A 112216-nucleotide genomic window follows, 5' to 3' on the forward strand; every position below is an offset into this window, starting at 1 on the left:
GGCTACACGGTGGTGATGGTGGCTACACGGTGGTGATGGTGGAGCAGAACTTCCGCTTCGCCGCGCCGCTGGCCGACCGCTTCTACGTGATGGAGCACGGGCAGATCGTCGAGCGCTTCGCCGCCGCCGAACTGCAGGCCAAGATGCCGGTGCTGAACGAACTGCTTGGGGTCTGATCCGCGCGCGCCCTCGTGCGTGCGGGTTACTCGATTGATGGTGGCAGGAACGGGTGGCGTGAGCACGCTGCCGAAACTCAGGAGACAAAACATGAAGATGACTCGGCTGGCCGTGGCTGTGGCGGCGACTGTTCTGGGCGCGGTGTCCACGGGGGCATCGGCGCAGGTGTCGGGCGACACCGTGAAGATTGGCTATATCACCGACCTGTCGGGCCTGTACGCCGACATCGACGGCCCGGGCGGCCTGGAAGCGGTGAAGATGGCCATCGAGGACCATGGCGGCAAGGTGCTGGGCAAGCCGATCGAGCTGATGTCCGCCGATCACCAGAACAAGGCCGACATCGCCGCCTCGAAGGCGCGCGAGTGGATGGACCAGCAGGGCCTGGACATGCTGCTGGGCGGCACCAACTCCGGCACGGCGCTGGCCATGAACAAGGTGGCGTCCGAGAAGAAGCGCGTCTATATCAACAACGGCGCCGGCACGGCCCGCCTGACCAACGAGGAGTGCTCGCCGTACACGGTGCACTACGCGTATGACACGGTGGCGCTGGCCAAGGGCACCGGCAGCGCGGTGGTGAAGCAGGGCGGCAAGTCGTGGTTCTTCCTGACCGCTGACTACGCCTTCGGCCACTCGCTCGAGACCGACACCGCCGCCGTGGTCAAGGCCAATGGCGGCACGGTGGTTGGCTCCGTGCGCCATCCGCTGTCGGCATCGGACTTCTCTTCGTTCCTGCTCCAGGCGCAATCGTCCAAGGCGCAGATCCTGGGCTTGGCCAACGCCGGTGGAGACACGATCAACTCGATCAAGGCGGCCAAGGAGTTCGGTATCACGAAGAATATGAAGATCGCTGGTCTGCTCATGTTCATCAATGACGTGCATAGCTTGGGCCTGAAGAACACCGAGGGCCTGCTGATGACCGACAGCTGGTACTGGGACATGAACGACGACACCCGCAAGTGGGCGAATCGCTACTTCGGCAAGATGAAGAAGATGCCGAGCAGCTTGCAGGCAGCCGACTACTCGGCGGTCAGCACCTACCTGAAGGCGGTGGAGACGGCCAAGACCGACGATCCGGACAAGGTGATGGCCGAGCTGAAGAAGATGAAGATCAACGACTTCTACAACAAGGGGCAGATCCGCGCCGACGGCCGCAACATCCACGACATGTACCTGATGCAGGTGAAGGCGCCGGCGGAATCGAAGAAGCCTTGGGACTACCTGAAGGTCGTGGCAACGATCCCGGGTGACCAGGCCTTCACGACGGTTGCCGAGTCGAAGTGCGCAATGTTGAAGAAGTAAGCATTGGTTTTGCGCCCCTCTCCCGCTGGCGGGGGAGGGGATAGACACTCAGGCACTCGACGCCAATGGACATATTCGGAATTCCTCTACCCGCCATGCTGTCCCAGTTGCTGCTGGGGCTGGTCAATGGCGCTTTCTACGCGATGCTGAGCCTCGGGCTGGCCGTGATTTTCGGCCTGCTCAACGTCATCAACTTCGCACACGGCGCGCTGTTCATGCTCGGCGCGCTGCTGGCCTGGGCGGGCATGGAGTACGCCGGGCTCAATTACTGGGTCATGCTGGCGCTCTCGCCGATCATCGTCGGCGTGCTCGGCGTGATCATCGAGAAGTCGATGCTGCGCTGGATCTACAAGCTCGACCATATCTACGGGCTGCTGCTGACGCTGGGCATCACGCTGGTGATCGAAGGCGTGTTCCGCTCGATCTACGGCGTCTCGGGCCTGCCGTACTCGCCGCCCGACGCGCTGCAGGGCGCCACCGACCTCGGCTTCATGATCCTGCCGAACTACCGCGCCTGGGTCGTGGTCGCCTCGCTGGTGGTCTGCTTCGCCACGTGGTTCGTGATTGAAAAGACCAAGCTCGGTGCCTACCTGCGGGCCGGTACCGAGAACCCCAAGATGGTGGAAGCCTTCGGCGTCAACGTGCCGCTGATGGTGACGCTGACCTACGGCTTCGGCGTGGCGCTGGCGGCCTTCGCAGGCGTGCTGGCGGCGCCGGTGATCCAGGTGTCGCCGCTGATGGGCCAGAACCTGATCATCGTTGTGTTCGCCGTGGTGGTGATCGGCGGCATGGGGTCGATCATGGGTTCCATCCTCACCGGCCTGGGCCTCGGCGTAATCGAGGGCCTGACCAAGGTGTTCTATCCTGAGGCATCGGCCACGGTGGTGTTCTTCATCATGGTGATCGTGCTGCTGCTGCGCCCGGCTGGCCTGTTCGGGAGGGAGAAGTGATGAGCGGACAAACCGGACAAACCGCGGTGCCTGTGAGCACCGGAACCGTCAGGAACGGAGTGGGTGTGCAGAAGAAGGTGCTTTACGGCTTGCTGCTGCTGGGGCTGATCGTGGCCCCGATGGCGGGCGCCTACCCGGTGTTCGTGCTCAAGGTGATGTGCTTCGCGCTGTTCGCCTGCGCGTTCAATCTGCTGATCGGCTTCACCGGGCTGCTCTCGTTTGGCCACGCGGCCTTCTTCGGCGGCGCCGGCTACGCGGCCGGCCATGCGATGAAGGTCTGGGGCGTGACGCCGGAAGTGGGCCTGATCCTCGGCACGCTGACCGGGGCCGGCATCGGCTACGTGGTCGGCTCGCTGGCCATCCGACGGCAAGGCATCTATTTCTCGATGATCACGCTGGCGCTGGCGCAGATGCTGTTCTTCATCTGCCTGCAGGCGCCGTTCACGGGCGGCGAGGATGGCCTGCAGGGCATTCCGCGCGGCAAGCTGTTTGGCGTGCTCTCGCTCTCCGAGGACATCACGCTGTACTACGTGGCGCTGGCCATCATCGTCGCCGCGTTCGCGCTGATCGTGCGCACCGTGCACTCGCCGTTCGGCCAGATTCTCAAGGCCATCAAGGAGAACGAGCCGCGCGCGATTTCGCTTGGATACGATGTCGATCGCTTCAAGCTGCTCGCCTTCGTGATCTCGGCCGCGCTGTCCGGGCTGGCCGGTTCGATCAAGGCGCTGGTACTGGGCTTCGGCACGCTGACCGACGTGCACTGGTCGATGTCCGGCTCGGTGATCCTGATGACGCTGGTGGGCGGCCTGGGCACGCTGTCTGGCCCGATCGTCGGCGCCTTCGTGGTGGTGGCGCTCGAAAACAAGCTTGGCGACATCGGTTCGTTCCTGGCGCACCTGACCGGCATCTCCTGGTTCAACGCGCTCGGCGAGTCGGTGACGATGGTCACCGGCATCATCTTCGTGATCTGCGTGCTGACGTTCCGCCGGGGCATCATGGGCGAGCTGATCGCGCTGACGAGTCGCAAAAAGTAGTAAAAGTGCGAGTGATGACAGGCCGACATGCCCGCTTTTGGGGCTAGGGTTTCTGCTAGCTTGTTTCATACGCACCGCTTCGTTACATTGCATATACGGTTTTCGCAGGTTAAATGGAGGCGGAAGCGAGGAGACGACAGGCGCGCACCCGGTGTCGGGTAGCAGCAGCCAATACAATGAAAAGGCGTTGCCAGGTGATCCTTGGCAGCGCCTTTTTGATTTGTAGCGCCCGCTGGCGCGCCAGGCTTATCTCCCGACCGTCCTTCCTGTCCATGGATCACCCATCCCCGCATTCCTCGCGCCCACAAGGGCTCGTGCGGGTCGGCACCCCTGCCGACGCCGCCTTGATCGACGCCTGGCTGATGGCCCGCGCGCCGCTTGCCGTACCCGAGGCCCGCGCCCGCCGGCTGTCGCTGGAAGCACTCCTGGCGCAGGGGGGGCAGGGGCTTTGTCTTATCGATGGCGCCATCGCCGATGCCGGAAACCCGGGCGGCGAGGCGAGCCCCAACACGGTGCATGGTCTGCTACCGGTGACACTTATCCACAGCTTGTCCACTGGCGGCCGCGTTGCGCTGGCGGCGGAGTGGTGGGGGCCGGCCAATCTGGACGATCCGGCGGCTTCGACGGCGTCCCTCGCCGCCTGCTGTGACGTGCTGGCCGACTGGTGCCGCGCGCATGGTATCCGGCAGGTGTGGCTGGCGCCCGGCTTGCTGGCCGATCCCGCAGCCGCGCCGCGCGGCTTCGCCCCCGGGGCCGACGGGCTCCTGCACCGCAGCCTCGTGCCGACGCCCAAGCAGCTCGGCTGACCTCGGCATCGACCCCAATCCCGCTACTGGCCGGCTTTCCCGGCCGACCCTGACTGTTGCGCCCGCGCCGCTGCGGGTTAATCCCGCCTTTTCGTACGAAATCGCTGTGTTAGACTCGATTCGCATTCCCGACCGCACGGTCGGGGAATGCAACTGCGCAATCCGGGGGTAAACCGCGCAGGACGGGAAAATCAAAAGGGACGGTCTTCGAAGTTCCCGACATTGACGCTGGTGCCAGCGCTGCGCCGGCCATAGAGCCCGAAAAACGGGCCAAACCAAGAACTGAGGGCATCCGCCGGCCGGAAGCCGGCGGATGCCTTTTTCCTTTTTGGAACCGAAGGAGACGAGATGACATTCAAGCGCGCCAGCGTGATGGCCCTTGCCGCCGCCAGCCTGTTCGCCGGGGCGGCCAGTGCCCAGGTCAAGGTGGGGGTCACCGTATCGGCCACCGGGCCTGCCGCTTCGCTCGGCATTCCCGAGAAGAACACGTTCACGCTGCTGCCCAAGGAGATCGCGGGCAAGAAGATCGAGTACTTCGTGCTCGACGACGCCACCGACACCACCACTGCCGTCAAGAACACCCGCAAGCTCATCAGCGAGGACAAGGTCGACGTGGTGGTGGGCTCCACGGTTACGCCGAACTCGCTCGCGATGGTCGACATCGCCGCCGAGAGCGAGACGCCGATGATCTCGATGGCCGCTTCGGCCCGCATCATCGAGCCGATGGACGCCAAGCGCGCCTGGGTCTTCAAGACGCCGCAAAACGACTCGCACATGGCCACTGCCATTGCCGAGCACATGACGAACAACAACGTGAAGACGGTGGCATTCATCGGCTTCGCGGATGCCTACGGCGAAAGCTGGGCGCAGGAATTCGCCAAGGTGGCGGAGATGCGCAAGATCAAGGTTGTGGCCAACGAGCGCTTTGCGCGCACCGACAACTCGGTGACGGGTCAGGTGCTCAAGATGATGGGCGCCAACGCCGATGCGGTGCTGATCGCTGGTTCGGGTACGCCGGCCGCGCTGCCGGCCAAGACGCTCAAGGAGCGCGGCTACAAGGGCAAGATCTACCAGACCCACGGCGTGGCCAACCCCGACTTCCTGCGCGTCTGCGGCAAGGACTGCGAGGGCACGTTCCTGCCGGCTGGTCCGCTGCTGGTAGCCGAGCAGCTGCCCGACACCAATCCGGTGAAGAAGCCGGCGGTGACCTACAAGACCGCCTACGAGAAGGCCTTCGGCGGCCAGGTGTCGACCTTCGGCGGCCACGCCTGGGACGCCGGCCTGCTGCTGCAGAACGCGATCCCGGAGGCGCTCAAGAAGGGCCAGCCCGGCACCAAGGAATTCCGCAAGGCACTGCGCGACGCCCTGGAGCAGACCAAGAACCTGCCCGTCTCGCACGGCATCATCACCATGAGCCCCACCGACCACCTCGGCATGGACCAGCGCGCGCGCGTGATGGTGCAGATCGTGGATGGCAAGTGGAAGCTGCAAACGAAGTAAGCCGGCATTCGACCGGCGGTACGGAGCAAGTCGCGGAGTCACGAGGCAAAAAAGGGCGCATGGCGATCCATGCGCCCTTTTTTTGTCCGCCGGATCCTGTGATGATGCCCGCATGACCCTGTTCAGGAGGGCGGCGCCGCCAAGCTGGTAACGCCGCACCTCCTTCCACGACACGTTCCCAGACACGGGGAGACAATGGACCTCTCGATTGCGGCCATCCTGGCGCAGGACGGCATCACCTCCGGCGCCATCTACGCGCTGCTGGCACTGGCACTGGTGCTGGTGTTCTCGGTGACGCGCGTCATCTTCATCCCCCAGGGCGAGTTCGTGGCGTATGGCGCCCTGACGCTCGCCGCGATGCAGGCCGGCCACGCGCCGCAGACCACGTGGCTGCTGCTGGCGATGGGCGTGCTGACGTTCCTCTACGAGTGCGTGACCGTGGTACGTAGTGCCGAGCTGCGCCGCACCGCCCCGCGCCGGCTGGCCGTGCTGGCCGGCAAGTACGTCGTGTTTCCGCTGGCCGTTCACCTTGTCGTGCAGCAGTACGGCGGGCAGCCGCTGCCGATGCTCGCGCAGATCGCCCTGACGCTGCTGATCGTGATTCCGCTCGGGCCGATGCTGTACCGGCTGGCGTACCAGCCGCTGGCCGAAGCCAGCACGCTGGTGCTGCTGATCGTCTCCGTGGGGGTCCACTTCGCGCTCGTGGGGCTGGGTCTGGTGATGTTCGGCGCCGAGGGCTCGCGTACCAGCGCGTTCTCCGATGCGCGCTTCGACATCGGCACCTTGAGTGTCTCGGGCCAGAGCCTGTGGGTGGTGGGCGTGTCGGCGCTGCTGATCGGCGCGCTGTACTTCTATTTCGAGCGCACGCTCCAGGGCAAGGCGCTGCGTGCCACGGCCGTGAACCGGCTCGGCGCGCGGCTGGTCGGCATCGGCACCACGCAGGCGGGGCGGTTGTCGTTCACGCTGGCGGCGGCGATGGGCGCGCTGTGCGGCATCCTGATCGCGCCGCTGACCACGGTGTACTACGAGTCCGGCTTCCTCGTGGGCCTGAAGGGCTTCGTGGGCGCCATCGTCGGCGGGCTGGTCAGCTATCCGGTGGCCGCGCTCGGCGCGATCCTCGTCGGCCTGCTCGAATCCTATTCGTCCTTCTGGGCCAGCGCGTTCAAGGAGGTCATCGTATTTACCTTGATTATCCCGGTGCTGTTGTGGCGCTCGCTGACCAGCAAGCATGTCGAGGAAGAGGAGTAAGCCATGACACTGCTGACCGAGAAGCCCGTGGCCGACAAGCCGGTGGAGATCATCCACCCTCGCACGAAGGCGCGCACCCCAGCCGCCACACGCAATCGTATTCTCACGATGTTGTTCGTCGTCGTGCTGGCCTTGCTGCCTGTGCTGCCGACGCCCGAGTTCTGGATCACGCTCGGCAACTACATCGGTCTCTATAGCATCGTGGCGATCGGGCTGGTGCTGCTGACGGGCGTCGGCGGCATGACCTCGTTCGGGCAGGCGGCGTTCGTGGGCCTGGGCGCCTACAGCACGGCCTACCTGACGACGCAGTTCGGCCTGTCGCCGTGGTTCGGGCTGCTGGTGGGGCTCGGCATCACGATGGCCTGCGCCTACGTGATCGGGCTGATCACCATGCGGATGTCGGGCCACTACCTGCCGCTGGCGACGATCGCCTGGGGGCTCTCGCTGTTCTTCCTGTTTGGCAACCTTGAATTCCTGGGCAAGTACGACGGCCTGAATGGCGTGCCGGTGCTGTCGTTCTTCGGTGTGTCGCTGCAGTCCGGGCGCTCGATGTTCTATCTGATCTGGGTGGTGGTGCTGCTCGCCGTGCTGGCCATGCAGAACCTGCTGAACTCGCGGCCGGGCCGTGCCATCCGTGCGCTCAAGGGCGGCGGCACGATGGCCGAGGCGATGGGCGTGAACACCGCCTGGATGAAGGTGGTGATCTTCGTCGTGGCGGCGGTGCTGGCCTGCGTGTCGGGCTTCCTCTACGCGCACCTCCAGCGCGCCGTGAACCCGACGCCGTTCGGGCTCAACTACGGCATCGAGTACCTGTTCATGGCCGTGGTGGGCGGCGTGGGCCACGTCTGGGGCGCGGTGCTCGGTGCGGGCATCCTGACCATCCTCAAGGACGTGCTGCAGGGGCTGCTGCCGAAGCTGCTCGGCTCCACGGGCAATTTCGAGATCATTGTCTTCGGCGTGCTGATGGTGCTGCTGCTGCAATACGCGAGCGACGGCATCTGGCCGTTCTTGCGCCGGCTGTTCCCGTCGGGGCCACCGGTGACGGCGCCGGACGATGCCCAGCCGCTGCCGGTGCGCCAGAAGCCCGAGGCCGGCGAGCTGATCCTCGACGTGCGTGCGGCGCGCAAGCAGTTCGGCGGGTTGGTGGCCGTGAACGACGTGAGCTTCCAGGTGCGCGCCGGCGAGATCATCGGGCTGATCGGGCCGAACGGCGCCGGCAAGTCCACCACGTTCAATCTCGTCACGGGTGTGCTGCCGCTGACGCGGGGCGAGGTGCGGTACCGCGGTGAGGTGATTTCGGGCTTGCCGTCGCGCGAGATCGTCAAGCGCGGCGTGGGCCGGACCTTCCAGCACGTGCACCTGCTGCCGACGATGACGGTCCTCGAAAACGTAGCCATCGGCGCGCACCTGCGCGGCGACTTCCGCCCCCAGGGCGGCGTGGCGGCGGCGATTCTGCGCATGAATCAGGCCGAGGAGCAGAAGCTGCTGTTCGAAGCGCGCCGGCAGCTCGAGCGCGTGGGGCTGGCCGACTGCATGTATATGGAAGCCGGCAGCCTCGCGCTGGGCCAGCAACGCATTCTGGAGATCGCGCGTGCGCTGTGCTGCGACCCGGCGCTGCTGCTGCTGGACGAGCCAGCGGCCGGCCTGCGTTACAAGGAGAAGCAGGCGCTGGCCGAGCTGCTGAAGAAGCTGAAGGGCGAGGGCATGAGCGTGTTGTTGGTCGAGCATGACATGGACTTCGTGATGAACCTGACCGATCGCCTCGTGGTGATGGAGTTCGGGACGCGCATCGCCGAGGGCGTGCCGGAGGAGGTCCAGAAGAATCCGGCTGTGTTGGAAGCCTATCTGGGTGGCGTCGAGTGAGGATATGAGATGAATCTGATTCTGGAAGTCGATGACCTGCATGTTCGCTACGGCAAGGTCGAGGCGGTGCATGGCGCCAGCCTGAAGGTGGAGGCCGGGAAGATCGTGACCGTGATCGGTCCGAATGGCGCGGGCAAGTCCACGATGCTCAACGCGATCATGGGCGCGCTGCCGGTGAGTGGATCGTCGAACGGCGCGGTGCGCTACCTCGGCCATGACATGGCGGGCATTCCGGTGGAGGGGCGCGTCGCGCGCGGCATGTGCCTGGTGCCGGAGAAGCGCGAGTTGTTCGCGTCGATGACGGTGGAGGACAACCTGCAACTGGGCGCGTTCCGACGCAAGAAGGCTGGCGAGCGCAATTACCTCGATCAGATGGAGGTGGTCTACGGGCTGTTTCCCCGGCTGAAGGAGCGGGCGAAACAGGACGCCGGCACGCTGTCAGGCGGCGAGCGCCAGATGCTGGCGGTGGGGCGCGCGCTGATGGCCAAGCCGCAACTGCTGATGCTCGACGAGCCCAGCCTTGGGCTGGCGCCGCTGATCGTCAAGGAGATCTTCCACATCATCCACAACCTGCGCGAGACCGGCGTAGCGACGCTGCTGATCGAGCAGAACGCGCGCGCCGCGTTGCAGGTGGCCGACTATGCCTATGTGATCGAGACCGGCGACATGGCGATGGAAGGGCCGGCTTCCGAGTTGGCTAGCAATCCGAAGGTGATCGAAACGTACCTGGGGCTGGCGAAGAAGGCGGCCTAGTGTACGAAGTAGGTACAGTTGGTTACCTGGATGAATGAAAGCCGGCGTTGAGCCGGCTTTTTTATTTGTGCAGGGAATATCAGGCTGGAGTAGATGTGCGGGATGGATGTTTTTTCCCTTGGCTTAGGAAATCTCATCTATCCAGTTCATCCTCCTTCGCCACCTCCAACAGCCATGCGCGGAAGCAATTCAGCGCCACATGGTCGCGCCGCTCCTTCGGGGCGCAGAGGAAGTATCCACGCTGCAGCCGGATCGGCAGATCGAAAGGTGCGACCACTGCGCCGGCGGCGATTTCGTCGCGCACCAGGCAGCGCTGGAGCACCGCCACGCCCATGTCCGCCTTCACTGCCTGGACGAGGATCGACACCTGATCGAAGCCGGTGGCCAGTCGGGGCGCAGCACTGGGTACGCCCGCTGCTTCGAGCCAGTGCTGCCAATTGGCGGGCGCCGTGGTGTGGAACAGCAGCGGTTCCTGGAGCAGATCGGCGGGGTGCTGCCATCTTCCCGCCGCGTGCCGTGCGTGGGCCCGTGCGGGGTGGCAGATCGGCACCATCTCGCGGCCAATCACATAGTCGACTTGCAGACCCGGCCACTTGTCGGCCACGCCGGCGAGCAGCGCCGCATCGGGCGACGGCCCGGAGAGATCCTCGTTGCGGCGATAGGGCACGAAGTCGAGCCGGATGTCGGGGTGTCGGCGGTGAAAGTCGGGCAGGCGCGGCACGAGCCAGACGCTCGCCAGCGTGGGGACGGCTGACAGCGTGAGGTGGTGCTGCCGGGCCTGATCCCGTTGCAGCATCGCCGCGCTGGCGGCTTCGATGGCGGCCAGTGGGCCAGCCACGGCCTCAAGATAGATTCGTCCCGCCTCGGTGAGCGTCAGCCGATGTGCGTTGCGATGGACCAGCGGCTGGCCGAAGTGTTCTTCCAGGCGCGCGATGGCCCGGCTGATGGCGCCCTGGGTCACGCAGAGCGTCTCCGCCGCGCGCGTGAAACTGCCCAGCCGCGCCGCCGTGGCGAACGCGTGCAACTCGGACATCGACGGGGAACGGAGCCGCATGGGGCAGGGCGCGGGGGGCGCTTGGTTAGGATGAGCTTTGGTAATGTAACCGTGCAATATAGTCGTTTGTGCGCGACCGGTAAACTCCCGACACTCGACGCTCGGTATCCCCATCGAGAACGATAAAGAGGAGTTTGATCCCATGACCCGAGCCCGTTCCCCGCGACGCCAGTTCCTGCTGACCGCCATCGCCATGGCCGCCACGCTGGGCGCCACCGTCAGCGGCCACGCCATCGCGCAAGGCAGCTATCCGAACAAGCCGATCCGGCTTGTCGTGCCGTTCGCGGCGGGCGGTTCCACCGATCTGTCGGCACGCCTGGTGGCCGAATTCACCGGCCGGGAGCTGGGCCAGACCATCGTCGTGGACAACAAGGGTGGGGCGGGCGGCTCCATCGGCATGGAGCAGGTGGCGCGCTCGGCGCCGGACGGCTACACGATCGGCATGGCCACTGTGAGCACGCACGGCTCGAACCCGGCCGTCTACCCGAAGCTCGGCTATGACCCGATCAAGGACTTTGCGCCGGTCACCAACGTGATTGCCATCCCGAGTGTGTTCGCCGTCCACCCGAGCGTGCCGGCCAAGACGATGCAGGAGTTCATCGCGCTGGCCAAGGCCAACCCGGGCAAGTACACGTTCGCGTCGCCCGGTGCGGGCTCGCTGGGGCACGTCAACATCGAGAACTTCATGATGCTGGCCAAGATCGACCTGCTGCACGTGCCGTACAAGGGCGCCGGGCTGGCGCTCAATGACGCCGTGGCAGGGCAGGTCAATGCGATCACCGACAACCTGTCGTCCACGCTGCCCCACGTGAAATCGGGCCGCCTGCGCGCGCTGGCGGTGCTGGGCGCGGCACGCTCGTCGCAGTTGCCGAATGTGCCGACCTATAACGAGCTCGGCTTCAAGGACATGGGCGATGGCGGCTGGTTCGGCATCGTCGCACCGGCCGGCACGCCGCCGGCCATCGTCGACAAGCTCAACGCCGCCATCCACAAGGCCATGCAGAACCCCGAGTTCAAGCGCAAGGTCGAGGAGTCCGGCGGTACGCTGGTCCCGACCACGCCTGACCAGTTCAAGGCGCAGATCCAGCAGGCCATGGCCCGCTATGCCCGCGTGGCCAAGGCTGCCAACATCAAGCTGGACTGAGCGATGACGACCTTCGAAGCTGTACAGGGCGACGCCCCGATTGGCCCGTTCTCGCTGGCCGGCCCCCAGGGTGATCCGCTGCCGCTGGTTTGCGATTCTCCGCACAGCGGCGTGTTCTATCCGGACGACTTCCGCGCGGTGGTGCCACTGGCGCGGCTGCGAGGCGGGGAGGACACCCACATCGACACGCTGTGGGAAGCCGTGCCCAAGGTCGGCGGGACGCTGGTCGCGGCCACTTTCCCCCGCGTCTATATCGACCCGAACCGGATGCTCGACGACCTCGACCCGGACCTGCTCGACGGCCCCTGGCCGACCACGCTGGCCCCGGGCGAGAAGACGCGCCTCGGCTACGGACTGGTCTGGCGCAGGCTGGATGCGAATACCCCGATCTATGACCGCAAGCTGTCCGTAGCGGAAGTGCAGACACGGATCGACCGCTATTACCGGCCGTACCACGCGGTGCTGTCGTCGGCGGTGGAGGCCGCTTACAGCCGCTTCGGCGCGGTGTGGCACTTGAACCTGCACTCGATGCCGAACAACGCCTACGAGCGGCTCAAGATCCAGAGCCGGCACCCGCTGGCGGACTTCGTACTGGGCGACCGGGACGGCACCACATGTGAGCCCGGCCTCGTCAACCTCGTGGAGCGGGAACTGCGGAAGATGGGCTACACCGTAGCCCGCAACGACCCGTACAAGGGTGTGCAGCTCATCGCCCAAATCGGCCGCCCCGCCGAGCGCCGCAACAGCCTCCAGATCGAGATCCGCCGCCCGCTCTATATGGATGAGGCGACCAAGGTACCCAATGCGGGTTTCGTGACCCTCCAGCGGGATCTGGGACTACTGTCGGCGAGCATCGCCACGTATATCCGCGGGAAGCTTTGAAAGCGGTACTGCGATGTTTCACGTGAAACATCGGAGAGGGAAGGGCCCCGCGGAAGCGGGGCTTTTTCTTTGGGGGCTTAACAGATGACGCCGCCGATGCTTTTGCCGGTTTTCAAGTCGAAACCGACGTAGCACACGTATTCCTTGGCAGAGTATCGTAGACAAGAAATTTCTCTTTTTTCCCTCACGCGAGTCGAGGCGTCCGCACCGCATGCATCAGGCCGGTCCGGCCCAAGGGCGTTGAACATCTCTCGGGCGGCGCTACCCGAGATCAAAAAGGAAATCTTAGTGTCGCCTTTGCTGGGCGGGATCGTGTCGCCAAGATAGCCGCCATATACAACGTACTCCACTTTTGCTGGACGAAACTCGTACTCCCACGCCGAAGCTGCAGCGCTCACTGCCGCCACGCCCAGCAATGTGGCGACCAGGACCATAGCCATTTGATATCTCATTGTCCTTATCCTCGGACACGAACGTGCAGATGGTTATCGTGGAATGGCTTCCGGACGACCCGTGGGATTGTGAGGTCGTTAAAGTACACATAATCCACGTGTCCGCATTGCCAAATGAGCTCGACGAGTCGGCGTGTGGCGGCACGATCATAGGCCGCTTGCTGGTATTCGACTGGCATGTGTTTCCCGTCCTTACGGACGGGCCGAATGTCGATATCCAGCCCATCCCTATGCGATTTGTGGCCTTCGAAATAGGTGCTGTCGGCGAGACTAATGTTCCCGAATCCCAGCTTCCGATCATCGTGCCGGCCCCATTTGAACTCAAGGTTGAACAAGAACGACAGCATATTCGGATGCGCGTATTGCCCCAGGCCCGCGCGGGGCGTTCCATAGGTGTAGTACGACGCTTCCTCTGGCGCCTGCGGCAGCATGTGAAGACCCCGTGAATCCTGGAAACTCATGACTGAACTCCTGTCTGGTGAGTCCAAGATCATGCGCCGAGTCATGTTGCGACGCAAAAAATGCATCAAATACGTCACAAATGACGTGCGTGGCGGAGATCACAGATTGTGTTCCACGTGAAACACTTCCTCCCACCATGTACCGCACCCGCCATGTTTCACGTGAAACATGGTGTCCGACCAAAGTCCCTCATGGGATTGCCGCTATAATTCGGCATCCTGAATTTTCCCGCCCAGCCTCCCGGAGGAGGTGTCCCATGCTTTACCCGAAAGAGTTCGATGTCATTGTCGTCGGTGGTGGTCACGCCGGCACCGAAGCCGCGCTTGCCGCCGCCCGTATGGGCTGCCAGACGCTGCTGTTGAGCCATAACATCGAGACGTTGGGTCAGATGAGCTGCAATCCGTCGATCGGCGGCATCGGCAAGGGGCATCTGGTCAAGGAAGTGGATGCCATGGGCGGCGCAATGGCGGCGGCCACGGACGAGTCCGGTATCCAGTTCCGCATCCTCAACTCCAGCAAGGGTCCGGCCGTCCGTGCCACGCGTGCCCAGGCGGACCGTGTGCTGTATCGCAAGGCGATTCGGACCCGGCTGGAGAACCAGCCGAACCTGATGCTGTTCCAGCAGGCCGTCGATGACCTGATGGTGGAGGGCGACCGCGTGGTTGGCGCCATGACCCAGGTTGGCATCGCCTTCCGGGCGCGGGCTGTGGTGCTGACGGCGGGGACGTTCCTCGACGGCAAGATCCACGTCGGGCTGGATAACTACACGGGTGGGCGTGCCGGCGATCCGGCGGCGGTCTCCTTGTCGGCACGTCTGAAGGAATTGAAGCTGCCGCAGGGCCGGCTTAAGACCGGCACGCCGCCTCGTATCGACGGGCGCACCATCGACTTTTCGGTGATGGAAGAGCAGCCGGGCGATCTCGATCCGGTGCCGGTGTTCTCCTTCCTGGGCCGTCCGGAGCAGCATCCGCAGCAGCTTCCGTGCTGGATCACGCATACCAACAGCCGTACCCACGACATCATTCGCGGCGGCCTGGACCGCTCGCCGATGTACACCGGTGTGATCGAAGGGGTAGGGCCGCGTTACTGCCCGAGCATCGAGGACAAGATCCATCGCTTTTCGAGCAAGGAAAGCCACCAGATCTTCCTCGAGCCGGAAGGGCTGACGACGAACGAGTTCTATCCGAATGGCATCTCCACGAGCCTGCCTTTCGACGTGCAGCTCGATCTGGTCCATTCAATCCGCGGCATGGAGAACGCGCACATCCTGCGCCCCGGCTACGCAATCGAATATGACTATTTCGATCCGCGCGCGCTGAAGGCGTCGCTGGAGAGCAAGGCGATCCAGGGGCTGTTCTTCGCCGGCCAGATCAACGGCACGACCGGGTACGAGGAAGCCGCCGCGCAGGGCCTGCTGGCTGGTATCAACGCGGGCTGCTTTGTGCGCGAGCGCGATGCCTGGACGCCGCGCCGGGACCAAGCCTACCTCGGCGTGCTGGTCGATGACCTGATCACGCGTGGCGTGACCGAACCGTATCGGATGTTCACGAGCCGTGCCGAATTCCGCCTGAGCCTGCGCGAAGACAACGCGGATATGCGTCTGACCGAGATGGGGCGCGAACTGGGCGTGGTCGATGACGCCCGCTGGGACGCCTTCAATCGGAAGCGCGACGCTGTTTCACGTGAAACAGAGCGCCTGAAGAGCACGTGGGTCAACCCGACGCTGCTGCCCGAGGCTGACGCCGTGCCGCTGCTCGGCAAGGCCATCGAGCGCGAGTATTCGCTGGCTGATCTGCTGCGTCGCCCCGAGGTCACCTATGAGGCACTGATGGCGATGCAGAATGGCCGTCATGCGCCGGAAGGGGTGCTCGATGCAGACCCGATGCTGGCCGAGCAAATCCGCGAGCAGATCGAGATCGGCGTGAAGTACCACGGGTACATCGCCCGCCAGGCCGCCGAGGTGGACAAGCTGGAAGCCAACGAGGCGACGAAGCTGCCGCCTAATTTCGACTACACCGAGGTGCGCGGGCTGGGCTTCGAGGTCAGCCAGAAGCTGAACCAGCATCGTCCGGAAACGCTCGGGCAGGCGTCGCGGATCTCGGGCGTCACGCCGGCCGCGATCTCGCTGCTGTTGGTACACCTCAAGAAGAAGGGCATGGGACGCGGTGCGTCCGCTGCCGCGCCGGCCGGCAACGGCCAGGAGGCTGCCTGAGTGGGCGGCCCCCGACACCCCGCAATCGACGACGCCGCGCAACGCCGCCGCCTGGAAGCCGGGTTGGCGGCCATCGGCCTGACACTGGCGCCGGCCCAGATCGACACGCTGTTCGCCTACCTGACGCTGCTGCGCAAGTGGAACAGCGTGTACAACCTCACCGCCATCCGTCATCCTGACGAGATGCTCACGCACCATCTGCTCGATTCGCTGACGGCCGTCCCCGCGTTGGCGGAAGCCGCGCGCGCCACGGATGCGGCCGAGCCGGCCCGGGGCAGGGTGCTCGACGTCGGCTCCGGCGGCGGCATGCCCGGGCTGCCGTTGGCGATTGCCTGTCCGGACGTGTCCGTGCTGATGGTCGACATCGTCCAGAAGAAGACCGCGTTCCTGACACAGTGCCGCGCGCAGCTTGGGCTGTCCAACGCCGCCGCGCATTGGGGCCCGGTGGAGAAGCTCGAGGACGCCAGCGGCTATGCCGTGATCACGTCGCGGGCGTTCGCGGAGTTGACCGATTTCGTGAGCCTGTCTGGCCAATTGCTGGCGCCGGGCGGGAAGCTGATCGCGATGAAGGGTATTTATCCACAGGCGGAGATCGATCGCATGGAAGCTGCTGGACTGATGGCGACGTGGCAGGTGGAGGCGGTACCGAAGCTGACGGTGCCGGAACTGGATGCGGAACGGCACCTCGTGGTGCTGTCGCGCCGGTCATGAACGATAATGTGAACAATTCAGCACAAGCCGGCCTCGCGCCGGCGGTAAGCACTGAGGAGCAGCAAGCGCCTATGGCCAAGGTATTCGTGATCGCCAACCAGAAGGGCGGTGTGGGCAAGACCACCACCACGGTGAATCTGGCCGCCGGGCTGGCTGCACAGGGGCAGCGCGTGTTGCTGGTGGACCTCGATCCGCAGGGCAATGCCTCGATGGGCTCCGGCATCGACAAGCAGTCGCTCGAACACAGCGTGTACCAGGTGCTCGTGGGGCTGTCGACGGTGCAGCAGGCGCGCCAGCGTTCCGAGTCCGGCCGCTACGACGTGGTGCCCGCCAACCGCGAACTGGCCGGTGCCGAGGTGGAACTCGTCGAGTTGGACCAGCGTGAGCGCCGGCTCAAGCAGGCGCTGGCCGAGGTGGATGGCGAGTACGACTTCGTGCTGATCGACTGCCCGCCGTCGCTGTCGCTGCTGACGCTGAACGGCCTCTGCGCGGCGCACGGCGTGATCGTGCCGATGCAGTGCGAGTACTTCGCGCTGGAGGGCCTCTCGGACCTCGTCAACACGATCAAGCAGGTCCACGCGAACCTGAACCGCGAGCTGAAGGTGATCGGCCTGCTGCGCGTGATGTTCGACCCGCGCGTGACGCTGCAGCAGCAGGTGTCGGCGCAGCTGGAGGCCCACTTCGGCGACAAGGTGTTCAAGACCGTGATTCCGCGCAACGTGCGGCTGGCCGAGGCTCCGTCCTATGGCATGCCGGGCGTGGCGTTCGACGCCGCGTCGAAGGGCGCCAAGGCGTATCTCGATTTCGGCGCGGAGATGATCGCGCGCGTGCGGCAGCTCGGTTGAGCGTCGCGGATTAGGATAGAAGGATGGCGACCATGAGTACCGCGAAGAAGAAGGGCCTCGGCCGTGGACTGGAGGCACTGCTGGGCGGCCCCGCCGAGATCGTCGAGACCGCGAAGCAGGAGGGCGCGCCCACCGTGCTGCGCCTGGAACAGCTGCAGCCGGGCAAGTACCAGCCGCGCACGCGCATGGACGAGGGTGCGCTGCAGGAGTTGGCCGCGAGCATCCGCGCGCAGGGGCTGATGCAGCCGATCCTCGTGCGCCGTGTGGCCGAGCCGGACCGCTACGAGATCATCGCTGGTGAACGCCGCTTCCGCGCCTCGAAGATCGCGGGCCTGGACAAGGTGCCGGTGCTCGTGAAGGACGTGGCCGACGAGGCCGCCGCCGCGATGGCGCTGATCGAGAACATCCAGCGTGAAGACCTGAACCCGCTCGAGGAAGCGCAGGGCATCATGCGCTTGATCCGTGAATTCCAGTTCACGCACGAGCAGGCCGCCGAGTCGGTCGGCCGCTCGCGCAGCGCGGTGTCGAACCTGCTGCGGCTGTTGAACCTGGCCAATCCCGTGCAGACGATGCTGATGGCGGGCGATCTCGACATGGGTCACGCGCGCGCGCTGCTGGCCGTCGACGGCGCCAACCAGATCACGCTCGCCAACCAGATCGTCAACAAGCGATTGTCGGTGCGCGAGACCGAGAAGCTGGTCACGTCGACGCTCAAGCCGTTCGACCTCAAGTCGCTCAAGCAGAAGACCGGCAACGGCACGCGTGACGTGGCGCGCCTGGAAGAAGAATTGTCCGATACGCTGGGCCTGGCCGTGCAGATCAAGCTCGGCGCGCGCGGCAAGGGTCAGCTGACGATCCACTTCACCAGTAACGACGCCCTCGACGGCGTGCTCACCCGCCTGCGCGAGCCTGCGGACGGCCAGCGCGTGGCCTAGCGTCATCCGCGCGTTACGGCAACCGCTTTGTGCCCCGGAGGCACGCGGTTGTCGGCCTGTTGCGACAATGCCGCGATGTCCGTCGCGGCGCTTCCCACAATCTGCGCGATAACCGAACGGCCTGCACCGTCGAAGGGCAGGGTGCACCGCTCGCGCGCAGGTCAAATCGCCATCATGCGGCCCGTTGCGCGCGCAATCCAATTACGTCTTGCGTCATTGCCGCGCAATATCCCGCCAGCCATCATGGAGGCGTGATAGCAACCGTTGTGCGCAACTTGCTGCAAGCTAACTGAAAGCAGATTGACTCGTCTCGTGGATTCCCCGTAGAATCGTGCGGTTTGAATTCTGGCCGGACCCGAAAAGTTCCGGCCTGGAACGAGGCTAGGCAGGTGGTGGTACGAGACCGACAGCAAGACCCTTCGCTGGACCGTGCAGCGTCTCCGGATCAACCGAATACCGCTCGTCGTTACGACGACTGGAGCGATCGGGATGATGACTGGGACGATGATGGCGCGAATGAAGAACAGGCTGTCGATCCGCTATCGCGTGCCGATGCGGTGACGCTGCTGGGCGAGCGTGCGCTGCGCCCGTCGCGGATGACACCAGCCAGGGTGGTGATGGCGCAGGTTGTTGTGACGCTGCTGTCGGCCTTGGCCTGGGCGGTGTTCGCGCAGGAGCAGGCGGCGTCGGGCTGGTCGGCGTTCTTTGGCGGCACGGTGTGTTTCGTGCCGAGCGGTTTCTTCGCGCTGCGCCTGTGGATGTCGCGCGGGCAGCCGTCGGTCGGCGGCCTGGTGGCCGGCGAGGCGATCAAGGTCTTCGGCACCGTCGCACTGTTCGTGCTGGTGGTGGTGCTGTACCGCGATCTGCGCTGGGTACCGATGCTGGTCACGTTCCTGTTGGCGCTGAAGACATATTGGGTGGCACTCGCGATTCGCTGAGTGGATTCCTGAAGCGGTGGCCGGATGCAAGGGTCGGCTGCCGATTCAAATGAGGCACCCCTCCGGAATATCAAGAGGTTTCAGTTTCACGCGCGGCGGGCCCACGAAGGGGCCAGTGCCGCGTGAGCAAGGTTTGCCCAGAACAACGAGGCGGCTTGCCGGGCGGTGACCGGTCACGTGACCGAAGGCCATGCAAGACGCGTACCGGGCTTCCGCCAGAGCGGGGGCCAGTACCTATCCATTTCGCAATATACGGTTCGCAACGACATGTCAGCAGAAGCTACGCAAGGCGCAGGGCATACGCTCACACCCTCAGGCTATATCGCCGAACATTTGCAGAACTTGAATTCGATCGGCGGGAAGCAGCATTCCGTGGTCGATTTCAGTGTCATCAACTATGACACGGTGTTCTGGTCCGTCCTGTGCGGCGTGCTCGCACTCTCGTTCCTCTACGCCGCCGCGCGCCGCGTGACGCCTGGCGTGCCGGGCCGCTTCCAGGCCTTCGTGGAAATGATCGTCGAGATGGTGGACGACCAGGCCAAGGGCATCATCCACGGCGACCGCTCGTGGATCGCCCCGCTGGCACTGATGGTGTTCTGCTGGATCACCGTGATGAACGCGATCGACTTGATCCCCGTGGACTGGGTCACCGGCCTGAACCACCTGCTGGGCGTGTTCCACATCCACCTGCCGCACCACCGCGCCGTGGCCACTGCCGACCTGAACGGCACGCTGGGCATGTCCTGTGCCGTGCTGGTGCTGATGATCTACTACAGCTTCAAGATCAAGGGCGTGGGCGGCTTCATGCACGAACTGTTCTCGGCCCCGTTCGGCGCCAAGTGGTACCTGGCCCCGTTCAACCTGATCCTGAACGTCATCGAATACCTGGCCAAGGCCGTCTCGCTCGGCATGCGGTTGTTCGGCAACATGTACGCCGGCGAACTGGTGTTCCTGCTGATCGCGCTGCTGGGTTCGATCTGGACGTTCAGCGGCGACCTGTCCGCGCTGGGCTTCGTCGGTCACGTGATTGCTGGCGCCGTCTGGGCCATCTTCCACATCCTGATCGTGCTGCTGCAGGCATTCATTTTCATGATGCTGACGCTGGTGTACATCGGCCAGGCTCACGATCACCACTGATTTCAAGGTTTTTGGTTTTTTGGTTTTTTGGTTCTAAGTCTCTCTCAATTTAAAGGAGTCATCATGCAAGCATATCTCGCCAACATCCAGGGTCTGACCGCTATCGGCATCGGCATCATCATCGGTCTGGGCGCCATCGGTGCCTGCCTGGGTATCGCCCTGATGGGCGGTAAGTACATCGAGGCATGCGCACGTCAGCCCGAGCTGATGAACCCGCTGCAAACCAAGATGTTCCTGCTGGCTGGCCTGATCGACGCGGCATTCCTGATCGGCGTGGGTGTTGCAATGCTGTTCGCCTTCGCCAACCCGCTGCTGGCTGTCATTCAGTAAGTCTTTTCGGTCTGCATGATGCTGACGGGCGGCGCAGGCCTCAGTCCGATGGCCTGGCCGCCCTTGTGCATTTATCTGTAGTTTGATTACCGAAAGGAACACACCATGAATCTGAACGCAACGTTTTTTGCGCAGATGGTCGTGTTCTTCATCCTGTGGTGGGTTGTTGCCAAATTCATTTGGCCGCCGCTGGTGAAGGCGCTCGACGAACGCGCAAAGAAGATCGCCGATGGCCTCGCCGCTGCCGAAAAAGGCAAGGCCGAGCTCGAACTCGCTAACAAGCGTGTGGACCAGGCTATGGCCGAAGCCCGCACCGAGGGTGCTCAACGCGTCGCTGACGCCGAGAAGCGCGCCCAGCTGACGGCCGACGAGATCAAGCAGAACGCCCAGGCAGAAGCCGCACGCATCATCGCCCAGGCCAAGGCCGAGGCGGATCAGCAAGTGACCCGCGCTCGCGAACAGCTGCGCGACCAGGTCGCCACGCTGGCCGTGAAGGGCGCCGAGCAGATCCTCAAGCGTGAAGTGAACGCGCAGGTGCACGCCGACCTGCTCAATCAACTCAAGGCTGAGCTCTAATCATGGCTGAAACCGCAACCATTGCCCGTCCCTACGCCGAGGCGCTGTTCCGCGTCGCGAGCGAAGCCGGTGCAGGCAACCTGGGTGCATGGTCCGAACTGGTGTCGGAGATGGGGCAGGTTGCTGCCAATCCCGACATGAAGGCGCTTGCCGACGATCCGAACGTTTCCGCCCAGAAGCTGGCGGAAGTGTTCCAGTCGGTGCTGAAGAGCCCGGTCAACGACGAGGCACGCCGCTTCGTGAACCTGCTGGCGGAGAACCACCGCCTGACGGTGCTGCCGGAAATCGCCGAACAGTTCCATGCGCTCAAGAACGCCCGCGAGGGGTCGTCCGACGTCGAGATCACCAGCGCTTTCCCGCTGGAGACCTCGCAAGTCAACGAACTGGTCGCCGCACTCGAACGCAAGTTCGGCCGCAAGCTGTACGCACAGGTGGCGGTGGACCCGTCCCTGATCGGCGGCGTGAGCGTCAAGGTCGGCGACGAAGTGCTCGACACCTCCGTGCGCGCGCGCCTGGCCGCCATGCAAGCCGCGCTGACCGCCTGACCGCAACGGCCGACGGATTGAAGAATTAGGAGCATTGTGATGCAACTGAACCCCTCAGAAATCAGCGAGCTGATCAAGTCCCGCATCTCGGGTCTTGGCGCCGACGCTGAAGTGCGCAACACCGGCACGGTGATCTCCGTGACCGATGGTATCTGCCGCGTGCACGGCCTGTCCGGCGTGATGCAGGGCGAGATGCTGGAATTCCCCGGCAACACCTTTGGCCTGGCGCTGAACCTGGAGCGTGACTCCGTGGGCGCCGTGGTGCTGGGTGAGTACGAACACATTTCCGAAGGCGACACGGTGAAGTGCACCGGCCGCATTCTGGAAGTGCCGGTGGGACGCGAACTGCTGGGCCGCGTGGTGAACACGCTGGGCCAGCCGATCGACGGCAAGGGCCCGATCAACGCCAAGGAAACGGACGTGATCGAGAAGGTGGCCCCGGGCGTGATCGCACGTCAGTCGGTGAGCCAGCCGGTGCAGACCGGCCTGAAGTCGATCGACGCGATGGTGCCGATCGGCCGTGGCCAGCGTGAGCTGATCATTGGCGACCGCCAGACCGGCAAGACCGCCGTGGCTGTCGATGCCATCATCAACCAGAAGGGCAAGGGCGTCTTCTGCGTGTACGTGGCAATCGGCCAGAAGGCTTCGACGATCGCCAACGTGGTGCGCAAGCTGGAAGAGCACGGCGCGATGGAATACACCGTCGTCGTGGCCGCCGCCGCTTCGGACTCGGCTGCCATGCAGTACCTGGCTGCCTACGCCGGCTGCACGATGGGCGAGTACTTCCGCGACCGCGGCGAAGACGCGCTGATCGTCTATGACGACCTGACCAAGCAAGCCTGGGCCTACCGCCAGGTGTCGCTGCTGCTGCGCCGCCCGCCGGGCCGCGAAGCCTACCCCGGCGACGTCTTCTACCTGCACTCGCGTCTGCTCGAGCGTGCTGCCCGCGTGAACGAAGACTACGTGTCGAAGTTCACCAACGGCGCCGTGACCGGCAAGACCGGCTCGCTGACCGCGCTGCCCGTGATCGAAACGCAGGCTGGCGACGTGTCCGCCTTCGTGCCGACCAACGTGATCTCGATCACCGACGGCCAGATCTTCCTGGAAACCGACCTGTTCAACGCCGGTATCCGCCCCGCTATCAACGCCGGTATCTCGGTGTCGCGCGTCGGTGGTGCTGCCCAGACCAAGGTCATCAAGAAGCTGTCCGGCGGTATCCGTACCGACCTGGCCCAGTACCGTGAACTGGCTGCGTTCGCGCAGTTCGCCTCGGACCTGGACGATGCCACCCGCAAGCAGCTGGAGCGCGGCCGCCGCGTGACGGAACTGCTGAAGCAGCCGCAGTACCAGCCGCTGCAGGTGTGGCAACTGGCCGCGTCGCTGTACGCCGCGAACAATGGCTTCCTGGACAACGTGGACGTGAAGGACATCCTGCCGTTCGAGAAGGGCCTCCACGACCACCTGAAGACCAAGTTCGCCGATCTCGTCAACCGCATCGAAGATACCAAGGATCTGTCGAAGGACGACGAGGCCGCACTGCGTGCCGCGATCGAGGATTTCAGGAAGTCCGCCGCGTTCTAACCGCGTAATTCCACGGATCGTGCCGCGCGCCCGGAGTAACGGTGGCGCGGCGCGAAACGAATGGAGAGGAAGATATGGCCGGAACGAAAGAGATTCGAACCAAGATCAAGAGCGTGCAGAACACGCGCAAGATCACCAAGGCGATGGAGATGGTCGCCGCGTCCAAGATGCGCAAGGCGCAGGAACGGATGCGGAATGCCCGCCCCTACGCCGAGAAAGTGCGGAATATCGCGGCGCACCTGGCTACGGCCAACCCCGAGTTCAAGCATCCGTTCATGCAGGCCCGCGATGTAAAGCGCGCTGGCATGATCGTGGTGACGACGGACAAGGGCCTGTGCGGCGGCATGAACACGAACGTGCTGCGCGCGGTGACCAACGAACTGAAGACCCTGCAGGGCCGCAACGTGGACGTACAAGCGACCGCGATCGGTACCAAGGGCATGCAGTTCCTGGGCCGCATTGGCGCCAAGGTGGTCTCGCATGTGGTGCACCTCGGTGACACCCCGCATCTGGAAAAGCTGATCGGCGCGATCAAGGTCCAGCTCGACGCATTCGCCAATGGCGAGGTCGACGTGGTGTACCTGGCGTACACCAAGTTCATCAATACGATGAAGCAGGAGCCGATGGTCGAGCAACTGCTGCCGCTGGCAGCCGACAAGCTCAGCCAGACCGAAGACGAAAAGCGTGCCTACTCGTGGGATTACATCTACGAGCCTGACGCCCAGACCGTGGTGGAAGAGCTGCTCGTCCGCTACGTCGAAGCGCTGGTGTACCAGGCCGTGGCCGAGAACATGGCGTCCGAGCAATCGGCGCGCATGGTGGCCATGAAGGCTGCTTCCGACAACGCCAAGAACGTGATCGGCGAACTGCAACTGGTCTACAACAAGACCCGTCAGGCAGCGATCACCAAGGAACTGTCGGAAATCGTCAGCGGTGCCGCTGCGGTCTAAGGCGTCAAGTATTCAAGCTATCGGAGATACGAAATGAGTATCGGAAATATTGTGCAGTGCATTGGCGCCGTGGTGGACATCGAGTTCCCGCGTGACGCAATGCCGAAGGTGTACGAGGCGCTCGTGCTGGAAGAATCCGGCGACTCGTCGTTTGCCGAGAAGGGCCTGACCTTCGAAGTGCAGCAGCAGCTGGGCGACGGCGTGGTGCGTACGATTGCCCTGGGCTCGTCCGACGGCCTGCGCCGCGGCATGCCGGTCAAGAGCACTGGCGCTGCCATCTCCGTGCCGGTTGGCCACGGCACGCTGGGCCGCATCATGGACGTGCTGGGTCGTCCCATCGACGAAGCCGGCCCGATCCAGGCTGACGAGCTGCGCGGCATCCACCAGAAGGCCCCGAAGTTCGACGAACTGTCGCCGTCGGTGGACCTGCTGGAAACCGGCATCAAGGTGATCGACCTGGTCTGCCCGTTCGCAAAGGGCGGTAAGGTTGGCCTGTTCGGCGGCGCCGGCGTGGGCAAGACCGTGAACATGATGGAGCTCATCAACAACATCGCCAAGCAGCACAGCGGTTTGTCGGTGTTCGCCGGCGTGGGCGAGCGTACCCGTGAAGGGAACGACTTCTACCACGAAATGAAGGACTCGAACGTGCTCGACAAGGTGGCCATGGTGTTCGGCCAGATGAACGAGCCGCCGGGCAACCGTCTGCGCGTGGCGCTGACCGGCCTGACGATGGCCGAGCGCTTCCGTGACGAAGGCCGCGACATCCTGTTCTTCGTGGACAACATCTACCGCTACACGCTGGCCGGTACCGAAGTGTCCGCACTGCTGGGCCGTATGCCTTCCGCCGTGGGCTACCAGCCGACGCTGGCCGAGGAAATGGGCAAGCTGCAGGAGCGCATCACGTCGACCAAGACTGGCTCGATCACGTCGATCCAGGCCGTGTACGTGCCTGCGGATGACTTGACCGACCCGTCGCCCGCCACGACCTTCCTGCACTTGGACTCGACCGTGGTGCTGTCGCGTGACATCGCAGCGCTGGGTATCTACCCGGCCGTTGACCCGCTCGACTCCACGTCGCGTCAGCTGGATCCGCAAGTCGTCGGCACGGAACACTACGAAGTGGCCCGCCGCGTACAGCAGACCCTGCAGCGCTACAAGGAACTGCGCGACATCATCGCGATTCTGGGCATGGACGAACTGTCGCCGGAAGACAAGCTGGCTGTGTCCCGCGCCCGTAAGATCCAACGTTTCCTGTCGCAGCCGTTCCACGTGGCCGAAGTGTTCACGGGTTCGCCGGGCAAGTACGTGCCGCTGAAGGAAACCATCCGTGGTTTCAAGATGCTGGTGGATGGCGAGTGCGATCACCTGCCGGAACAGGCGTTCTACATGGTCGGTTCGATCGACGAAGCCTTCGAGAAGGCCAAGAAGCTCCAGTAAGCGGTGTGTTTCGCCTTCATGCACCGTGGCAACTGCCGCGGCCCGCGTGGAGGCGAAAACTTGCTTCCTGGTATCGGGAAGCTAACGCTTTCAGGAGAAAGGATCTGATATGGCAACCATTCTTGTAGACGTCGTCAGCGCGGAAGCGTCGATCTTCTCCGGTCAGGCGAAGTTCGTGGCGTTGCCGGGCGAGACGGGTGAACTGGGTATTCTGCCGGGCCACACGCCGCTGATCACCCGCATCCAACCGGGTGCGGTGCGCATCGAGAAGGAAGACGGTAGCGAAGAGTTCGTGTTCGTTGCCGGCGGTATTCTCGAAGTCCAGCCGAAGCACGTAACTGTGCTGGCCGATACCGCCATCCGCGGTAGCGATCTGGACGAAGCCAAGGCGCAGGACGCCAAGCGTGCGGCCGAGGAACTGATGCAGAACCAGGGCAGCGACCTGGACCTGGCGCGCGCACAAAGCGAGCTGGCCGTGGCCGCTGCGCAGCTGGCTGCCATCGCCCGTCTGCGTCGTAAGAAGTAAGCAGTTAAGTAGGACTGGCGCACCTGTTGTTTTTTCGGTGCGCCATGGAAAAAGGCAGCCATGTGGCTGCCTTTTTTGTTCGACGGGCGCTATATTTTCCTGCCTGGACCACAAAAAAAAGCGCGCGGGCCGGGGAGGCTCCGCGCGGACGGGAAAATCCCTTCGAGGGGTCAATTCGAAGGAACGGGTTCGGTCCAGGATTTACTCACGAGCGCATCGGAGTCTTCTCTCCGCATCCTTGGCGAGGTCTCCGACATCACGTCCGGGGAAACTCAAGCCACGCGCCGATCGGTCTTTCCTGGTGCTCCGGATCGGCAAGTTCTGACTTGCTGGTCCGGAAAATCGGGATACTGCCAAGCAAACTCTTCAGGCTTTCTTCCGCATCCCCTTATTTTTCAATGCTTTACGGGTGGGGACACTTCACACCAGCGCTTCGGTGTGTCAATGCATTGTGGGGGAAACTTCTGGGGATGGCAGTAACAAAATGTATCGTTTTGCAAGTAGTTGAAAGCCCGGCGAGTAAGAAACCGGCGTTTTAGACGCTTTTATGCGCCGATCGGGGCCCAATCTGCACACGGATCGCCGCAGCCCCGGCAAGCCAATGTTAAGACATTTAAGCGCTAGGCTACTGAATGCATTAGGTTTTCTGCGAATGCATAATCCGTACTCCCCACTTTTGGGGGATAAAGAAAACTCCCGCTTTAAAACTGTGTTCGGTAGCGCCTCTAGCGTTACGATTCGATACGGTTCAAGCGCACCCTTCGCCGCTTTGTTTCCTTCGTCGCCCGTCCGCCGGGCGATTACACTGGCGCCAGTTCAGATTTTCCACGACGCGCCATGGCCATCGACCCCCAGATTCTCGCCTACTACCAACGCATGGCCGAGCATTACGCCGGCCAGCCCGTACCCGTTGATGCGCCCGCGCGCCGCGCCCGCTTCGACGAGGTGGCCGCGCAGTCGTTAATCGACGACCCGGCGGGCATGGCCGTTACCGACATCACGATCGAGACCGGCACGGCGTCGCTGCCTGTGCGCCTGTTCCGTCCTGCCGATGTGGAACGCCCACGCCTGATCGTCTATTTCCATGGCGGCGGCTGGGTGGTTGGCTCGCCGCGCACCCACCACACGGTGGCCGCCTTGCTGGCCGAAGACACGGGTTGCGTGGTGGCCAGCGTCGATTACCGGCTCGCCCCGGAACACGCTTTTCCTGCGCCGTGCGATGACGCGATCGGCGCCGTGCGCGCGCTGGCGACAATGCGCGAGGCGCTCGACGTCGATCCGGCCTTCCTCGCCGTGGCCGGCGACAGCGCGGGCGCGCACCTCGCCGCCGTGGCCGCCCGCGAGGTCAATGCCGCCGCCGGCGCCCCGGTCGTCAACGCGCAGCTGCTGATCTATCCGGTCACCGCACCGGTGCTGACCACGGAGAGCTACCGCGCCTTCGCCGACGGTCCGGGCCTGACGCGTGACGAGATGGCCTGGTTCTGGACCCAATTCATCGGCGCCGATGCCCTGGTGTGTGGCCCCGAGGCCACCGACCCGCGCATCCATTTGATGGCCACCGCGCCCTCGCGGCTGCCGCCGGCCAGCGTGGTGCTGGTCGCCGCCAACGACGTATTGCGCGATGACGGCCTCGCCTACGCCGATTTTCTCGTGCGCCACGACGCCCCGGTCGTCACGATCGAGGCCAGCGGTATGACCCACGGCTTCGCGCGCCTGCAGCCGGACGCGCCGCGCGCCCGCGAGTGGATGCGCCGCGCCGCGCAAGCCTTCGTCGGCATCTTCGACGAGGCATGACACCTTTCCCGGACACCGTGTGGCGGCGGGCATCCCTTAGAATGGCGGTCTTGAGAGGATGACCATGACCGCATTGCAGAACGATACCTTCCTGCGCGCGCTGCGCCGGCAACCCACCGAGTACACGCCGCTGTGGCTGATGCGCCAGGCGGGCCGCTACCTCCCCGAATACAACGCCACGCGCGCCCGCGCCGGCAGCTTCCTCGGGCTGGCGAAGAATCCCGCCTATGCGACGGAAGTGACGCTTCAGCCGCTGGATCGCTACCCGCTCGACGCCGCGATCCTGTTCTCGGACATCCTCACCGTGCCGGACGCGATGGGCCTCGGCCTGTCGTTCGCCCAGGGCGAAGGTCCGCGTTTCGCGCACCCGCTGCGCACGGAAGGGGATGTGGCCAAGCTCGCCGTGCCGGACATGGCTTCCCTGCAATACGTTTTCGATGCCGTGAGCGAGATCCGCCGCGCGCTGATCCAGGACGGCCGCCAACGCGTGCCGCTGATCGGCTTCTCGGGCAGCCCGTGGACGCTGGCCTGCTATATGGTCGAAGGCGGCGGCTCGGACGACTTCCGCACGGTCAAGGCGATGATGTACGGCCGCCCGGACCTGATGCATCGCATCCTCGACATCAACGCCCAGGCGGTGTCCGCCTACCTGAACGCCCAGATCGAAGCAGGCGCCCAGGCCGTCATGGTGTTCGATACCTGGGGCGGCGCGCTGGCCGACGGCATGTACCAGCGCTTCTCGCTCGAATACATGCGCCGCGTGCTGGCCGGCCTCAAGCGCGAGCACGAGGGCCAGCAAATCCCGGCGATTGTCTTCACGAAGGGCGGCGGCCACTGGCTCGAGCAGATCGCCGAGATCGGCCCGGATGCCATCGGCCTCGACTGGACCGTGAACCTCGCCCAGGCCCGTCGCCGCACGGGCGGCCAGGTGGCGTTGCAGGGCAATATCGATCCGACGGTGCTGTTCGCGCCCGAAGCCGCCATTCGTGAGCAGGTGCGTGGCGTACTCGACACCTACGCGGCAGGCGGTGGCAGCGACGGCCACGTGTTCAACCTCGGCCACGGCACCTCGCAGTTCACGCCGCCCGAGAGTGTTTCCGTGCTAGTGGACGAAGTGCATCGTTACAGTCGCACCCTGCGCGGCGCGCGCTAACACAGGCTCCCGGCCGTTTGAAATACCCCGCGTCGCAGCGACGCGGGCCCGTGCGCCGGCCTTGTGCACGGGGAGGCTCACGGCAAGGGCTGTCAAGTAAACTATTTTTTGATTTGTCTCCAAAAAGGTGCCGATGGGTCGTTGTCAAGGCTTGACTTATGCACACTGATAGGTTTGCGGCAGTGCACGAGCGGGTTACCCCTTAACTCAGTTGGGGGGTCTTCGCAAGTCCTTGATTCATAAGACTTTGAATCTTCTTCAAGCGAGCCCGCGACAGCGATGGAACCTTGGATTCAAGCGCCTTCCGGGGAAGATGGAGCGACTTTTCAACAAAGTTATCCACAGGCACTTCGGGGGAGGTGGAAAACCATCCATGGATCATCGACTTAGGGTCACATTTGAAGTTTTACTTTAAGTTGATGTTGCGCCGCACACGGACTTTTCTCATGGTGTCGACCATGCGTCGCATGCACAACGATTGCGCATCTGGACTGCACCAGTCGGGGGTCCGTCGATGACCGCCCCGGCGCTCGACGTCGCGCAAACATCACAGACATCGGAAGCCGATCCCGCCCCGGCACCAGCGCCGATCGTGCGCGTTGCGCTCGATACGCCCGCTGACGATTGCTTCGACTACGTCGCCGCGCACGATGTGGCGCCGGGTGACCTTGTCGTGGTGCCATTCGGCCGCCGCAGCATGGTCGGTGTGGCCGTGCAGATGGCCGCCAGCAGCGATGTGCCTGCAGACCGCCTGCGCCCGGTGGAGCGCCATATCGGCTGGATGCCCCCGGTGAATGCCGAATGGATGGCGCTGGCGCGTTTCGCGGCGCGCTATTACCACCGGCGGCTGGGCGAGGTCATGCTGCCCGCGCTGCCGCCTTCCCTGCGCGAGGCCGAGACGTGGGACCGCCTCGGCCAGCGCGCCCAAAGCACGCAGTACCGGGTACGCGACGGGCAGGGCGACGCCTTGCTCGCCGCCGTGCCCACGCGCGCCCGCACCGCCCACGCGCTGGCTGCCGCCCTGGCCGCAACGCCGGACTGGATCGGCCTGACCGACGCCCGCGCGCTCTGCACCGCCGCCCCGGCCCGGCTGGCCGAATGGGAGGCCGCCGGCTGGATCGAATCGTCGATTGCGGCCCGCAGGCTGCTCGATATTGCGCCAGACCAGCCACCCTCCGTCGCCCCACCCCTCCACGACGAGCAGCGGCAGGCCGTGGACGCCATCGCCAGCGCCGAAGGCTTTGCGCCGTTCCTGCTGCACGGCGTGACCGGCAGTGGCAAGACCGAGGTCTACCTGCACGCCATGGCGAGCCTGCTGGCCGCCGACCCCGCCGCGCAGATCCTGATGCTCGTGCCTGAGATCAATCTCACGCCGCAGCTCCAGGCGCGCATCGCCGCCCGCTTCCCGCACGAGCCGCTGGCCGTGCTCCATAGCGGGCTGGCGGATCAGGAGCGCAGCCTGCAATGGCTGGCCGCCCATCGCGGCGAGGCGCGCATCGTTCTGGGTACGCGGATGGCGGTGCTGGCGTCCATGCCGCACCTGCGGCTGATCGTTGTCGATGAAGAGCACGATACGTCATACAAACAGCAGGAAGGGTTACGCTACTCGGCGCGCGATCTGGCCGTCTGGCGCGCCAACCAGTTGAAGATTGGCATCGTGCTGGGCTCCGCCACGCCGTCGATGGAGACCTGGCATCGGGCGGAGCAGGGCGCCTACCGCAAGCTCGTGCTGCGCGAGCGCGCCCAGGCAGACGCCGCGCTGCCCACGGTGCGGCTGATCGACCTGAACCATGAACGGCAGCGTCAGCGCCATCTGTTCGAAGGGCTGTCCGTGCCGCTGCTGGACGCCATCCAGCAACGGCTGGAACGCGGCCAGCAAAGCCTGCTGTTTCTGAACCGGCGCGGCTATGCGCCGGTGCTGGCCTGCGATAGCTGTGGCTGGCTCTCCGGCTGCCCGCGTTGCTCGGCGTACCTCGTGCTGCACCGGCCGGAGCGCCGGCTGCGCTGCCACCACTGCGGGCTGGAATCGCCGGTGCCGCATCACTGCCCCGATTGCGGTAATGTCGACATTGCGCCACTTGGGCGCGGAACCCAGCGCATCGAGGAGGCCCTCGCCACGCGCTTCCCGGACGCCCGCATCGCCCGGATCGACGCCGATTCCACGCGCCGCAAGGGCACCGCGCAGGCGATGTTCGACGAAGTCCACGCGGGCGAGGTCGACATCCTGGTTGGCACGCAGATGGTGGCCAAGGGCCACGACTTCCAGCGCGTGACGCTGGTCGGCATCGTCCATCCGGACGCCGCGATGTTCAGTCACGACTTCCGCGCCGCCGAGCACCTGTTCGCATCGCTGATGCAGGTGTCCGGGCGGGCAGGCCGGGCCGGGCTGCCGGGCGAAGTCCTGATCCAGACCCGTTACCCGGACGCCCCGGCGTTGCAGGCGCTGGTCCGGCATGACTATGATGGATTTGCCGCCAGCCAACTGCGCGAGCGCCGTCAGGCCGGCCTGCCGCCGTTCGCGTACCAGGTGCTGGTCACGGCCGAGCACGGCCAGCTCGAACGGGCGCTGGCCTTCCTCCAGGCCGCGCGCGAACGGGCCGATGCCTGTGCGCTGGCGCCAGAGGTGCAACTCCACGACCCGGTGCCGATGTCGATGGTGCGCATCTTCAACAAGGAGCGGGCGCAGATGCTGGTGGAAGCGAGCGCGCGCCCGGTTTTACAACGGTTTGTGAGCGAGTGGGTGCAAACATTTGGCGAGGTCGGCAGCGCCGTGAAGGGGGTGCGCTGGCAGCTGGAGATCGACCCGCTGCGGATCTAGACGGGGCGCAAAGTGTTGTAGTGGTGCAACCGTCGCACCACTTCGCAGGCTAAGGGGTTGCACTAGGTTGCGCCTCGCAATTTTCCGAGGGTAATATCGCGGCAGCCCTGAAGCGGCCGGGGCTCGCGTGCGCACCGCGCGCGGACCGCGTGGCCGCTTCCCCCGCTTTTCGGAGAACTGCTCGCATGGCCACCACCACCCTCGGCGTCAAGCTCGACGACGCCTCGCGCGACCGCCTCAAACGCGTTGCCCAATCGATCGACCGTACCCCGCACTGGCTGATCAAGCAGGCGATCTTCACGTATCTGGAGCAGGTCGAACGCGGCCATCTGCCGCACGAAGGCGGGTTCAGCGCCGGCGCAGACGCCGAGGGCGGTGACACCGAGGTGCAACCGGGCGATGCCGCCCCGCAGCCATTCCTCGAATTCGCCCAGAGCATCCAGCCGCAGTCCGTGCTGCGCGCCGCGATTACCTCGGCCTATCGTCGCCCGGAAACCGATTGCGTACCGGTGCTGCTGGAACAGGCCCGCCTGCCGCAGCAACAGGCCGACGCCGCGATCAAGATGGCCAAGACGCTGGCCCAGCGCCTGCGCGAGCAGAAGGTGGGCACCGGCCGCGAAGGCTTGGTGCAGGGCCTGATTCAGGAATTCTCGCTGTCGTCACAGGAAGGCGTGGCGCTGATGTGCCTGGCCGAAGCGCTGCTGCGCATTCCCGACAAGGCCACGCGTGATGCGCTGATCCGCGACAAGATCAGCGGCGCCAACTGGCAGTCGCACCTGGGCCAGAGCCCGTCCCTGTTCGTCAACGCCGCCACCTGGGGCCTGCTGCTGACCGGCAAGCTGGTGGCCACGCATACGGAGTCCGGGCTGTCGAAGGCGCTGACGCGCATCATCGGCAAGGGCGGCGAGCCACTGATCCGCAAGGGCGTGGACATGGCCATGCGCCTGATGGGCGAGCAGTTCGTGACCGGCGAGACCATCTCGGAGGCGCTCGCCAACGCCCGGAAATACGAGGCCGAAGGCTTCCGCTACTCGTACGACATGCTCGGCGAAGCCGCCATGACCGAGGCCGACGCCCAACGCTACCTGGCCTCCTACGAGCAGGCCATCCACGCCATCGGCCAGGCCTCGCGCGGCCGGGGCATCTACGAGGGCCCGGGCATCTCGATCAAGCTGTCCGCGCTGCATCCGCGCTATAGCCGCGCTCAGCACGAGCGCGTGATCTCGGAACTCTACGGCCGCCTGAAGTCCCTGACGATGCTGGCGCGCCAGTACGACATCGGCATCAATATCGATGCGGAGGAGGCCGACCGCCTCGAAATCTCGCTCGACCTGCTCGAACGCCTCTGCTTCGAACCCGATCTGGCCGGCTGGAACGGCATCGGCTTCGTGGTGCAGGGCTACCAGAAGCGCTGCCCGTTCGTGATCGACTATGTGATCGACCTCGCGCGGCGCAGCCGGCACCGCCTGATGATCCGCCTGGTCAAGGGCGCCTATTGGGATAGCGAGATCAAGCGCGGGCAGGTCGATGGCCTGGAGGGCTACCCGGTCTATACGCGCAAGGTGTACACCGATGTGTCGTACATCGCGTGCGCGCGCAAGCTGCTGTCCGTGCCCGATGCGATCTATCCCCAGTTCGCCACGCACAACGCGCACACGCTTTCGGCGATCTACCAGATTGCCGGCCAGAACTACTACCCCGGCCAGTACGAGTTCCAGTGCCTGCACGGCATGGGCGAGCCGCTGTACGACCAGGTGGTGGGCCCCCTCGCCGAGGGCAAGTTCAACCGGCCTTGCCGGATCTACGCGCCGGTGGGCACGCATGAGACGCTGCTGGCCTATCTGGTCCGCCGCCTGCTCGAAAATGGCGCAAATACGTCGTTCGTGAACCGCATTGCCGACGACACCATCGCCCTCGACGAACTGGTGGCCGACCCGGTGGCCGTGGTCGAGCAGATGCACAAGACCGAAGGCACGCTCGGCCTGCCCCACCCCCGCATCCCGCATCCGCGCGCGCTGTATGGCAAGTCGCGCGCCAATTCGATCGGTATCGATCTGTCGAACGAGCACCGGCTGGCGTCGTTGTCGTCGGCGCTGCTGGCCGGCACCAGCGACACCGTGCGTGCCGAGCCGCTGCTGGGCGGCGATGCACCGCGCGCCGACGCCGTGTTCGCCCCGGTGCTGAACCCGGCCGACCACCGCGATGTGGTGGGCCACGTCAGCGAAGCCACGCCCGATGAGATCGAGGCCGCGCTCGCCGCCGCCGTCAACGTGGCGCCGATCTGGCAGGCCACGCCGCCCGAGGTGCGCGCCGCCGCCCTGGAGCGTGCCGCCGATCTGATGGAAGCCCAGATGCAGTCGCTGATGGGCACCATCATGCGCGAGGCCGGCAAGACCTTCTCGAACGCGATTGCCGAAGTGCGCGAGGCCGTCGACTTCCTGCGCTACTACGCGGTGCAGGTGCGGGACGGCTTCTCGAACGATACCCATCGCCCGCTAGGCCCGGTGGTCTGTATCAGCCCGTGGAACTTCCCGCTGGCGATCTTCACCGGCCAGGTGGCCGCGGCGCTGGCCGCCGGCAACCCGGTGCTGGCCAAGCCGGCCGAGCAGACCCCGCTGATCGCTGCCCAGGCCGTGCGCCTGCTGCGCGAGGCCGGTGTGCCGGCCGGTGCCGTGCAACTGCTGCCGGGCCGTGGTGAAACCGTCGGCGCCATGCTGGTGGGCGATGCCCGCGTCAAGGGCGTGATGTTCACCGGCTCCACCGAGGTGGCGCGCCTGCTGCAACRCAACGTCGCCGGCCGCCTGGACGCCGCCGGCCGTCCGATTCCGCTGATCGCAGAGACCGGCGGCCAGAACGCGATGATCGTGGATTCGTCCGCGCTGGCCGAGCAGGTGGTGGCGGACGTGGTGTCCTCCGCCTTCGACTCGGCAGGCCAGCGCTGCTCCGCGCTGCGCGTGCTGTGCCTGCAGGAAGACGTGGCCGACCGCATCCTGGAAATGCTCAAGGGCGCGATGGGCGAGCTGACGCTGGCCAATCCGGACCGCCTCTCGACCGACGTCGGCCCGGTGATCGACGACGAAGCGCGTACCGGCATCGTCCGTCATATCGAGGCGATGCGCGCCAAGGGCCGCCGCGTGCACCAGGCCGATCCGGGCGCCGCGCAGTCCGCCGCCTGCCGCCACGGCACCTTCGTGCCGCCCACGCTGATCGAGCTGGAAAGCCTTGAAGAACTGCAACGCGAGGTCTTCGGCCCGGTGCTGCACGTGGTGCGCTACCCGCGCGCCGCGCTCGACACGATGATCGACCAGATCAACGGCACCGGCTACGGCCTGACGCTGGGCATCCATACGCGGATCGACGAAACCATCGCCCGCATCGTGGATCGTGCCCATGTGGGCAACCTGTACGTGAATCGCAACATTGTGGGTGCAGTGGTCGGCGTGCAGCCGTTTGGTGGCGAGGGCCTGTCCGGCACCGGCCCCAAGGCGGGCGGCCCGCTCTACCTGCACCGGCTGCTGTCGGTGTGCCCGCAGGACGCCGTGGCGCGTACCGTGCGCGGCGCCGATACCAATGGCGGGGCACAGGTCGCGCCGGTCTCGTCCGGCCTGGCCGCGCTGAAGGCGTGGGCGCAGGGCTCGCAACCCGAACTGGCCGCCGCCTGCGACCGCTTTGCCGAGGCGAGCCCGTCCGGCCTGGCCGTGACGCTGCCCGGCCCCACCGGCGAGCGCAATACCTACTCGCTGCTGCCGCGCGAGCGGGTGCTGTGCCTGGCCCAGCAAGAGGCCGACCAGCTCACCCAACTGGCCGCCGTCCTGGCCGTGGGCGCCCAGGCGTTGTGGCCAGACACCACTGCAAACAAGGGCTTGCTGTCGCGCCTGCCCCAGGCAGTACAATCGCGCGTCCGCCTGGCCGCCAACTGGCAAGATGCGCAGGCCGCGGACGCCGCTTTCGACGCGGTGCTGCACCACGGCGATTCCGACCAGCTGCGTACCGTCTGCGAACAGGTGGCCCAGCGGCCCGGTCCCATCGTCGGCGTGCAGGGGTTGGCTCACGGTGAACCGAATGTCGCGCTGGAGCGTTTGTTGATCGAGCGTTCGCTGTCCGTCAACACGGCGGCTGCGGGCGGCAATGCAAGTCTGATGACGATTGGCTAAGTATTAAGCAAGTCCTTAGTTGATCGGTTGTCGATGCGTGCGGTGGGGGCCGGCGATCCCGACCCCGCCGCGCAACCGAGGAACGGAGCGGTGCTGCCAACGCCGGTCCGTGATGCGCGCCGGAGGCCGGCCGCGCAGCTACAACACGGCACCCTAAGCACCCAATGGGACCCAAGGAGAACTGATGAGCTCGACATTCCAAAAAACGGCCATGACCGTTGCCATGGCCGTTGCAGGCCTGACCGCCGCGCAGGCTGCCTTCGCACAGGCGCAGGAAATCAAGCTGGGCTTCGCCGCCCCGATGACCGGCGGCCAGGCGCAGTACGGCAAGGACATGCAGAACGGCGTGGTCCTCGCCATCGAGGACATGAACGCCACCAAGCCGAAGATCGGCGGCAAGGATGTCAAGTTCGTGCTGGTCTCCGAAGATGACCAGGCAGATCCCAAGACGGGTTCCGTGGTCGCCCAGAAGCTGGTGGACTCCGGCATCCAGGGCATGCTCGGCCACTTCAACTCGGGCACCAGCATCCCGGCGTCGATGGTCTACAACCGCGCCGGCATTCCCCAGATCGCCATGGCCACGGCTCCGGAGTACACGCGCCAGGGCTTCAAGACCACGTTCCGCATGATGACGTCCGACACCCAGCAGGGTTCGGTGATCGGCGCCTTCGTGGTGAAGAAGCTGGGTGCCAAGAACATCGCCATCGTCGATGACCGCACCGCCTACGGCCAGGGTCTGGCTGACGAGTTCGAGAAGGCCGCCAAGGCCGCTGGCGGCAAGATCGTGCGCCGCGAGTTCACCAACGACAAGGCGGTGGACTTCAAGGCCGTGCTGACCAACCTGAAGCGCAGCAACCCGGACGTGATCTTCTACGGCGGCGCCGAGACCCAATCGGCCCCGATGGCCAAGCAGGTCAAGGAACTGGGCCTGAAGGCACCGCTGGTGTCGGGCGAAATGTCGAAGACCGACAACTTCCTGAAGCTGGCTGGCCCGGCTGCCGATGGCACGGTGGTGTCGCTGGCCGGCCTGCCGCTGGACCAGATGCCCGGCGGCTCCGCGTACGAGAAGAAGTACGAAAAACGCTTCGGCAGCAAGGTGCAGACCTACTCGCCGTACGCCTATGACGGCGCCACCGCCATGATGACGGCGATGATCAAGGCCGGCTCGGCCGACCCGGCGCGTTACCTTCCAGTGCTGGCCGCCACCAACATGCAGGGCGTGACCACCAAGACGCTGGCCTATGACGCCCGCGGTGACCTGAAGGACGGCGGCATCACCGTCTACAAGGTCGCGGACGGCAAGTGGACCGTGCTGGAAACGGTCGGCGGCAAGTAAGCCCTGACTGCGCAAGACACAAGGCCGCCGGCTGGCTTTCCTCCGGCCGGCGCGTCTGCCGGACTGACGCCACCCCCCGGGGTGGCGTTTTTTATGCCAAAGCGGATGGGTTTCCCACGCTGTTCTTCCCATGGTCTTTCTCGGCGTTGGCGCATAATCGCGCTTTTGCATACTTTTTCCATAGGAGCCGTCCGTGCAGGAAGTCAGTTATGAGCACGCGATTGCGCTAGCCAACGCCGGGCGCCACGCCGAGGCGCTACAGATCGCCGACCAGCTTTGCGAGGCGCATCCCGAGGTGGTCGACTACGCCGCGCTGCAGGCGCAACTGCATGCGGACCAGGACGATGTGCCCGGCGCGCTGGCTGCGCTGGAAGCCGCCATGGCCCGTCTGCCCGAGCTGTCGCTGGCGCCGGTGCACCGCTGGGCGTCGCGCGGCGCGCTCGCCCATCTCTACGGCACGCTGTTGATGCGCCAGGGACAGGACGCCGAGGCGCTGCCCTGGCTACACGAGGCCGCGCGCCGCAACGGGCTGGCCTCGGGCGAGTGGGCCGCGCATTTCTACGCCGGCTTTGTCGCCTTCCGGCTCAACGATTTCGCCCGCGCGGGCCGCTACTGGCACGACCTGCTGTATCGCGCGCCGGACCTGGGCGCCGCCGACATCCTGCCGCTGGTGCAGGACTACGTAGACCGCGCCGACGCCGCCAGCCAGCTTGGCGAGCCGCTGATGCGCATCTGCCTGGCCCGCATCGCGCTCGATTCCCCCGAATTGCTCGACCTGACGCCGGAAGCCGGCGACGCCATGGCGGGCATGGAGGCCGAGCGCGTGCTGGCCGAGCACCCCGATCACCCCGAGGCGCGCCGCCTGCGCGCCCCGCTGCGGCTGGGCAGCGACCGCGCCGGTGCGCTGGACGACCTGGCCACCTACCTGCGCCAGCGGCCCGACCCGCAGGCGCAGGTACGCGACCTGACCTGGCGCCATCAATCTGCCGACGCAGCGCCGGGTACGCCCCCGGCGTGGCAGGGTTTCGCGATGACCGCCGATGCCGACGACGGCGCCGCCTACTTCCACGCCGCCACGGCGCTGGGGGCCTTCATCGACGAGGTGCCGGCGTCCGAGGCGACCCTGAAGCCGATGCTCGAGGCCACCTGCCGCAAGGGGCTGGAGCGCTTCGAAGCCTACTTTTCCACAGGCGAGGGCGATGCCGACGGCCACGGCGGCAACGCCGACCCGCACCTGTACTCGCTGCTGTGCCGGCTGACGGCGCGCCTGCTGCCGGCCGATGCCGTCCATGTCGAGGAAAAGGTGGCGCTGCACCGCAAGGGCATGGCCGCGAGCGATTTCATCGACCATTGGATCGACCTGCTCGACGCTCACGCGTCGGCGGGCCAGCACAAGCAGGTGGTGGAACTGGCCGGCGAAGTGCTGAACCGCTACCCGGTGGAGCGCAATCCGGCCGATGTCACGTGGGCGTTCAGCCGGCTCGCGGCCGCCTGGCGCGCGCTGGGCGGGCGCGATGCCACCGAGTCCGCCCGCGCTGCCATCACCCATATGGACGCCCGGCTGGACGCGCTGCCCGTGGAGGCCCGCACCGCCGGCGCCCACGCCATGGCGCACGCGCGCGCCCACTATGCGGCGTTGCTGCAGGCGGGCATGGCAGCGATGGACGAGCACGACAAGATCGACGCCCTGGGCGAGCTCGAAGCCCTGCAACGCCGCTCCTTGCTGGTGGAGGACGCGTGGCTGTTCAATCACTTCGGCCAGATCTGGCACGAACTGGCCGAGCCGGCCCGCGCGCTGCCGTTGTTCGAGCGGGCGGTGTCGCTGACCGAGGGCGATCCGGCCGACCAGGCCGCGCCCCGCGCCCAGCGAGCCCGGCTGCTGACGGAGATGGAGCAGTTTCCGGAAGCGCTGACCGACTTCCAGCTCGCCTTTGCCGCCCGTGCCGACTGGGACGCCGAAACGTGGCTGCACGCCGTGCTGGCGGCGCTGGGCATGGGCCAGCGCGAGACGGCGCTGGGCTGGTTCGAGCGCGCCCGCACGCTCGGCGCGGACAAGGGCCGCACCCGTCCGCTGTACGCCAAGGCCGAGGCCGGCCTGAAGGCCACCCGTCCGAAGTGGAAGGTGTGGGGCGTGTAACTTCGGAACGGCTCGCGGGGGCTCCGGGCGCTGAAACAGGTCCGGAAAACCGTCCCCGATTCTGATTCTTGAAAGACCTACAAAACGCCATCGACGACGATGGCGTTTTTTATTGGAATTTGCTGTAAGTTGCCGGCGTCTTCCACGTAGGGTCGGACAAAGCCCGACACTGCAACCCAAGTGCTTCCGTTACCATGTCGGCCATGAACGGATTGAGCCAACTTTTCCCGACCCTGCCGCTGGCACCGGGCGGCCTGTTCTGGGTGGGTCTCGCGCTGGTGGGCGCGGGCCTGGCCGGAGAGGTCTGCCGCCGCTGGCTGGGCCTGCCGCGCATCGTCGGCTACGCGGTGGTGGGGCTGTTCGCCGGCATGCTCGGCCGCAGCATCGTCGACGACAACATGATCCTGCAGACGCGGGTGCTGATCGACATGGCGCTGGCCCTGGCCCTCTTCGAACTCGGGCACCGGCTGTCGCTGTCGTGGCTGCGCGCCAACCGCTGGCTATTGTTTACCAGCGCGGCCGAAAGCCTGCTGACCTGGGGGCTGGTCTCCACGGTGCTCCAGTGGCTCGGGGCGTCGCCGGGCGTGGCGATCCTGGCCGGAGGCATCGCGGTCAGCACCTCGCCCACCATCGTGCTCCAGCTCAAGAACGAGTTGCGCGCCGAGGGGCAGGTCACGGAACGGCTGATGGCCATGGCGGCGCTGAACAGCATCTACGCGGCGGCCATCGTCCAGGTGGCCACGGGTTGGCTCCATTCCGAATACGGCAATATTGGCGCGGCGCTGCTGCATCCGCTCTACCTGCTGGTGGGCTCGTGCCTGCTGGCGTGGGTGGTCGGCAAGCTCGGGCACGCGCTGTACGCGCGCATGTCCGCGGACGATCACTACAGCTTCCTGGTGCTGGTGGGGCTGGTCCTGTTCACGCTGGCGCTGACGCGCGTCCTAAAATTGTCCATGCCGCTGACGCTGATGCTGGCGGGCGTGGTCTTCAAGCACCAGGACCGCCAGCCGCACGTGTGGCCAGCGCACTTCGGCAGCGCCGGGAGCCTGCTGATCATCGTGATGGTGGTGTCGCTGGGCCTGCCCCTGACGGCGCACGACTGGGTAGTCGGCGGCACGCTGGCCGTGGCCCTGGTGGTGATGCGCCATGTGGCGAAGCTGGCCGGCGTGGTGTCGCTCGGTTCGTTCTCGGGCCTGAGCCTGCGCCAGTGCATGGCGCTGGGGCTGGCGCTGGCGCCGATGTCGGGGCTGGCCTACCTGCTGATGAACGACGTGGCGCGCCTGTACCCGAGCACCGGCGGACCGCTGGCATCGATCATCCTGTGTGCGCTGGCCATCGAACAGCTGCTGGGGCCGGTCATCGCGTCCTGGGCGCTGCGCTATGCTGGCGAGGCACGTGACAATGGAGGAGGGCGCTGATGTCGCTCGAACCGTTCAAGCATTCCGAGGCGCTGACGTTCGGCGTGGAGCTGGAACTCCAGCTCGTGAACCGCCATGACTATGACCTCGCGCCCTTCGCGCCGGACCTGCTGCGTGCGGTCAAGGGCGCCCAGCACGCGGGCGACATCAAGCCCGAGATCAGTCCGTCGATGATCGAGATCAGCACCGGCATCTGCCGCGACTACGCGCAGGCGCTGGAGGAGCTGACGGTCATGCGCGACCTGATGACGCGCGCCTCCCGCTCGCTGAACCTGGGCATCTGCGGCGGCGGCACCCATCCGTTCCAGCAGTGGTCGGACCGGACCATCTCCGATTCGCCGCGCTACCAGTACATTTCCGAGCTGTATGGCTATCTCGCCAAGCAGTTCACGGTGTTCGGCCAGCACGTCCACATCGGCTGCCCGAGCGCGGACGAGTCGCTGTTCCTGCTCCACGCCATCGGCCGCTACGTGCCGCACTTCATCGCGCTGGCGGCGTCGTCGCCGTACGTGCAGGGGGTGGATACCGGCTTTGCCTCGGCGCGCCTGAACTCGGTGGCGGCCTTCCCGATGAGCGGCCGCGCACCGCATGTGCTGACGTGGGACGCCTTCACCGCCTACTTCAACAAGATGCGCAACACGGGCGTGATCGAGAGCATGAAGGACTTCTATTGGGATATCCGTCCCAAGCCGGAGTTCGGCACGATCGAGGTGCGCGTGATGGACACCCCGCTGACCGTGGAGCGCGCCTGCGACATCGCGGCGTACATCCAGGCGCTGGCGCGCTACCTGCTGCTGTCACGGCCGTTCATGCCGCAGGAAGACGACTACCTGGTGTACACCTTCAACCGCTTCCAGGCGTGCCGCTTCGGGCTGGAGGGCGAGTACGTGCATCCGAACGAACTGACGCGGATGCCGATCTCGGATCATATTTTGTCGATTTGCGACGCGCTGGTGCCGCACGCGGAGGCGCTCGGCTCGCTCAAGGCGCTCGAGAATATCCGCGCGCTGGCTTCGAGCCGCGACAACGACGCGCACTGGGTGCGCACCGTCGATGCCGATGCGCACAGCCTGCGCGAGACGGTGCGGCGTACCTGCGAGCGGTGGGAGGCCTGACGCCGACGGCGGGCCGGGGTGACTGCACCGCTTATTGAACGGTATAGCCCTTGCCACCCATGCAAGCCTTCCACGCCTGGTAGTAGCTGCCCATCGCCTGTTGCTGGCTCGCGGCGTTCTGTTCGTTCGCCGCCTGCACGTTACGGCGTTCCTGCCGGTTCCGCGAGCCGCCCGCCATGGTCCCGACGGCGGCTCCGGCCGCCGCACCCTTGCCGGCATCGCCCGCAACTGCGCCAATCACGGCGCCGCCCGCTGCCCCGCGCGCCGCGCCTTGCACGCGCTGGCCGCCCTGGGCTTGCTGGGGCGGCGGGGCCTGGGCCACCACTGCGGGGTCTATCCCGGTTTGTTGTTTGGCCCAGCTGTAGCACTCCCCGTCATCCTTGGATTGCTGCTGCGCGGACTGGCCCTTGGCCGGATAAGCCACCGGTTTCGACTGTGCCTGCACGCCGGCTGCGGCCAACGCGATTGCCGCGCCGAGCACCATCCCCCATCGCTTGCTGTGATGCATGATGTACCTCCTCCGGCGGGGCCATGTGCCCGCGTGTGCGGTCTCAGTATTGCAGCGCAGGGGGCGAAGTCAAATGAATTCCTTCGTGCCGCGTATTAGGCGTTTGCAGGGGTCAGGTCGGATACACCGGCTCGCATCGGATCTCGGATTTCACCGAATTGGCGATGAAGCAGGCGTCGTGCGCGGCGTGGTGCAGCTGATCGATGTCGGCGCGGGTCGGCAGGCGCTCGCCCGAGAACGTAACGTCGGGACGCAGCGTCACCACGGTCACCGCCATGCGGCCTTCGGCGTTCTTGGCCAGCGTGCCCACGGACTTGTCCACATAGCGATCGACCACAAAGCGCTGCTTGGCGGCCAGCGCCAGGAACCACAGCATGTGGCAGGCCGAAATCGACGCGATCAGCATTTCCTCGGGATCCACCGCGCTGGCATCGGACATCGGCGGCGGCACCACGTGTGGCGACGCCGAGCCCGGCACTTCCGCGCCGCCGTCGAACCGCAGCACATGCTTGCGGCTGTAGCGGTTGCTCACGAAATCCTGATCGCCGCGCTCCCACGCGATCTCGGCACTGTGCTCGGCCATGCTGGTCACTCCGGGTAGTAGAAGAACGAAAAATCAGATGCCGTGCGGCACGCTTTCCCCATCTCGCCCGGTCACGAGCCCCAGGCGCTGGTTCGCCGGCACGGCGATATCGATCAGCTTGGGGCGGGGCAGGTTGAGGTTGCGCATCATGACGATGAACTCGTCGCGCGAGCGCCCCGCCACGCGGCTGTTGTGGGCGCGCTCATGGCCAATGGTCGACTGGGTGTGGCCCTTGTAGTCGTGGGCGGGGTAGACCAGCGTGTCGTCGGGCAGGCGGAAGAGCTTCTCGGTGAGGCTGTCGAACAGCGTGCCGGCGTCGCCGGACTGGAAATCGGTGCGCCCGCAGCCGTCGATCAGCAGCGCATCACCGGTGAAGATGCGGCGCACCACGCCGTCCGGCGTGGCTTCCTCCCAGAGGTAGCTCATGCTGCCGGCGGTGTGGCCGGGGGTGTGGATCGCGCGAAGCACCTGCTTGCCGAAGCTGACGGTGTCACCGTCGATCAGCTGTTTCAGCGCAGGCTTGATGTCGCAGCCGGACGGCGCGGCGGTGTTGGCGCCAGTCTGCAGGGCGAGCTGCCCGGCGGAGGTGATGTGGTCGGCGTGCGCGTGGGTCTCGACAATCCAGACCAGCCGCGCGCCAGTCTCGCCCAGCAGCGCCAGGTCACGCGCGTACTGCCGGTCCACCGGATCGATCAGCAACGCCTCACGCGTCTCGGCGTCGATCAGCAGGTAGGTGAAGGTGGACGAAGTCTCGTCGAACAGCTGATGGAAGGTCTGCATGGCCGTTTTCTTCTTGGCAAACCGGGGGTGCCGCCATGATACGCCGGCGCTCAACATTCCACGATATTCACCGCCAACCCGCCGCGCGCCGTCTCCTTGTACTTGGTCTTCATGTCGGCGCCGGTTTCGCGCATGGTCTTGATGACCGAATCGAGCGAAACATAGTGGGTGCCATCGCCGCGCAGGGCCATGCGGGCGGCGTTCACCGCCTTGACGGATGCCATGGCGTTGCGTTCGATGCACGGGATCTGGACCAGGCCGCCGACCGGGTCGCAGGTCAGGCCGAGGTTGTGCTCCATGCCGATCTCGGCCGCGTTCTCGACCTGCTCCGGCGTGCCGCCGAGCACCGCCGCCAGCGCGCCGGCGGCCATCGAGCAGGCCACGCCGACTTCGCCCTGGCAGCCGACTTCGGCGCCCGAGATCGAGGCGTTGAGCTTGTAGAGCAGGCCGATGGCGCCCGCCGTGAGCAGGAAATCGACCACGCCGGCGCGGTTAGCGCCGGGGATGAAGCGGTCGTAGTAGTGCAGCACGGACGGGATGATGCCGGCCGCGCCGTTGGTCGGCGCCGTGACGACGCGCCCGCCGGCGGCGTTTTCCTCGTTGACGGCGATGGCGTAGAGGTTGACCCAGTCCATCACGGAGAGCGGATCGGACAGCGCCCGCTCCGCGTGCAGCGTCAGTCCCCGGTACAACTCGGGCGCGCGCCGCCGTACCTTGAACGGCCCCGGCAGCTCGCCATCGGTGCGGCAGCCGCGCGCCACGGATTGCTGCATCACGTCCCAGATATGAAGCAGGCCATCGGTCACTTCCTGCTCGGGCCGCCAGGTCAGTTCGTTCTCCATCATGAGCCGGGCGATGGACTTGCCGCTCGCGTGCGCCATCTCCAGCATCGCCCGGCCGCTCCGGAACGGGTGCGGCAACTGCCGCTCGGCCGCCAGGATCTGGGTGTTCGGCGCGCCGGCCGTGACCACGAAGCCGCCGCCCACGGACAGGTAGCGTGCCTCGCGCAGCGGCGTGCCATCCGCGTCGAAGGCGTGGAACTTCATGCCGTTGGGATGCTCGGCCATGGCCTCGCGCCGGTAGAACACGATGTGCTCGCGCTCGACGAACGGCACCTCGTGCGTGCCGAGCAGGGCCAGTTTGCGCTGGGCGCGTAGCGTGGCGAGGCGGGACTCGATGGTTTCGGGGTCGACGGTGTCGGGCGCATCGCCCATCAGCCCCAGCATCACGCCCTTGTCGGTGCCGTGGCCCTTGCCGGTGGCGCCGAGCGAGCCGTATAGCTCCACGCGCACGCTGCCCACCTGGGGCAGCAGGCCGTCCCGCTCGAGCCCGTGCGCGAACATCAGGGCCGCACGCATCGGCCCCACGGTATGCGAGCTGGACGGCCCGATACCTACCTTGAACAGATCGAAAACGCTGACAGCCACGGGGAGCTCCGGTAGGGGGTGGCGCGCAGGGCGCAGGGGCGGGGAGGCAGTCGGAAAAGTGGTCGGGTGTCGGGTCAGAGCGACATATCGGCATCGGGCCGGCCGGGCTCGCGCCACATGGCGTCGATGGCGGGCCTTGCGTGCCCGTCCTCGGACTTTTCCTTCTGGATCACGCTAATCGTGCCGTCTGTCTCAAGAATAGCGAAATGCACGTCTTCCACACGCGCGCAACCGTTGCGGCGTAGCGCCTTCTGCAGCTCGCGCGGTGTGATGCGCTCCCGGCGCATCACATCCTGGAAGATCTCGCCCTGGTGAATGATGATCTCGGGCCGGCCTTCCACCAGCGCCTCCAGGCGGCGGCTGCGCCAGGTGCCGTAGCCCACCAGCACGTCGGCGCCGAACAGCGTGGCGGCCAGGATCAGCCCGGCGGTGACGGAGTTGTCGCCGCCGTTCATGGCGTTCTGCACCGCGTTCGAGATGATCAGTAGCAGCACCAGATCCAACGGCGACAACTGGCCGATCTGGCGCTTGCCCGACACGCGCATCAGGAACAGCAGCGCGGCGTAGACGATCAGCCCGCGCAGCACGAATTCCCACCAGGGGGCGCTCAGATTCCACATGGACTAGACCTCCGCTAGGGATGGTGTGCTGCACGCCGGCCCGGGGGGGGCCGGGGCGGGAGGCGCAAAGCGCGCCAGCGGCGTCCGGGCAGGCCGGACGCCGCCAGACACGGCGCCTTAGTCCTGCGCGTACTCGCTCATCGGTACGCAGGCGCAGAACAGGTTGCGGTCGCCGTACACGTTGTCCGCCCGGCCCACCGGCGGCCAGTACTTCTGCGTGCGCAGCGAGGCAATGGGGTAGGCCGCTTCCTCACGCGTGTACGCGTGGGTCCAGTCGTTGGCGGTGATCACGGCGGCGGTGTGCGGCGCGTGGCGCAGCGGGTTGTCGTCGCGGTCGAAGCTGCCGTCCTCCACGCGCGCGATCTCGCCACGGATGGCGATCATGGCGTCGATGAAGCGGTCCAGCTCGTGCAGCGCCTCGCTCTCGGTCGGCTCGATCATCAGCGTGCCCGGCACCGGGAAGCTCATGGTCGGGGCGTGGAAGCCGTAGTCCATCAGGCGCTTGGCCACGTCCTCGTTGCTGATGCCGGTGGCCTTCTGCAGCGGGCGCAGGTCCAGGATGCACTCGTGCGCCACCAGACCGTGCTGGCCGGCGTAGAGCACCGGGAAGTGCGGCGAGAGCCGGCGCGCCACATAGTTGGCGGCCAGGATGGCGTTCTCGGTGGCGGCGGTCAGGCCGGCCGAGCCCATCATCGCGACGTACATCCACGAAATCGGCAGGATGCTGGCCGAGCCGAACGGCGCGGCCGAGACGCCGCCGATGCCGTTGTCATCCCGGCGATAGCCCACGCTGTCCTGGTTCGGCAGGAAGTCCGCCAGGTGTGCGCCCACGGCCACGGGACCCACGCCGGGGCCGCCACCGCCGTGCGGAATGCAGAAGGTCTTGTGCAGGTTCAGGTGCGAGACATCGCCGCCGAACTGACCCGGCGCGGCGGTGCCGACCATCGCGTTCATGTTGGCGCCATCCACGTACACCTGGCCGCCGTGCTGGTGCACGATCTCGCAGATCTGCTGCACGCCCTGCTCGAACACGCCGTGGGTGGACGGGTAGGTGATCATGATTGCGGCGAGGTTCTGGCTGTGCTGCTCGGCCTTCTTCGCCAGATCCTGCAGGTCGACGTTGCCGTCGGCGTCACACGCCACCACCACCACCTTCATGCCGGCCATCTGGGCCGACGCCGGGTTGGTGCCGTGCGCGGACGAGGGAATCAGGCAGATGTCGCGATGGGCTTCGCCGCGGCTGGCGTGGTACTTCTGGATGATCAGCAGGCCGGCGTACTCGCCCTGCGAGCCCGCGTTCGGCTGCAGGCTCACCGCGGCGTAGCCGGTGGCGGCGCAGAGCATGGCTTCGAGCTGGTCGATCATCTCGCGATAGCCCACGGTCTGGTCGAGCGGGGCGAACGGGTGGACCTTGCTGAACTCGGGCCACGTCACCGGAATCATCTCGCTGGTGGCGTTGAGCTTCATGGTGCAGGAGCCGAGCGGGATCATGGTGCGATCCAGCGCGAGGTCCTTGTCCGCCAGCGAGCGCAGGTAGCGCAGCATCTCGTGCTCGGCGTGGTGCGTGTTGAAGACCGGGTGCGTCAGGTAGGCGCTCTGGCGGGCCAGCGCGGCCGGGAAACCATCGCCGACGGCGGCCTCGGTCGCATCGAAGGCCGGCACCGGCTTGCCGTGCGCGAAGATCTCCCACAGCGCGACCACGTCCTGGCGCGAGGCGGTCTCGTCCAGCGAGATGCCCACGCGGGTGGCGCCGATATGGCGCAGGTTGATGCCGCGCGCGGTGGCGGCGGCGTGGATCGCCTCGGTGTTGAAGCCGGTTTCCAGCGTCAGGGTGTCGAAGAACGTGGCGTTGACCGGGGTCACGCCCATCGCCTTCAGGCCGGCAGCCAGCGTGGCGGTCAGGCGGTGCACGCGCTGGGCAATGCGCTGGAGGCCCTGCGGCCCGTGGTACACGGCGTACATCGACGCCATCACGGCCAGCAGCACCTGCGCGGTACAGATGTTCGACGTGGCCTTCTCGCGGCGGATGTGCTGCTCGCGCGTCTGCAGCGCCAGCCGGTACGCCTTGTTGCCCTGCGCGTCGATGGTCACGCCCACCAGACGGCCCGGCATCGAGCGCTTGAATTCGTCCTTCACGGCCATGTAGCCGGCGTGCGGGCCGCCGAAGCCGAGCGGCACGCCAAAGCGCTGCGAGTTGCCCACGGCCACGTCGGCGCCCCATTCGCCCGGCGCGACGATCAGCGTCAGCGCCAGCAGGTCCGCCGCCGCCACCACCAGCCCGCCAGCGGCGTGCACGGCATCGGCGATGGCACGGTAGTCGGCCACATCGCCGTTCACGCCCGGGTATTGCAGCAGCACGCCGAAGGCATGGGCGCCGGCGGCCTCGGCGGCGGGGCCGACCTTGACCTCGATGCCCAGCGGCAGCGCGCGCGTGCGTACCACTTCCAGCGTCTGCGGCAGCACGTCGTCCGCCACGTAGAACGTGTTCGAGGCGTGCTTGTTCACGCGCTGGAGCAGCGTCATCGCCTCGGCGGCAGCGGTGCCTTCGTCCAGCATCGACGCATTGGCGATGTCCAGCCCGGTCAGGTCCGTGACCATCTGCTGGAAGTTCAGCATCGCCTCCAGGCGGCCCTGCGAGATCTCGGGCTGGTACGGCGTGTAGGCCGTGTACCAGGCCGGATTCTCGAAGATATTGCGAAGGATGACGCCCGGCGTGAGCGTGTTGTAGTAACCCTGCCCGATGAAGCTCTTGAGCACGCGGTTCTGGTTCGCCAGCCCGCGCAGCTTGGCCAGCGCGGCTTCCTCGGTCAGCGGCTCGGTGAATTCGCCGAGCGGCATGCCGTCGCGGCGGCGGATGGCGGCGGGCACCACGGCGTCGATCAGCGCGGCGCGCGTCTCGTAGCCGAGCACCTTGAGCATGTGTTGCTGTTCGGCGGCATCCGGGCCGATATGACGGGCGGCGAAGGCGTCGCGCGCCTCCAGTTCGGCCAGCGTGGGCCGGCTACCTTGGGCGGCGTTCATGGGAAGAGGGGCGTTCATGGCAAGTGTCTCGTGGGGCGGGGCGGCAGGTGGTCAGCCTGGCCGCCGCGCGGGCATCTCGGGCGCCGTCTCCTGGCTCGGGAGACGGCTGGTGCAGCGCGTCAGGCGCCGACGCTGGCCTTGTAGGCGTCGACGTTCATCAGGCCGTTCACATCGTCGCCATTGGCCGGCTTCAGCTTGAACAGCCACGCGTCGAAGGCGTTGGCGTTGACGGATTCCGGCGCGGCGCTGGCGGCCTCGTTCACGGCGATGACTTCGCCGGCCACCGGGGCGTAGATGTCGGAAGCGGCCTTCACAGACTCCACCACGGCCAGCGCGTCGCCGGCGCCGACCGACTTGCCCACTTCGGGCAGTTCCAGGAAGACGATGTCGCCCAGCGCGTCCTGCGCGTGGTCGGTAATGCCGATCGTCAGCGTGCCGTCGGCTTCAACGCGCACCCATTCGTGCGATTCGGTGTACTTCAGGTCAGCAGGGAAATTCATGACGGATTCTCCGGGAATGCAGTGTTTGTCTTGTTTCGGTTCGCCTGCCGGGGCCAGCCGGGCAGGCGTGATGGCGACCGTTGGTGTCAGCCGGGCGGATGCCTCAGCTCACGAGTGCCTTGCCATTGCGCACAAACGGCAGTTTAACCACAGTCGCGGTCAGTTTGCGGTCACGAATCTCGACCTGGACCTCGGTGCCGGGCACAACGCCCTGCGGCAGCCGGGCAAAGGCAATGGATTGGGAGAGGGACGGGCTGAAGGTGCCGCTCGTGATCTCGCCGTCGCCGGCGGGGGTGATCACCTTCTGGTGCGCACGCAGCACACCGCCCTTGTCGCGCAGGATCAGGCCGGCAAATGTCTTATGTTGTCCGGCTGCCAGCAGCGCCGACTTGCCGATGAAATCGCGCTCGCTCTGCAGGTCGACGGTCCAGGCCAGGCCGGCGTCGAGCGGCGAGGTGTGGATATCCATGTCCTGGCCGTACAGGTTCATGCCGGCTTCCAGGCGCAGCGTGTCACGCGCGCCCAGTCCGGCCGGGCGCACGCCCACGGACTGCAGCTTTTCCCAGATGCCGGCCACGTTCTCGGCCTCCACCACCAGCTCGAAGCCGTCTTCGCCGGTGTAGCCGGTGCGGGCCACCATCAGCTCGCCGACCATCGGGTCTCGCACCACCACCGCGTTGAACGGCTTGAGCGCGTCGGCCGGCTGGGTCGACGGGAAGGCCTCGTGCACCTTGGCGCGCGCGTTCGGGCCCTGCACGGCGATGATCGCCAGCTTGCCCACGCCGGCCGGTGCCACGTCGCCCCGGCGCGGGGTGATCGTCACGCCGCTGCCGGTGGCCGCGTTGCGGGCCGTGATCCATTCGATGTCGCCCAGCGCCGTGCTGGCGTTCACCACCAGGCGGAAGCGGTCTTCGGCGAAGAAATAGACGATCAGGTCGTCGATGACGCCGCCTTTTTCGTCGAGCATGCACGCGTAGAGGGCCTTGCCCGGGGTCTGGAGCTTGTCGACGTTGTTGGCCAGCAGGCCGCGCAGGAAGGCGCGCGTGTTGGGGCCGGACAGGTCCACCACGCACATGTGCGAGACATCGAACATGCCGGCATCGCCGCGCACCGCGTTGTGTTCCTCGATCTGGGAGCCGTAGTTGACCGGCATGTCCCAGCCGCCGAAATCGACCATGCGGGCACCGAGCGAGCGGTGGATGGCGTAAAGGGGCGTGGCCTGGAGCGTCATGGGAAATCCTCTGGAGCGAATACGGCGGCGAAAACGAAAAAAGGGTCATCCGCCGTGGGGATCGATGGCAATGCCACCAATCCGCCGCGGCGGATGACCCCTCTGTCCTCGATACCTGAGAGATTACGATGCAGCTTGCCGCATCGCGCGCCCCTTCGGTGGACACGCTCGCCCTGCGTTGGCACGGGCGGGTGTCGCTCTCCAGAGTGCGGCATGCATCGTGTGCATGTTGCATGCCGATCCGACCGGTCCGTGGTGCCTGAGAGTTTTCGGGTGATACCCCTTCGGCGGCGCAATAGCTGCGCGCTCTCCCGGTTGGATGCGCGTGAATGTACGGGACGGGTTGACCTTTGTCAACGCGGCGCCGACGCCACCTTGCTAGGCGCCGGGGAGGGGGCTGGCTGTAATTCCTGCCGCCTGAGGGTAAGGACTACCCGCGCCGGATCAACGATCCTTCGTGACGACGTTACCCACCACGCCACCCACCGCCGCGCCACCCACCGTGCCGAGCGCGCTGCCGTTGGTCAGCGCCGCGCCGCCGAGCGCGCCAACGCCCGCGCCAATGGCGGTGTTGCGGGTCTTGGGGCTCATGTCCGCGCAGCCGCCAAAGGCCGCCAGCGTGACACCGATCAGCGTGATTTTCGCCAGGGTTCGCATTGTTTTCATGATCGCCTCCGAATGTGCCGAATTTGTCATCAGGACGGCGTCGCCGCCGGTCCCGCATGACCGTATGAGGCAATCTCCATGCCCCGGATGTCCCCTCGGACGTCACTTTTACGAACTGTTACCGCGATGAAACACTGGTAGCACTCGCGTCCTGGATGTCCATCATCAGGCACCGGCGCAGGCCACCCTGCGTGTTAACATCGACGCCTTTCGCGCGCCCGCCAAGCGTGCGCCATCCGGCACCCGCCCACCTATGACCCACGGACTCAACGCCGCCCAATCCGAAGCCGTTCGCTATCTGGACGGGCCCTGCCTCGTCCTCGCGGGCGCCGGGTCCGGCAAGACGCGCGTCATCACGCAAAAGATCGCCCACCTGATCGAGGACAAGGGCTTCGAGCCGCGTCACATCGCCGCCGTCACCTTCACGAACAAGGCGGCGAAAGAGATGCAGGAGCGCATCGGCAAGCTGATGGAGGGCAAGACCACGCGCGAGGGCAAGCGGATTCCGCTCAAGCAGCTCACCGTCTGTACCTTCCACTCGCTCGGCGTGCAGATTTTGCGGATGGAGGCGGAGCACGTCGGCCTGAAGCCGCAGTTCTCGATCATGGATTCGGACGACTGCTTCGGACTGGTGCAGGAGCAGCTCGCCACCACGGACAAGAAGCTGATCCGTAGCGTGCAGGGCACGATCTCGCTGTGGAAGAACGGCATGATCGATCCGGAGACCGCGCTGGCCCAGGCCGCCAATGCCGACGAGCACCAGGCCGCCATGGTCTACCGCAACTACGTGGCCACGCTGCACGCCTACCAGGCGGTGGATTTCGACGACCTGATCCGCCTGCCCGCCGAGCTGTTCGCGCGCGACGAGGCCGTGCGCCTGAAATGGCAGAACCGCCTGCGCTACTTCCTCGTCGACGAATACCAGGACACCAACGCCTGCCAGTACGCGCTGCTCAAGCTGCTGGCCGGCGGCTCGCACCTGCGCGCGCCGGCGTTCACGGCCGTGGGCGACGACGACCAGGCCATCTACGGCTGGCGCGGCGCCACGCTGGACAACCTGCGCGGCCTGCAGACCGATTTCCCGGACCTCAAGGTCGTCAAGCTCGAACAGAACTACCGCTCGACGGTGCGCATCCTGGAGGCGGCCAACGCGGTCATCGCCAACAATCCCAAGCTGTTCGACAAGAAGCTGTGGTCGGAGCACGGCATGGGCGACCCCATCGCCATCCATCCGATGAACGACGAGGAGCACGAGGCCGAGTCCGTGGTGTTCCGCCTGTCCGCCCACAAGTTCGAGCGCCGCGCGCAGTTCCGCGACTACGCCATCCTGTATCGCGGTAACCATCAGGCGCGGCTGTTCGAGCAGATCCTGCGGCGCGAGCGGATTCCGTACGTGCTGTCCGGCGGCCAGAGCTTCTTCGACAAGGCGGAGATCAAGGACATCTGCGCCTACCTGCGGCTGATCGCCAATCCGGACGACGATCCCGCGTTCATCCGCGCCATCACCACGCCCAAGCGCGGCGTGGGCAACACCACGCTGGAGGCGCTCGGCACGTTCGCGGGGCAGGCCAAGGTGTCGCTGTTCGAGGCCGCCATGATGGGCGGCATCGAAGGCAAGCTCCAGCCGCGCCAACTGGAGCCGCTGCGCGTGTTCTGCGAGTCGATGGTGCGCCTGGCGGACCGCGCCAAGACCGATCCGGCCACCGTGCTGCTCGACGACATGATGGCCGGCATCCACTATGAATCGTACTTGTACGATACCTTCGACGAGCGCCAGGCCCAGTCGCGCTGGACCAATACGCTTGAATTCCTCGACTGGCTCAAGCGCAAGGGCACGCGCCCAGAGCCCGAGGCCGGGGAGGGCGAGGCCACCGGCTTCGACAACGCCGACGGCTTTGGCGACGAAGGCAAGAACCTGCTCGAACTGACACAGACCGTGGCGCTGATGAGCATGCTCGAAGGCCGCGAGGAAGACCCGGACGCGGTGCGGCTCTCCACGCTCCACGCGTCCAAGGGCCTCGAATATCCGCACGTGTTCCTGGTGGGCGTGGAGGAGGGCATCCTGCCCCATGCGCGCGAGGACGAAGACATGAGCGACGAGAAGATCGAGGAAGAGCGCCGCCTGATGTACGTTGGCATCACCCGCGCCCAGCGCAGCCTCCAGATCAGCTGGTGCAAGAAGCGCAAACGCGCCCGGGACACCTACTCCTGCGAACCCTCGCGCTTCATCGCTGAAATGAAGCTCGAAGAAGCCCCGGCCCCCGTCGACGAGACCCCGGCCATGAGCCCCAAGGACCGGCTGGCCAATCTCAAGGCGCTGCTGGGTACGCCGGGCGCACCCGGCAAGCCGGTGACGGGTTGAGCCGCATCCCCTACCAAGCATCACCGCCGATACAAGGCAGACAAGACCGCGCGCCCCGCGCTTTCTAATATGGCGACGCGTCAGACGCCTCGGCGACTGGCGCCGTGCCGCGCCTGCCCTTCGGTTAGCGGTGCGGCCGGGTACGCTTGCGTGCCTGGCTCTTCCCTGTTGAACGCTCCCGGCGCGGCAGTGCCGGGGGCGTCGTTTTGTCAGGCGAAGTTATCCACAGCGCACGTATCGAACCTGATACAAAGCCGCCACAGCGCGGATATTGCAAACTGGTACAGTTGACCGCCGGTCGTTGCGCAGGCCGTCGCCCGCCGGCGTTTCCCATCCCTCCCGCTTTGCCATGGACCTCACTCCCGCCTTGCCTACCCGCCTGCTGATCGTCGACGACGATCCCCAGATCCGCGCCATGCTGGCCGAATACCTGGCCACGTTCGGCATGGCGGCCGATGGGGCCGAAGGCGGGGCGTCGATGCGCACGGCCATGGCGCAGCATCACTATGATCTGGTCATCCTGGACCTCTCGCTGCCCGGCGAGAACGGCCTGACGCTGTGTCGCGAGATCCGCGAGCGCACGGACATCCCCGTGATCATGCTGACCGCACGCGCCGAACTGGCCGACCGTGTGGTCGGGCTCGAGGTGGGGGCGGACGACTACGTGACCAAGCCGTTCGAGATGCGTGAACTGGTGGCGCGCATCCACACGGTGCTGCGGCGCAGCCGGGCCGATGTGCGTCGTTCAGCACCTACCCCGGCGGGGCACGAGGTCAAGTTTGGCGCGTGGCGGCTCAACACCACGCTGCGCCAGTTGCTCGACGAGGAAGACACGGTCGTGCCGCTGTCGAACGCCGAGTTCCGCCTGTTGCTGACCTTCATCGAGCACCCGAACCGCGTGCTGGATCGCGAACTGCTCATCAACCAGGCACGCGGTCGCGACCTCGACGTGTTCGATCGCAGCATCGACCTGCTGGTCTCGCGCCTGCGCCAGAAACTGCGCGACGATCCGCGTGACTCGGCGCTGATCCGCACGGTGCGGGGCGAGGGCTACGTCTTCACGGTCAACGTGGATTCCTGACGCATGGCCGCGCCCCCCCCGCCGCCGAACGCCACCGCCGGCGTCCGGACAGACCCCACCATGCGGCGCCACCTTTTCGATTCGATGTTCCTGCGGCTGTTCCTGGTCATGGCCGCGATCATGGTGGCGGTGCACGTGCTTGGCGTGACCGTCATCGAGGGCCTGTTCCCGCGCCCCGGCTCGCCGCGCTGGGAGGAACGCATGCGCGAGGCGGCCTCGGAGGCCGCCGCCGCCGGCAAGCCATTCCACCGCCCCGAGCCGTCGCAGCGCGGCCCGCGTTTCGAGGAAGACGAGGATGCGGGCGAGGGCGGCCCGGCCGGGGAGCGCGGCATGTTCCGTCCCGGCCATGCCGACCGGCGCGGGGAGCCGCCCGGACCGCAGCGCCACTTCCCCCCCTGGCACGGACTCTGGCCCCTGCATCCTGGCCTGATCTTCCAGTTCATCGCCATCGTTATTTCGTCGTGGGTGGGCGCGCGATTGCTCGCGCGGCCGGTGCAGCGGCTGGCCACCGGTGCGAATCGGCTGGCCCAGGATGTGCACGCCCCGCCACTCGACGATGATGCGGGTCCGGCCGAAGCGCGCGCCGCCACCAAGGCGCTGAACCTGATGCAGCAACGCATCCGCACGCAGCTGGCGCAGCAGTCGCGCTTCCTGGCGGCGGTCTCGCACGACCTGCGCACGCCGCTCACGCGCATGAGCCTGCGCATCGAGCGCATCGAGGACAACGACGTGCGCTACCGCCTGCGGCAGGATCTGGCCGAGATGAACGGGCTGATCGACGCCACGCTCTATTACCTGCGTGACCGCGACGACGGCACCGGCCCGCGCCAGCGCGTGGACGTGCAGGCGCTGCTCCAGGCCATCGTCGACGATGCCGAAGAACTGGGGCAGGACGTGCGGCTCTCCGGCACCGCCGCGCCGCTGCTGGCCTACCCGGCGGAGTTGCGCCGCGCCGTGGTCAACCTCGTCGAGAACGCGCACCGCTACGGCGGCGCCGCGCATATCGTGCTGACGGACAGCCCCGAGCGCGTGCAGATCGACGTCTGCGACAACGGCCCCGGCATTCCGCCGGCCGAGTTGCAGCGCGTGCTGGAGCCGTTCTATCGCGTGGAGTCGTCGCGCAGCCGGGCTACCGGCGGCGTGGGGATGGGGCTGTCGATTGCCGCCGATATCGTCAATCGCCATGGCGGCGAGCTGACGCTGGACAACCGTGTCGAAGGCGGCCTGCGCGTGCGCATCACGCTGCCGCGCGACTAACTAATAGATATAGCGGCGCGCGGGTCAGGCGCGCTGCGGCACGCCCGACTTGCCGATCGGCGCCAGTTGCACGTACTGAGAGCCGCGCAGCCCGCGCGTGAAGTCGAGCGTGAAATCGCCCACATCGATGCGCGACTGCAGCGCGCGGCGCAATTCCAGCGCACCCGGCGCCTTGGCCGCGCCGGCAGCGCGCACCAGCCAGGCGGCGCCAATGTAGCCGGCCAGCGTGGCCGGGGAGGGCGGTTCGTCGAGGTACTGCTTCATCCGCGCCACGTGTTCCTTGACCACGCGCAGCGTGGATTCCTGCGGGCCGGGCGCCACCTGCGTGACCACCACGCCCCCCGCGTAGTTGCCGCCGAGAATCTCGCGCGCCGAGGCCGGGCTCACGGCCGACAATCCCACCAGAAAACCGTACCAACCCTGCGAGGCCAGCGCGCGGCCAAGGCCGCCGTAGGCAAGCGTGTCGCCGGCCACGATGACCGCGCCGGGCCGCGTCGCGGCGATGCGGCGCGCGCCGTCATCGACACTGCCGGTCAGCGTCACCGCGCGCGTACCGAGGTCGCGCTCCATCCGATCGAGCCACGGCGAGCCCGCCGCGAGCGTGCCGGCGGCGAAGTCGGGCGACACGGCCAGGACGATGTTCTTGAGGCCGTAGCTGCGCAGCTGCCGCACGGCGGCGTCCAGCTCGGCCTGATAGTCGGCGCGCGTGAACCAGATGTTGTCGGCGGCAAGCGAAAGCCCGGAGAGCGGGGCGACGATCTGCACGCCGCGCCGGCTCAGTTCGGACGACGTGGCCAGCGCGGGCAGCAGGGTGTCGCCGGGGCCGAACAGCACGTCGATATGGTCCGACTCGGCCATGCCGATGGCCTGCGAGGTGGCGATGCGCGGGCTGGCATCGGCATCCCGCACCACGTGTACGATGCGCGGCCCCTGACCCGAGGCGTTCGCCGCATCGAACAGCACCTTGGCGCCGGCCAGGTAGTCGCGCGCCAGATCCGCCTGCGGCCCCACGCGGTCGAGCAGATGGCCGACCACCAGCGCCCGGCGCTGCGAGGAGGGCTGCGGTTGCGGCTGGGCGAACGCAGCCGGTGCCGCGAGCATCGCGGCCAGCGTGCCGAACGACCGGAGCATGCGGCGGCGCGCCGGCGCGGCGGGCGACATCGTTCTGGGCGAGGCTGGGCGCATGGTCGGAACGGGCGTTGGAATCGGGTGGAGGAGGGGACGGCGGGCAGAGCCTATCGGCCGTTCGTGACGCTCGGATGACGCCAACGCCCCACGGTGGCGGGGCTGCGGGCGCAAGCGCGGCGTGCGCTTGATGCGCGTCAAGGTGAGCGACGGCGCAGGGGCATAGCATCGTGACCATCTTCGCCCGCAAAAAGAGCGCACCATGTCCGCCCCCACCCTCCCCAGCATGCCTGCCGCCACGGCGTTCGACCGCCGCGCACTGGCCGACTTCCGCAGCCTGGCCGGCCGCATCGACGGCAACGGCCCCCGCTACACCTCATACCCTACCGCCGACCGCTTCGACGCCGAAGTGGACGACGCCCGCTACCTCGCCGCGCTCGACGCCTGCCGCGCCGACTCCCCCGCGCCGCTCTCGCTCTACCTGCACATCCCGTTCTGCGAGAACATCTGCTACTACTGCGGCTGCAACAAGATCATCACCAAGGACCACGCGCGCAGCGCACGCTACGTCGACTATCTCGCCCGGGAAATGGCGATGGTGGCCGGCCGGCTCGGGGAGCGCCGCGCGGTCATGCAATCGCACTGGGGCGGCGGCACGCCGACCTTCCTCGATCCCGACAAAATGCGTCGCGTAATGGCGGCGCTGACGCAACACTTCCACCTGCTGCCCGAGGGCGAGCACGCCATCGAGATCGATCCGCGCCGCGTGACCGATGCGCGCATGGCGCTGCTGGCGGAACTCGGCTTCAACCGGATCAGCCTCGGCGTGCAGGACTTCGACCCGGAGGTGCAGGAGGCAATCCATCGCGTGCAGTCCTATGAGGAAACGCGCGATGTGGTGCTGGCGGCGCGCCGGCTCGGCTTCCGCTCGGTCAGCATGGACCTCATCTACGGGCTGCCGCACCAGACCACCGAACGCTTCGCAGCGACCATCGACCGCGTGCTGACGCTACGGCCGGATCGGCTCTCGGTCTACAGCTACGCGCACCTGCCGCATGTGTTCAAGCCGCAGCGGCGCATCGACGAGGCGGCGCTGCCGCCCGCCGGCGAGAAGCTCGACATCCTGGTGTCCACGATCGAGCGCCTGACCGCCGCCGGCTATGTCTATATCGGCATGGATCATTTCGCGCTGCCGGACGACGACCTCGCCATCGCCCAGCAGGCCGGGCGGCTGCAACGCAACTTCCAGGGCTACGCCACCCACGCGGGGCACGATCAACTGGGCTTCGGCGTCTCGGCGATTGGCGCGGTGGCCGGCCACTACGCGCAGAACGCGCGCACCACGGACGAGTACTACGCCGCGCTGGACGCCGGCCGGCTGCCGGTGGCGCGCGGCTTCCGAATGTCCGCCGATGACCATCTGCGCAAGGCGATCATCGGCGCGCTGATGTGTCACGGCACTATGGACATTGCGGCGGTGGAGGCGGCGCACGGCATCGACTTCGCCCGAACCTTCGCGCCGGAATTCGCCGGGCTGGACGCGCTGGCGGCAGAGGGGTTGCTGCGGCGCGACGCGTCGCGGATCGACATCACCCCGCTGGGCCGGCTGCTGGTGCGCCGCGTGGCGATGGTGTTCGACCGCTACCTGCGCCAGGACGGCGCGCGCGAGGTGCCGCTGGTGCGCTATTCACGCGTGGTCTGACCCGCTGCCTATATATATCTAGTGGGGCGCCGGCCCCATCGACCCGATCGACCCCATCGAAACAAAAAAGCCCGCGAGGATCGTCGCGGGCTTTTTTGCGTGGACTGAAAGGTGCGCTTGGCGTTACTTCGCAGCGTTGACCATGTAGTCGGCGGCGGCGATCACGTCGGCGTCGGCGCCGGCATAGCCACCCTTGGGCGGCATCACGCCCTTGCCCTTGAGCGCGAAGGTGTGGACGGCGTCCATGCCTTCCTTGATGCGCGGTGCCCAGGCGGCCTTGTCGCCGAACTTCGGCGCACCAGCCACACCGGCGGCGTGGCAGGCGGCGCAAACCTGGTCATAGACCTTCTTGCCGGTTTCGGCCGATGCAGCGGCCGGGGCGGCAGCCGCCGCAGCAACGGGTGCGGCGGCTGCGGGTGCCGGTGCAGCAGCCGCCGGGGCAGCCGGCGCGGCAGGAACCGCCGGGGCCGCGGCCTGTGCGTCAGGCGCGGAAGCCGCAGCCTGGGCCGGTGCCGCCTGGGCAGGCGCGGGCGGTTCCGGGAACTTGGCGCCGCCGGCGTCGGCCAGGTGCACCACGGCACGGGCCAGTTCGTAGTCGGTGTAGTCGTCCGGCGAGGTGCCGGCGCGGGGGGGCATCGCGCCCTTGCCGTTCATCACGGACTTCAGCAGGCCGTCAAAGCCCTGGCCGATCCGCGCGGTCCAGTCGCCGGGTGTGCCGTGCTTGGGCGCTCCGGCCGCACCGGTGGCGTGGCAGGCGGCGCAGACTTCCTTGTAGACCTGCTCGCCGGTCTTGAAGACGCGCGGCGCGTTCGGGTCCTTGATTTCCAGGGAAGCGACGGGTTGGATGCGATGGTTGACGGCTTCGGCCGTCTGGGTGGAGCCGGCGCCCTCGTGGGTGCCGTGACCAACAAAACTAACCAACAGGACGATCACGAGAATCGGCACCACGAAGGCGGCGATCACGACAGCGATCAGTTGTTTCGGGGTCTTGATGGGAGACTCGTGGTGGTCGTTTTCTTGGTGGACGTCACTCATACAGAACTCTCGATTTTGCAGGGAAACCTAGTGCAGCGCGTTGGGGGCGGCTTGCTTTGTTGGCCCTTGTCGGGGATGGGTCTGTTTTCGCCTTTCGGCTATCTGCGTCCGGGCCATGTCTCGTGTCCCGGGTACGTCTCGTTTCGACGCAAATAGCTGGCGATTATAGACCCAAGCCGCGGCGTCCGGGGCCAAAAGCGGCGGCTGCGAGACCTGCCGGAACCCTTCCCGGCGCAACCCGCATGGACGCCGCCCGACAAACGAGGTATCCTATGCGACTTTCCGACGCCGGCCCTCGTCCGACGTCAATCGCAGCTCACATCGCGCCCGTAGCTCAATGGATAGAGTACTGCCCTCCGAAGGCAGGGGTTGCTGGTTCGATCCCAGCCGGGCGCACCAATAGACTGGCTTGCAGTCAGTCCACGCTAGTCAATCCCGCGCACGCGAATTTCCAACAGTTTGTGGTCCGAAGCCAGGTCGACTTCCGAGCAGCGGACGCTTGCGCCCGTCTCACCGATACCCCGTGATATCCGCCGGCTTGCCCGCATCGACCACTTCGGTCATGTAGCGCCAGGCGTCGGGCTGGCTGCCGTCGAGGTCGGTGAAGCCGTAGACCTGCGCCAGTTGGCCGCTGGATAGCGTCTGGCCGTTCCAGCGGGCCAGCTCGGGGTCGGCGGCGAGGGCTGCCACGGCGCGGCCGACGTAGGCCGGCGTTTCCGAGATCGCGAAATGGGGTTGCCGTGCGGTGGCGTCGCGCCAGTTGGCTTCGGTGACGCCGTAGGCGTCCAGCATGGCCTCGGCGCGCAGCCAGCCCGGCGTCAGTGCCACGGCGGTGGCGCCGTACGGCCCCAGTTCATGCGCGAGGGCGAAGGCCATGCGCAGCACGCTGGCCTTCGCCAGATCGTAGAAGAACGACACGCGGTAGTTGGTGGCGTTGTAGGCCGCGGTGCCGTCGGTCACTTCCACCACCAGCCCACCCGGCGATTCGATCAGTAGCGGGATCGCAAAATGGCTGGTAATCGCATGGGTATGCACGCCCAGTTCGAGCGTGCGCAGGCCAATGTCGAGCGACGATTCCCACACGGTCATATTCCACTCCATGACCGTGGCGCCCCAGATGTCGTTGACGAGGATGTGCAGCGCGCCGTGGTCGGCGCGGATGCGGTCCACCAGCGCGCTGACCTGGGATGGCACCGTATGATCCACCCGCACGGCGATGCCCCGGCCGCCTGCCGCCGACACCAATTCGGCAGTTTCCTCGATGGTCTCCGGGCGATCCATCTCGGAGCGCTGTGCGCGCGTGGAACGCCCGGTCACGTAGACCGTGGCCCCGGCCGCCCCCAGTTGCACGGCGATGCCGCGTCCGGCGCCACGGGTGGCACCGGCCACCAGCGCGACGCGGTCTCTGAGCGGAGCAGTCATGGGAACGATGCTAGGCAACGGGCGCGCGTGCCGCAAGGTACGCCGCCGCGCGCGAGGCGTCTCCGGCGCCGCCTCACCGCTGTAACCGATCGGTCGATTTCCGGCCCCCGGCGCACGCGGCGCGGCCCGGCGGTAGCCGGCAGGCCAGCGTGGATGCCCCCTCCGCGATTGTGGCGCGCGCCTTGCAAGGAGAAGAGGTTCCGTCGCCCGCATCGCGCACACCGTGGAGGAAACCGCCATGCCAACCCTGACCCCTGCCCATCTCGACATGCTGCGCCAGTCCGTGCGCGGCAAGGTCCTGCTGCCCGCCGACCCCGGCTACGACACGGCCCGCACCGTCTGGAACGCCACCGTGGACAAGCGGCCGGCCGTGATCGTGCAGTGCACGGGCACCGCCGACGTGATCCAGGCCGTCAACTTCGCGCGGGACCGGGGCCTGGTGCTGGCCGTGCGCGGCGGCGGACACAATATCGCAGGCAGTGCGATCTGCGCCGACGGGCTGGTCATCGACCTCTCCGCGCACCGCAGCGTCCAGATCGATCCCAAGGAAAAAGTGGCCTGGGTCAGCGGCGGCGCCTTGCTGGCCGATTTCGACCACGAGGCGCAGGCGCTCGGGCTGGCCACGCCGCTCGGCATCAACTCCACCACCGGCGTGGCCGGGCTGACGCTCGGCGGCGGGTTCGGCTGGCTGACGCGCCAGTACGGCATGACTGTGGATAACCTGCTCGGCTGCGAGGTCGTCACCGCCGATGGCCAGCGCCGCTGGGCCAGCGCCACCGAGGAGCCCGACCTGTTCTGGGCCTTGCGCGGTGGCGGCGGCAACTTCGGCGTGGTCACGCTGTTCCAGTTCAAGCTGCACGATGTCGGGCCGATGGTCACCACCGGACTGCTCGTCTTCCCGGCCGCCGAGGGCAAGTCGGTGCTGCGCCAGTACCGCACCTTCGCGGAAAACACGATGCCGGACGACCTGAACGTGTGGGTCGTGCTGCGCAAGGCGCCGCCGCTGCCGTTCCTGCCTTCCTCCGCGCATGGCAGCGACGTGGTGATCCTGGCCGTGTTCTACAACGGCGATCCCGACAAGGCCGACGCGGCCATCGCCCCGCTGCGCCAGTTCGGCCAGACCGTGGGCGAGCACGTGGGGCCGGCGCCGTACGCAGCGTGGCAGCAGGCGTTCGATCCGCTGCTCGGCCCGGGCGCGCGCAACTATTGGAAATCGCACAATTTCTCGCGCCTGGACGACGCCGCCATCGACGCGATGACGGACTTCGCGCTGCGCCTGCCGTCGCCGCTGGCTGACATCTTTATCGGCCAGGTGGGCGGGGTGGCCAACCGCGTGGCGCCCGATGCCACCGCCTACGCGCACCGCGACGCCCGCTACGTGATGAACGTGCACGCGCGCTGGGAGCGCAATGACGAGGACAACGCCTGCATCGCCTGGGCGCGCGATTTCTTCCGCGCGACCGAGCCGTATGCCACGGGCAGCGTCTACGTGAACTTCCTGACCGAGGAGGAAACCGCGCGCGTGGGCGCCGCCTATGGGCCGAACTACGACCGGCTGGCACGCATCAAGCGTCAATACGATCCGCACAACCTGTTCTGCACGAACCAGAACATCGCCCCGGCGCCGTAGCGGCATTGCCCGACTGTGGCGGACACGTTCCGCCACACATCGCCGGCGCATGCGTTGCTATGATGGCGGCCATGGCCGGCGACTTCCTCATCCCTCATCACGAATACGAGATCACCGCGATCCGCGCCCAGGGCGCGGGCGGGCAGAACATCAACAAGGTGTCCAACGCGGTGCACCTGCGCTACGACGTACGCACGGCGTCGCTGGCGGCCGACCACAAGGAGCGGCTGCTGGCCCTGCACGACCACCGCATCACCCGCGACGGCGTGATCGTCATCAAGGCGCAGCAGCACCGCAGCCTGGAGATGAACCGCGAGGAAGCGGTTCGGCGCCTGCACGAGCTGGTGGAGAGCGTGGCCACGCCGCCGCGCACCCGGCGCGCCACGCGGCCCACGCTGGCTTCGCGCAAGCGGCGCATCGAGGCCAAGACCCAGCGCGGCCAGATCAAGGCGCTGCGCGGGCGGGTGGTCGACTAGTCGACTAGTCAACGATTCGTCACTTTTTCGAACGTTTATTTCAAACGCACGGCGGATGCCTCGCGGCGGCGGGAATTGGAGGGCATGCTCGGTGTCCGCGCGTTGACTTCGCCCCCGAAACTCGGCGATTGTCTACGGCAGTCAAGACCCGCCCCCAGGCCCGCCCCCATGTCCATCGTCCAGCCCGCCGTTGCCCTCCAGCCCATTCCGCGCGACCCGGGCTGGCCCATCGTCGGCAATCTGTTCCAGATCACGCCGGGCGAGGTCGGGCAGCATCTGCTGGCGCGCAGCCGGCACCATGACGGCATCTTCGAGCTGGACTTCGCCGGGCGGCGCGTGCCGTTCGTGTCGTCCGTGGCGCTGGCCAGCGAGCTGTGCGACGCCACGCGCTTCCGCAAGATCATCGGCCCGCCGCTTTCCTACCTGCGCGACATGGCCGGCGACGGCCTGTTCACCGCGCACAGCGACGAGCCGAACTGGGGCTGCGCCCACCGCATCCTGATGCCGGCGTTCAGCCAGCGCGCGATGAAGGGCTATTTCGATGTGATGCTGCGCGTGGCCAATCGCCTCGTGGACAAATGGGACCGTCAGGGCCCGGACGCCGATATCGCCGTGGCCGACGACATGACCCGGCTCACGCTGGACACCATCGCGCTGTCCGGTTTCGGCTACGACTTCGACTCGTTTTCCAGCGAACGGCTAGACCCGTTCATCGAGGCGATGGTCGGCGCGCTGCAGGAGGCGATGAACAAGCTCACGCGGCTGCCGATCCAGGACCGCTTCATGGGCCGCGCCCACCGCCAGTGCGCCGCGGACATCGCCTATATGCGCAACCTGGTGGACGATGTGATCCGCCAGCGCCGTGCCGCGCCCACCACCGGCATGGACCTGCTGAACCTGATGCTGGAGGCGCGCGACCCCGAGACCGACCAACGCCTGGACGACGCGAACATCCGCAATCAGGTCATCACCTTCCTGATTGCCGGGCACGAGACCACCAGCGGCCTGCTGACCTTCGCGCTCTACGAACTGCTGCGCAACCCCGGCGTGCTGGCGCAGGCCTATGCGGAGGTGGACGCCGTGCTGCCCGGCGACGCCGCGCCGGTCTACGCCGATCTCGCCCGGATGCCCGTGCTGGACCGCGTGCTCAAGGAGACGCTGCGGCTCTGGCCGACCGCGCCGGCGTTCGCCGTGGCGCCGTTCGACGATGTGGTGATCGGCGGGCGCTACCACCTGCGCAAGGATCGGCGCATTTCGGTGGTGCTGACCGCGCTGCACCGGGACCCACAGGTGTGGGCCCACCCGGAGCGGTTCGATATCGACCGTTTCCTGCCCGAGCACGAGGCGCGGCTGCCGGCGCACGCCTACATGCCGTTCGGGCAGGGCGAGCAAGCGTGCATCGGCCGGCAGTTCGCGCTGACCGAGGCCAAGCTGGCGCTGGCGCTGATGCTGCGCCACTTCGCCTTCCACGATCCGTACGACTACCAGTTCAAGCTCAAGGAAACGCTGACGATCAAGCCCGACAACCTCGTGCTGCGCGCGCGGCGGCGCCGCCCGCACGAGCGCATCGCGGCCCAGCCCGTGGCGGCGGAGGCCACGCCCGCCGCGCAGGCCGAGGTACGCGGCCACGGGCAGGCGCTGACCGTGCTGTGCGCGTCGAGCCTGGGCACCGCGCGCGAGCTGGCCGAGCAGATCCACGCCGGGGCGGTGGGCGCCGGTTTTGCGGCGAAGCTGCAGGATCTCGACGACGTCGTCGGCGCGCTGCCGACGTCGGGCATCGTGGTGATCGTCGCCGCTACCTACAACGGCCGCGCGCCGGACTCGGGCCGCCGCTTCGAGGCGATGCTGGACGCGCACGCGGCGGCCGGCTATCGCGCCGACGGCCTCCGGCTGGCGCTGCTCGGCTGTGGCAATTCCCAATGGGCGACCTATCAGGCCTTCCCGCGCCGCGTGTTCGATTTCTTCACGTCGGCGGGCGCCGTGCCGCTGCTGGCGCGTGGCGAAGCCGATGGCAACGGCGACTTCGACCAGTCCGCCGAACGCTGGCTGGGCCAGCTCTGGCAGGCCTTGCAGGCCGATGGCGTGGACCCGGGCGGGGCGGGCACGGGCGGCATCGTCGCGGAGGTCCGCAGTCTGGCGGCGATCCGCGCCGAGACGCTGCCGGCCGGGACGCAGGGCTGCACGGTCTTGTCGAATACCGAACTTGTGAACGATCCGAGCGGCCTGTGGGATTTCTCTCTTGAGGCGCCGCGCACCTCCACGCGCGACATCCGCCTGCAACTACCGCCCGGCGTGACCTACCAGACCGGCGATCACCTCGCCGTCTGGCCGCAAAACGACGCCGCGCTGGTGGAGGCGCTGTGCGAACGGCTCGACCTCGACGCGAACGCCATGGTCACGCTCTCCGCGCCGCAAGGCACCGGGCGGGGCCTGCCGATTGGCCAGCCGCTCCCGCTGCGGCAGTTGCTGACACACTTTGTTGAATTGCAGGACGTGGTTTCCCGGCAGACGCTGCGCGGGCTGATGCGCGCCACGCGCTGCCCGTTCACGCAGCAGGCGCTGGCAATGCTGGCCTCGGACGATGCCGAGCGCGGCTACGCGGCGCAGGTGGCGGCGCGGCGGCTGGGTCTGCTCGACGTGCTGGTGGCGCACCCGGCGATCACGCTGTCGCTGGAGGGCCTGCTCGGTTGCGTGGTGCCGATGCGGCCGCGTTTCTATTCGATTGCCTCGTCGCCGCTGGTGTCGCCGGACGTGGCGACGCTGCTGGTCGGCACGGTCTGGGCGCCGGCGCTGTCCGGGCGCGGGCAGTTCCGGGGCGTGGCCTCGACGTGGTTGCAGGGGCTGGCGCCGGGTGCGCGCGTCGCGGCGTCCATCCGCACCCCGAACCCGCCGTTCGCGCCCGAGGCCGACCCGCGCGTGCCGATGCTGCTGATCGGCCCGGGCACCGGCATCGCGCCGTTCCGGGGCTTTATCGAGGAACGGGCGGCGCAGCGCGCGGCGGGGCAGGCCGTGGCGCCGGTGCAACTCTACTTCGGCTGCCGCCATCCTTCGCACGACTGGCTCTACGGCGACGAGATCGCCGCCTGGGCCGGGCAGGGCGTGGCCGAGGTTCATGTCGCCTATTCGGTGGTACCGGAGGCGCCGCGCTATGTGCAGGATCTGCTCTGGCAACGGCGCGACGCCGTCTGGGCGCAGATCGAAGCCGGCGCCACGGTCTACGTCTGCGGCGACGGCCGACGCATGGCGCCAGCGGTACGCCAGACGCTGATCGACATCGGCACGCAGGTAGGCGGGATGGACGCCACGCAGGCGTCCGACTGGTTCGCCGGGCTGGTGGCGCAAGGGCGGTACCGGCAGGACGTGTTCAACTGACGGCGCGTATTGACGCGTTCGCTGGCAGAAATCGACGGATCATTGTCCGTCAGCCGCCCCGCGTCGCCCGTACGCTGGTAGCCATCCCCCTCTTATCCGGAGAATCCGATGGCTACCTCCGCCATGCGGCAGGCGCGCGTGCTGGCGCTGTGCCAGGCGCTTTACACCGCCGCGCTGTCCGTTGACCTGACGCTGACCGGGCTGGTCGGCTACACGCTCGCGCCGGACAAGGCGCTGGCCACCTTGCCGTTCGCGCTGATTACCGTGGCCTCGGCGCTGACCGCCATCGCCGCCGCATTCCTGATCGAGCGCTTTGGCCGCCGGCTGGCGTTCTCGCTCGGGGGGCTGGCCTGCGCGCTGGGCGGCGTGGTCTCGGTCTGGGCGATCTATACCCATCACTTCGTGTTGTTCTGCGTCGGCACGGCGCTGGTCGGCGTGTTCCAGGCGTTTGCGCGCTTCTACCGGCTCGCCGCCGCCGATGCCGCGCCCGCGCCGGACAAGCCGCGCGCCATCTCGGCCGTGCTCACCGGTGGCGTGGTCGCCGCCGTCTGCGGGCCGGCCATCGCCGCGTGGAGCGCGGACATGATGCAGCCGCTGCCGTTCGCGGGCTCGTACGCGGTGGTCGCCGTGTTCGGCGTGCTGACCATGCTGGTGCTGGCCTTCGCCTACCGCGAGCCGGCCTCGCTGGCCGCCGGCAGCGCCGCCAGCGATGGCCTGCCCGCGCGCCCGCTCGGCGAGATCGTGCGCCAGCCGATCTTCCTCGCCGCGTTCGCCAACAACGGCATCGGCAACGCGGTGATGATGTTCGTGATGACGGCCACGCCGATTGCCGCCGTGGCGTGCCAGCACACGATCACGCAGGGCGCGCAGATCATCGAATGGCATCTGGTGGGCATGTACGCGCCGTCGTTCTTCTCGGGCTGGCTGCTGCAACGCTTCGGCAATCCGGCGATGCTGGCCAGCGGCATTGCGCTGTCGGCGCTCGCGGCGGTGGTGGCACTGTGCTCGACCGCGCTGCCGGCCTTCTACCTCGCGCTGCTGTGCCTCGGCATCGGCTGGAATTTCATGTTCGTGGGCGGCACCACACTGCTGGCGGGCAGCTACCGCACCGCCGAGCGCGCGCGCACCCAGGCGACGGCCGAGTTTTCCGCCGCCGTGCTGACGGCGCTGGCCACGCTGGCGGCGGGGCAGGTGCTCTATCACTGGGGCTGGCAGGCCGTGAATCTGGCCGTGCTGCCGGCGCTGGCGCTCGCGCTGGTCATCACGCTGCGCTGGCAGCGGCATGCGCGGCGGGTGGGGGCGATGGTGGCACCCGCATGATCGGCCGGCGTATGATCGGGGCCACTCCCTTCGCTCAAACGGCTCGATTCCCATGCCCACCGACCTCCATCTCATCGCCGCATCGCCCCGCGTGGTGGTGATCGTGGCGCCGGACCCGGCGCAGGAGCTTGATGTCACCGGGCCGACCGCCGTGTTCGGCGCGGCCAACAAGCTGTGCGGGCGGGCCGAGCCGTTCTACGACGTGCGCGTGGTCAGCGTCAGCGACGACGCCATCGTGCGCACAGAAAGCGGCGTGCGGATGCTGGCCGACGCGCCGTACCACCAGATCGCCGACGCCATCGGCCAGCCCATCGACACCCTGCTGATCTCGGGCGGCTCCGGCCACGCGGCGGCGTCTGACGACGCGCGGTTGATCGGCTGGATCCGCGAGCAGGCGCCCCGGGTGCGGCGGCTCGGCGCGGTCTGCACCGGCGCCTTCGTGCTCGCCCGCACCGGGCTGCTGGACGAAGCGCGCGTGACCACGCACTGGCGCCACGCGGACCGCCTGGCCACGCGCTACCCCCGGCTGACCGTCGATGCGGACCCGATCTGGATTCGCGCGGGCCGCTACTACACCTCGGCCGGCGTGACGGCGGGCATGGACCTGTCGCTGGCGCTGGTGGAGGAAGACCTCGGGTACGCGGTGTCGCTCGAAGTGGCGCGCGAACTCGTCCTTTTCCTGCGTCGACCGGGCAACCAGGCGCAGTTCTCCACCTCGCTGCGCGCGCAGGCGGCCGAGAGCGTGGAGTTGCGGGCCTTGCAGGGATGGATGGCGGATCACCTCGACCGCGACCTCTCGGTAGCCGTACTGGCCGAGCGGGTGGCGATGAGCCCGCGCAACTTCGCGCGCGTGTTCGCCAAGCAGGTGGGGGAGACTCCGGCGCGCTACGTGGAGCGGCTGCGGGTGGAGGCGGTGCGGCGGATGCTGGAGGGCAGCGACCGCCGGCTGGAGAGCATCGCCCACGCCACCGGCTTCGCCAACGCGGACGTCATGCGGCAGGCCTTCCTGCGGCATGTGCAGACCACGCCCGAACGCTACCGGGCCGCCTTCCGGGCGGAACGGGGCGCGGCGGCCTAGCGCGCACCGGCCCCCATTCTATTTAGCGGCCAGATTGCAGCGCCGCGATCCGCTGTTCGATCGGCGGATGGCTCGAGAACATCGCCAGCCACTTGCGGCCGCCCGAGATCCCCATCGCCTGCATGTTCTGCGGCAGGCCATCGGCATCGAGGCCGCCCAGGCGGCGCAGCGCCGAGACCATCGGGGTGGGCGTGCCCATCAGGCCGGCCGCGCCTGCGTCCGCACGGAACTCGCGCTGGCGCGAGAACCACGCCACGATCACGCTGGCCAGGATGCCGAAGAGCAGCTCGCAGATCACGACGGTGATCATGTAGCCGATGCCGGGGCCGCTCGACTCCTCGTCGTTGCGGCGCAGCCACGAATCCACGAAGTAGCCGACCACGCGTGCCATGAAGATCACGAAGGTGTTCACCACGCCCTGGATCAGCGTCAGCGTGACCATGTCGCCATTGGCGATGTGGGCCACCTCGTGCGCGAGCACGGCTTCCACTTCGTCGTGCGACATCGACTGGAGCAGGCCGGTCGACACCGCCACCAGCGAGCTTTTCTTCGACGCGCCCGTGGCGAAGGCATTCGGCTCGCCGTCATAGATCGCCACTTCGGGCATCGGCAGGCCGGCCCGGGTGGCGAGTTTCTCGACGGTCTGCATCAGCCACAGCTCGGTGCTGGTGCTCGGATGGGTGATGACCTGGGCACCGACCGACCACTTGGCGATGGTCTTGGACATCAGCAGCGAGATGAACGAGCCGCCGAAGCCCATCAGCGCGGCGAACGCCAGCAGCATGCCGAGGTTGAGGCCGTTGGATGTCAGGTAGCGGTTCACGCCCAGCAGGCTGGCCGCGACGCTGAGGACGAGCATGACGGCGATGTTGGTCGCCAGGAACAGGAAAATACGTTTCATGGTGTGTGGGGCAAGGATAAAGACGCGGACGAGCCGCAGGCGCGCACGGCGCTGACTGGGCGCCGCACGACAAACGGAACGCGCACGGCCGGCCAGTGGCGGCCACGCGCGCAATGGGGATCAGCCGCGCGGCGGGCGCGGCAAGCGGGGAAGGTGGGGGTCCGGCAGCGTGATGCCGGCATAGCGCGGCAAGGCGCCGCGCACAGAGGGGGCGGCCACGCGCGGCATCGGCGCGGGCAACAGCTGTTCGGCGAAGTCGGCGCCCGGCGGCGAGGGCTCGGCGCTATCGGCCGGCATCGGCAGGCCTGGCTCCGCCGGCGCGGCGAAGTCGGCCTGATCGGCCAGCACCGGATCGGCGGCAATCATCACCGCCTGCATCGACGTCTCCACCTGGGCCACCGGCGTGCTGACGCCTGCCCAGGCCTGCAACGGCAGGAAGGCAAGCAGCACGATCATCAGCAGGAGCCGAAGCGGTTGCACGGAGCGGTGTGACGAGGGGGACGACATTGGCGTCGATTCTACCGCAGGGGGCTGGCGGCCGTTGCCCCGCAGCAAGCTGACGGCAAATCGCCTACACTCCCTCCGTAACCCTGTAATCGCTACAGGGATTTCCGAACCCGGAGAACCAGACCATGCGTATCGGCGAACTGTCCCGCCACAGCGGTTGCGACGTCGAGACCATCCGCTATTACGAGCGCGAGGGGTTGCTCGATGCCCCGCAGCGGGAAGACAACGGCTATCGCCGTTACGGCGACCCGCATCTCGTGCAGCTCAACTTCGTGCGCCATTGCCGTTCGCTGGGGATGAGCCTGTCCGATGTGCGCCGGCTGCGGGATTTCCAGCGCAATCCGTCGCTGGCGTGTGGCGATATCGACACGCTGCTCGACCGCCAGATCGACCAGATTCACGCCCAACGCGTGGCGCTGGAAGCGCTGGAAGGGCAGTTGCGTGCGCTGCGGCATACCTGCGAGAACCCGAACCCGCATCCGGCCAGTGAGTGCGGCATTCTCCAGAACCTCCAGCAGGCAGCCGAAGGGGCGGCCTGCGAATGTCATCCACGGCATTGATGTGATGCGCTCGATTGTATAAGAGCGTATCAATGCGGCGCATAGGGTACACCCTCAGCCCGCGCCATCGGACGGCTGTGCTAGCATGGCCGTTCGTTTTCCCTGCATCTCAGATCATTCTCACGATGTCCCGTCATCTGCCGTTCACCGCATTCGCCATGGTCCGCTTCCAGCGGCCGGCGGGCGCGTGCGTGCGGGTGACGCGCATCGCCATGCGCAGCATCGACCGCCGGATCAACGCCCCGCTTGATCCCGCCCGGTTCCCGGCCTGACCGATCCCCACCAAGCGGGCCCGGCGCCGAACCGGGCCCGAGTCACCGCAGTTTCCATCCTGCCGGCGTCGCCCCATTGCGCCGGCCATTGAATTCCTGACACCCTGGCCGCCGCGCGCCTGAATCTTCGCTCGGCTGCCGCCTTGCGAGAGAGACCTTTGCCATGGCCAAGTCCAACGGCGTTTCCAGCAACGCCCCCACCCTGTACCTGACCGAACTGGACGTGACGCGCCTGGAAGGTATCGCCAGCCGCGCCGCCACCGCCGAACTCGACGAAATGCTGGACGCGCTGCTCACCCGCGCGGCCATCGTGCCGCCGGACGCGATCCCCAAGGACGTGGTGACGATGAACTCGCGCGTGGTCTGCGCACTGGAAGGGGAGCCGGCGCCGCGCGACTGGACGCTGGTCTATCCAGACGATGCCGACCTGGCCGGCGGCCGCCTCTCGGTGCTCTCCCCGGTGGGACAGGCGCTGCTCGGCGCCCGCGCCGGCCAGACCGTGGACTACCGCCTGCCGGACGGCCGCCAGCAACGCGTGACCGTGCTGGAAGTGGCCTTCCAGCCCGAGGCCAGCGGCCAGTTCACGCTCTGATCTCGCGCTGATTCCCCCGGTCATCCGCCTGGATTGACCGGTCAACGCGGCTGGCACCCCGCCAGTCGCGCCCCCGCGGCCACCGTTCATCGGCAGGTCCAGCGTTTCACGGCGTGCAACGCACCATTCGTCGCAGCGGTATTTCTCGTTGGCGGCCGACCCACTAACCTTCACTCCGTGCTCAGATGGCAACGCAGATTGTTCATCCGGGCAGCAGTTCAGCTGTCTACATAAAAAAGCAGTGAATCAGTTGAAGGAGTCCCAGATGAACGCCAAACGTATCCTTGGCGGCGCCCTTGTGTTCGCCGCATTCGCAGCGTCAGCCGCGGCCATGGCCGCGCCGGCCGCCACCAGCAAGGCTGGTAAGTTCGACGTCTATGCCGATGCCTTGCGCACCGGCAGGTTCGATGTCTACACGGACGGTGCAAAAACCGGCCCGTTCGACACCTATACGGATGGCGCCCGCCAAGGCCCGTTCAACCCGTTCGGCGAAGGCACCCGGCAAGGCAAGTTCGACAGCTTCAGCGAAGGCAGCCGCACGTTCAGTGGCGAGATCTCCGCGACGCCGGTCGACAACTCGCGCAATGGCGACTTGTACGGCTACAACTATCGCGTCTGAACCTAGCTCGTCCTGACGGACAACGCGGCCACTTAGGTGGCCGCGACAGTTTTCTCTCCCACCTGCCCGGCCGACCTCCTCCTTCTCTCTCTCCGCCTGGGCAGGTGATTTTTGCTCCCGCCGTTCCCGCTTCCCCGCTTACAGCTTCTTCGCCGCAAACGTATCGCATTTGCGGATATCCCCCGTGGTCAGCCCCTGCCTGAGCCAGCGCACACGTTGTTCGCTCGTGCCGTGGGTGAACGCCTCCGGCACCACGTAGCCCTGCGCTTGCCGTTGCAGCCGGTCGTCACCAATCGCGGCGGCGGCTTTCAGTCCTTCCTCCACATCGCCCGGTTCCAGCAGTGCCTGATTGGCCTTTTGCGCCGTCGCGGCCCAGACGCCGGCCAGGCAGTCGGCCTGTAGCTCCAGACGCACGGACAGCTGGTTCGCCTGCGCCTCGCCCATGCGGCGGCGCGCGGCGTCCACCTTGGCGGACACCCCGAGCAGGTTCTGCACATGGTGGCCAATCTCGTGGGCAATCACGTACGCCTGGGCGAAGTCGCCGCTGGCGCCGAAGCGCTTGCGCAGCTCGTCATAGAAGGCCAGGTCGATATAGACCTTCTGGTCACCCGGGCAGTAGAACGGCCCCATCGCCGACTGACCGGTGCCGCACGCCGTGGGCGTGGCGCCCGAGAACAGCACCAGCGTGGGCGGCGCGTAGCGGCGGTTCAGGTCGGTTTCGAAGATGTGCTCCCATGTCCGCTCGGTATTGCCGAGCACCTTGCGCGTGAACACGGTGAGCTGGTCGGTGGCCGGCGGGCGGTGCGCCTGGGACTGCGGCGCCTGCTGCGGCTGGCCCTGGATGACCGAGGCGCCCTGGAAAATCACCGACGGATCGACCCCAAAGAAATACGAGGCGGCCAGCGCGATAACGATGGTGCCGATACCGATCGATTTGCCGCCGATGGGGAAGCCGCCGCCGCCAAATCCGCCGCCACGGCGGTCTTCCACATTCTGGCTTTCGGCTTCGTCGTCGAGACGCATGAGGGCTCCGTCATAGCTTGTAGATCGGCGGCCACGTGGGGCCGCCATATGTCGGAGCAGTATAGCAATGGCGCCCGACGGTAGATGTCAGCCATCCACCGTCAGGTACATCCCTTAGTGGCCCTCAGCGGGCCCTCAGACCGCCGCCGGCTGGCGCAGCGCGCCGCCGATGCCGAGGTCCGCGTCCAGGCTGCCCGCCACTTCGGTGCCGACTTCGGCCACCCGCAGCAGGTTGGTCGTGCCGCCCTGGCCGAACGGCATGCCGGCCGCAATGGTGATCTGGTCGCCCGGCGCCGCGTAGCCTTCCACCAGGGCCGCACGGGTGGCGGCTTCCACCATCTCGTCCACGCTCTGCACATCCGGGCTGACCGTCGAATGGATCCCCCAGGCCATGGCCAGCCGCCGCGCAATCTCAAGATTCGGCGTGATGCTGACGATGGGCGCGCACGGCCGCTCGCGCGCGGCACGCAGCGCTGTGGCGCCGGACGACGTGTACGTCACCGTGGCCACCGCGCCGATGATCTGCGTGACCTCGCGCAGCGCCGCGCAGATCGCATCCTGGCGCGTGGAGAGCGGCGCCTCGTGCTGCGCATCGATCATATTGCGGTACAGCGGATCCTGCTCCACCTCGGTGATGATGCGGTCCATCATCGATACCGCCGGTACCGGATGCCGGCCGTTGGCCGATTCGGCGGACAGCATCACGGCATCGGCGCCGTCGTAGATGGCGCTGGCCACGTCGGAGGCCTCGGCGCGCGTGGGCACCGGCGAGTCGATCATCGATTCCAGCATCTGCGTGGCGATGACGATGGGTTTGCCCAACTGGCGGCAGATGCGCAGGATGCGCTTCTGCACGCCGGGCACGCGCTCGGGCGGCAGTTCCACGCCGAGGTCGCCGCGCGCCACCATCACCGCGTCGGACACGCGCACGATCTCTTCCAGCTGCTGCAATGCCGCCGGCTTCTCGATTTTCGACAGCACGCCTGCGCGCGTGCCGATGATCTCGCGCGCCTCGGCGATGTCCGAGGGCCGCTGCACGAAGGACAGCGCGATCCAGTCCGCGCCCAGCTCCAGCGCGAAGGCCAGGTCGCGGCGGTCCTTCTCGGTCAGCGCGGGGATGGGGATCACCGCGTCCGGCACGTTCACGCCCTTGCGGTCAGACAGCGTGCCGTTGTTGGCCACGCGCGTGGTGATGCTGCCGCTCGCCACGGCCACGATGTTCAGGCGCACCTTGCCGTCATCGATCAGCAGGGACTGCCCGGCACTGGCCGCGCGGAACAGCTCCGGGTGCGGCAGGTAGACGCGCGTGGCATCGCCGGGCGTGGGGTCGCTGTCCAGCACGAACGTATCGCCGGCCTTGACCGCCACCTTGCCCACCGCGAACGTGCCGATGCGCAGCTTCGGGCCCTGCAGGTCGGCCAGGACGGCGATGGGGCGGCCGGTCTCGGCCTCCACCTGGCGCACGGCGTCGTAGCGCGCGCGATGGTCCTCGTGCGTGCCGTGGCTGAAGTTCAGCCGGAACACGTCTGCGCCGGCATCGAACAATTGGCGGATGACCGCGATGTCCGAGCTGGCGGGTCCGAGCGTGGCAACGATCTTGGCTTTGCGCTGGCGTCTCATGATGTCTCCTTCCTGTTTCCGTGGGGCTCTTGTGCGACTTGTGGGGCGGCGCGATCCGGGATCAGACGATCAGGATCGCGCGGAAATCGTTGACGTTGGTACGGGTGGGGCCGGTCACGACGAGGTCGTCGAGGCCGGCGAAGAACCCGTAGCCGTCGTTGTTGTCGAGGTGGGCGCGGGCGGACAGGCCACGGGCGCCGGCCCGCGTCAGCGTGTCCGGGCCGAGCAGGGCGCCGGCGTTGTCTTCGGAGCCGTCGATACCGTCCGTATCCCCGGCGATGGCGTGCACACCGGGCAGGCCGTCGAGCGCCACGGCCAGCGCCAGCAGGAATTCGGCATTGCGCCCGCCGCGCCCGTCGCCGCGCACGGTGACGGTGGTTTCGCCGCCGGACAGGATCACGCACGGCTTCTGGAATGGCTGGCCGCGCGTGGCCACCTGCCGGGCGATGGCGGCGTGCACTTCGGCCACATCGCGCGCTTCGCCCTCGATGCAATCGGACAGGATGTGCGCGGTCAGGCCCAGCTCGTGCGCGCGGGCCGCGGCGGCTTCGAGCGACTGCTGGGCGCTGGCCAGCGTGACGCTGCGGTGGCCAGCAAAGCGCGCATCGCCGGGCTTGGGTGTTTCGCCAGCGCCGCTCTCCAGGTGCCGGCGCACGTTGGCGGGCACCTCGATCTGGTATTTGGCGATGACCGCGAGCGCGTCGGCGCAGGTGGTGGCGTCCGGCAGCGTGGGGCCGCTGGCGATCAGGGTCGGGTCATCGCCGGGGATATCGGAAATCAGCAGGGTCTCGACGCGTGCCGGCGCGCAGGCCAACGCCAGCCGGCCGCCCTTGAGCGCGGAGAGATGCTTGCGCACGCAGTTCATCTCGCCGATGTTCGCGCCGCTGCGCAGCAGCGCCTTGTTGACCGCCTGCTTGTCTTCCAGTGTCAGGCCTGGGGCCGGTGCCGCCAGCAGCGCGGAGCCGCCGCCGGAAATCAAGCAAAGCACGAGGTCATCGGCGGTCAGTCCCTGCACGGCTTCGACCATGCGTTGGGCGGCGCGCTGGCCTGCGGCGTCGGGCACCGGGTGGGCGGCTTCCACGACCTCGATGCGCCGGCAGTCGGCGCCATGGCCGTAGCGCGTGACCACCAGCCCCGACAGCTCGCCTTGCCAGTGCGCCTCCACGGCCTGCGCCATCGCGGCGGCAGCCTTGCCTGCGCCGATCACCACGGTGCGGCCCTTGGGGGGCGATGGCAGGTGCGGCGGCAGGCAGTGGGCGGCGCTGACGGACGCCACGGCCGTGTCGAACAGGTCGCTCAGCAGCGCGCGCGCGTGGCGGGGATCGCGGAAGTCAGGGAGGCTGCCCTGTCGCTGGGGCGACAGCAGGGCGGCGGTGGCGTCGGTGGAAAGCATGTGGGGTCCGGAAGGCAAGGCAAGACCCGGGCACGGGGCCCGGGCGGGTGAGGCTAGGTACGCTTACTTCGCGCTATTACATCGCGCTATTACTTCGCGCTTTTTGCGATCTCATGGTTCGACATGATCTCGATGGCCCGGCACAGCGCCGAGTGGTCGAGCTTGCCGAAGCCGTTGGCTGCGCATGCGTTGAACAGCTCCTGCGCGGTGGCCGTGTTCGGCAGCGACACGCCCAGCGTCTTGGCCCCTTGCAGCGCCAGATTCAGATCTTTCTGATGGAGTTCGATGCGGAAGCCGGGGTCGAACGTGCGCTTGACCATCCGCTCGCCGTGCACTTCCAGAATGCGCGACGCCGCGAAGCCGCCCATCAGCGCCTGACGCACCTTGGCCGGGTCGGCGCCAGCCTTCGACGCGAACAGCAGCGCCTCGGACACCGCCTGGATGTTCAGCGCCACGATGATCTGGTTGGCCACCTTGGTGGTCTGGCCGTCGCCGTTGCCGCCGACCAGCGTGATGTTCTTGCCCATCAGCTCGAACAGCGGCTTGACCTGATCGAACGCCTCGGCCGGGCCGCCCACCATGATGGTCAGCGAGGCCGCCTTGGCGCCCACCTCGCCGCCGGAGACCGGCGCGTCGAGGTAGGAGGCGCCGAGCTTGTTGATGCGCGCCGCGAAGTCCTTGGTGGCGATCGGCGAGATCGAGCTCATGTCCACCACGATCTTGCTGTAGCTGGCTTCCTTGCCGGCCGTCTTGAGCGCCGCCGCCACGCCCTTGTCGGCGAACAGCACCGCCTCCACGTGCGGGGTGTCCGGCACCATGATGACGATGATGTCCGCGCGCTTGGCGACTTCCTCGGCGCTGGTGCACACGGTCACGCCGGCATCGACCAGCGCCTGCGGCGCCGGATTGACGTCGTGCACGAACAGCGTGTGCCCGGCGGCGCGCAGGTGGCCCGCCATCGGCGCGCCCATGATGCCGAGGCCGATAAAGCCGACGTTTCGTTGATCTGCCATGGAATGTCTCCTCTCTAATCTATCGAAAAATTCTTGAATGTGTGCTGGGCGCGCGGCCTACTGCACGCCCATCGCGGCGCGCCAGCCCAGGCCGGCCTCGGTGGTGGTCTTCGGCTTGTACTCGCAGCCGATCCAGCCGGTGTAGCCAATCTCGTCCAGGTAGCCGAACAGGAACGGGTAATTCAGCTCGCCCGTGCCCGGCTCGTTGCGGCCCGGGTTGTCCGCCAGCTGCACGTGGCGGATCTTCGGCAGGTTGGCCTTGAGCGTCGCGGCGATCTCGCCCTCCATGCGCTGCATGTGATAGATGTCGTACTGCACATACAGATTCGTCGCATTGACTTGCCCGATCAGGTCCACCGCCTGCTGGGTGCGCGAGAGGAAGAAGCCGGGGATGTCGAAGGTGTTGATCGGCTCGATCAACAGGTCGATCTGCTCCTTGGCCAGCGCGGCAGCCGCGAAGCGCAGGTTCTCCACCAGCGTCTCGTTGGCCTGCTCACGCTTGACGTCCTGCGGCAGCTTGCCGACCAGGCAGTTCAGCTGGCGCACGCCGAGCACCTTCGCGTACTTGATCGCCTCGCCCACGCCTTCCTGGAACTCGCCCACGCGGTCCGGGTGGCAGGCGATGCCACGCTCGCCGGCCTCCCAGTTGCCGGCGGGCAGGTTGTGCAGCACGAGGTCCAGCTGGAACCGGCTCAGCCGGTCGGCAATCTGGTCCGCATGGAACGCGTACGGGAACAGGAACTCCACGCCCCGGAATCCGGCGCGGGCGGCGGCCTCGAAGCGGTCCAGGAAGGCCACTTCGTTGAACAGCATGGTCAGGTTGGCGGCGAGCTTTGGCATGTGTGTCTCTCTCCCGGTCAGGCGGTGGCCACTTCTTCGGACAGGATGGCCTCGTCGGCGTCCTCGATGTCCTCGATCGGCTCGAACTCGTTGATGTTGTCGATCTCGGTACCCATCGCGATATTGGTCACGCGCTCCAGGATCACTTCCACCACCACCGGCACCGAGAATTCGGCCATCAGATCACGCGCCTCGGCGAAGGCCGGCGCGATGTCCTCGGGCTTGTGCACGCGGATCGCCTTGCAGCCGAGCCCTTCCACCACCTTGACGTGATCCACGCCATAGCCGTCCAGCTCCGGCGCGTTGACGTTGTCGAACGCCAGCTGCACGCAGTAATCCATCTCGAAGTTGCGCTGCGCCTGACGGATCAGGCCGAGGTAGGAGTTGTTCACCACGAGGTGGATGTACGGCACCTTGAACTGCGCGGCGACGGCCAGTTCCTCGATCATGAACTGGAAGTCGTAGTCGCCCGAGATGGCCACCACGTCCGATTCCGGCGAGGCGGTCTTCACGCCGATGGCGGCGGGGATCGTCCAGCCGAGCGGGCCGGCCTGACCGCAGTTGATCCAGTGGCGCGGCTGGTTCACCGACAGGAACTGCGCAGCGGCGATCTGCGACAGGCCGATGGTGCTGACGTAGCGCACGTCGCGCGGGAAGTACTGGTTCATCTCGCGGTACACGCGTTGCGGCTTGATGGGCACGTTGTCGAAGTCGCTCTTGCGCTTCATGGTGCGGCGGCGCTTCTGCACATCGGCCACCCAGGCCTTGCGGCACGGCAGGCGGCCTGCCATCTTCATCTCGCGCGCCACTTCCACGAACAGCTCCAGCGCGGCCTTGGCGTCCGAGACGATGCCGAGGTCCGGGCCGAACACGCGGCCGATCTGCGTCGGTTCGATATCGACGTGAACGAATTTCCGACCTTTCGTATAGACATCGACGCTCCCCGTGTGGCGGTTGGCCCAGCGGTTGCCGATGCCCATCACGAAGTCGGACGCCAGCAGCGTGGCATTGCCGTAGCGGTGCGAGGTCTGCAGGCCGACCATGCCGGCCTGGAGCGGATGGTCGTCGGCGAGCACGCCCCAGCCCATCAGCGTCGGCACCACCGGCACGTTGACCAGTTCGGCGAACTGCACCATCAGGTCGGCCGCATCGGCGTTGATCACGCCGCCGCCGCAGACGATCAGCGGGCGCTCGGCCGCGTTGAGCATGGCGATGGCCTTCTCGATCTGCGCGCGCGAGGCGGCCGGCTTGTACGGCTGGAGCGGCTGGTAGGTCTCCGGGTCGAATTCGATCTCGGCCACCTGCACGTCGAACGGCAGGTCGATCAGCACCGGACCCGGGCGGCCCGAGCGCATCAGGTGGAACGCCTGCTGGAAGACCTGCGGCACCAGCGCCGGCTCGCGCACGGTCACGGCCCACTTGGTCACCGGCTTGGCGATCGATTCGATATCGACGGCCTGGAAATCTTCCTTGTACAGCCGGGCGCGCGGCGCCTGGCCGGTCACGCAGAGGATGGGGATGGAATCCGCCCAGGCCGAGTACAGGCCCGTGATCATGTCCGTGCCGGCGGGGCCCGAGGTGCCCACGCACAGGCCGATATTGCCCGGCTCGGCACGCGTATAGCCTTCGGCCATATGCGAGGCGCCTTCCACGTGGCGGGCCAGCAGGTGCTTGATCGAACCGGCCTTGCGCATGGCCGAGTAGAACGGGTTGATCGCGGCGCCGGGCACGCCGAACGCGGTGGTGATGCCTTCCTTCTCCAGCACGGCGATGGCCGCGTCAACTGCTCTCATCTTCGGCATGTCTGTCTCCAGGGATCGAATTGAAATGGGTGAAATGTCCGCTGGCGTCGATCCTATGCCCGCAGCGGGGCGCGGATAAACAGAAGGGCGATCAGTTGATTCGATACCTGGGGTATGCAATGACCTCGCCGGCGCCGCTATGAAGTGACGAATTCAATACGTTGCAGTGCGGAATCCGCGTCCCCCACAAGCGTGGGGGTTGGGTCGATTTGGGGTGGATTGGGTGCAATTCGGGCTTTCGGTAGCGGGCCGCCCCAGCCAAAATAGCGGGCTCTGTTCTCGCCATCGCCTTGCCATGTACACGCGGCTGCCGTCCACCTATGAATTGATCGAAGCGCTCCAGGCCGGACCCACCGAGCGCGCGCCGGACAGCCGGCTCGCGGGCGTGCTCTGGGCCGGCTTCGTGCTCGCGCTGGTGCCGGCGCTGGTGGCCGGGGGCGGGCTGGTCTGGTGGCACGAGATCCTCGGCCAGGCGCCGCCCGTGTGGCTGCCGCAGGTGTTCCACGGGCTGCTGGCGGTGTGCGGCGTGTTCTACGTGGGCGCGTGGCTGGTGCGCCTGCTGGTGCGGCGCGATGCGCTGCGGCATCCGCTGCGCTGGCTGTCGCGCCGGGTGGATGTGGAGAGCGATGCCGAGGACGCGCTGGTGCTTCGGCTCGGGCGTGTTCCCGCGCTCCAGCTGCGCGCGCGCCAGCGGCGCATCGTGCTGCAGGCGCGGCTCTGGGAAGGCGCCGCCCGCACGGTAGCGCTGGTGCTGGCGCTCGGCCCAGCGGCGGCCGTGCTGGCCGATGGGCTGGTCGTGGCGGCGCCCGACAAGGGTCCCGCGCTGGTGGCCGTGTACGGCGCCGTGCTGGTGGCCGGCGCGGCGTTCGCCCTGTTCGCCCAGTTGCAGTGCTGCGCGCCGCTGCGGCGGCTGGCCCACGTGCTGGGCGAGGCCGCCGAGATCAGCGACGCGCTGTTGCGCAGCCGCCCCAGCTGACCCGCCGGGGCTGCGAATGCCTCACAATGTGCCAGCAGGAGACAACCGGCTTGACTGGCCCATATGGATAAACTCAAACAAATCGAAGCCTTCATCGCCGTGGTGGAACACGGCAGCATGGCCGCCGCCGCGCTCACGCAGAACGTGACGCCGGTGATGATCGGCCGCCGCATCAACGCGCTCGAGGCGCGCATCGGCGTGAAGCTGCTGCACCGCTCCACACGCCGCATCGTCGTGACGGAGCAGGGCGCGGCGTTCATGGAGCAGTGCAAGAAAGCGCTGTCCGACCTGGACCGCGCCGAGATGCTGATTGCCGAAGGCAAGCACAAGGCCACCGGCCACCTGATCGTGTCCGCCCCGGCCGCGTTCGGCCGCAAGCATGTGGCGCCGCACGCGCCGGCGTTCCTGCGTGCCAATCCCGAAGTGCAGATTTCGTTCAACCTGACGGACCGCGTGGTGGACCTCGTGCGCGAGGGCTACGACGTCGGCATCCGCATCGGCGGCGCCATCGACCCGAATTTCGTGGCGATCAAGCTCGCGACGAACAAGCGCGTGGTCTGCGGCACGCCGGCCTACTTCGCCAAGCATGGGGTGCCGCACACGCTCGAGGATCTGGAGCGGCATAACTGCCTGGCCTTCAACCTGCAAGGCGGGCAGCAGCGCGGCTGGTATTTCCAGCAGAACGGCAAGACGGTGACGGTGCGCGCGCGTGGCAACCTCGATTGCAACGACGGGGAATTGCTGCACCGCTGGACCGGCGAGAGTCTGGGACTGGGCTGGCGCTCCACCTGGGAGATCCTGCCGCAGCTGGAGAGCGGCGAGTTGATCACGGTGCTCGACGAATACGCGCTGCCGGACTACGACATCCTCGCGGTGTACCCGCAGCAGCGGCCGGTGCCGGCCAAGATCCGCTTCTTCATCGAACACCTGAAGACAGCGTTCGCAAAGCCCGGCTACTGGACCGGGCGCGCCGAAGCGTAAAACAGGGCCGTAAACGAAAAAGCCCGCAGCCGTTGCGGTCTGCGGGCAGCCCTTCTTGCGAAGGGCGGGGAGAGCTCATGAAGTGCGCCCCCGCAACTTCATGGCGAGAGGAATGATGCGCCTCCCGCCGCGTTTTGGACTTGATCGCCGTCAAGCGCCAGGCATTCGCTGACGATGCAGTGATCAGGCCAGCAACGCCGTCACCAGATCCTTGCCGCGCGACGCGCCCGGAACTTCCTCGAAGTGCAACGCCGCCTCCACATGCGCGAGGTGATCGACCATCAGTGTGACTGCCCGCTCCGCATCGCCCGCGCGCGCGGCGTCGATGAACTCGCGATGCTCGTCGGAGGAACACGTGGCATCGCGCCGGCTCTGGTACAGCATGGTGATGACCGCGCTGCGCATGGACAGCTCGCGCATGATCTCGGTCAGCACGTTGTTGCCAACCACCTCCGCCAGCACGATGTGGAAGTCGCCCAGCAGCCGGGTGCGCACCTGCGCGTCGTTGCCGCCCAGGGACTTGCGCTCGGCGGCCAGATGCTTGTCGATGCGCTTGTAGTCCGCCGCCGTGGCCTTCGCCACGAACTCGCGCGCCAGCGCGGCCTCCAGGATGCGCCGCACCGCGAAGACTTCACGCGCCTCCTCGGCACTCGGCTTGGCGACGAAGGCGCCCTTGTCCGGCACGATCTGGATGACCTTGTCCTTGGACAGCATCAGCAGCGCGGCCCGCACCTTGGTGCGGCTGACGCGATAGACGCTGGCCAGCGCCTCCTCCCGCAGCTTGGTGCCGGGGGGCAGGCGGTGCGAGACGATGGCGGCGACGATGTCGTCGGCAATCGCCTCGGCGGTCATGTCTGGATCGATGTGCTCGGGCATGGTGTCGCGCCTCTCGCCTCTGGGGGGCGGACCGGCGCGGTGCGGGATTGGGAATGCGTGATTCTAGCGCCCCGCGACCGTGCCAGGCAGCGGCGCACCCACGGGGACTTTCCCGGTGTCCGCGCCGATGCTGTCGCCCAGCGACTCCAGCCCCGCGTCGAGATCACCCGCCGGAATCATGCCGTTGAGCACCGCGTGGGCACGCTCCCGGTCGATATCCTTCTCCCAGGCCGCCACCACCACCGTCGCCACGCAGTTGCCGATCAGGTTGCCCACGGCGCGCGCGATGCCGATGAACCAGTCGACGGACAGCACCAGCACCAGGCCGATGGCGGGAATCGCCGGATGGGCCGACAGCGTCGCCGCCAGGATCACGATGGCCGAGCCCGGAATGCCGTGCGCGCCCTTCGAGGTGACCAGCGCCACGGCCAGGATGCCGAGCAGGTCGCCCAGCGCAAGCGGCGTATTCGTGGCTTGGGCGATGAAGACCGCCGCGAGCGTCAGGTAGATCGAGAACGCATCGAGGTTGAACGAGTAGCCGGTAGGAATCACCAGCCCGACCACCGACTTGCGCACGCCCATGAATTCGAGCTTCTTCATGACCTGCGGGAGCACGCTGTCCGAGGACGCCGTACCCAGCACCACCAGCAGTTCAGCCTTCAGATAGCGGATCAGCTTGATTACCGAGAACCCGCAGATCCGCATGATGGTGCCGAGCACCACGAGCACGAAGATCGCCACCGCGCCGTAGAACAGGATCACCAGGAAGCCGAGCTGCTTGAGCGAGCCGATGCCGTACTTGCCCACCGTGAACGCCACCGCGCCGAGCACGCCCAGCGGGGCCAGCTTGATGATGAAGCCCATCATCTTGAACAGCGTGTGGGAAAAGGTGTCGATCAGGCGCACCAGCGGCTTGCCCGGCTCGCCCACCAGCGACAGCGCGCAGCCGAACAGCACGGAGACCAGCAGCACCTGGAGCACGTCGCCGTTGGTGAAGGCGCCCATCACCGTGTTCGGGATCAGCTTGAGCAGGAAATCGACCGTGCCGGCGCTTTTCACCTTCTCGGCGTTGTCGATATAGGCGGCCATGGCCGAGATATCGAGCGTGCGCGGGTTCACGTTCATGCCCGTGCCGGGCTGGAACACGTAGGCCAGCACGATGCCCAGCGCCAGCGCGATGGTCGTGACGATCTCGAAGTAGATCACCGCCTTGATGCCGACCCGGCCCACCTTCTTGAGCTCGCCGGCGCCGCAGATGCCGGCCACGACCACGCAGAACACGATGGGGCCGATCAGCATCTTGATCAGCTTGATGAAGGCATCGCCAAGGGGCTTGAGCTTCGCGGCGAACTCGGGAAAGCAGAGCCCGAGCAGGGTGCCTAGCACCAGGGCGATCAGCACCTGGCCGAACAGCGAGCGTGTCAAGCGGCTAAAACTGCGGGCATGCAGGCGAGGGGGGCGCTGCGCGGGAAGGGTTTGCTGCATCGTTGTCTCCGTGCCGGGCGGGTCCGGAATGGCCTGCCCTGATCTGGGTTTGGGAACGCCACGCCACCCTCGGCCGGGCTCGACAGGATTGTCGATAAACGATTGTCCGGGCGGGATTGTCGGTGCGTGCAGGCCAATATAGTGCATATCATTTTTGTATGCAATTTTTGAATTCACTGTGCTAACATGAATCGCAGAGAATAGAGCTTCGGCACCGGGCGCCCGCCCGGACTGGCGCCCCCGCCAGGACCCTCAGCGCCGGGCTACATGTAGATCGCAGGAGACCCGCTATGGCAGTAACCCCGGCAGCAACCCCGACGACTTTGGCCCCGGAGGCCGGCGCCCGCATCATGGCCTGGGCCGACGCCCTGGCCGTCCACACCGAGCAGCCCGGGCTGCTCACCCGCACCTACCTGACCGACGCCCACCACGGCGCCGCCGCACAACTAGCCGAATGGATGCGCGAAGCCGGCATGACCGTGCGCCGCGACGCCGCCGGCAACGTCATCGGCCGCTACGAAGGCACCTCGCCCGACGCTCCCGCGCTGCTCACCGGCTCCCACTTCGACACTGTGCGCGATGCTGGCCGCTACGACGGCAACCTCGGCGTGATCCTGCCGATTGCCTGCGTGGCCGAGTGGCACCGCCAGGGCAAGCGCTTCCCGTTCGCCATCGAGGTGGTCGGCTTTGCCGAGGAAGAGGGCGTGCGCTTCAAGGCGACGCTGCTGGGCAGCCGTGCGATTGCCGGCACCTTCGACACCAATGTGCTCGACAACGTCGATGACTCCGGCAAGACCATGCGCGAGGTAATGCGCGCGGCCGGCTTCGACGCTGCCGAGCTACCCGCCGCCGCCCACGACCGCCAACGCGTGCTGGCCTTCGTCGAGGTGCATATCGAGCAGGGCCCGGTACTGCTGAACGAGGGCCTGGCCGTGGGCGTGGTCACCGCCATCTCGGGCGCCACGCGCTTTATCGTCGAACTGGAAGGGCTGGCCGGCCACGCCGGCACCGTGCCGATGGACATGCGCCGCGACGCCGCGATGGCCGGCGCGGAGATCGGCCTCTATATAGAGAAGCGTTGCAGCGGCAAGCCGGGCCTGGTCGGCACCGTCGGCCAGTTCAACGTGCCCAATGGGGCGACCAACGTGGTGCCGGGCCGCGCCGTGTTCTCGATCGACATCCGCGCCGGGCAGGACGCCGAGCGCGAGGCCGCCGTCAACGACGTGCTGGCCGAGATCGAACGCATCGGCGCGCGCCGCAACGTGCGCGTGCAGTTGCGCAAGACCCACGAAGCCAAGAGCGTGCCGTGCGCACCGTGGCTGCAATCGCAATGGGCCGCCGCCGTCGAACGGCAGGGCGTGCCGGTGCGGCACCTGCCTTCGGGCGCCGGCCACGACGCCATGGCGATTTCCGCGATTGCCGATGTGGCGATGCTGTTCGTGCGCTGCGGCAACGGCGGCATCAGCCATCACCCCACCGAGACCATGACCCCCGAAGACGCGCAGACCGCCGCGCGGGTGTTCGCCGATTTTGTCGAGCACTTCCAGCGGCAGCAGTAAGCCCCGGCGGTACCACGCAGCGCGCCCAAGCCATTTATCGAACAAATCCGAATCCAGAGCCAGAACATGACCGCACGAGACAACATGAACCCCATCGAGACCACGCTCACGCAGACCATCGACGCGCTGCGTCCGCAGCAGGAGGCCTTCCTGGCCGAGCTGGTCAAGGTGCCGTCCGACAACCCGCCTGGCGACTGCGACGCCCACGGCAAGCGCGCCAGGACGCTGCTCGAAGGGCTGGGTTTCCAGGTGGAAGCGCACAAGGTGCCCGAGGACAAGGTCCGCGCGGCGGGCATGATCAGCGCCACCAACCTGCTGGTGCGCAAGACCTTCGGCAAGGGCGGCCCGACCATCGCCATGAACGCCCACGGCGATGTGGTGCCCCCGGGCCTGGGCTGGACCAAGGACCCGTACGGCGGCCAGATTGCCGACAGCGAGCACGGCCCGGTGATGTATGGCCGTGGCGTGGCGGTGTCCAAGTCGGACTTCGCCACCTACGCCTATGCGGTGCTGGCGCTTCAGGAAGCCGAGAAGCAGGGCGCCAAGCTCAACGGCACGGTGGAACTCCAGTTCACGTACGACGAGGAAACCGGCGGCGACATCGGCCCGAAGTTCCTGCTCGACGAAGGGCTGACCAAGCCTGACTACGCGATTTCGGCCGGCTTCTCGTACGGCATCACCTCGGCCCACAACGGCTGCCTGCACGTGGAAGTGACCGTCAAGGGCAAGCAGGGCCACGCGGCGATGCCGCACACCGGCGTGGACGCCATCGAGGCCGCCACCCACATCCTGCAGGCGATCTACGGCCTGCGCGCGGAGCTGGCCACGCGCAAGAGCAAGGTGCCGGGCATCGACACGGCCACGCTGAACGTCGGCCTGATCAAGGGCGGCATCAACACCAACGTGGTGCCGGACCTGGTCACCTTCCGCGTGGACCGCCGCATGATTCCGGAAGAGATCGGCTTCGATGCCGAAGGCGAACTGCGCGCCGTGGTGGAGCGTGCCGCCAAGGACCGCCCGGGTATCGAGGTCAAGGTGGAACGCATCATCCTGGCCGAGCCGCTGTCCGAGCTGCCCGGCGTGGAGAAGCTGATCGGCGCGCTCAAGAGCCGTGCCGAGGCCGTGTTCGGCGTGGAGATCCCGGTGCAGGGCGTGCCGCTCTACACCGACGCCCGCCACTACACCAGCCACGGCATTCCCACGGTGCTGTACGGCGCCGGCCCGCGCACGCTGATGGAGGCGCGCGGCCACAACTCGGACGAAAACCTGCGCCTGAACGACCTGAACCGCGCGACCAAGGTGGTGGCGCTGGCACTCTCGGACCTGATGGCCTGATTCCGATGGCCTGAGCGCCTGTAAAGAACCCTTTGTTGTGACTTGCGGCCCGCGCGACTTCCGTCTCGCGGGCTTTTTCATGGCCCGGCTAGGCGGTCAGGCCCTCTTCGGGCGATGCCAGGCTGACCAGCCAGCGCCGCACCACCTGTTCTTCCTCGGACGTCAGCCCAGCGCGCAGATCCTCGTCGACCTTTGTCGCACGCGCCTTGCAGCCCGCCAGCAAGGTGCGGCCGGCCTCGGTCAGGGCGATGGTCTGGATGCGCCCGTGCACCGGATGCGGCGTGCGGGCGATGGCGCCCACCTTTTCCAGGTTGTTCATGATCACGCTCACGGTCTGCGGCGTCAGCAGCGCCAGCCGCGCCACGTCCGCGCCCGAGATGCCCGGGTAGGCGCCTAGCATCGTCAGCACGAAGAACTGCGGCACGGTCACGCCGAGGTCGTCGAGCGCGCGTTCCATGCGCAGCCGGTTGGCGGCGCTGGCCTGCCGCAGCAGGTAGGCCAGATAGCCGCTCTCGCCGCGCTTGCCTTCGCCGGGCGCCGGAAGGCGTGACGCCTCCGCCGCTGATGCCCCTACTTGCGCTGTGGTCTTAGCCATAATGTCAAAGCTCTTATATCATGTTCGAACTCTTACATCTTACCTCAACCGACCGACCGGGCCAACCGGACCAAGGAGCACGACATGACGATGGATTTCCAACAATTTACGGCGACAGCCCCCGATGTCTACGCCGCACTGGGCGGCGTGGGACGCGCGGTGGACGCGTCCGGCCTGGACAAGGCGCTGACCGAACTGGTGAAGCTGCGGGTCTCCCAGCTCAACGGCTGCGCGTTCTGCCTGCAATTCCATCTGAACATCGCGCGCAAGCTCGACATCGACCCGCGCAAGTTCGATCTGCTGGCCGGATGGCGCGACGCCGGCATCTACACCGTGCGCGAGCAGGCGGCCCTGGCCTTGGCCGAAGCGCTCGTCCGCATGACCGACCACGCCGCGCTGGACGCCGCGCAGGCGCAGGTCAAGGCGGTCTTCACGAAGGAGGAACGCGTGTTCCTGGCCACCGCCATTGCCGCCATCAACGCGTGGAACCGCATCGCCGTGGGGCTGCACTTCCCGCCGCCGGCTGCCACGCCCGCCACCGGGAGCCGCGCATGAGCACCGTCGTCAAAGAAATCGACCTGATTCAGATTCGTCGCATCGACACCGGCGGCGAAGTGGCGGCCTGTTTCCCGCTGATGCACCAGCTCCGGCCGCATCTGGCCGATGCCGATGAACTCGTGGCGCGCTGGCGGCGGCAGGCCGACGTGGGCTACCGCCTGGTCGGCCTGTGGGATGACGGCCAGCTCGTGGCGCTGGCCGGGTACCGGATGCAGGAGAATCTCGTCTACGGCGATTTCCTGTATGTGGACGACCTGGTTACGGACGCCAACATACGCAGCGCCGGGTACGGCCGGATGCTGATGGACTGGCTCAAGGAAGAGTCCCGCGCGCTCAATGCCCGCCTGCTGGTGCTGGATACGCCACTCACCAACGTGCTGGGCCATCGTTTCTATTACCGTAACGGTCTGCTGGCCCAGACGCTGCGCTTCAAATATCAATTGGACTGAGACATGACGACATTGCTCCACCTGAACGTCAGCCCCCGGGGCGAGACGTCGCACAGCCGCCGCGCGGCCGACTGGATTCGCCAGAAGCTGGCCGCGCAACACGCGCCGCTGACGGTGCTCGAACGGGACCTCGCCGCCGACCCGCTGCCGCCCATCGGCGCGGCGTTCACGGAAGCCAACATGGCCGGCGCGGCCGGGCTGCTGAAGGAAGGGGAGGTGCCGCCGGCGCTCGCGCTGTCCGAGACGCTGATCGCGGAACTCGAGGCGGCCGACATGGTGCTACTGGCCACGCCGATGCACAACTTCACGGTGCCGGCCACGCTGAAGACCTGGATCGACCTCGTCGTGCGGCCCGAGCGCACCTTCCGCAGCTCGCGGCAGGGCAAGATCGGACTGCTGCGCGACCGGCCCGTGCTGGCCGTGGTGGCCTGCGGCGGCCCGGTCCGCGAGGGCCCCGGCAGCCAGCAGGACTTCCTGACGCCTTACCTGAAGTACGTGCTCGGCACGATCGGCCTCACCAGTGTGGAAGTGCTGCGCATGGACAACACCGCCCGAGGTCCGGAGTACATCGCCCACGGGCTGGAGCACCTGCAGACCTGGGCCGATGCCACGCTGCCGGGGTTGGCGGTGGCTGCCGCCTGATCAGCCGGGCACCGAGGCGTCGCCCACCCCCAGCGGGCGCTGCATCAGCACCGTGTCTATCCACTGGCCGTGCTTGAGTCCGACCGATTCGAGCCGGCCCACCGTCCGGAAGCCCATCCGCTCGTGCACGGCGACGGACCCGGCACCCTCGCCGCTGGCGGTGATGGCCACCACAGCCACCATCTGGCGCCACGGCCCGGTCTCGCAGCGGGCAATCAGTTCGGCCAGCAGCGCGCGGCCCAGGCCCTCGCCGGTATGGCGATGATCGATATAGATCGAATCCTCGATAGCGAAGCGGTAGGCGCTGCGCGCGCGGTAGGACGACGCGTAGGCGTAGCCCAGCACCTCGCCATCCCGCTCGGCGACGATGTACGGCAGGTGCTTCTTGAGTACCTCGCCATACCGCAGGCGCATGTCGTCCACGGACGGGATCACTTCCTCGAACGAGGCGCGCCCGTGCTCGACATGATGGGCGTATATGGCATGGATGGCCGGCACGTCGTCGGGCGTGGCATCGCGGAGGTGGAAGGGCTTGCGGGGGGCGGATGATTCGGACACGGCGTTTCGGAGGCAGTCAGACCAGTCAGGGAAATCTTGTGCGAAGCACATTCCGTACCTTACCGCGTCGCGTGCGCAGGCGCTTGTATATAGTGCGGTGATATTTATCCGGAGAACGCCACCATGATCACGATCTACCACAACCCCCGTTGCTCGAAGTCGCGCGAGACGCTCGCGCTGGTCGAGTCCGCGGCGCAGCGTCTGGGCGAGCCGGTTGAGGTGGTGGAGTACCTGAAGCAGCCGCCCACGCTGGCCACGCTGCGCCAGCTCCATACGATGCTGGGCCTGCCGGTGCGCGAGATGCTGCGCAGCAACGAGGATGTCTACAAGGAGCTCGATCTGGCCGACCCCGGCCTGACCGACGCCGAACTGCTGGCCGCCGTAGCCGACAACCCGATCCTGCTGCAACGCCCGGTGGTGGTCCGCAACCGCCAGGCCGCCATCGGCCGTCCGCCCGAAGCCGTGTCGGCCCTGCTGGACTGACTGGCTGCACCAATTCGGGGCCCGAAATAGAACCGGCCTCCCGCAAGGGGAGGCCGGCCGGTCAGACAGGCGATTCGCGTCAGGCGAGTCGTCGTAATCAAACACCCAGCCAGTGCAGGGCCTCCTGACCGAAAGCGATGGCGGCGAGCACCACCAGCAGCGTCACCAGCGTGACCGTGCTGACATAGACCGTAGCCTTGGCGATTTCCGCATCCTCGCTCGGAGAATGCGTCCGGGTGATGGCGGAAGTGCGCGCGTGGGTGCGGTGTGGCCAGTGCAGTCTGCCGCTCAGGTCCTTGAAATGGAGATCGGGATGGAATCGCATGGCACACCTCCTCGGGCGTCGGTAGCCGCTTCAACAGCCACTTCTACTATAGGCAAACGCCACGGGAAACGCGCCGTTTCCTGCGACCGCCGGGGCGTACCCAGTTCAGCGTTCGACGGTTGGATGTGAGCTATCGCTATCGCTGGAATCCGCGCCAGCAGCAGAATTTGCCGAAGCGACCGTCGCCAGCACCGCTTCCCGCGCGCGCAGCTCGGCCAGCATGTTGCAGAACAGGGCGCCCTGCTCGAGGGCGTCGTCCAGGGCGATGTGGGTGTGTGGCAACGGGTCGTGCCAGTGGGCCGGGAAGGCCGGCTTGACCGACTTCCGGTACGGCCGCCCGGTCAGCGCGAAGCCGAGCGTCTTGATGTCCAGCGCCGCCCAGCCGAAGGGCGAGCGGCCGGCGTACCGCATCATGTACCAGAACACCCAGGTGAAATCGAAACCGGCCGGAAAGGCGATGAACACCGGCTTGCCCGGCAGGCTTTCCACCCATTCCACGTAGCGCGGCATCACGTCCTCGGGGCGTTCGAGGTCGCGCCGGCACGCCGCCCACGCCTCAGGCTGGGTCTTCCACCACTGCATCTGCACCGGATGGCCAGCGGCGCCGGGCAGGGTTTCGAGGTTGGCGGAGAAGGTGCCGAGCACGGTCTTGTCGGCCAGCATCGCCGCCGAGGCGAACGAGAGCATCGAATGCGGGCCCGGGATCGGGCCGTCGGCCTCCACGTCGGTGCTGACGTAGATCTCGGGACGGGTATCGGGTGCCTGCTTCTTCGCCATCGGGATGATTTCAGGCCGCGTCGATCAGGTGATCGGCCACGTAGGGGTTGTTGCGGCGTTCCTCGCCGAAGGTAGACACCGGGCCGTGCCCGGGCACGAAGGTCACGTCCTCGCCCAGCGGCCACAGCCGCGTGCGGATCGAGCGGATCAGGTCGGCGTGGTTGCCGCGCGGGAAATCGGTCCGGCCGATCGAGCCCGCGAACAGCACATCGCCGACGATCGCCAACTGGTTGGCGCGCGAGAAGAACACCACGTGGCCCGGTGTGTGGCCGGGGCAGTGGTAGACCTCGAGCGTCTCGCCACCGAACGTCACGGTGTCGCCGTTGTCCAGCCAGCGGTCCGGCTCGAACGCTTCCGCATGGCCGAAGCCGAAGCGGCGCGTCTGGTCGGGCAGTTGATCGATCCAGAACCGCTCGTCCTCGTGCGGCCCCTCGATCGGGATGTCGAGCTGGCGCGAAAGCGCCGCCGCGCCGGCGCAATGGTCGACGTGACCGTGCGTCAGGAAGATCTTTTCCAGCGTCACGCCTTGCTCCGCGACGGCGGCCAGGATGCGGTCGAGGTCGCCGCCGGGGTCGCACACGGCGGCACGGCCGGTGGTCTCGTCGATCCACAGCGAGCAGTTTTGTTGGAACGGGGTGACGGGAATCAGGAGGACTTTCATGGGTCGATGCGGGCGCTTTGTCGTGTGCGCCACGGCACGGTCTGGCCGAGGCGGTCATTGTAACGTCGCCCCATGGCCCCCCGTCTCAAACGGGTGTCAGACGGGTTGAGACGATTCTGAAAGTGAATTTCAAGACACTCATAAATGCGCTTGTCATATTCGGCGCAATCCCTTGTCAGGCTTTGGATTGCGGGGATTCGTGCCGATCTTCAAAGCCACTTGATTAAATTTCGTAACAAAATCAAGGATGTAGCGCTCGGACACCGATGTTAGACTGCGCCCATGTTCAATTTGCCCGTATCTCGTCCGGGGTTTGGCCTCGCACGCGCGACGCAACGCGCGACCCCCGCCAAACCGGAAACTAACCGCTTGCTGCGTCGCTGCGCGATCCTCGTATCGGCGCTGGTGATGGCCGCCTGCGCGACGCCGCCGGAGAGCGACTCCCAACAAAACGCCGACGCCAATGGCGCGGTGCCCACGCGCGCCGCCAAGGCGAAGCTCGACAAGTCCGGCGCTCGCCCCGATGAGCGCGGCAACTGGGATTTGTTTGGCTGGGGCAAGGATGACAACGCGCCGTCGCAATCGTCGCTGGACGGCCTGCGCCCGGATCTGGGCACTTTCGAGCAGCGCGGTACGGCGTCCTGGTACGGCAAGGGCTTCCATGGCCGCAAGACCGCCAATGGCGAACGCTTCGACATGCGCGCGATGACTGCCGCGCACCCGTCGCTCCCGCTCGATAGCTGGGTACTGGTGCGCAATCTGCGCAACGACAAGGTGGCAGTGGTGCGGATCAATGACCGCGGCCCTTACCACGGCGGGCGGGTGCTCGATCTGTCCTATGCGGCGGCCAAGCGGCTGAGTTTCGTCGAACGTGGCGCCACGCAGGTGGAAATCCGCCGGCTGTCACGCACGGAAGTGGCGGCGCTGGGTCCGCAGCTTGAGGCGGGCGGCAACGAAGCCGGTGACGGCAGCGGCGCCGACGACCTGCCCGAGACCGCCAACACACTGGTCCCGGCCAAGTCCAAGGCCAAAGCGCGGACGGTCAAGACGACCACCAAGCGCAAGCCCCGGTAGGCACCCTGATGCGGCCTGGCGTGATCGACTCCCGTTCCACCGCCAGCCCGCTCCCCCCTCTCCCTTTCAGACTTTTCTCATTCCTCGCTGTCGCTGTCGTCACCCGCGTCAGTCTCGGCGGCGCGTTGCGCCAGCGCCAGCCGGTAGAGCGCATCGGTCTTCGCACCGGTGATCGCCGCCGCCAGCTTGGCGGCGCGCTTGGCCGGCAGCTCGGCCACCAGCAACTTCAGCACGCGCTGGGCCTCGGCATCGGGCGCATCGGCATCGGCATCGGCATCTTCGGCGCGCCCCGCGCCTTCCACCACCAGCACGAACTCCCCCTTGCCGCGCGATGCCTCGACGGCCAGCCACGCCGGCGCCTCGGCCACGGTCAGCACCGGCGTTTCCTCGAACAGCTTGGTCAGCTCGCGGCCCACCAGCAGCCGGCGCGTGCCGGGCAGGGCGGCGGCCAGTGCCGCCAGCGTGTCGGCGATGCGGTGCGGCGCCTCGTAGACCACCCAGGCGTGGTCCAGGGCGGCCAGTTGCGCAATGGCGTCAGCGCGGGCCTTGGGTTTGCCGGGCAGGAAGCCGATGAACGTGAAGCGGCCTTCGCCGGCTTCGAGCATGTCGCCGGCCACGGACAGCGCGGTCACGGCGGCGCTCGGCCCGGGCAGCGGCACCACGCGCAGGCCGGCCGACCGCACCGCTTCCACCAGCCGGGCGCCAGGGTCGGAGATGCCGGGCGTGCCCGCATCGGACACATAGGCAATGCGCTCCCCGGCGGCCAGCCGGGCGACGATCTTCACCGCCGCTTCGCGCTCGTTGTGCTCGTGCACGGCCACCAGCGGCCGCTGCAGGCCCACGCGCGAGAGCAGTTGGCCGGTGTTGCGGGTGTCTTCGCAGGCGATGGCGTCGGCCAACCCGAGCACATGCAGCGCGCGCAGGGACAGGTCGGCCACGTTGCCGATGGGCGTGGCCACCACGTACAGCGTGCCGGGCGGGTAGGTCTGGCCGGCGGCCAGCGAGGTCCAGTCACTCATGCTTGAGAACTTCCGTTGATTCGCTCATTCAAAACCACCACGACCGCGCGCGGCGCGGCGGCCGAGGATCGCGCGCTGGCCTATCTGCTCAGGCAGGGGCTGGCGCTGGTGGTGCGCAATTATCGCTGCAAAGGCGGCGAGATCGACCTCGTGATGCGCGCCGCCGATGGCACGCTGGCGTTCGTCGAGGTCAGGCAGCGCAGCGGCCGCGCCTTCGGCGGCGCGGCGGCCAGCGTCACGCCAACCAAGCAGCGCCGCCTGCTGCGGGCGGCCGAACACTACCTTGGCACGCTGGACCATACGCCGCCGTGCCGCTTCGACGTGGTGGCGCTGGAGCCGGGGCGCCTGGCCTGGCTGCCGAACGCATTCGACCAAAATGCCGGGCGTGACGATGGCGCGTCTTGGGCTGCGTCATAATGCGCGGGATTGGGCAGAAGTCAAAGAGCCATGAGTATTGAAAGCATCGAACAGCATTTCCTGGACAGCGCGGACACCAAGCGGCAGGCCGCCACGCTGATGGCGCCGCATATCGACGCGGCGGTGGAGCGCATGGTGGCCGCGCTGACCAGTGGGAACAAGATCCTCGTCTGCGGCAATGGCGGGTCGGCCGCCGACGCCCAGCACTTCGCCGCCGAACTGATCGGCCGCTTCGAGCGGGAGCGGCCCGGGCTGGCGGCGATTGCCCTGACCACGGACAGCTCCATCCTGACCGCCATCGGCAACGACTACGATTTCACGGTGGTGTTCTCCAAGCAGGTGGAGGCGCTGGGCCAGCCCGGCGATATCCTGCTGGCGCTCTCCACCTCCGGCAATTCGGCGAATGTGATCGCGGCCATCCAGGCGGCGCGCCAGCGCGACATGAGCGTGGTGGCGCTGACCGGCAAGGGCGGCGGCAAGATCGCCACGCTGCTGGACGAGTTCGACATCCACCTGTGCGTGCCGAGCGACCGCACCCCGCGCATCCAGGAAGTGCACCTGCTGACGCTGCATTGCCTTTGCGACGGGATCGACGAGGCGCTGCTGGGCGAGGCATAGGGCCTGGCGGACAGGGAGCGGGGTGGTTATCCCGCGTTATCCACAGGATTTGCCCAAGATATTCACAGGAATTGCGGCGTCATCCACAGAGTCATCCACAGCGCCGCGCCGGTTTCGTCATATTTCCGCATCATTCCGTATCCAGCCAAGGACCGCATGACTAACGTAACGACCGCAACCACCGCAATGACCCAGAAGACCACTCCGGCGCGCGTGGCGCGCACGGCCATCACCGTGGCCGCACTGCTGGTGTCGGCCACGCAACTCGCCGGCTGCTTCCCGGTGCTGGCCGGCGCGGTCGGCACGGGCGTGGTCATGGCCACGGACCGCCGTCCCACCGGCACCCAGGCCATCGACCGTGGCCTGCAGCTCGAGATCGACAACACGCTGGACGCCAAGTACAGCGGCCAGGCCCGCGTGGACGCCGCCGTGTTCAACCGCAAGGTGCTGCTGGTGGGCGAGGCCAACAACGCCAATACCAAGCAGCAGGTGGAGCAGTACGTGAAGAGCCTGCCGAATGCGCGCGAGGTGATCAACGAACTCGAAGTGGCTTCCACGCCGGGCTTCATGGCTCGTAGCAACGACGCCTACCTGACCAGCAAGGTCAAGACCTTCCTGGTGACGGCCGATGGCGTGCCGGCCAATTCGATCAAGGTGACCACCGACAAGAGCGTGGTCTACCTGATGGGCGTGGTCACTGCCGCCGAGGGTGACCGCGCCACCGACGTGGCCCGTAACGCCAGCGGCGTGCAGAAGGTGGTCAAGGCATTCGACTACGTCAGCGAGGCCGAGCGCGCCCGCCTGGACGCCACCGCCAGCTCGCAGAATCCGGATTCGGGCAGCCAGTCCGTGGGTACGCCGGCGCCGGTGCAGACCGTGCCCGGTACCGCGCCGAACGCGCCGGTGACCTCCGATGCGCCGGCTGGCACCGTTACGACGGCGCCGGTCGCGGCCCCTGTATCGTCCCCGACGGCGCTGCCGCCGGGCCGCAACCTGCCGTAGGTCTCCCCAAGGAGCTGAACCATGCGCCCCCTCCCTCGCCACAAGATGTCCACCGCACGGCTGGCCTTCTGGATTGGCGGATGGGTGGCGCTGGCGGCCATCGCCACGATTGGGGCGGCGTTCGCCCAGACCGGCACGTCCGGCCCGGCCAGCGAGGCGCGCACCACAGTGGAGGCGCAGTCGGCGCGCATGCAGCAGGCACGCAACCAGGCCGCCTCGTGCGCGGCCTGCCATGGTCCCGACGGTCGCGCGCCGGCCGATAGTCCCGTCCCGGGACTCGCCGGCCGGCCCCGCGCGGAACTCGTCGAACTGATGCTCAACTACAAGAACGGCAAGCTGCCGGGCACCGTGATGCCGCAGATCGCCAAGGGCTATAGCGATACGGAGATCCTCGGCATCGCGTCCTGGTTCGCCGATCAAAAATAAGAAGAACCTCATGCGCCGACGCGCCGCTTTGGGAATATTGGGATCGCTCGGCGGCGCCGCCGCGCTGGGCATGCTGACCCCGCGCCAGGCCCGCGCTGCCGCGCCGGCCCGGGTGGTGGTCATCGGCGGCGGCTTTGGCGGGGCAACGGCCGCGCGCTACCTGCGCCACTGGAGCCGGGGCGCCGTGGATGTGACGCTGGTCGAACCCGACGCGGCGTTCGTCTCCTGCCCACTCTCGAATCTCGTGGTGGGCGGCCAGCGCGGCATGGCCGACATCACACTCCCCTATGACGCGCTGGTACGCCGGCATGGCGTGCGCCATGTGCGCGATACGGCTCTTGCGATCGACCCCGCTGCGCGCACCGTGCGGCTGGCCGGCGGCGCCACGCTGCGCTACGACCGCCTCGTGCTGTCGCCCGGCGTGGAGATGCAGTCCAGTGCGATTCCCGGCCTGGCGCAGCCCGGCGGGGACCAGATCCTGCACGCCTGGAAGGCCGGCCCGCAGACCGACGCGCTGTTCCGCCAGTTGGCGGCGATGCGCGACGGCGGCACCTTCGCCATCACCATTCCACTCGCCCCGTACCGCTGCCCGCCCGGCCCGTACGAGCGCGCCTGCCTCGTCGCGGACTACCTGCGCGCGCACAAGCCGCGCAGCAAGGTGCTGATTTTCGACGCCAATCCGGACATCACCTCCAAGGGCGCGCTGTTCCGGCAGGTCTGGGAGACCCGCTACCGGGGCATGATCGACTATCGCCCCCAGCACGAGACCGTGGACGTGGACTCCGCCACGCGCACCCTCAAGTTCGAGGTCCAGGACGACGAGCGCGCCGACGTGGTCAACCTGATCCCGCCGCAACGCGCCGGGGCCATCGCGGTGTCCACCGGGCTCGCCACGGCCAATGGCCGCTGGTGCGAGGTCGATTTCCTGACCATGGCCTCGCGCGTGGCGCCCGAGATCCACGTACTGGGCGATGCCGTGCAAATCGCGCCGCTGATGCCGAAGTCCGGCACCATGGCCAACCAGCACGGCAAGGTGGCCGCCGCCGCCATCCTCCAACTGCTGGCCGGGCAGGCGCCCGACCCGACCCCACTGTATACAAACACCTGCTACAGCTTCACGTCCGCCGACGAGGCCATCCACATCGCCAGCGTCCATCGCTACGACGCGGCCGAGCGGACGATGGTCACGGTGCCCGGCGCCGGCGGGTTATCCAAAACCCCGAATGCGCTCGAAGGGCGCTACGCATGGGCCTGGGCGCGCAGCATCTGGTCCGACATGCTGGGCGAGGTGCTGGTAGGCTAGCGGGTTCCGGTGTGTTGCGCCTCCGTGACACGCCGCCCCCGATACCGACCATGCAAGCCAAAGACCGCCTTCTAGCCCTCGCCATCATCGTGGTGTGGGGCGTCAACTTCGTCGTCATCAAGGTGGGCCTCGCCGGCGTGCCGCCGATGCTGCTGGGCACGCTGCGCTTCGCCCTGGTGGCATTCCCGGCCGTCTTCTTCATCCCGCGCCCGCGCATTCCGCTGCGCATGCTGCTGGCCTATGGCGGGTTCATCAGCCTCGGCCAGTTCGCCTTCCTGTTCTATGCGATGGCGGTGGGCATGCCGGCCGGGCTGGCGTCGCTGGTGTTGCAGTCTCAGGTGTTCTTCACCGTGGCGATTGCCGGGATGTGGCTGGGCGAGCCGGTGCGCTGGCACAACGTCGCCGGCATGGCGATCGCGGCTGGCGGGCTGGCGCTGATCGGCAGCGGCGCGGCGCACGGCCCGGGCGGCATGAGCGTGGCCGGCTTCGGCCTGACGCTGTGCGCGGCGTTCTGCTGGGCCTCGGGCAATATCGTCAGCAAGAAGATCGGGCCGGTGGACCTGCTCGGGCTGGTGGTCTGGGGCGGGCTGGTGCCGATCGTGCCGTTCGCGCTGCTCTCGTACTGGTTCGAAGGCCCGGCGCGGATCACGGCGGCGCTCGGCCAGATCCCGATGATGAGCGTGCTGGCGATCTGCTACCTGTCCTTCGCGGCCACGCTGTTCGGCTACACCATGTGGGGCCGGCTGCTCACGCGCTATCCGGCCAGCAAGGTGGCGCCGCTGACGCTGCTGGTGCCGGTGGTGGGGCTGATCTCGGCCCACGGGCTGCTGGGCGAGGACTTGTCGCTGGCGCAATGGCTCGGCGCGCTGGTGGTCATGGGCGGGCTGCTGCTCAACGTGTTCGGCGGGCGGCTCGGGGCAAGGCGGCGGCTGGCGCGGCGTTGATATCCGGGGGTTAACCCTTGATTCGACAGCGATTTCCCGTGGTTTTGTGAATACCCTTATCACTGCCGCATCCGTAGGCCGATGGATTATTGAGGCAAAATAGCGGACTGGCCGCACCTGCCCGCAGAGGCATCGCCCCAACGGCGGCCGAGCGTGCCGCGCCGCCCGACCGATGAAGCGCGGCCTTTGCCGTCCCCACGGCTCAATCCGTTTGGAGCAACACAAAATGAAGCAGTTTGTCATCGCCGCCGCGCTGTTCGCGGCCGCTGCCTCGGCGCACGCCGTGGACGCCGCCCGTGCGCAGGAGATTGCCAACAAGAACGCCTGCATGGGCTGCCATCAGGTGGACAAGAAGCTGGTGGGCCCGGCCTACAAGGAAGTGGCCGCCAAGTACAAGGGCGACAAGGGTGCCCTGGCCAAGTTGTCGGCCAAGGTGAAGAGCGGCGGTTCGGGCGTCTGGGGCCCGGTGCCGATGCCGGCGAATGCCGGTGTCAGCGACGCCGATATCAAGACGGTAGTGGAGTGGATCCTGGCCGGCTCACCGGCCAAGTAAGCCCCATCAGGTATCGCGGGCCGTCCGGCAGCGCCGGCGGCCCGCGCTGTTTCCGGCAGACCCGGAAGCGGCGGGCAGTATGAGTACCGGGGTCGGCAGCAAGCAAGTACGGGACAGAGCATGAATCAAAAACGACGACAAGTATTGCGGGTATCCGCGGTGCTCTCGCTGATGGCGGCCACGGGCCTGATCAGCGAGGCGCAGGCCGCGGAGTGGAACAAGACGGCTTTCGACGGCAAGAGCGTGGCCGATGTGATCAAGGCGCTGGGCGGCAGCGGCACCGAGAAGAGCGGCGCCATCACGTTCAATGCACCGGATATCGCCGAGAACGGCGCCGTGGTGCCGGTGGCCGTGACCAGCACGCTGCCGGACACCGAGCAGATCGCCATCCTGGTTGAGAAGAATCCGAATACGCTGGCGGCCGATTTCACCATCCCGGCCGGCACCGAGCCGTTCGTCTCCACGCGCGTGAAGATGGGCCAGACGTCCGTCGTGTACGCGGCGGTCAAGGCTGGCGGCAAGTGGTACGTGGCATCGAAGGAAATCAAGGTCACGCTGGGCGGCTGCGGCGGCTGACGCCTGCGCCCCATCGGACCGATTTCCGCGATTTATCCCAAGCCACCCCGAACCACCCCGAGCAGGAGAGCCAGATGGCAGACCCGATGCGCGTCCGCGCCACCGAGAACGGCGGCGTCGTAGACGTAAAGATTCTGATGAAGCACGACATGGAAACCGGCCAGCGCAAGGATGCGGCCGGCAAGACGATTCCGGCCTGGCACATCCAGACCGTGATCGCCACGTACAAGGGGCGCGAGGTGTTCAACGCCCAGTTCGGCCCGGCCGTGTCGAAGGACCCGTTCCTGAACTTCAAGTTCAAGGGCGGCGCCAAGGGTGACAAGGTCACCGTGACCTGGGTCGACAACCGGGGCGACAAGCGCACCGACGAGGCCACCATCGCCTGATCGGGCGAAGCGAGGAAGCAGCATGCGGCGAGCATTCATTCGGGCCACGGCGGCGTTGGCTGCCATCGGCCTTTCGGCCAGGGCGGCGGCACAGCAGGCCCCGGCCCCGGCAGGCACGGCAGCCAAGAGCGCCAAGGGCGGACGGGTCAAGGTGGTGTACCAGTTGTCCGAGGGCATCGACCAGGCCGTGCGCGCCATGGCCAACCTGCGCAATCACCTGAACGCGGCGCCGGACACCAAGATCGTGGTGGTGGCGTTCGGCTACGGCGTGGACTTCCTCGTGGAAGGCGCCAAGGATTCGCGCGGCAACACGTTCGAGGCCGCCGTGGGCGCGCTGGGATCGTCGGGCGTGGAGTTCCGCGTCTGCCGCAACACCCTGACTGCGCGCAAGATTTCCGAGCAAAGCCTGCTGATGGACGCCAAGATCGTGCAGGCCGGCGTGGTGGAAATCGCCCGCCTGCAGTTCGACGAAGGCTACGCGTACCTGAAGCCCTGATCGTTTTGCCTGACATCCGGCCAGGAGCCAAAGTGGCCGGATGCCATTCGGACAGTGCAATAGAACAGTGATGCACCGCCCAGCCTCTTGATGAGGGGCTGACGCCGGCGGCGCCATCGCGAGGAGAAGCCCCCAATGCGCAATACCCGTCGCCGCCTGCGCGGCACCGTGGCGCTGGCCGCCATGGCCACCGCCGCCGCCTCGCTCGCCGGGCTGGCCCAACTGGCGCAAGCCCAGGGCAGCACCGCCGAGGAAATCGCCAAGTATCGCCAGATGCTGGCCGAAGGCAATCCCGCCGAACTCTGGGAAGCCGCCGGCGAGGAACTGTGGAAGAAGCCGGCCGGGCCGAAGAACGCCTCGCTCGAACAGTGCGACCTGGGCAAGGGCCCGGGCGTGACCAAGGGCGCCTACGCCGAGCTGCCGCGCTACTTCAAGGACGCCAACAAGGTGATGGACCTCGAGCAGCGCCTGGCCTGGTGCCGGGTGACGCTGCAGGGTCTGACCCAGGAAGAGGCGACAAAGCAGCCGTTCTCGGCATCGGGCAAGTCGTCCGACATCGAGCGGCTGGCGTCTTACCTGACCGGCGAGTCGCGCGGCGTGAAGATGAACGTGCAACTCACGCACCCCGAGGAAAAGCGCGTCTACGCGCTCGGCCAGAAGATGTTCTTCTACCGGGGCGGCGCCTACGACTTCGCTTGCGCCACCTGCCACGCCGTGGACGGCCAGCGCATCCGCCTCCAGGACCTGCCGAACCTGCTGGAGTCGAAGGGCGCCCAGGCCGCGTACACCACGTGGCCGGCGTACCGCGTCTCGCAGGGCGAGGTCCGCACCATGCAGCATCGGATCTACGACTGCCTGCGCCAGCAGCGCTTTCCCGAGCCCGCCTATGGCTCCGACGTGATCACCGCCCTGTCGATGTTCCTGGCGAAAAACGCCAACGGCGGCACGTACGACGGTCCCAACATGAAGCGCTGAGGCACGGAGAGCACACGATGACGCGATACCAATCGATGGCGCTGACCGCCGTCGCTACCCTGGCCCTGGCTGCCATGGCCACGTTCAGCCTGTCGGCCCTGGCCCAGGATGCCGCCAAGCCCGCCCGCGCCACCAAGTCGGCCAGCGCGGCCACCACCGCCAAGGTCACCGACGCCGACGTGCGCCAGATGATCGAAAGCTCCTTCACCTCGAAGGGCCCGGCCACGGTGGAGGGCGTGATCAACCAGGACGGCGCCCAGAAGGCCTGCAGCCAGTACCCGGACCGCACGCGCGTGCCGGCGGCTGTGGCCAAGAAGGTGGAAGCGGCCGAGCTGAAGCAGGTGAAGTATCCGGCCGACAGCAACTGGATCGGCGACTGGAAGGAGGGCGAGAAGATCGCCCAGAATGGCCGTGGCATGCAGTTCACCGACCCGGTGGGCGGCGTGAACGGCGGCAACTGCTACGCCTGCCACCAGATGACCAAGGCCGAGATCTCATTCGGCAATATCGGCCCGTCGCTGTACCAGTACGGCAAGCTGCGCGGCAATTCGCCGGAGGTGGTGAAGTACACCTGGGGCAAGATCTGGGACTCCAACGCCTACAGCGCCTGCTCCAACATGCCGCGCTTTGGCCACAAGGGCATCCTGACCGAGCAACAGATCCGCGACGTGATGGCGCTGCTGCTGGACCCGGCATCGCCGGTCAACCAGTAAGGCCGGCGCGGCTCCGGGCATGAATCGACGCGAATTCCTGCAGGTGCTGGCCGTGGCCGGCGCGGGCGGCATGGTCTTGCCTGCCGGCGAGGCCCAGGCCGCGCGCGCCGCCCAGCAGTTCTACGATGTGCCGCGCCACGGCAACGTCCACCTGCTGCATTTCACCGATTGCCACGCCCAGTTGCGGCCCGTGCACTTCCGCGAGCCGAGCGTGAACCTCGGCGTGGGGCCGTGGGCGGGCAAGCCGCCGCATCTGGTGGGCGAGGCGTTCCTGCGCCAGTACGGCATCCGCCCGGGCACACCGGCCGCGCACGCGCTCACCTCGCTCGATTTCACCGAGGCCGCGCGCCGCTACGGCAAGGTCGGCGGGTTTGCCCACCTCGCCACACTGGTCAAGCGCCTGCGCGCCAGCCGCCCCGGCACGCTGCTGCTGGATGGCGGCGACACCTGGCAGGGCTCGGCCACCGCGCTGTGGACCCAGGGCCAGGACATGGTCGATGCCGCGCTGCAACTTGGCGTGGACGTGATGACGCCGCACTGGGAGATGACGCTCGGCGCGGACCGCGTGAAGGAAATCGTCGGCAAGGATTTCAAGGACCGCGTGTCCTTCCTCGCGCAGAACGTGAAGACCAACGATTTCGGCGATCCGGTGTTCGATCCGTACGTGATCCGGCACATGAACGGCGTGCCGGTGGCCATCATCGGCCAGGCGTTCCCGTACACGCCCATCGCCAACCCGCGCTACCTCGTGCCCGACTGGACCTTCGGCATCCAGGAGGAAAGCCTGCAACAGGTGATTGACGACGTGCGCGGCAAGGGCGCCCAGGTGGTGGTGCTGCTGTCGCACAACGGCATGGATGTGGACCTGAAGCTGGCCTCGCGCGTGCGCGGACTGGACGCCATCCTGGGCGGCCACACCCACGACGGCGTGCCGGCGCCGGTGCCGGTGAAGAACCCGGGCGGGACCACGCTGGTCACCAACGCGGGCTCGAACGGCAAGTTCCTGGGGGTGCTGGATTTCGACGTACGGAACGGCAAAGTCGTCGATTTCCGATACAGGCTGCTGCCGGTCTTCGCCAATTTCCTGCCCGCCGACCCGGACATGGACGCGCTGATCCGCAAGGTGCGCGCCCCCTACGAAGCCAAGCTCGGCGAGGTCCTGGCCGTGAACCGCGGCCTGCTATACCGGCGCGGCAACTTCAACGGCACCTTCGACCAACTGATCCTGGACGGCCTGATGGCGGTGCAGGACGCCGAAATCGCCTTCTCCCCGGGCTTCCGCTGGGGCACGACGCTGGTGCCGGGCGAGCCCATCACGATGGAAGCCCTGATGGACCAGACCGCCATCACCTACCCGTACACCACGGTGACGGCGATGACCGGCGAGACCATCAAGACCGTGCTCGAGGACGTGGCGGACAACTTGTTCAATCCGGACCCGTACTACCAACAGGGCGGCGACATGGTGCGCGTGGGCGGGCTCCAGTACACCATCGACCCGAACCAGCCCATGGGCCGGCGCATCAGCGACATGCGCCTGGCCGGCCGGCCGCTGGACGCCGGCAGGACCTACAAGGTGGCCGGCTGGGCCCCCGTGGCCGAAGAAGCCCGCCAGACCGGCGGCCCCCCGGTGTGGGACGTCATGGCGCAATGGCTGCGGTCCAACAAGGAAGTCAGCGCCCGTCCGCTGAACCTCCCCACCGTGCGCGGCATGGACGGCAACCCGGGAATGATGGGCTGATTTTCGGGATTTGCTGCCCTTTCGCCGATGTGCAGTGTTGGGCGGACGCAATTGATACCCCGCGCGGAGTTCGGTTAGAATCGTCCGTCACGGGCCGATAGCTCAGCTGGGAGAGCGCTGCGTTCGCAATGCAGAGGTCGGGAGTTCGATCCTCCTTCGGTCCACCAGGATTTTCCTTACGAAACAACGCACTACGTCGAAAGATGTGGTGCGTTGTTTTGCTTTGGGCGGCCGTTTCCCTTCGATTTGCCCCAATGCTGTCACCGCCCTATAATTGCATGCATTGAATGCAGTTTATAAGGAGTGCCTATGCCCATGCTAACCGTCAGAAATGTGCCCGATGAGGTGCATCGCGCCTTGCGCATGCGGGCTGCCGAGCACGGCCGCAGCACAGAGGCCGAGGTGCGGGAGATCCTGGAACGCGCGGTGAAATCCGAGCAGCGTGTGCGGATGGGTGACGCCCTGGCCGCGCTGGGCCAGCGCGCGGGCCTGACAAACGACGACTTCGCGGTGTTCGACACACAGCGTGACAAAGCGCCGGCGGAGCCGATGAAGTTCGAATGATCGTCCTCGATACCAACGTCGTCTCCGAGGCGATGAAGCCGGAGCCCAATCCGGCCGTGCGCGCTTGGCTGAACGCGCAGGTTGCGGAAACGCTGTACCTGTCCAGTGTCACGCTGGCCGAACTGCTGTTCGGCATTGGCGCGTTGCCGGAAGGGCACCGCAAGCACGGTTTGTCCGAAACCCTCGATGGCTTGCTCGCGCTGTTCGGCGATCGCGTGTTGATGTTCGATGCCGGCGCCGCCCGGCACTATGCCGAACTGGCCGTGAAGGCCCGGCTGGCGGGGAAGGGATTCCCCACGCCCGATGGCTATATTGGTGCGATCGCCGCCTCCCGGGGCTACATTGTCGCCACACGGGACACCGCGCCGTTCGAGGCCGCCGGCCTGACCGTCATCAATCCCTGGAACCACTCTTCAATCCCGTGAACACCTTCGGCAAGGACTCACCCGATCGCACCGACCCCGCCGCCCGCGCCCAGGCCGGCCGGCGTAGCACCCTCGTCAGCGTGGCGGTCAATGTGGTCCTGACCATCGCGCAGGGGTTTATCGGCGTGGTGGCGGGTTCCCAGGCGCTGGTGGCGGACGCCATTCACTCCCTTTCCGATCTGGTTTCGGATTTCCTCGTGTTGTTCGCCGGGCATCACGGCAGCAAGGATCCAGATACCGATCACCCGTACGGGCATCAGCGCTTCGAGACCGCGGCGTCGCTGGCGCTGGGGGCCATCCTGCTGGCGGTGGGGGTGGGCATGCTCTGGGCGGCCATCGGCAAGATCCAGCATCCCGAAGGGGTGCAGCCGGTGAAGGCGATTGCGCTATGGGTGGCCATCGCCACGCTGATCTTCAAGGAAATGCTGTTCCGCTACATGCTCCGTGTGGCGGAGCGCGTGCGCTCGAGCATGCTGGTGGCCAATGCCTGGCATGCGCGGTCCGATGCGGCGTCGTCGCTGGTGGTGGCGCTCGGCATCGGCGGGAACCTGCTCGGTTATCACATCCTGGACCCCGTGGCGGCCATCGTCGTCGGGCTGGTGGTGGCGCGCATGGGGCTGCAGTTCGGCTGGACGGCCCTGAGCGACCTGATGGACCGCGCCGCCGATGACGACGTGGTGGCCGCCCTGCGCGCCGCCATGCTCGACACCCCCGGGGTGCTCGGCCTGCACGACCTCAAGACGCGCAAGATGGGGGATATGGTGCTGGTCGATGTCCACCTGGAGATCCGCGCCGACCTGACCGTGGAGCGCGGTCACGCCATCGCTACCGAGGCCCGCCGCCGCGCCATGCTGCGCGACGATGTTCTCAACGTGATGACCCACGTGGACCCGGTGCCGGCCCCGGAACCGGCCCCCTCCTCAGCGCAGGTCGCTGCGGCGGTAGAGGCTCAGGCCGACCGCCAGGAAGGCGAGCATGCCGGCGCAACTGCGGTTGATCCACTGCACGGCGCGCGCTGACAGCGTGCGCATGGCGTGGCGTCCGCCGTACGCGTAGATCGACATCATCAGGATGTCCATCAGCGCGGCGATGACCGCCAGGATCGTGTATTGCAGCGCCACCGGCTTGTCCGCGTGGACGAACTGCGGCACGAAGGCCGACGTAAACAGCAGCGTCTTGGGGTTGGAGAGCGCCACGAATAGCGCCCGGAAGAACGCCGCCCGGCCGCTGGCCGAGGCCGCGCCGGAGGTAGCCGCCAGCGCCTGCGTCGGCGCCCGCCACATCCCCCACGCCAGGTAGAGCAGGTAGGCGGCGCCCATCCACTTGATGATGGTGAACCACTGCTCGGACGCCAGCAGCAAGGCGCCCAGCCCGCAGCCGACCGCGCCGATCAGGATCAGGTCGGCCAGCGCCGCGCCGGCGATGCCGCAGGCGGCCACCCGCATGCCCCGCGTGGCGCCGTTGCTCAGCGCGAGCAGCATGGTCGGGCCGGGCGTGACCATCACGGCGGCGACCGCAATCAGGTAGAGAAAGAGGGTAGTGGCATCCATCGCGGGGACTCCTTCGGCAGCGAACCGCCAGTGTGCCCCGATCCCTGCCCGCATGCACGGGCCCTGTGGACATCTTCGCTACGCCTTGGGGACAACCACATGGATTGCCTGTGGCCTGCCTGGGGGCCGCATGTGGGCGGTATACGGATATCTCGGCGGCGTGGCGGAGGATGAAACCGGGCGCGAGGCGGTTGTCCACGTATACGCGGTGCGCCGCCCCTAGGGTTGTCTTTTTTCCAAGCCCCTGACGGGAAAGGGAAAAACCGGCTTATCAACGGCCAGGGGCGACGTTTACCTACTACTACTATTTATGTATACGTAAACAATATCTGTATACGTATACGCACCGTTGCCGAAACAGAAAAGCGCTGTGGATGGATCGGCTTCCAGCCAGCCTTCCGGCGAGGATCAGCGCGGCACCTTGAAGGCCTTGCGGGCCTTCAGCACCTCGGCGCGGGTCGCACAGCCTTCGAAATGATCGTTGACCAGGCCCATGGCCTGCATCAGCGCATACATCGTGGTCGGGCCGACGAACTTCCAGCCGCGCTTCTTCAGGTCCTTCGAGAGCGCCACGGACTCCGGCGACGTCGTCATCTCGCGCAGCACCGCCGGCGTGACCTTCTTCGGCCGCGACTTCGGGTCCGGCTCGAACTTCCAGAAATAGGCCGCCAGCGAGGGTTCGGTCTTCAGCAGATCCTGCGCGCGCTGGGCGTTGTGGATGGCGGCCTCGATCTTGCCCCGATGGCGGATGATGCCGGCGTCGCCCAGCAGCCGCTCCACGTCGCGCTCCGTAAACCGGGCGACCTTGTCGATCTCGAAATTGGCGAACGCCTTGCGAAAATTGTCACGTTTACGCAGGATCGTCAGCCAGCTCAGCCCCGACTGGAAGCCCTCCAGGCACAGTTTTTCGAACAGGCGCCGATCGTTATCGACCGGGAAACCCCATTCGTGGTCGTGGTAGTGGCAATAATCCTCGATCGTCCCGCACCAGCTGCAGCGTACCCGGGGCTGCGAGGCGGTCTCTGTCGATGTCATGCGTGAAGCTCCTGATGGGGTGGACGGCGCGCGCTGGCGCTTTGGCTGGGATCATGCCCGCACCTGCGGATTTGCGGAAGCCGGAATCGGACATGTAAAGCGGACACAAAAAGCGGACACAAAAAAGGCCAACCCGAGGGTTGGCCTTCTGACTTTCTACGACCCTGCAGCGCGCTCAGGCGAGCCGCTTGCCCGTGCGGTCGTGCATGAACGCCAGCGCCACGATGCTGATCATCGCGGCGGCAATCACGTAGTAGGCCGGCGCAAGCTTGTTTTGCGTCGACGTGATCAGCCACGTCACGATCAGCGGGGCGAAGCCGCCGAAGATCGTCACGGCGAAGTTATAGGCCAGCGAGAGGCCCGTGGAGCGCACCTCGGTCGGGAACTGCTCGGCCAGCACGGCCGGGGCCGGGCCAGTGAACGCGGCCAGCAGGATGCCCAGCACGATCTGCACCTGGAGCAGCGTGGCCGTGGTCGGCGAGACGTTGAGCCAGTGGAACAGCGGGTAGGCCAGCGCGCCGATGGCCACCGCCACCACGGTCAGCATGCGCTTGCGGCCGACGCGGTCGGACAGCATGCCCATCAGCGGGCACAGCACCAGGATGATGGCGCCGCAGATCGCGGTCGACTGGAACGTCGCGCCCAGCGGCAGGCCGAGCTGCTGCTTGGCGTACGAGGGCATGTAGAACACCAGCACGTAGGTGCAGACCGTCCAGAGGATGGTCACGCCCAGGCCGGCCAGTACTTCGCGCGGATGGTCGCGCAGCACCTGCGAGAGCGGCGAGAACTTCACATTGTTCTTGCGACGTTCGGCCTGGCGCGCCTCGAACTCGGGCGGCTCTTCCAGATGCGAGCGGATGTACATGCCCACGGGACCGATCAGCAGCCCGAACAGGAACGGAATGCGCCAGCCCCAGGCATCGATCTGCTCCGGGCTCAGGCCATTGGTCACCAGCGCACCCATCGCCGCGCCGAGCATGAACGAGATGCCCTGGCTGGCCTGCTGCCAGCTGGCATAGGCGCCGCGCTCCTCGTCCGGTGCGTGCTCGATCAGGAACGCCGTGGCGCCCCCGACTTCGCCGCCGGCCGAGAAGCCCTGGATCAGCCGCGCCACCACGATCAGCGCCGGGGCCCAGAGGCCGATGCTGTCGTAAGTGGGCGCCAGGCCGATGATGGCCGTGCCGAGCGCCATCAGCAGGATGGTCAGCGTCAGCGCCGCCTTGCGGCCGACACGGTCGGCGTAGACGCCGAGCACGATGGCGCCCACGGGCCGCATGAAGAAGCCCACGCCGAAGGTGGCTACGGTCAGCAGGAACGAGGTGAGGTCGTCGCCGGTGGGGAAGAACAGCTTGGCGATGATGACCGCGAAGAAGCTGTAGACGGTGAAATCGAACCATTCCAGGCCGTTGCCGATGGTCGCGGCGAGGATCGCGCGTCGTCGGGTGGCTTTGGACAGGTCATTGGCAGTGGCAGCTGTGACGGACATTACACTTTTCTATGACGGTGAAAACAGCCGCCATCTTAAGCGAATCCTTACATTTGCCGGGTTTGCGTGTGCGGTTGGGAGGGATCAGGTACCGCCGTGACGGCGTCATTCTGCGCCGGCGGGGCCGGTTTCTTGCGCGTGAACCACAGCCAGAGCGCGCTGGCGATCCAGCCGGTGACGAAGACGGTGTCGCCGGCGTGGTTGAACAGTGCGGGGGCCAGCGGCGTGCCGAAGACGGCGGCCAGGGTGTCCGCCGGCAGCCGCGCCACGATCCACAACACCACGGCGGGCCCGCTGCCATAGACGCCCGGCTGCCACCACAGCGCGTGGGGCAGGGCGTGAAGGGGAGCGTGGGGCTTGAACACGATGTTCGCCGGTGGGCCGGTCCGAGGCAGCTTGGGGAGGCGATCCGGGGATCGCAGGCTTTTCGCCATCATAGGCCCAATCGCCATATGCCTGCCGTCAGGCGCGGGCCTACGCTGTCGGCCTGTGTGCGCTATCCAACGCGGTGGCGAGGCGGGTGTGACGCGCGCGGTCCCATGTTCAGAAAATTTGCACGAGGTATCCGCAATCCGGGTGCGCCGGGGACGGCCATTGTTGCCAAACTTCATGCAGTTGGACAAAAGGATTGAAGGCCATGAGCACGCTTCCCGCCATTTACGTGTCACACGGATCGCCGATGCTGGCGATCGACCCCGGCCCCACGGGCGCCGCATTCGATGCGCTGGGCGAACGCCTGCGCGCGCGCCAGCCCAAGGCGGTGCTGGTGATCTCGGCACACTGGATCTACAGCACGCTGGTCGTCGGCACGCGCACGCGCCAGGAGGCGTGGCACGACTTCGGCGGCTTCCCGCGCGAGTTGTACGCGCTCCGCTACGACGCGCCCGGCGCCCCGGACGTGGCCGCCCGGGTCAAGGTGCTGGTCGAAGCCGCCGGCGTGGAAGGCGTCTGCTACGTGGCCGAGGACGCCGACCGTCCGCTCGACCACGGCGCCTGGATGCCGATGCGTCACTTTTTCCCGGACGCCGACCTGCCGGTCCTGCAGCTTGCGCTGAACCCGTACCTGAGCCCCGCCACGCAGATCGAAATCGGCCGTGCGCTGGCACCGTTGCGCGATGAAGGCGTGATCGTGATCGGCTCGGGTAGCTTCACGCATAACCTGCAGGAAGTGTTCGGGGGCGGGCGCAAGGCCCAGCATGGCCCGGAGACCGAGCCCTATGTCGATGCATTCCGCGATTGGATGAAAGACGCGCTGGACGAGGCGCTGGCCACCGGCGATACCAGCCGGATCGCCGGCTACCGGGACAACGCGCCATTCGCCCGCCGCGCGCACCCGACCGACGAACACCTGCTGCCGTTCTTCGTGGCGCTGGGCGCGGCGCTCGGCCCGGCATCCAAGGCCGATGGGCAGGCCCAGGTCGATCGCATCGCGGATGAAGTCACCTACGGCGTGCTTGCCATGGACACCTTCGTGTTCGAGGGGCAGGGCGCGGGCAGCGCCCCCGCTCGGCAGGCCGCCTGATCTTCCTTCGGCCTAGCGCGGCGTGAGATACCGCCGTGCGGCGCGCGCCCCGAACAGCGCGATCACCCCCATCGTCACCGCCACCACGGCCAGCCCGAAGCGCAGGTTGGCCAGGTGCGCCACCCCGCCGATCAGCACCGGTCCCAGCAGCAATCCCACATAGGCGAAGCGCGCCACGCGCGCGATGCCCTCGGCAGCGGTCACGCCGGGCAGGCGCGACGCCGCCACGAAGAAGATCGGCACCATATTGGCCGCGCCCAGCCCCATCAGGCTGAAGCCGATGAGCGTCGGCACCGGCCACGGCGCCGCGATGGCCAGCGCGATGCCGGCAAAGCCGAGCCAGGCGCTGCCGGTCAGCGTGCGGGCATCGCCCAGGCGCGCGCGCAGCAGGTCGCCGCCAAAGCGCCCACAGGCCATGCCGCCCGAGAACGTGGCGTAGCCAAAGCTGATCCAGCCGAGCGGGGCTTCCGCCACATCGCGCATATAGACCGCCGTCCAGTCGTACATCGCCCCTTCGCCGA

Annotated in this window: 106 protein-coding genes, 2 tRNA genes and 2 riboswitches (1 of these 110 cut by a window edge); of the genes, 72 read left to right on the forward strand and 36 right to left on the reverse strand. The window is 67.0% G+C overall.

The window, feature by feature from the left end:
- Positions 1–267: 267 nt before the first annotated feature.
- From AC1DP9_RS18975 to AC1DP9_RS19010, 8 genes are all read left to right on the forward strand, one after another.
- Positions 268–1476, forward strand: a complete 1209-nt coding sequence (locus AC1DP9_RS18975; protein ID WP_092300387.1) for an ABC transporter substrate-binding protein — start codon at positions 268–270, stop codon at positions 1474–1476.
- A gap of 65 nt (positions 1477–1541) precedes the next feature.
- The gene (locus tag AC1DP9_RS18980; protein WP_092300384.1) at positions 1542–2426 is read left to right on the forward strand and encodes a branched-chain amino acid ABC transporter permease; all 885 of its coding nucleotides are present in this window, start codon (positions 1542–1544) and stop codon (positions 2424–2426) included.
- Positions 2426–3460, forward strand: coding sequence for a branched-chain amino acid ABC transporter permease (locus AC1DP9_RS18985; protein ID WP_369823531.1), 1035 nt, complete (start codon positions 2426–2428; stop codon positions 3458–3460). The genes AC1DP9_RS18980 and AC1DP9_RS18985 overlap by 1 nt, the downstream gene beginning before the upstream one ends.
- 194 nt (positions 3461–3654) lie before the next feature.
- The gene (locus AC1DP9_RS18990; protein ID WP_477108209.1) at positions 3655–4266 is read left to right on the forward strand and encodes a hypothetical protein; all 612 of its coding nucleotides are present in this window, start codon (positions 3655–3657) and stop codon (positions 4264–4266) included.
- A 348-nt stretch (positions 4267–4614) separates the two neighbouring features.
- On the forward strand, positions 4615–5766 hold the full coding sequence (locus AC1DP9_RS18995) for an ABC transporter substrate-binding protein (RefSeq protein ID WP_477108210.1): 1152 nt from the start codon (positions 4615–4617) through the stop codon (positions 5764–5766).
- A 195-nt stretch (positions 5767–5961) separates the two neighbouring features.
- Positions 5962–7014 (forward strand): branched-chain amino acid ABC transporter permease, encoded by a 1053-nt coding sequence (locus AC1DP9_RS19000; RefSeq protein ID WP_477108211.1) that lies wholly within the window; start codon positions 5962–5964, stop codon positions 7012–7014.
- A 3-nt stretch (positions 7015–7017) separates the two neighbouring features.
- Entirely contained in the window at positions 7018–8877 is a 1860-nt protein-coding gene (locus AC1DP9_RS19005; protein WP_477108212.1) for a branched-chain amino acid ABC transporter ATP-binding protein/permease, read from the forward strand.
- A gap of 9 nt (positions 8878–8886) precedes the next feature.
- Positions 8887–9630 carry an ABC transporter ATP-binding protein gene (locus AC1DP9_RS19010; RefSeq protein WP_092300369.1) on the forward strand — a complete coding sequence of 248 codons (744 nt, stop codon included), beginning with the start codon at positions 8887–8889 and terminating at the stop codon, positions 9628–9630.
- A 133-nt stretch (positions 9631–9763) separates the two neighbouring features.
- Here AC1DP9_RS19010 and AC1DP9_RS19015 read toward each other — a convergent pair whose 3' ends face one another.
- Positions 9764–10684: a LysR substrate-binding domain-containing protein gene (locus tag AC1DP9_RS19015; RefSeq protein WP_477108213.1), complete on the reverse strand. Its 921-nt coding sequence runs from the start codon at positions 10682–10684 to the stop codon at positions 9764–9766.
- 142 nt (positions 10685–10826) lie between these two features.
- Between AC1DP9_RS19015 and AC1DP9_RS19020 the strand changes: the two genes are divergently transcribed.
- Positions 10827–11828 carry a Bug family tripartite tricarboxylate transporter substrate binding protein gene (locus AC1DP9_RS19020; protein WP_477108214.1) on the forward strand — a complete coding sequence of 334 codons (1002 nt, stop codon included), beginning with the start codon at positions 10827–10829 and terminating at the stop codon, positions 11826–11828.
- A gap of 3 nt (positions 11829–11831) precedes the next feature.
- Entirely contained in the window at positions 11832–12710 is an 879-nt protein-coding gene (locus tag AC1DP9_RS19025; protein ID WP_477108215.1) for an N-formylglutamate amidohydrolase, read from the forward strand.
- A 77-nt stretch (positions 12711–12787) separates the two neighbouring features.
- On the opposite strand, the gene AC1DP9_RS19030 is transcribed toward AC1DP9_RS19025, so the two are convergent.
- Together AC1DP9_RS19030 and AC1DP9_RS19035 are read right to left on the reverse strand one after the other, a co-directional pair.
- Positions 12788–13150 carry a hypothetical protein gene (locus AC1DP9_RS19030; RefSeq protein WP_477108216.1) on the reverse strand — a complete coding sequence of 121 codons (363 nt, stop codon included), beginning with the start codon at positions 13148–13150 and terminating at the stop codon, positions 12788–12790.
- A gap of 17 nt (positions 13151–13167) precedes the next feature.
- Positions 13168–13623: a penicillin-insensitive murein endopeptidase gene (locus tag AC1DP9_RS19035; RefSeq protein WP_477108217.1), complete on the reverse strand. Its 456-nt coding sequence runs from the start codon at positions 13621–13623 to the stop codon at positions 13168–13170.
- Positions 13624–13880: 257 nt separating this feature from the next.
- Here AC1DP9_RS19035 and mnmG point away from each other — a divergent pair, with 257 nt between their 5' ends.
- The 21 genes from mnmG to AC1DP9_RS19140 all read left to right on the forward strand — a co-directional run bounded on the left by mnmG (position 13881) and on the right by AC1DP9_RS19140 (position 42272).
- On the forward strand, positions 13881–15836 hold the full coding sequence (gene mnmG, locus AC1DP9_RS19040) for a tRNA uridine-5-carboxymethylaminomethyl(34) synthesis enzyme MnmG (RefSeq protein WP_477108218.1): 1956 nt from the start codon (positions 13881–13883) through the stop codon (positions 15834–15836).
- Entirely contained in the window at positions 15837–16547 is a 711-nt protein-coding gene (gene rsmG / locus AC1DP9_RS19045) for a 16S rRNA (guanine(527)-N(7))-methyltransferase RsmG (RefSeq protein ID WP_477108219.1), read from the forward strand.
- Between the two features lie 71 nt (positions 16548–16618).
- Complete coding sequence (locus AC1DP9_RS19050; RefSeq protein ID WP_092300345.1) at positions 16619–17392, forward strand: ParA family protein; 774 nt, start codon at positions 16619–16621, stop codon at positions 17390–17392.
- 32 nt (positions 17393–17424) lie between these two features.
- Positions 17425–18327, forward strand: coding sequence for a ParB/RepB/Spo0J family partition protein (locus AC1DP9_RS19055; RefSeq protein WP_092300434.1), 903 nt, complete (start codon positions 17425–17427; stop codon positions 18325–18327).
- Positions 18328–18716: 389 nt separating this feature from the next.
- Positions 18717–19265, forward strand: coding sequence for an ATP synthase subunit I (locus AC1DP9_RS19060; protein WP_477108220.1), 549 nt, complete (start codon positions 18717–18719; stop codon positions 19263–19265).
- A gap of 267 nt (positions 19266–19532) precedes the next feature.
- Positions 19533–20402 carry a F0F1 ATP synthase subunit A gene (gene atpB, locus AC1DP9_RS19065; RefSeq protein ID WP_092300340.1) on the forward strand — a complete coding sequence of 290 codons (870 nt, stop codon included), beginning with the start codon at positions 19533–19535 and terminating at the stop codon, positions 20400–20402.
- A 63-nt stretch (positions 20403–20465) separates the two neighbouring features.
- Positions 20466–20732, forward strand: coding sequence for a F0F1 ATP synthase subunit C (gene atpE / locus AC1DP9_RS19070; protein WP_092138471.1), 267 nt, complete (start codon positions 20466–20468; stop codon positions 20730–20732).
- A 105-nt stretch (positions 20733–20837) separates the two neighbouring features.
- Positions 20838–21308, forward strand: a complete 471-nt coding sequence (locus AC1DP9_RS19075; protein ID WP_092300337.1) for a F0F1 ATP synthase subunit B — start codon at positions 20838–20840, stop codon at positions 21306–21308.
- Between the two features lie 2 nt (positions 21309–21310).
- Positions 21311–21853, forward strand: a complete 543-nt coding sequence (locus AC1DP9_RS19080; protein ID WP_092300334.1) for a F0F1 ATP synthase subunit delta — start codon at positions 21311–21313, stop codon at positions 21851–21853.
- Between the two features lie 39 nt (positions 21854–21892).
- Positions 21893–23434 (forward strand): F0F1 ATP synthase subunit alpha, encoded by a 1542-nt coding sequence (atpA, locus tag AC1DP9_RS19085; protein WP_092300331.1) that lies wholly within the window; start codon positions 21893–21895, stop codon positions 23432–23434.
- A 74-nt stretch (positions 23435–23508) separates the two neighbouring features.
- Positions 23509–24384, forward strand: a complete 876-nt coding sequence (gene atpG / locus AC1DP9_RS19090) for a F0F1 ATP synthase subunit gamma (RefSeq protein WP_092300327.1) — start codon at positions 23509–23511, stop codon at positions 24382–24384.
- A gap of 33 nt (positions 24385–24417) precedes the next feature.
- Positions 24418–25821 carry a F0F1 ATP synthase subunit beta gene (gene atpD / locus AC1DP9_RS19095; RefSeq protein ID WP_092300324.1) on the forward strand — a complete coding sequence of 468 codons (1404 nt, stop codon included), beginning with the start codon at positions 24418–24420 and terminating at the stop codon, positions 25819–25821.
- A gap of 109 nt (positions 25822–25930) precedes the next feature.
- Positions 25931–26347, forward strand: a complete 417-nt coding sequence (locus AC1DP9_RS19100) for a F0F1 ATP synthase subunit epsilon (protein WP_092300321.1) — start codon at positions 25931–25933, stop codon at positions 26345–26347.
- Between the two features lie 837 nt (positions 26348–27184).
- Positions 27185–28141, forward strand: a complete 957-nt coding sequence (locus tag AC1DP9_RS19105) for an alpha/beta hydrolase (RefSeq protein WP_477108221.1) — start codon at positions 27185–27187, stop codon at positions 28139–28141.
- Positions 28142–28205: 64 nt separating this feature from the next.
- Positions 28206–29294 (forward strand): uroporphyrinogen decarboxylase, encoded by a 1089-nt coding sequence (gene hemE / locus AC1DP9_RS19110; protein WP_477108222.1) that lies wholly within the window; start codon positions 28206–28208, stop codon positions 29292–29294.
- Positions 29295–29808: 514 nt separating this feature from the next.
- The gene (locus AC1DP9_RS19115; protein WP_477108223.1) at positions 29809–32112 is read left to right on the forward strand and encodes a primosomal protein N'; all 2304 of its coding nucleotides are present in this window, start codon (positions 29809–29811) and stop codon (positions 32110–32112) included.
- A 185-nt stretch (positions 32113–32297) separates the two neighbouring features.
- Positions 32298–36266 (forward strand): trifunctional transcriptional regulator/proline dehydrogenase/L-glutamate gamma-semialdehyde dehydrogenase, encoded by a 3969-nt coding sequence (putA, locus tag AC1DP9_RS19120; RefSeq protein ID WP_477108224.1) that lies wholly within the window; start codon positions 32298–32300, stop codon positions 36264–36266.
- A gap of 184 nt (positions 36267–36450) precedes the next feature.
- Positions 36451–37602, forward strand: coding sequence for a branched-chain amino acid ABC transporter substrate-binding protein (locus tag AC1DP9_RS19125; protein ID WP_092300309.1), 1152 nt, complete (start codon positions 36451–36453; stop codon positions 37600–37602).
- 193 nt (positions 37603–37795) lie between these two features.
- Entirely contained in the window at positions 37796–39739 is a 1944-nt protein-coding gene (locus AC1DP9_RS19130; RefSeq protein ID WP_477108225.1) for a tetratricopeptide repeat protein, read from the forward strand.
- Positions 39740–39933: 194 nt separating this feature from the next.
- The gene (locus AC1DP9_RS19135) at positions 39934–41157 is read left to right on the forward strand and encodes a cation:proton antiporter (protein ID WP_177220002.1); all 1224 of its coding nucleotides are present in this window, start codon (positions 39934–39936) and stop codon (positions 41155–41157) included.
- Positions 41157–42272: a YbdK family carboxylate-amine ligase gene (locus AC1DP9_RS19140; RefSeq protein WP_092300303.1), complete on the forward strand. Its 1116-nt coding sequence runs from the start codon at positions 41157–41159 to the stop codon at positions 42270–42272. The genes AC1DP9_RS19135 and AC1DP9_RS19140 overlap by 1 nt, the downstream gene beginning before the upstream one ends.
- A gap of 31 nt (positions 42273–42303) precedes the next feature.
- Here the strand turns inward: AC1DP9_RS19140 and AC1DP9_RS19145 are convergent, their stop codons facing one another.
- The 9 genes from AC1DP9_RS19145 to AC1DP9_RS19185 form a co-directional block, all read right to left on the reverse strand.
- Complete coding sequence (locus AC1DP9_RS19145) at positions 42304–42780, reverse strand: glycine zipper family protein (protein WP_369823529.1); 477 nt, start codon at positions 42778–42780, stop codon at positions 42304–42306.
- A 112-nt stretch (positions 42781–42892) separates the two neighbouring features.
- Positions 42893–43363 carry an OsmC family protein gene (locus AC1DP9_RS19150; protein WP_477108226.1) on the reverse strand — a complete coding sequence of 157 codons (471 nt, stop codon included), beginning with the start codon at positions 43361–43363 and terminating at the stop codon, positions 42893–42895.
- 33 nt (positions 43364–43396) lie between these two features.
- Positions 43397–44143: an MBL fold metallo-hydrolase gene (locus AC1DP9_RS19155; RefSeq protein WP_092300294.1), complete on the reverse strand. Its 747-nt coding sequence runs from the start codon at positions 44141–44143 to the stop codon at positions 43397–43399.
- 50 nt (positions 44144–44193) lie between these two features.
- Positions 44194–45570, reverse strand: a complete 1377-nt coding sequence (locus AC1DP9_RS19160; RefSeq protein WP_477108227.1) for an L-serine ammonia-lyase — start codon at positions 45568–45570, stop codon at positions 44194–44196.
- Between the two features lie 74 nt (positions 45571–45644).
- A complete protein-coding gene (locus tag AC1DP9_RS19165) occupies positions 45645–46190 on the reverse strand; it encodes a DUF421 domain-containing protein (RefSeq protein WP_092300288.1) in 546 nt (181 codons plus the stop codon).
- 117 nt (positions 46191–46307) lie between these two features.
- A complete protein-coding gene (gcvP, locus tag AC1DP9_RS19170; RefSeq protein WP_477108228.1) occupies positions 46308–49229 on the reverse strand; it encodes an aminomethyl-transferring glycine dehydrogenase in 2922 nt (973 codons plus the stop codon).
- A 101-nt stretch (positions 49230–49330) separates the two neighbouring features.
- Entirely contained in the window at positions 49331–49711 is a 381-nt protein-coding gene (gene gcvH, locus AC1DP9_RS19175; RefSeq protein ID WP_092300282.1) for a glycine cleavage system protein GcvH, read from the reverse strand.
- A 103-nt stretch (positions 49712–49814) separates the two neighbouring features.
- Positions 49815–50942 (reverse strand): glycine cleavage system aminomethyltransferase GcvT, encoded by a 1128-nt coding sequence (gene gcvT, locus AC1DP9_RS19180; protein WP_477108229.1) that lies wholly within the window; start codon positions 50940–50942, stop codon positions 49815–49817.
- A 92-nt stretch (positions 50943–51034) separates the two neighbouring features.
- Positions 51035–51157, reverse strand: a riboswitch (glycine riboswitch).
- Between the two features lie 21 nt (positions 51158–51178).
- Positions 51179–51266, reverse strand: a riboswitch (glycine riboswitch).
- A gap of 120 nt (positions 51267–51386) precedes the next feature.
- Positions 51387–51608, reverse strand: coding sequence for a glycine zipper 2TM domain-containing protein (locus AC1DP9_RS19185; protein ID WP_092300425.1), 222 nt, complete (start codon positions 51606–51608; stop codon positions 51387–51389).
- A gap of 253 nt (positions 51609–51861) precedes the next feature.
- Here AC1DP9_RS19185 and AC1DP9_RS19190 point away from each other — a divergent pair, with 253 nt between their 5' ends.
- The 3 genes from AC1DP9_RS19190 (at position 51862) to AC1DP9_RS19200 (ending at position 56308) form a co-directional block, all read left to right on the forward strand.
- Positions 51862–53970 carry a UvrD-helicase domain-containing protein gene (locus AC1DP9_RS19190; protein WP_092300276.1) on the forward strand — a complete coding sequence of 703 codons (2109 nt, stop codon included), beginning with the start codon at positions 51862–51864 and terminating at the stop codon, positions 53968–53970.
- A 349-nt stretch (positions 53971–54319) separates the two neighbouring features.
- Complete coding sequence (locus AC1DP9_RS19195) at positions 54320–55051, forward strand: response regulator (protein ID WP_092300273.1); 732 nt, start codon at positions 54320–54322, stop codon at positions 55049–55051.
- Positions 55052–55111: 60 nt separating this feature from the next.
- Positions 55112–56308 carry an ATP-binding protein gene (locus tag AC1DP9_RS19200; RefSeq protein ID WP_477108230.1) on the forward strand — a complete coding sequence of 399 codons (1197 nt, stop codon included), beginning with the start codon at positions 55112–55114 and terminating at the stop codon, positions 56306–56308.
- A 24-nt stretch (positions 56309–56332) separates the two neighbouring features.
- On the opposite strand, the gene AC1DP9_RS19205 is transcribed toward AC1DP9_RS19200, so the two are convergent.
- The gene (locus AC1DP9_RS19205) at positions 56333–57493 is read right to left on the reverse strand and encodes an ABC transporter substrate-binding protein (RefSeq protein ID WP_477108231.1); all 1161 of its coding nucleotides are present in this window, start codon (positions 57491–57493) and stop codon (positions 56333–56335) included.
- A gap of 202 nt (positions 57494–57695) precedes the next feature.
- Here AC1DP9_RS19205 and hemN point away from each other — a divergent pair, with 202 nt between their 5' ends.
- On the forward strand, positions 57696–59135 hold the full coding sequence (gene hemN, locus AC1DP9_RS19210) for an oxygen-independent coproporphyrinogen III oxidase (RefSeq protein ID WP_477108232.1): 1440 nt from the start codon (positions 57696–57698) through the stop codon (positions 59133–59135).
- A 123-nt stretch (positions 59136–59258) separates the two neighbouring features.
- Here the strand turns inward: hemN and AC1DP9_RS19215 are convergent, their stop codons facing one another.
- Complete coding sequence (locus AC1DP9_RS19215; protein WP_477108233.1) at positions 59259–60170, reverse strand: c-type cytochrome; 912 nt, start codon at positions 60168–60170, stop codon at positions 59259–59261.
- A gap of 323 nt (positions 60171–60493) precedes the next feature.
- Here AC1DP9_RS19215 and AC1DP9_RS19220 point away from each other — a divergent pair.
- Positions 60494–60569 (forward strand) — tRNA-Arg (locus tag AC1DP9_RS19220).
- A 111-nt stretch (positions 60570–60680) separates the two neighbouring features.
- Here the strand turns inward: AC1DP9_RS19220 and AC1DP9_RS19225 are convergent.
- Complete coding sequence (locus AC1DP9_RS19225) at positions 60681–61592, reverse strand: SDR family oxidoreductase (protein ID WP_454757415.1); 912 nt, start codon at positions 61590–61592, stop codon at positions 60681–60683.
- 238 nt (positions 61593–61830) lie between these two features.
- On the opposite strand from AC1DP9_RS19225, the gene AC1DP9_RS19230 reads away from it, so the two are divergent.
- The 5 genes from AC1DP9_RS19230 (at position 61831) to AC1DP9_RS19250 (ending at position 69468) form a co-directional block, all read left to right on the forward strand.
- A complete protein-coding gene (locus AC1DP9_RS19230; protein WP_092300258.1) occupies positions 61831–63222 on the forward strand; it encodes an FAD-binding oxidoreductase in 1392 nt (463 codons plus the stop codon).
- A gap of 71 nt (positions 63223–63293) precedes the next feature.
- Positions 63294–63698: an alternative ribosome rescue aminoacyl-tRNA hydrolase ArfB gene (gene arfB / locus AC1DP9_RS19235; protein WP_092300419.1), complete on the forward strand. Its 405-nt coding sequence runs from the start codon at positions 63294–63296 to the stop codon at positions 63696–63698.
- A 168-nt stretch (positions 63699–63866) separates the two neighbouring features.
- The gene (locus AC1DP9_RS19240; RefSeq protein WP_477108234.1) at positions 63867–67070 is read left to right on the forward strand and encodes a bifunctional cytochrome P450/NADPH--P450 reductase; all 3204 of its coding nucleotides are present in this window, start codon (positions 63867–63869) and stop codon (positions 67068–67070) included.
- Between the two features lie 108 nt (positions 67071–67178).
- The gene (locus AC1DP9_RS19245) at positions 67179–68390 is read left to right on the forward strand and encodes an MFS transporter (protein WP_477108235.1); all 1212 of its coding nucleotides are present in this window, start codon (positions 67179–67181) and stop codon (positions 68388–68390) included.
- A 52-nt stretch (positions 68391–68442) separates the two neighbouring features.
- The gene (locus AC1DP9_RS19250; protein WP_477108236.1) at positions 68443–69468 is read left to right on the forward strand and encodes a GlxA family transcriptional regulator; all 1026 of its coding nucleotides are present in this window, start codon (positions 68443–68445) and stop codon (positions 69466–69468) included.
- 22 nt (positions 69469–69490) lie between these two features.
- Here the strand turns inward: AC1DP9_RS19250 and htpX are convergent, their stop codons facing one another.
- Positions 69491–70369, reverse strand: coding sequence for a protease HtpX (htpX, locus tag AC1DP9_RS19255; RefSeq protein WP_477108237.1), 879 nt, complete (start codon positions 70367–70369; stop codon positions 69491–69493).
- A 120-nt stretch (positions 70370–70489) separates the two neighbouring features.
- The gene (locus AC1DP9_RS19260) at positions 70490–70825 is read right to left on the reverse strand and encodes a hypothetical protein (RefSeq protein WP_092300244.1); all 336 of its coding nucleotides are present in this window, start codon (positions 70823–70825) and stop codon (positions 70490–70492) included.
- A gap of 176 nt (positions 70826–71001) precedes the next feature.
- Here AC1DP9_RS19260 and AC1DP9_RS19265 point away from each other — a divergent pair, with 176 nt between their 5' ends.
- From AC1DP9_RS19265 to AC1DP9_RS19280, 4 genes are all read left to right on the forward strand, one after another.
- Positions 71002–71436: a Cd(II)/Pb(II)-responsive transcriptional regulator gene (locus AC1DP9_RS19265; RefSeq protein WP_092300241.1), complete on the forward strand. Its 435-nt coding sequence runs from the start codon at positions 71002–71004 to the stop codon at positions 71434–71436.
- Positions 71437–71561: 125 nt separating this feature from the next.
- The gene (locus tag AC1DP9_RS19270) at positions 71562–71708 is read left to right on the forward strand and encodes a hypothetical protein (RefSeq protein WP_177220001.1); all 147 of its coding nucleotides are present in this window, start codon (positions 71562–71564) and stop codon (positions 71706–71708) included.
- A gap of 163 nt (positions 71709–71871) precedes the next feature.
- On the forward strand, positions 71872–72300 hold the full coding sequence (gene rnk, locus AC1DP9_RS19275; protein WP_092300238.1) for a nucleoside diphosphate kinase regulator: 429 nt from the start codon (positions 71872–71874) through the stop codon (positions 72298–72300).
- Between the two features lie 265 nt (positions 72301–72565).
- A complete protein-coding gene (locus AC1DP9_RS19280) occupies positions 72566–72919 on the forward strand; it encodes a hypothetical protein (RefSeq protein ID WP_092300235.1) in 354 nt (117 codons plus the stop codon).
- 138 nt (positions 72920–73057) lie between these two features.
- On the opposite strand, the gene ypfJ is transcribed toward AC1DP9_RS19280, so the two are convergent.
- The 6 genes from ypfJ to gcl all read right to left on the reverse strand — a co-directional run bounded on the left by ypfJ (position 73058) and on the right by gcl (position 80610).
- The gene (gene ypfJ / locus AC1DP9_RS19285) at positions 73058–73942 is read right to left on the reverse strand and encodes a KPN_02809 family neutral zinc metallopeptidase (RefSeq protein ID WP_092300232.1); all 885 of its coding nucleotides are present in this window, start codon (positions 73940–73942) and stop codon (positions 73058–73060) included.
- A 135-nt stretch (positions 73943–74077) separates the two neighbouring features.
- Positions 74078–75562, reverse strand: coding sequence for a pyruvate kinase (gene pyk / locus AC1DP9_RS19290; protein ID WP_477108238.1), 1485 nt, complete (start codon positions 75560–75562; stop codon positions 74078–74080).
- A gap of 61 nt (positions 75563–75623) precedes the next feature.
- Positions 75624–76955 (reverse strand): glycerate kinase type-2 family protein, encoded by a 1332-nt coding sequence (locus tag AC1DP9_RS19295; protein WP_477108239.1) that lies wholly within the window; start codon positions 76953–76955, stop codon positions 75624–75626.
- 89 nt (positions 76956–77044) lie between these two features.
- Complete coding sequence (glxR, locus tag AC1DP9_RS19300; protein ID WP_092300223.1) at positions 77045–77968, reverse strand: 2-hydroxy-3-oxopropionate reductase; 924 nt, start codon at positions 77966–77968, stop codon at positions 77045–77047.
- Positions 77969–78025: 57 nt separating this feature from the next.
- Positions 78026–78808 carry a hydroxypyruvate isomerase gene (gene hyi / locus AC1DP9_RS19305; protein ID WP_092300220.1) on the reverse strand — a complete coding sequence of 261 codons (783 nt, stop codon included), beginning with the start codon at positions 78806–78808 and terminating at the stop codon, positions 78026–78028.
- Positions 78809–78825: 17 nt separating this feature from the next.
- Positions 78826–80610 carry a glyoxylate carboligase gene (gcl, locus tag AC1DP9_RS19310; RefSeq protein WP_092300216.1) on the reverse strand — a complete coding sequence of 595 codons (1785 nt, stop codon included), beginning with the start codon at positions 80608–80610 and terminating at the stop codon, positions 78826–78828.
- Positions 80611–80905: 295 nt separating this feature from the next.
- On the opposite strand from gcl, the gene AC1DP9_RS19315 reads away from it, so the two are divergent.
- Entirely contained in the window at positions 80906–81586 is a 681-nt protein-coding gene (locus tag AC1DP9_RS19315) for a hypothetical protein (RefSeq protein WP_092300213.1), read from the forward strand.
- A gap of 63 nt (positions 81587–81649) precedes the next feature.
- On the forward strand, positions 81650–82567 hold the full coding sequence (locus tag AC1DP9_RS19320) for a LysR family transcriptional regulator (RefSeq protein ID WP_092300210.1): 918 nt from the start codon (positions 81650–81652) through the stop codon (positions 82565–82567).
- A gap of 183 nt (positions 82568–82750) precedes the next feature.
- Here AC1DP9_RS19320 and AC1DP9_RS19325 read toward each other — a convergent pair whose 3' ends face one another.
- Together AC1DP9_RS19325 and AC1DP9_RS19330 are read right to left on the reverse strand one after the other, a co-directional pair.
- Entirely contained in the window at positions 82751–83443 is a 693-nt protein-coding gene (locus AC1DP9_RS19325; RefSeq protein WP_092300207.1) for a GntR family transcriptional regulator, read from the reverse strand.
- 63 nt (positions 83444–83506) lie between these two features.
- Positions 83507–84928, reverse strand: a complete 1422-nt coding sequence (locus tag AC1DP9_RS19330; protein ID WP_477108240.1) for a C4-dicarboxylate transporter DctA — start codon at positions 84926–84928, stop codon at positions 83507–83509.
- 290 nt (positions 84929–85218) lie between these two features.
- Between AC1DP9_RS19330 and AC1DP9_RS19335 the strand changes: the two genes are divergently transcribed.
- Together AC1DP9_RS19335 and AC1DP9_RS19340 are read left to right on the forward strand one after the other, a co-directional pair.
- Positions 85219–86487, forward strand: a complete 1269-nt coding sequence (locus AC1DP9_RS19335) for an allantoate amidohydrolase (protein ID WP_477108241.1) — start codon at positions 85219–85221, stop codon at positions 86485–86487.
- An 84-nt stretch (positions 86488–86571) separates the two neighbouring features.
- Positions 86572–87822: a M20/M25/M40 family metallo-hydrolase gene (locus tag AC1DP9_RS19340; protein ID WP_477108277.1), complete on the forward strand. Its 1251-nt coding sequence runs from the start codon at positions 86572–86574 to the stop codon at positions 87820–87822.
- An 88-nt stretch (positions 87823–87910) separates the two neighbouring features.
- On the opposite strand, the gene AC1DP9_RS19345 is transcribed toward AC1DP9_RS19340, so the two are convergent.
- Complete coding sequence (locus AC1DP9_RS19345) at positions 87911–88417, reverse strand: MarR family winged helix-turn-helix transcriptional regulator (RefSeq protein WP_092300196.1); 507 nt, start codon at positions 88415–88417, stop codon at positions 87911–87913.
- A 90-nt stretch (positions 88418–88507) separates the two neighbouring features.
- On the opposite strand from AC1DP9_RS19345, the gene AC1DP9_RS19350 reads away from it, so the two are divergent.
- From AC1DP9_RS19350 to AC1DP9_RS19360, 3 genes are read left to right on the forward strand one after another with little or no spacing between them, the layout of a single operon-like run.
- The gene (locus AC1DP9_RS19350) at positions 88508–88972 is read left to right on the forward strand and encodes a carboxymuconolactone decarboxylase family protein (RefSeq protein ID WP_092300416.1); all 465 of its coding nucleotides are present in this window, start codon (positions 88508–88510) and stop codon (positions 88970–88972) included.
- Positions 88969–89424, forward strand: coding sequence for a GNAT family N-acetyltransferase (locus AC1DP9_RS19355; protein ID WP_092300193.1), 456 nt, complete (start codon positions 88969–88971; stop codon positions 89422–89424). The genes AC1DP9_RS19350 and AC1DP9_RS19355 overlap by 4 nt, the downstream gene beginning before the upstream one ends.
- 3 nt (positions 89425–89427) lie before the next feature.
- On the forward strand, positions 89428–90066 hold the full coding sequence (locus tag AC1DP9_RS19360) for an FMN-dependent NADH-azoreductase (protein ID WP_092300190.1): 639 nt from the start codon (positions 89428–89430) through the stop codon (positions 90064–90066).
- Here AC1DP9_RS19360 and AC1DP9_RS19365 read toward each other — a convergent pair whose 3' ends face one another.
- Positions 90067–90624, reverse strand: a complete 558-nt coding sequence (locus tag AC1DP9_RS19365) for an N-acetyltransferase family protein (protein ID WP_477108242.1) — start codon at positions 90622–90624, stop codon at positions 90067–90069.
- Positions 90625–90747: 123 nt separating this feature from the next.
- Here AC1DP9_RS19365 and arsC point away from each other — a divergent pair, with 123 nt between their 5' ends.
- Positions 90748–91107: an arsenate reductase (glutaredoxin) gene (gene arsC, locus AC1DP9_RS19370; protein ID WP_454757408.1), complete on the forward strand. Its 360-nt coding sequence runs from the start codon at positions 90748–90750 to the stop codon at positions 91105–91107.
- Positions 91108–91204: 97 nt separating this feature from the next.
- Here the strand turns inward: arsC and AC1DP9_RS19375 are convergent, their stop codons facing one another.
- The 3 genes from AC1DP9_RS19375 to AC1DP9_RS19385 all read right to left on the reverse strand — a co-directional run bounded on the left by AC1DP9_RS19375 (position 91205) and on the right by AC1DP9_RS19385 (position 92870).
- Positions 91205–91432 (reverse strand): hypothetical protein, encoded by a 228-nt coding sequence (locus AC1DP9_RS19375; RefSeq protein ID WP_454757407.1) that lies wholly within the window; start codon positions 91430–91432, stop codon positions 91205–91207.
- A gap of 105 nt (positions 91433–91537) precedes the next feature.
- A complete protein-coding gene (locus AC1DP9_RS19380; RefSeq protein WP_477108243.1) occupies positions 91538–92209 on the reverse strand; it encodes a 3'-5' exonuclease family protein in 672 nt (223 codons plus the stop codon).
- A 10-nt stretch (positions 92210–92219) separates the two neighbouring features.
- Complete coding sequence (locus AC1DP9_RS19385) at positions 92220–92870, reverse strand: MBL fold metallo-hydrolase (protein ID WP_441593534.1); 651 nt, start codon at positions 92868–92870, stop codon at positions 92220–92222.
- 408 nt (positions 92871–93278) lie between these two features.
- Here AC1DP9_RS19385 and AC1DP9_RS19390 point away from each other — a divergent pair, with 408 nt between their 5' ends.
- The gene (locus tag AC1DP9_RS19390) at positions 93279–93944 is read left to right on the forward strand and encodes a septal ring lytic transglycosylase RlpA family protein (RefSeq protein WP_454757482.1); all 666 of its coding nucleotides are present in this window, start codon (positions 93279–93281) and stop codon (positions 93942–93944) included.
- Between the two features lie 77 nt (positions 93945–94021).
- Here AC1DP9_RS19390 and rsmI read toward each other — a convergent pair whose 3' ends face one another.
- Positions 94022–94963: a 16S rRNA (cytidine(1402)-2'-O)-methyltransferase gene (gene rsmI / locus AC1DP9_RS19395; protein ID WP_477108244.1), complete on the reverse strand. Its 942-nt coding sequence runs from the start codon at positions 94961–94963 to the stop codon at positions 94022–94024.
- 15 nt (positions 94964–94978) lie between these two features.
- Here rsmI and AC1DP9_RS19400 point away from each other — a divergent pair, with 15 nt between their 5' ends.
- From AC1DP9_RS19400 to AC1DP9_RS19480, 17 genes are all read left to right on the forward strand, one after another.
- Positions 94979–95380, forward strand: coding sequence for a YraN family protein (locus AC1DP9_RS19400; protein ID WP_477108245.1), 402 nt, complete (start codon positions 94979–94981; stop codon positions 95378–95380).
- Positions 95381–95410: 30 nt separating this feature from the next.
- On the forward strand, positions 95411–95998 hold the full coding sequence (locus AC1DP9_RS19405) for a phosphoheptose isomerase (protein WP_092300167.1): 588 nt from the start codon (positions 95411–95413) through the stop codon (positions 95996–95998).
- A 186-nt stretch (positions 95999–96184) separates the two neighbouring features.
- Positions 96185–97000 (forward strand): BON domain-containing protein, encoded by an 816-nt coding sequence (locus tag AC1DP9_RS19410; RefSeq protein ID WP_255370963.1) that lies wholly within the window; start codon positions 96185–96187, stop codon positions 96998–97000.
- Between the two features lie 21 nt (positions 97001–97021).
- Positions 97022–97426, forward strand: a complete 405-nt coding sequence (locus AC1DP9_RS19415) for a c-type cytochrome (RefSeq protein ID WP_255370962.1) — start codon at positions 97022–97024, stop codon at positions 97424–97426.
- Positions 97427–97436: 10 nt separating this feature from the next.
- Positions 97437–98729, forward strand: a complete 1293-nt coding sequence (locus tag AC1DP9_RS19420; RefSeq protein WP_477108246.1) for an FCSD flavin-binding domain-containing protein — start codon at positions 97437–97439, stop codon at positions 98727–98729.
- A gap of 50 nt (positions 98730–98779) precedes the next feature.
- On the forward strand, positions 98780–99673 hold the full coding sequence (locus AC1DP9_RS19425; protein ID WP_477108247.1) for an EamA family transporter: 894 nt from the start codon (positions 98780–98782) through the stop codon (positions 99671–99673).
- A gap of 226 nt (positions 99674–99899) precedes the next feature.
- A complete protein-coding gene (locus AC1DP9_RS19430; protein ID WP_092300152.1) occupies positions 99900–100226 on the forward strand; it encodes a c-type cytochrome in 327 nt (108 codons plus the stop codon).
- Between the two features lie 120 nt (positions 100227–100346).
- Positions 100347–100802 (forward strand): thiosulfate oxidation carrier protein SoxY, encoded by a 456-nt coding sequence (gene soxY / locus AC1DP9_RS19435; protein WP_092300149.1) that lies wholly within the window; start codon positions 100347–100349, stop codon positions 100800–100802.
- Positions 100803–100876: 74 nt separating this feature from the next.
- Complete coding sequence (soxZ, locus tag AC1DP9_RS19440; RefSeq protein ID WP_092300146.1) at positions 100877–101188, forward strand: thiosulfate oxidation carrier complex protein SoxZ; 312 nt, start codon at positions 100877–100879, stop codon at positions 101186–101188.
- Positions 101189–101210: 22 nt separating this feature from the next.
- Positions 101211–101684, forward strand: a complete 474-nt coding sequence (locus AC1DP9_RS19445) for a DsrE family protein (protein WP_092300143.1) — start codon at positions 101211–101213, stop codon at positions 101682–101684.
- 135 nt (positions 101685–101819) lie between these two features.
- Positions 101820–102659 carry a sulfur oxidation c-type cytochrome SoxA gene (gene soxA, locus AC1DP9_RS19450; protein WP_092300140.1) on the forward strand — a complete coding sequence of 280 codons (840 nt, stop codon included), beginning with the start codon at positions 101820–101822 and terminating at the stop codon, positions 102657–102659.
- Positions 102660–102676: 17 nt separating this feature from the next.
- Complete coding sequence (soxX, locus tag AC1DP9_RS19455) at positions 102677–103372, forward strand: sulfur oxidation c-type cytochrome SoxX (RefSeq protein ID WP_477108248.1); 696 nt, start codon at positions 102677–102679, stop codon at positions 103370–103372.
- Between the two features lie 19 nt (positions 103373–103391).
- Positions 103392–105113: a thiosulfohydrolase SoxB gene (soxB, locus tag AC1DP9_RS19460; RefSeq protein ID WP_477108249.1), complete on the forward strand. Its 1722-nt coding sequence runs from the start codon at positions 103392–103394 to the stop codon at positions 105111–105113.
- A 91-nt stretch (positions 105114–105204) separates the two neighbouring features.
- Positions 105205–105280 (forward strand) — tRNA-Ala (locus AC1DP9_RS19465).
- Positions 105281–105422: 142 nt separating this feature from the next.
- Positions 105423–105677 carry a FitA-like ribbon-helix-helix domain-containing protein gene (locus tag AC1DP9_RS19470; protein ID WP_144202032.1) on the forward strand — a complete coding sequence of 85 codons (255 nt, stop codon included), beginning with the start codon at positions 105423–105425 and terminating at the stop codon, positions 105675–105677.
- Positions 105674–106102, forward strand: coding sequence for a PIN domain-containing protein (locus tag AC1DP9_RS19475; protein ID WP_477108250.1), 429 nt, complete (start codon positions 105674–105676; stop codon positions 106100–106102). The genes AC1DP9_RS19470 and AC1DP9_RS19475 overlap by 4 nt, the downstream gene beginning before the upstream one ends.
- Positions 106099–107121 (forward strand): cation diffusion facilitator family transporter, encoded by a 1023-nt coding sequence (locus AC1DP9_RS19480; RefSeq protein WP_477108251.1) that lies wholly within the window; start codon positions 106099–106101, stop codon positions 107119–107121. The genes AC1DP9_RS19475 and AC1DP9_RS19480 overlap by 4 nt, the downstream gene beginning before the upstream one ends.
- Here AC1DP9_RS19480 and AC1DP9_RS19485 read toward each other — a convergent pair.
- The 4 genes from AC1DP9_RS19485 to AC1DP9_RS19500 all read right to left on the reverse strand — a co-directional run bounded on the left by AC1DP9_RS19485 (position 107023) and on the right by AC1DP9_RS19500 (position 110496).
- Entirely contained in the window at positions 107023–107652 is a 630-nt protein-coding gene (locus AC1DP9_RS19485; RefSeq protein WP_477108252.1) for a LysE family translocator, read from the reverse strand. The two genes, AC1DP9_RS19480 and AC1DP9_RS19485, sit on opposite strands and share 99 nt — an antisense overlap.
- Before the next feature lie 408 nt (positions 107653–108060).
- Complete coding sequence (locus tag AC1DP9_RS19490; protein WP_477108253.1) at positions 108061–108687, reverse strand: DNA-3-methyladenine glycosylase I; 627 nt, start codon at positions 108685–108687, stop codon at positions 108061–108063.
- A 175-nt stretch (positions 108688–108862) separates the two neighbouring features.
- Complete coding sequence (locus AC1DP9_RS19495; protein WP_092300125.1) at positions 108863–110173, reverse strand: MFS transporter; 1311 nt, start codon at positions 110171–110173, stop codon at positions 108863–108865.
- A gap of 47 nt (positions 110174–110220) precedes the next feature.
- Positions 110221–110496 carry a hypothetical protein gene (locus AC1DP9_RS19500; RefSeq protein ID WP_369823533.1) on the reverse strand — a complete coding sequence of 92 codons (276 nt, stop codon included), beginning with the start codon at positions 110494–110496 and terminating at the stop codon, positions 110221–110223.
- Between the two features lie 314 nt (positions 110497–110810).
- Here AC1DP9_RS19500 and AC1DP9_RS19505 point away from each other — a divergent pair, with 314 nt between their 5' ends.
- Entirely contained in the window at positions 110811–111695 is an 885-nt protein-coding gene (locus AC1DP9_RS19505) for a dioxygenase family protein (protein ID WP_477105919.1), read from the forward strand.
- Between the two features lie 12 nt (positions 111696–111707).
- Here AC1DP9_RS19505 and AC1DP9_RS19510 read toward each other — a convergent pair whose 3' ends face one another.
- Positions 111708–112216, reverse strand: the final stretch of a protein-coding gene (locus tag AC1DP9_RS19510; RefSeq protein WP_477108254.1) for an MFS transporter. It continues 643 nt past the right edge of the window; 509 of the gene's 1152 nt are visible here — the last part of the coding sequence; its start codon lies beyond the right edge, outside the window — the gene reads right to left on this strand; it ends in the stop codon at positions 111708–111710.

It is taken from the genome of Cupriavidus sp. 01L43, from assembly GCF_056399925.1.

Coding starts and splice junctions, on each gene's coding strand:
- AC1DP9_RS19150 (WP_477108226.1), bottom strand. CDS start 43,363: ATGGCCGAGCACAGTGCCGAGATCGCGTGGGAGCGCGGCGATCAGGAT.
- arsC (WP_454757408.1), top strand. CDS start 90,748: ATGATCACGATCTACCACAACCCCCGTTGCTCGAAGTCGCGCGAGACG.
- hemN (WP_477108232.1), top strand. CDS start 57,696: ATGTCCGCCCCCACCCTCCCCAGCATGCCTGCCGCCACGGCGTTCGAC.
- AC1DP9_RS19245 (WP_477108235.1), top strand. CDS start 67,179: ATGGCTACCTCCGCCATGCGGCAGGCGCGCGTGCTGGCGCTGTGCCAG.
- soxZ (WP_092300146.1), top strand. CDS start 100,877: ATGGCAGACCCGATGCGCGTCCGCGCCACCGAGAACGGCGGCGTCGTA.
- AC1DP9_RS19050 (WP_092300345.1), top strand. CDS start 16,619: ATGGCCAAGGTATTCGTGATCGCCAACCAGAAGGGCGGTGTGGGCAAG.
- AC1DP9_RS19250 (WP_477108236.1), top strand. CDS start 68,443: ATGCCCACCGACCTCCATCTCATCGCCGCATCGCCCCGCGTGGTGGTG.
- AC1DP9_RS19155 (WP_092300294.1), bottom strand. CDS start 44,143: ATGCAGACCTTCCATCAGCTGTTCGACGAGACTTCGTCCACCTTCACC.
- hyi (WP_092300220.1), bottom strand. CDS start 78,808: ATGCCAAAGCTCGCCGCCAACCTGACCATGCTGTTCAACGAAGTGGCC.
- hemE (WP_477108222.1), top strand. CDS start 28,206: ATGACCGCATTGCAGAACGATACCTTCCTGCGCGCGCTGCGCCGGCAA.
- soxA (WP_092300140.1), top strand. CDS start 101,820: ATGCGCAATACCCGTCGCCGCCTGCGCGGCACCGTGGCGCTGGCCGCC.
- AC1DP9_RS19355 (WP_092300193.1), top strand. CDS start 88,969: ATGAGCACCGTCGTCAAAGAAATCGACCTGATTCAGATTCGTCGCATC.
- AC1DP9_RS19320 (WP_092300210.1), top strand. CDS start 81,650: ATGGATAAACTCAAACAAATCGAAGCCTTCATCGCCGTGGTGGAACAC.
- AC1DP9_RS19430 (WP_092300152.1), top strand. CDS start 99,900: ATGAAGCAGTTTGTCATCGCCGCCGCGCTGTTCGCGGCCGCTGCCTCG.
- AC1DP9_RS19215 (WP_477108233.1), bottom strand. CDS start 60,170: ATGAGTGACGTCCACCAAGAAAACGACCACCACGAGTCTCCCATCAAG.
- AC1DP9_RS19415 (WP_255370962.1), top strand. CDS start 97,022: ATGCGCCCCCTCCCTCGCCACAAGATGTCCACCGCACGGCTGGCCTTC.
- pyk (WP_477108238.1), bottom strand. CDS start 75,562: ATGAGACGCCAGCGCAAAGCCAAGATCGTTGCCACGCTCGGACCCGCC.
- AC1DP9_RS19470 (WP_144202032.1), top strand. CDS start 105,423: ATGCCCATGCTAACCGTCAGAAATGTGCCCGATGAGGTGCATCGCGCC.
- gcl (WP_092300216.1), bottom strand. CDS start 80,610: ATGCCGAAGATGAGAGCAGTTGACGCGGCCATCGCCGTGCTGGAGAAG.
- AC1DP9_RS19340 (WP_477108277.1), top strand. CDS start 86,572: ATGAACCCCATCGAGACCACGCTCACGCAGACCATCGACGCGCTGCGT.
- gcvT (WP_477108229.1), bottom strand. CDS start 50,942: ATGACGCTCCAGGCCACGCCCCTTTACGCCATCCACCGCTCGCTCGGT.
- gcvP (WP_477108228.1), bottom strand. CDS start 49,229: ATGAACGCCCCTCTTCCCATGAACGCCGCCCAAGGTAGCCGGCCCACG.
- AC1DP9_RS19010 (WP_092300369.1), top strand. CDS start 8,887: ATGAATCTGATTCTGGAAGTCGATGACCTGCATGTTCGCTACGGCAAG.
- gcvH (WP_092300282.1), bottom strand. CDS start 49,711: ATGAATTTCCCTGCTGACCTGAAGTACACCGAATCGCACGAATGGGTG.
- AC1DP9_RS18975 (WP_092300387.1), top strand. CDS start 268: ATGAAGATGACTCGGCTGGCCGTGGCTGTGGCGGCGACTGTTCTGGGC.
- AC1DP9_RS19165 (WP_092300288.1), bottom strand. CDS start 46,190: ATGTGGAATCTGAGCGCCCCCTGGTGGGAATTCGTGCTGCGCGGGCTG.
- AC1DP9_RS19145 (WP_369823529.1), bottom strand. CDS start 42,780: ATGCATCACAGCAAGCGATGGGGGATGGTGCTCGGCGCGGCAATCGCG.
- AC1DP9_RS19375 (WP_454757407.1), bottom strand. CDS start 91,432: ATGCGATTCCATCCCGATCTCCATTTCAAGGACCTGAGCGGCAGACTG.
- AC1DP9_RS19105 (WP_477108221.1), top strand. CDS start 27,185: ATGGCCATCGACCCCCAGATTCTCGCCTACTACCAACGCATGGCCGAG.
- atpG (WP_092300327.1), top strand. CDS start 23,509: ATGGCCGGAACGAAAGAGATTCGAACCAAGATCAAGAGCGTGCAGAAC.
- AC1DP9_RS19335 (WP_477108241.1), top strand. CDS start 85,219: ATGGCAGTAACCCCGGCAGCAACCCCGACGACTTTGGCCCCGGAGGCC.
- AC1DP9_RS19265 (WP_092300241.1), top strand. CDS start 71,002: ATGCGTATCGGCGAACTGTCCCGCCACAGCGGTTGCGACGTCGAGACC.
- AC1DP9_RS19135 (WP_177220002.1), top strand. CDS start 39,934: ATGTCGGCCATGAACGGATTGAGCCAACTTTTCCCGACCCTGCCGCTG.
- AC1DP9_RS19345 (WP_092300196.1), bottom strand. CDS start 88,417: ATGGCTAAGACCACAGCGCAAGTAGGGGCATCAGCGGCGGAGGCGTCA.
- AC1DP9_RS19005 (WP_477108212.1), top strand. CDS start 7,018: ATGACACTGCTGACCGAGAAGCCCGTGGCCGACAAGCCGGTGGAGATC.
- AC1DP9_RS19280 (WP_092300235.1), top strand. CDS start 72,566: ATGAACGCCAAACGTATCCTTGGCGGCGCCCTTGTGTTCGCCGCATTC.
- AC1DP9_RS19425 (WP_477108247.1), top strand. CDS start 98,780: ATGCAAGCCAAAGACCGCCTTCTAGCCCTCGCCATCATCGTGGTGTGG.
- soxX (WP_477108248.1), top strand. CDS start 102,677: ATGACGCGATACCAATCGATGGCGCTGACCGCCGTCGCTACCCTGGCC.
- AC1DP9_RS19350 (WP_092300416.1), top strand. CDS start 88,508: ATGGATTTCCAACAATTTACGGCGACAGCCCCCGATGTCTACGCCGCA.
- AC1DP9_RS19505 (WP_477105919.1), top strand. CDS start 110,811: ATGAGCACGCTTCCCGCCATTTACGTGTCACACGGATCGCCGATGCTG.
- mnmG (WP_477108218.1), top strand. CDS start 13,881: ATGCTTTACCCGAAAGAGTTCGATGTCATTGTCGTCGGTGGTGGTCAC.
- AC1DP9_RS19315 (WP_092300213.1), top strand. CDS start 80,906: ATGTACACGCGGCTGCCGTCCACCTATGAATTGATCGAAGCGCTCCAG.
- AC1DP9_RS18995 (WP_477108210.1), top strand. CDS start 4,615: ATGACATTCAAGCGCGCCAGCGTGATGGCCCTTGCCGCCGCCAGCCTG.
- AC1DP9_RS19000 (WP_477108211.1), top strand. CDS start 5,962: ATGGACCTCTCGATTGCGGCCATCCTGGCGCAGGACGGCATCACCTCC.
- AC1DP9_RS19020 (WP_477108214.1), top strand. CDS start 10,827: ATGACCCGAGCCCGTTCCCCGCGACGCCAGTTCCTGCTGACCGCCATC.
- AC1DP9_RS19420 (WP_477108246.1), top strand. CDS start 97,437: ATGCGCCGACGCGCCGCTTTGGGAATATTGGGATCGCTCGGCGGCGCC.
- AC1DP9_RS19485 (WP_477108252.1), bottom strand. CDS start 107,652: ATGGATGCCACTACCCTCTTTCTCTACCTGATTGCGGTCGCCGCCGTG.
- AC1DP9_RS18985 (WP_369823531.1), top strand. CDS start 2,426: ATGAGCGGACAAACCGGACAAACCGCGGTGCCTGTGAGCACCGGAACC.
- htpX (WP_477108237.1), bottom strand. CDS start 70,369: ATGAAACGTATTTTCCTGTTCCTGGCGACCAACATCGCCGTCATGCTC.
- AC1DP9_RS19115 (WP_477108223.1), top strand. CDS start 29,809: ATGACCGCCCCGGCGCTCGACGTCGCGCAAACATCACAGACATCGGAA.
- AC1DP9_RS19410 (WP_255370963.1), top strand. CDS start 96,185: ATGACCCAGAAGACCACTCCGGCGCGCGTGGCGCGCACGGCCATCACC.
- AC1DP9_RS19380 (WP_477108243.1), bottom strand. CDS start 92,209: ATGGCGAAGAAGCAGGCACCCGATACCCGTCCCGAGATCTACGTCAGC.
- ypfJ (WP_092300232.1), bottom strand. CDS start 73,942: ATGCGTCTCGACGACGAAGCCGAAAGCCAGAATGTGGAAGACCGCCGT.
- AC1DP9_RS19390 (WP_454757482.1), top strand. CDS start 93,279: ATGGCCGCCTGCGCGACGCCGCCGGAGAGCGACTCCCAACAAAACGCC.
- glxR (WP_092300223.1), bottom strand. CDS start 77,968: ATGGCAGATCAACGAAACGTCGGCTTTATCGGCCTCGGCATCATGGGC.
- soxB (WP_477108249.1), top strand. CDS start 103,392: ATGAATCGACGCGAATTCCTGCAGGTGCTGGCCGTGGCCGGCGCGGGC.
- AC1DP9_RS19295 (WP_477108239.1), bottom strand. CDS start 76,955: ATGCTTTCCACCGACGCCACCGCCGCCCTGCTGTCGCCCCAGCGACAG.
- atpB (WP_092300340.1), top strand. CDS start 19,533: ATGTCAGCAGAAGCTACGCAAGGCGCAGGGCATACGCTCACACCCTCA.
- AC1DP9_RS19225 (WP_454757415.1), bottom strand. CDS start 61,592: ATGACTGCTCCGCTCAGAGACCGCGTCGCGCTGGTGGCCGGTGCCACC.
- AC1DP9_RS19240 (WP_477108234.1), top strand. CDS start 63,867: ATGTCCATCGTCCAGCCCGCCGTTGCCCTCCAGCCCATTCCGCGCGAC.
- AC1DP9_RS19230 (WP_092300258.1), top strand. CDS start 61,831: ATGCCAACCCTGACCCCTGCCCATCTCGACATGCTGCGCCAGTCCGTG.
- AC1DP9_RS18980 (WP_092300384.1), top strand. CDS start 1,542: ATGGACATATTCGGAATTCCTCTACCCGCCATGCTGTCCCAGTTGCTG.
- AC1DP9_RS19385 (WP_441593534.1), bottom strand. CDS start 92,870: ATGAAAGTCCTCCTGATTCCCGTCACCCCGTTCCAACAAAACTGCTCG.
- arfB (WP_092300419.1), top strand. CDS start 63,294: ATGGCCGGCGACTTCCTCATCCCTCATCACGAATACGAGATCACCGCG.
- AC1DP9_RS19185 (WP_092300425.1), bottom strand. CDS start 51,608: ATGAAAACAATGCGAACCCTGGCGAAAATCACGCTGATCGGTGTCACG.
- AC1DP9_RS19490 (WP_477108253.1), bottom strand. CDS start 108,687: ATGACATCGACAGAGACCGCCTCGCAGCCCCGGGTACGCTGCAGCTGG.
- atpE (WP_092138471.1), top strand. CDS start 20,466: ATGCAAGCATATCTCGCCAACATCCAGGGTCTGACCGCTATCGGCATC.
- AC1DP9_RS19205 (WP_477108231.1), bottom strand. CDS start 57,493: ATGCGCCCAGCCTCGCCCAGAACGATGTCGCCCGCCGCGCCGGCGCGC.
- atpA (WP_092300331.1), top strand. CDS start 21,893: ATGCAACTGAACCCCTCAGAAATCAGCGAGCTGATCAAGTCCCGCATC.
- AC1DP9_RS19495 (WP_092300125.1), bottom strand. CDS start 110,173: ATGTCCGTCACAGCTGCCACTGCCAATGACCTGTCCAAAGCCACCCGA.
- AC1DP9_RS19200 (WP_477108230.1), top strand. CDS start 55,112: ATGCGGCGCCACCTTTTCGATTCGATGTTCCTGCGGCTGTTCCTGGTC.
- AC1DP9_RS19195 (WP_092300273.1), top strand. CDS start 54,320: ATGGACCTCACTCCCGCCTTGCCTACCCGCCTGCTGATCGTCGACGAC.
- AC1DP9_RS19260 (WP_092300244.1), bottom strand. CDS start 70,825: ATGATCGTGCTGCTTGCCTTCCTGCCGTTGCAGGCCTGGGCAGGCGTC.
- AC1DP9_RS19360 (WP_092300190.1), top strand. CDS start 89,428: ATGACGACATTGCTCCACCTGAACGTCAGCCCCCGGGGCGAGACGTCG.
- AC1DP9_RS19140 (WP_092300303.1), top strand. CDS start 41,157: ATGTCGCTCGAACCGTTCAAGCATTCCGAGGCGCTGACGTTCGGCGTG.
- soxY (WP_092300149.1), top strand. CDS start 100,347: ATGAATCAAAAACGACGACAAGTATTGCGGGTATCCGCGGTGCTCTCG.
- AC1DP9_RS19325 (WP_092300207.1), bottom strand. CDS start 83,443: ATGCCCGAGCACATCGATCCAGACATGACCGCCGAGGCGATTGCCGAC.
- rsmI (WP_477108244.1), bottom strand. CDS start 94,963: ATGAGTGACTGGACCTCGCTGGCCGCCGGCCAGACCTACCCGCCCGGC.
- AC1DP9_RS19015 (WP_477108213.1), bottom strand. CDS start 10,684: ATGCGGCTCCGTTCCCCGTCGATGTCCGAGTTGCACGCGTTCGCCACG.
- AC1DP9_RS19030 (WP_477108216.1), bottom strand. CDS start 13,150: ATGGCTATGGTCCTGGTCGCCACATTGCTGGGCGTGGCGGCAGTGAGC.
- AC1DP9_RS19075 (WP_092300337.1), top strand. CDS start 20,838: ATGAATCTGAACGCAACGTTTTTTGCGCAGATGGTCGTGTTCTTCATC.
- AC1DP9_RS19190 (WP_092300276.1), top strand. CDS start 51,862: ATGACCCACGGACTCAACGCCGCCCAATCCGAAGCCGTTCGCTATCTG.
- atpD (WP_092300324.1), top strand. CDS start 24,418: ATGAGTATCGGAAATATTGTGCAGTGCATTGGCGCCGTGGTGGACATC.
- AC1DP9_RS19025 (WP_477108215.1), top strand. CDS start 11,832: ATGACGACCTTCGAAGCTGTACAGGGCGACGCCCCGATTGGCCCGTTC.
- AC1DP9_RS19035 (WP_477108217.1), bottom strand. CDS start 13,623: ATGAGTTTCCAGGATTCACGGGGTCTTCACATGCTGCCGCAGGCGCCA.
- AC1DP9_RS19125 (WP_092300309.1), top strand. CDS start 36,451: ATGAGCTCGACATTCCAAAAAACGGCCATGACCGTTGCCATGGCCGTT.
- AC1DP9_RS19445 (WP_092300143.1), top strand. CDS start 101,211: ATGCGGCGAGCATTCATTCGGGCCACGGCGGCGTTGGCTGCCATCGGC.
- AC1DP9_RS19330 (WP_477108240.1), bottom strand. CDS start 84,928: ATGCAGCAAACCCTTCCCGCGCAGCGCCCCCCTCGCCTGCATGCCCGC.
- AC1DP9_RS19080 (WP_092300334.1), top strand. CDS start 21,311: ATGGCTGAAACCGCAACCATTGCCCGTCCCTACGCCGAGGCGCTGTTC.
- AC1DP9_RS19270 (WP_177220001.1), top strand. CDS start 71,562: ATGTCCCGTCATCTGCCGTTCACCGCATTCGCCATGGTCCGCTTCCAG.
- AC1DP9_RS19100 (WP_092300321.1), top strand. CDS start 25,931: ATGGCAACCATTCTTGTAGACGTCGTCAGCGCGGAAGCGTCGATCTTC.
- AC1DP9_RS19055 (WP_092300434.1), top strand. CDS start 17,425: ATGAGTACCGCGAAGAAGAAGGGCCTCGGCCGTGGACTGGAGGCACTG.
- AC1DP9_RS19405 (WP_092300167.1), top strand. CDS start 95,411: ATGAGTATTGAAAGCATCGAACAGCATTTCCTGGACAGCGCGGACACC.
- AC1DP9_RS19475 (WP_477108250.1), top strand. CDS start 105,674: ATGATCGTCCTCGATACCAACGTCGTCTCCGAGGCGATGAAGCCGGAG.
- rnk (WP_092300238.1), top strand. CDS start 71,872: ATGGCCAAGTCCAACGGCGTTTCCAGCAACGCCCCCACCCTGTACCTG.